The organism is Rahnella sp. R3(2024), from assembly GCF_042920125.1.
GTDB classification, from domain to species: domain Bacteria; phylum Pseudomonadota; class Gammaproteobacteria; order Enterobacterales; family Enterobacteriaceae; genus Rahnella; species Rahnella rivi.
On sequence record NZ_JBHGBU010000001.1, the window covers coordinates 2,882,060 to 2,997,402 of the forward strand.

Sequence of the window (115,343 nt, forward strand, 5' to 3'; positions counted from 1 at the left end):
TCAGCTGCGCTACCAGAATATCGAGTTTATGATCAGCTATCGTAAATTCGAACGTGCTGATTTCTGTAATGAGCCTTTATTTAATGATGAGCTGGTTTTGGTGGCTTCGCAGAATCATCCGCGAATCAGTCCATATATGTCAGATGAGAAATATCTGAGAGAAAAACACGCGGTGATGATGATTGATCGTTTCTACTCTTTCAGCGGACCTTATTATGATGATCCAGAATTACAATCTTTAATTGCTTATCAGGGCACTGATCTTTACAGCGTAATGGAAGTGGTTTCAAAAACAGACATGGTGGCGCTGGTTCCTCGCTGGTTAGCGCAGGCCAACGCCGGAATACTGAATTTATCTGTCATTCCTTTACCCTGGATGAAAAATCAGCTGACCTGTTATTTGTCATGGCATGAGTCATCCAGCAAAGATCGCGGCAATATGTGGATGAAATCTTTATTGAGCCAGTGTGTTGCCACGGCCTGATCCCGTATAGAACATCATTTTTACTTCGGCGCGTGCTGAAGTAAAAATGGCTGATTATGATTTAATTTGAAGTGATTTATCCTGCGTAGTTTTTTTCTCCTCGTTAAGGCTATGCAGGTTTTTTTCCTCTCTCCGTTCACCCATCGCGGTTGCCAGCCGGCATTTTCTCACCCGCTATAATTTCGTTTCGCCGCACAATATTTGCCGGTAGACTGCGTTAAATCTTTGTAACAGAGCAATACAGTCAGCCGCCCCGGTGCGCTGCGCTGGACGCCGGTATAGACGCTGAATGAATCCAACCTTAAATGACTATCATCTGATCACCCGTTTTCGCCAACAGGTGATGACGCGTGCCGACCAAACAGCCTTTCGCGAGTGGTCGCCAGCTGCGCACACTGCACTGACCTGGCGTCAGCTGGGCGAGAATGTGGATGCGTTATCTCATCTTCTGTTGCAGGAGCAGGCAGGGATTCAGGAGCGGATCGCCATCTGCGGCAATAATTCCATCGCATGGGCGACGGCGGATCTGGCGATTTTGCAGGTGCGCGCGGTCACGGTGCCGGTGTATGCCACCAATACGCCTGCGCAATCGGCATACGTGCTCAATGATGCCGATATCCGCATTTTGTTTGTGGTGGGTCAGAAGCAATATGATGCCGCCGTGGCTTTGCGTGAATTATGCCCGCAGCTCAAACATATTCTGGTGCTGGATAACGACGTCGATTTACAGGGCGTTTCTATCGCCAGACACGTTTCTCAGACGGTTGCCTCGGATCCGGCATTATCCGCCGGGCTCACCGGGCGGATCGGCGGCTGCGATCTCAACGATCTCTTCACCCTGATTTACACCTCGGGTACGACCGGGGAAGCAAAAGGCGTGATGCTGGATTATCGCAGCATGGCAACTCAGCTGAAACAGCATGAAAAACGCCTGACGATTTCCGACAGCGATATCTCCCTGTGCTTCCTGCCGCTGGCGCACGTATTTGAACGCGCATGGAGTTTCTTTGTGATGCACAGCGGCGCGCAGAATGTCTTCCTGCGCGAAACGGATTTGGTGCGTGATGCTCTTGCGGCGGTGAAGCCTACCGTGATGTGCGCCGTGCCGCGTTTTTATGAAAAAGTGTTCAGTGCGATTCATGACAAAGTGGCCCGCGCGGGCACGGTCAAAAAGCGCTTATTCCACTGGGCGGTGGCGCAGGGTAAAGAGAAGTTTCTTATTGAGCGCCGTGGCGAACGTTACCCCTTCTGGTTATCCCCGGCGCATTTTCTGGCCGATAAGCTGGTGCTCAAAAAGCTCAGAGGTCTGCTCGGCGGCAACTTACGTTTTCTGCCCGCAGCCGGTGCGAGCCTGGATGACAATGTGATCCTGTTTTTTGAATCCCTCGGTCTGCACATCAAATACGGGTACGGTCTGACGGAAACGTGCGCGACCGTCACCTGTTGGGAAGAGCAGAATTTTCGTTTCGGCTCAGTGGGGACAGCGCTGCCGGAAATCGAAGTGCGCATTGGTGATGAAAATGAGATCCAGGTACGCGGGCCGACGCTGTTGCGCGGATACTTCAATAAACCGGAAGAGACTGCCGCCAGCTTTACCGCCGATGGCTGGTTCAAAACCGGTGATGCAGGAAAAATGGACGCAGAAGGGAATGTTTTTATTACCGAACGGCTGAAAGACCTGATGAAAACCTCGGGGGGTAAATATATTGCGCCGCAGCGTATCGAAGGCACGCTGGTGCAGGATCGGTATATCGAACAGGCGGCGGTCATTGCCGATGAGCGTCACTTCGTATCCGCGCTTATCGTGCCGGATTTTGATGTGCTGAATATGTATGCGCAGACCCACCATATTGATTATCTCAACCGCAGTGGCCTGGTAAAAAACGAACAGATCCTGTCATTGTTTGCCCATCAGTTACGTGAAATCCAGCATGATCTGGCCGGATTTGAGCAGGTGAAAAAATTCGTACTGCTGATTAAACCGTTCACGATGGAAGCGGGCGAGCTGACACCCACGCTCAAACTGCGTCGCAAGGTGATTTTCAGCCGCTATAAAAAGGAAATCGACGAACTTTACAGCGAGTAGCGCCAGCCGAAGCTGTTTTATTTGTCACCGGCGAACGCCTGTTCGCCGGTTTACCCTTCATGCTGATGACAGCCTCAGACATAATTTAATCCTGTAATTTTTCCCGCCTTCCTGATATTTCTGACTGGTTACCCTCTGCAGGCAGTGTTTTGTAGCGAACGGGTGAGGGCAGGCAGCGCGTCGCAATAATCAGAACGTGTCATCCCTATTTTGGCGTTTGCCTGACCTAAATTCTCACGCTAAGGTACTGAGTTGAGTTAGCAACGCCAATAACAACAGCAGGGTTATCATCAATCTTGTGCAAAGGCCTAAAATTCAGCGATTTAACGTGAGATTGCTGCTTGATAGAACAGTTTGCTGAAATAAAAGTCATCCTATAGAAGAAATAAAAAGCCTGGAGGCAAAACCATGGAGATGTTGTCAGGAGCCGAGATGGTCGTTCGATCGTTAATCGATCAGGGCGTTAAGCAGGTATTCGGTTATCCCGGCGGAGCGGTGTTGGATATCTATGATGCACTGCACACGGTCGGCGGGATTGATCATGTACTGGTGAGACATGAGCAGGCGGCTGTTCATATGGCAGATGGTTATGCGCGCGCCACGGGCGAAGTGGGCGTGGTGCTGGTGACGTCCGGTCCCGGTGCAACCAATGCGATCACGGGTATTGCGACGGCTTATATGGATTCCATTCCGCTGGTGGTGCTGTCCGGCCAGGTACACAGTTCACTGATCGGTTATGACGCGTTCCAGGAATGCGACATGGTGGGGATCTCCCGTCCGGTGGTGAAACACAGTTTTCTGGTAAAACGTGCCGAAGATATTCCCGGCGTGCTGAAAAAAGCCTTTTATCTGGCCTCGACGGGCCGTCCGGGTCCGGTCGTGGTCGATTTGCCAAAAGACGTCGTCAATCCGCAGATCAAGCTGCCGTATGCCTACCCCGAGCAGGTGTCGATGCGTTCGTACAACCCGACGGTGCAGGGGCATCGCGGGCAAATTAAACGCGCCTTACAAACATTGCTGGCTGCAAAAAAACCGGTGCTTTATGTCGGCGGTGGGGCGATTAACTCTGAGTGTCACGCTGAAATTCTGGAGCTGGCCGAGAAACTGAATCTGCCGGTCACCAGTTCCCTGATGGGGCTGGGCGCGTTCCCGGGAACACATCGTCAGAGCCTCGGCATGCTGGGTATGCACGGCACTTACGAAGCCAATATGGTGATGCACAATGCCGATCTGATCTTCGGCGTGGGCGTGCGTTTCGACGACCGTACGACCAATAATTTGGCGAAATACTGTCCGAATGCCACCGTGATGCATATCGATATTGACCCGACGTCCATCTCGAAAACAGTCAATGCTGACATTCCGATTGTCGGCGATGCGAAGCAAACGCTGGTTCAGATGCTGGAATTGCTGGGGCAAAGTGAAGACAAGCAGGAATTTGACGCACTGCGTGACTGGTGGACTAGCATTGAAAACTGGCGTGCGCGTGAGTGTCTGAGCTTCGACAAAAATAGCGGTAAGATCAAACCTCAGGCCGTCATCCAGATGCTGCATCGCCTGACCAAGGGTGACGCCTACGTGACCTCTGACGTCGGTCAGCACCAGATGTTTGCGGCGCTCTATTATCAGTTTGATAAGCCGCGTCGTTGGATCAACTCCGGCGGCCTCGGCACGATGGGCTTTGGCTTGCCTGCCGCGCTGGGTGTGAAACTCGGTCTGCCGGAAGAAACCGTGATTTGTGTGACCGGCGATGGCAGTATCCAGATGAATATTCAGGAGTTGTCCACTGCGCTGCAATACAATCTGCCCGTGATCGTCATCAACCTGAACAACGGTTATCTCGGTATGGTTAAGCAGTGGCAGGACATGATTTATTCCGGCCGCCATTCGCAATCTTATATGGAATCGCTGCCTGACTTCGTCAAACTGGCGGAAGCTTACGGCCACGTTGGCATCGCTATCCGCACGCCAGATGAACTGGAAAGTAAACTGACGCAGGCACTTGAACAGAAAAATCGTCTGGTATTTGTGGATATCAGCATTGATGAAACAGAACACGTTTACCCGATGCACATCCGTGGCGGTGCGATGGACGAAATGTGGTTAAGCAAAACGGAGAGGACCTGATCATGCGCCGGATTTTATCAGTATTACTGGAAAACGAATCGGGCGCGCTGTCCCGCGTAGTCGGCCTGTTCTCTCAGCGTGGCTACAACATTGAAAGCCTGACCGTCGCGCCAACCGATGATCCGACGCTGTCCCGCATGACCATTCAGACCGTCGGTGATGCCAAGGTGCTGGAACAGATCGAAAAGCAACTGCACAAACTGGTCGATGTGTTGCGCGTGACTGAACTGGTGCAGGGCGCTCACGTTGAGCGTGAAATTATGCTGGTGAAGGTTCAGGCTTCCGGCTATGGCCGTGAAGAAGTGAAACGTTCGACAGAAATCTTCCGCGGCCAGATTGTGGATGTGACGGCGACGCTTTACACCGTTCAGCTTGCGGGAACCAGCGACAAACTCGACGCCTTTTTAGCCAGTATTCGTGATGTGGCTGAAATCGTTGAAGTCGCGCGCTCTGGCGTAGTCGGCGTTTCGCGTGGCGACAAAATCATGCGCTAAAGCGTAAAAAATCAGCAAGATGTAAATATTCTCTGCCTGATGAAAGCCCAACTTTTTAGTTGGGCTTTCTTTTTTGTGTCTCAGGTGAAGCGATTCGGTAAAACACCTTGCCCGGCAGGGTCTTCTGGGGTTAGATAAAGCATTATCTTTCTTAAGGGGTTATCTCAGTGAAGCTGGATGAGATCGCGAGGTTAGCGGGCGTTTCGCGTACCACCGCCAGTTATGTGATTAATGGCAAAGCGAAACAGTATCGTGTCAGCGATAAAACAGTCGAAAAAGTCATGGCTGTTGTGAAGGAACATAACTATCACCCGAACGCGGTGGCGGCGGGGCTGCGCGCTGGCCGAACCCGATCTATTGGCCTGGTGATCCCCGATCTGGAAAATACCAGCTACACCAAAATCGCCAACTTTCTTGAGCGTCAGGCGCGACAGCGTGGGTATCAGTTGCTGATTGCCTGCTCTGAAGATCAGCCGGATAACGAAATGCGCTGCATCGAACATCTGCTGCAACGACAGGTTGATGCGATCATCATTTCCACCTCTTTACCACCGGAACACCCTTTCTATCAACGCTGGGCCAACGGGGATTTCCCGATCATTGCGCTGGATCGCGCGCTGGATCCGGAACATTTCATCAGCGTCGTGGGCGCCGATCAGGAAGATGCCCTGATGCTGGCGCAGGAGCTGCGAACGTTCCCTGCTGAATCGGTATTGTATCTGGGCGCGCTGCCGGAATTGTCGGTGAGCTTCCTGCGCGAGCAGGGGTTCCGTCAGGCCTGGGCGGATGATGCACGTCAGCCCGAATATCTTTATGCCAACGCTTACGACCGCGAATCGGCGGCGGTTGTGTTCGCTGAATGGCTGAAAACCCACCCGATGCCGCAGGCGTTATTCACTACCTCGTTTCAGCTTTTGCAGGGCGTCATGGATGTCACGCTGAAGATGGAAGGGCGTTTGCCTGTCGATCTGGTGATTGCGACCTTTGGCGACAATGAACTCCTCGACTTCCTTGAATGTCCGGTGCTGGCGGTCGCGCAGCGCCATCGCGATGTGGCTGAGCGCGTACTGGAGCTGGTTTTGGCTTGCCTCGATGAGCCCAAAAAACCTAAAGCAGGCCTGACCCGTATTCGTCGCAATCTTTTCCGTCGTGGCCGTTTAAGCCGCAAGTAAATCTCTGACGGGCATTCTGTGGGGTGCCCGCGATTTTCCCTCAACCGCTCTTTTCCTTTCTCAAATTTCACCAGGACACGTATTCCCTTCGCTAAAAACAATCCCTTGCGGGATAAGCGGGTATTTTAAGAGCATTCCCAGAGCGCTGAATTATTAACAAATGTGTTCTCATTTTTTTCGCTGATATAAACCCGTAAATCAATTTCAAAATACGTTAATGCAGTCTGCAAAAGTGCTGTAGAATTCCCGGCTTAATTTCTCTGGGTATGCGTGCGGACCGCGACTCGTGGTTTTTAAATGCGCTGAAAGGCTTGTGCCACGCGGGCTGGCATTCTTAATGATGATGATTTAGCAGTGATAGCCGAAAAAAAATCGGAAATGATTTTTCTTAAGGCATAAAGACCCGGAAAACTGAGTCATAGAGCAGAAGAATATAAATAGTTAAATAATGTTCATTTTGGTTTTTTTTTAAACGAAATTATTAACCCTCCGAAATTTCTTCAACTAATCATGACGTTATTTTCTATTTCACCTCTAAATCACCTCGCTTACCTGGGGCGGGCTTTCCTGTCCCTGCGTAAATATTACCAAACCGCCTCCGCTCTGGCTTGACAAGGTTTTAAAACCATCCGTAAACTCCTTTAAGTGGGAATTTGTGGAGGAAAGTGGTGAATAAGGTCAAAGGGGAGTAGAGCGCCATGTTTCGTGGCGCGACGATGGTTAATCTCGACAGCAAAGGGCGACTTGCCGTACCCACCCGATACCGGGATTTGCTGAGCGAGGAATCGCAAGGTCAAATGGTTTGCACCATAGATCTCCATCACCCCTGCCTCCTCCTTTACACCCTTCCCGAATGGGAAATTATCGAACGAAAATTGTCCCGTCTGTCGAGTATGAACCCTGTAGAGCGCCGTATTCAGCGCCTGCTTCTGGGACATGCCAGTGAATGTCAGATGGATAACGCCGGGCGTCTGTTGATTGCGAACACACTGCGTCAGCACGCCGGGCTCGCAAAAGAAGTGATGCTGGTTGGGCAGTTCAACAAGTTTGAACTGTGGGATGAACAGACCTGGTATCAACAAGTTAAGGAAGACATAGACGCTGAACAATCGTCTCAGGAACCCCTTTCTGATCGATTACAGGACTTGTCATTATAAGCATGGTTGAAAACTACAAACACACTTCCGTTTTGCTGGATGAAGCCGTTAACGGCCTGAACATCCGCCAGGACGGCATTTACATAGACGGAACTTTTGGTCGCGGTGGCCACTCACGTCTGATTTTGTCACAGCTTGGGCCTGAAGGCCGTCTGCTGGCGATTGACCGCGATCCGCAAGCGATCAAAGCCGCAGAGTCTATTGATGATGCCCGTTTCTCTATTATCCACGGACCTTTTTCCGATCTCGCTGATTACGTCCGCGAGCGGGGTCTGGAAGGTAAGATCGACGGTGTGCTGTTGGATTTAGGCGTTTCTTCTCCGCAACTGGATGATGCTGAGCGCGGATTCTCCTTTATGCGCGACGGACCTCTGGATATGCGCATGGATCCTACACGAGGTTATTCAGCGGCTGAATGGCTGATGAAAGCGGAAGAAGAAGACATTATTTGGGTTCTGAAAACGTTTGGTGAAGAGCGTTTTGCGAAACGCATCGCGCGCGCGATTGTCGAGCGTAACCGTGAATTGCCGATGACGCGAACCAAAGAGCTGGCTGATTTAATTGCGAATGCCTCGCCGTTTCGCGAGAAGCACAAGCATCCCGCGACGCGCAGCTTCCAGGCGATTCGTATCTACATCAACAGTGAACTGGAAGAAATCGAACGTGCGCTTGATGGCGCGCTGGAGATTCTTGCCCCGGCCGGACGGCTGTCGGTAATCAGCTTCCACTCACTGGAAGACCGCATCGTGAAGCGCTTTATTCGTCAGCACAGTCGCGGTGCACAGGTACCGGCCGGTATTCCAATGACGGAAGCGCAGATCGCCGAGCTTGGCGGGCGTTCATTAAAGTCAGTGGGAAAAATGATGCCCTCAGATGCGGAAGTGTCAGAAAACCCGCGGGCCCGCAGTTCTGTACTGCGTTTTGCTGAGAGAACGGCATCGTGATCGGCAATGAACGCCACGGTTTAGTGGGGGTCATTGCCAGCGACATTTTGCGCAATGGCAAGATCCCGATGATTTTGCTGATCGCTGTTTTAGTCAGCGCAATTTTCGTGGTCACCACCGCTCACCGTACGCGTTTACTGACGGCACAGCGGGAACAGTTAGTGCTGGAAAGGGATGCGCTGGACATTGAGTGGCGCAACCTGATCCTTGAAGAGAATGCCCTCGGCGATCACAGCCGGGTAGAACGCATCGCAACGGAGAAATTGCAGATGCAGCACGTTGATCCATCTCAAGAAACTATTGTGGTTCAGCCTTAAAATGCGCACGGAGAATACAGGCAGCTAATGAAAGCAACACGCACCGCGAAGTTAAAGCGTCCAGAAGATCAAGCCAGCTTTATAAGCTGGCGTTTTGCGTTGTTGTGCGCCTGTATTTTGCTGGCATTACTGGGGCTGATGTTGCGGGTAGCTTATCTGCAGGTGATTAACCCGGACAAGTTGGTCAAGGAAGGGGACTTACGCTCCCTGCGCGTTCAAACCATTCCGACCTCCCGTGGGATGATTACCGATCGCTCAGGCCGCCCTCTCGCGGTCAGCGTGCCGGTCAATGCTATCTGGGCTGATCCGAAAGAAATCATCGACCGGGGCGGCATCACGGTTGATACCAAATGGAAAGCGCTGGCTGACGCGCTGAATATGCCGCTTGACCAACTTTCTGCCCGTATCAATGCCAACCCTAAAGGCCGTTTCGTTTATCTCGCCCGCCAGATAAACCCTTCTGTCGGCGAATATATTCACAAACTCAAACTTCCGGGGATTTCCCTGCGCCAGGAGTCACGTCGTTACTATCCGGCAGGCCAGGTCACCTCGCACGTCATTGGTGTCACTAACATTGATGGTGAAGGTATCGAGGGTGTTGAGAAAAGTTTTGACCGCTGGCTGACGGGAAAACCGGGCGAGCGCACCATCCGTAAAGACCGTTTCGGTCGTGTTATCGAAGACATCTCCTCAGTGGATAGCCAGGCAGCGCACAATCTGGCGCTCAGCATCGATGAACGTCTTCAGGCGCTGGTTTATCGCGAGCTGAACAACGCGGTAGCCTTCAACAAAGCCGAATCAGGCACTGCCGTGCTGGTGGATGTGCAAACCGGTGAAGTGCTGGCGATGGCGAACAGCCCGTCCTACAACCCAAATAACATGCCGAATACGCCGAAAGACGTGATGCGTAACCGGGCGATCACCGACATCTTCGAGCCAGGTTCCACGGTAAAACCTATGGTGGTGATGACGGCGTTGAAAAATGGTGTCGTGCGTGAGAACAGCGTGCTGAACACCTTGCCGTACCGGATTAATGGTCATGAGATTAAAGATGTGGCCCGTTACGCGGAGCTTTCCGTCACGGGTATCTTGCAGAAGTCGAGTAACGTCGGTGTTTCACGACTGGCGTTATCGATGCCGTCCGCAGAGCTGGTAGACACTTACTCGCGATTCGGATTGGGAAAACCGACCAATTTGGGGCTGGTTGGAGAAAGCAGTGGCTTATACCCTAAAAAACAACGGTGGTCTGACATAGAGAGGGCCACCTTCTCTTTCGGCTACGGGCTAATGGTGACACCTCTCCAGCTGGCGCGAGTCTACGCAACGATTGGCAGCATGGGCATTTATCGTCCGCTGTCGATAACCCGGGTTGATCCCCCGGTATCCGGTGAACGCATCTTCCCTGAGCCTGTTGTGCGCAGCGTCGTTCACATGATGGAAAGCGTCGCGCTGCCTGGCGGCGGTGGCGTGAAGGCCGCGATCAAGGGTTACCGCATTGCGATTAAAACCGGTACCGCGAAGAAAGTCGGTCCCGATGGGAAATACGTGAACAAATACATTGCCTACACCGCAGGCGTTGCACCGGCAAGCAATCCAAGATTTGCACTGGTGGTTGTAATCAACGATCCGCAGGCAGGGAAGTATTACGGTGGGGCCGTTTCCGCTCCGGTGTTTGGCGCCATCATGGGCGGCGTATTGCGCACCATGAACGTTGAACCGGATGCGCTGACTGCCGATGAAAATGCAGACATAGTGAATAATCAAAAAGAGGCTTCAGGTGGCAGATCGTAATTTGCGCGACCTATTAGCGCCCTGGGTGAGTGATGCCCCGGCAGTAGCGCTAAAAGAGATGATTTTAGACAGCCGCGTGGCGGCTGCCGGAGATCTGTTTGTCGCGATTTCAGGCCATACCAGTGATGGGCGTCGTTTTATTCCCCAGGCAATTGCCCAGGGCGTCGCTGCCGTCGTGGCCGAAGCACAGGGTGAGCAAGAGCACGGAACGGTCTGCCAGATGCATGGTGTACCGGTAATTTATCTCGAGAATCTGAATGTCCTGCTTTCTGAACTGGCCGGGCGTTTTTATCATCAACCAGGCAATGCTTTGCGCCTGATTGGCGTGACCGGCACCAACGGCAAAACCACGACCACGCAGTTGCTGGCGCAGTGGAGCCAGTTGCTGGGCGAAACCAGTGCCGTCATGGGCACCGTCGGAAATGGTTTGCTGGACAAAGTGGTTCCGGCAGAAAATACCACCGGCTCTGCCGTGCAGGTTCAGCACATTCTGGCTGACCTGGTGAAACAGGGTGCAACCTTTGCCGCAATGGAAGTCTCTTCCCACGGACTGGTTCAGCATCGTGTGGCCGCACTGCCGTTTGCGGCAGCCGCATTTACCAACCTGAGCCGCGATCATCTTGATTACCACGGTGACATGCAAAGTTACGAAGATGCCAAATGGCAGCTCTTCGCTTCGCATCAGGTCGGCCAAAAAATTATTAATGCTGACGATGACGTCGGGTTGCGCTGGCTGGCTAAAACCCCTGACGCTATTGCCGTCACCATGGAAGATAAAATTCCGGCAGGCTGGAAAGGCCGCTGGCTGGCGGCGCGCAGCGCGAATTATCACGACAACGGCGCCACCGTAAACATCGATTCAAGCTGGGGCGAAGGGCTGCTGGAAAGCCGTCTGATGGGCGCTTTCAACGTCAGCAACCTGCTGGTGGCGCTGGCGACCCTGCTGTCTCAGGATTACCCGCTGGCACAACTGCTGGCGGTGAGCTCGCAATTACAACCGGTGTGCGGCCGCATGGAAGTCTTCAATGCGCCGGGCAAACCGACAGCAGTCGTGGATTATGCCCACACGCCGGACGCGCTGGAAAAAGCGCTGGCGGCAGCCCGCTTGCATTGCCGTGGCACGCTGTGGTGTGTGTTTGGCTGCGGCGGTGATCGTGATAAAGGTAAGCGCCCGCTGATGGGCGGCATTGCAGAACAATACGCTGACCGCGTAATCGTGACTGACGATAACCCACGCAGCGAAGAGCCTCGCGCTATTGTCGCAGACATCCTTGCCGGGCTGCTCGATGGCGGGCGTGCTCAGGAAATTCATGGTCGCGCAGAAGCGGTGACCAGCGCGATTATGCAGGCAACGGAAAATGACGTTGTGCTGATTGCGGGTAAAGGTCATGAGGATTATCAGCTTGTCGGTAATCAGCGTCTTGATTACTCCGATCGTGTCACCGTTGCCCGTTTACTGGGGGTGATCGCATGATCCGCGTTTCCCTGCAAACGTTGGCGGCGGCACTCAATGCTGAACTTATCGGCAACGATACCCAAATTGACAGCGTCACAACCGATACCCGTCAGGTCACGCCGGGCGGTTTGTTCATTGCCCTGAAAGGCGAGAAGTATGATGCCCATGACTTTGCTGCAGAGGCTGTAAAGGCCGGTTCAGGGGCGTTGCTGGTAAGTAAGCGCTTACCGGTGGATGTCCCGCAGTTAGTGGTAGCTGACACCCGCATCTCGCTGGGACAACTCGGCGGCTGGGTGCGTCAGCAGGTCCCTGCACGCGTGGTTGGCCTTACGGGTTCTTCCGGCAAAACCTCGGTGAAAGAGATGACCGCCGCGATTTTGCGTGAGTGCGGTAATGTGCTGTATACCGCAGGCAACTTCAATAATGACATCGGCGTGCCGCTGACCTTATTACGTCTGACCGCAGAACACGATTTTGCAGTTATCGAAATGGGCGCAAATCATGCGGGTGAAATCGCCTACACCACTGCGCTGGCGCGTCCTGAAACGGCGCTGATAAACAACCTCTCTGCCGCACATCTTGAAGGTTTCGGTTCACTGGCCGGGGTTGCCCAGGCGAAAGGCGAGATTTTCGAAGGGTTGCCGGACGACGGCATCGCTGTGATCAACGCAGATAATAATGACTGGGCAAACTGGCAGCACAAGCTTACCGGTAAAAAGGTCTGGCGTTTCTCTGCGACCCAGCGTGCTGACATCGACTTCAGCGCCTCGGATGTCAGACTCAGCCCGCTGAATACCGCATTCACTTTACATTCCCCTCAGGGCAGCATTGATGTCTCGCTGCCTGTTCCTGGTCGTCACAATATCGCTAACGCGCTGGCCGCTGCGGCGCTGGCACTCTCAGCCGGTGCCTCGCTGGATAACGTGCGCGCAGGGCTTGCGACGCTGCAATCAGTGAAAGGGCGCTTGTTCCCGATTGTGCTGAGCGAAGGGAAAACTCTTCTTGATGACAGCTACAACGCCAACGTCGGTTCCATGACCGCTGCCGCGCAGGTTTTGGCCGAGATGCCTGGCTACCGCGTGATGGCAGTGGGCGATATGGCAGAGCTGGGTGCGGAAAGCGAAAGTTGCCACCGTCAGGTTGGCGAAGCCATCCGCGACGCAGGTATCGACAAAGTATTCAGTATTGGCCATGACAGCCGCATCATCAGTGATCTCAGTGGCTGTGGTGAGCATGTAGAGGATAAGGCAGCCCTGACGGCCCGTTTAACGAGCTTACTGTCTGAACATGCGGTAATTACCGTTTTGATTAAAGGTTCACGTAGTGCCGCAATGGAGCAGGTAGTACGCGCGTTACAGGAGAATGCAACATGTTAGTTTGGCTGGCCGAACACTTGGTCAAATATTATTCCGGCTTCAACGTCTTTTCCTACCTGACGTTTCGCGCCATTGTCAGCCTGCTGACTGCACTTTTCCTGTCATTGTGGATTGGTCCACGGATGATCGCCCGTTTGCAAAAAATGTCATTTGGTCAGGTTGTTCGCAACGACGGCCCGGAATCACATTTTAGTAAACGCGGTACGCCAACGATGGGCGGCCTGATGATTTTGGCCTCTATCACTATTTCAGTGCTGATGTGGGCATATCCGTCGAACCCGTATGTCTGGTGCGTGCTGTTTGTTCTTATTGGCTACGGCGTTGTCGGTTTCATCGATGATTATCGGAAAGTCGTGCGTAAAGACACCAAAGGGCTGATAGCCCGCTGGAAATACTTCTGGCAGTCCGTCATCGCGCTGGCCGCGGCATTTACGATGTACGCCATCGGCAAAGACACGCCCGCGACTGAATTGGTTGTACCGTTCTTTAAAGACGTCATGCCACAGCTAGGTCTGCTGTACATCCTGCTGAGCTATTTCGTGATCGTGGGCACCAGCAACGCGGTAAACCTGACGGACGGTCTGGACGGTCTGGCGATTATGCCTACGGTATTTGTCGCAGCAGGTTTTGCGCTGGTCGCATGGGCCACGGGTAACATGAATTTTGCCAGTTACCTGCATATTCCCTATCTGCGTCATGCGGGGGAACTGGTGATCGTGTGTACCGCCATTGTCGGTGCCGGACTTGGATTCCTGTGGTTTAACACCTATCCGGCACAAGTGTTCATGGGCGACGTCGGCTCTCTGGCTCTGGGCGGCGCGCTGGGTACCATCGCCGTTCTGCTGCGTCAGGAATTCTTACTGGTGATTATGGGCGGTGTGTTCGTCGTCGAAACACTGTCGGTTATCCTGCAAGTCGGGTCCTTTAAGTTACGCGGGCAGCGTATTTTCCGTATGGCGCCTATTCATCATCACTACGAACTTAAAGGCTGGCCGGAACCGCGTGTCATCGTGCGCTTCTGGATTATTTCGCTGATGCTGGTGTTGATCGGCCTCGCTACGCTGAAGGTGCGGTAATTATGGCTGACTATCAGGGTAAAAAAGTTGTCATTATCGGGCTGGGGCTGACCGGCCTCTCCTGTGTTGATTTCTTTGTGGCACGTGGCGTTACGCCGCGTGTTATTGATACCCGCGTCAGCCCGTCAGGACTGGACAAACTTGCGGATAACATTGAGCGCCATCTCGGTTCGCTCAATGAAGAGTGGCTGCTGGACGCTGATTTGATCGTCGCAAGCCCGGGCATTGCCCTGGCGACGCCAGCACTGAGCGCCGCCGCAGAAGCCGGTGTGGAAATCGTTGGTGATATCGAACTGTTCTGCCGGGAAACCGATACGCCGATTGTGGCGATCACTGGTTCAAACGGTAAAAGCACAGTGACCATGATGGTGGGTGAAATGGCGAAAGCCGCCGGATGGCGTGTCGGCGTGGGGGGCAATATCGGCTTGCCGGCGCTGACCATGCTGGATCACGAATACGATCTGTTCGTGCTTGAGCTGTCGAGCTTCCAGCTGGAAACCACGGAAAGTTTACATGCTGCTGCGGCCACGATCCTGAATGTGTCCGAAGATCATATGGATCGTTATCCGTTTGGCTTGCAGCAGTATCGGGCTGCAAAACTGAAAGTCTATGAAAACGCCGCGCTGTGCGTCGTCAATGCGGACGATGCACTGACCATGCCGGTGCGGGGCGCAGATAAACGTTGCGTGAGCTTTGGTGTGGATGTCGGTGATTACCACCTGACCCGTCAGCAGGATGACATCTGGCTGCGTGTGCGTGGCGAGAAAGTTCTTAATACCCATGAGATGCCGCTGACTGGCCGTCACAATTATACCAATGCGCTGGCTGCACTGGCGCTGGCGGATGCTGTCGGCGTTCCACATGCCTCCAGCCTGAAAGCACTGACCACGTTTACCGGTCTGGCTCACCGTTTCCAGATTGCCTGGCAACATAACGGCGTGCGCTGGATAAATGATTCTAAAGCGACCAACGTCGGCAGCACCGAAGCGGCGCTGAATGGCCTGCAGGTTGAGGGGACGTTGCACCTGCTGTTAGGTGGTGATGGCAAATCGGCTGATTTCTCTCCGTTGACCCGTTATTTGCAGGGCGACAATCTGCGCGTTTACTGCTTTGGCCGTGACGGTGCAGAGCTGGCTGATTTACGGCCTGATGTCTCTTCATTGTTTGACACCCTGGAGCTGGCTATGCGTGACATCAGCACGCGTGTGGTTTCCGGCGATATGGTGCTGCTTTCTCCGGCCTGTGCGAGCCTCGATCAGTTCCGCAGTTTTGAACAACGGGGTGATGTCTTCACCGCGCTGGCGAAGGAGCTTGGCTGATGCGGATCCGTATGCCGGGGCTGGGTCTCGTTAGAAAGTTTAACGACTGGGTGATGGGCGCCAAAGAAAATGACGCCGTGACGCTGGTGCTGTATGACCGGACTCTGCTGTGGCTGACCTTTGGTCTGGCGATTGTCGGTTTCGTGATGGTGACCTCGGCATCGATGCCCATTGGACAGCGTCTGGCCGATGACCCGTTCCTGTTTGCCAAACGTGATGCGATTTACCTCGCACTGGCATTTGGGTTGTCACTGGTCACGCTGCGCGTACCCATGGCGGTCTGGCAGAAATACAGCAACGTACTGCTTTTGCTCTCAGTGGTCATGCTGCTGGTGGTGTTAGTGGTGGGGAGTTCCGTCAACGGGGCATCGCGCTGGATCTCCTTCGGTCCGCTGCGTATTCAGCCTGCTGAGTTTTCCAAGCTATCACTGTTCTGCTATCTCGCCAGCTATCTGGTGCGCAAGGTCGATGAGGTGCGCAGCAATTTCTGGGGATTTTGTAAGCCGATGGGTGTGATGGTTGTGCTGGCCGTGTTGCTGCTGGCTCAGCCTGACCTCGGTACGGTGGTTGTACTGTTTATCACCACGCTGGCGATGCTGTTTCTGGCAGGGGCAAAAATGTGGCAGTTTTTGGCCATCATCGGCTCCGGAGCCTTTGCGGTTGTGCTGCTGATTATCGCCGAACCTTACCGTATGCGCCGCGTGACATCCTTCTGGAATCCGTGGGCCGATCCGTTTGGCAGTGGCTACCAGTTAACCCAGTCACTGATGGCGTTTGGCCGTGGTGAATTCTGGGGGCAAGGCCTCGGTAACTCGGTGCAAAAACTGGAGTATTTACCGGAAGCGCATACCGATTTTATCTTCTCCATTTTAGGCGAAGAACTGGGGTATTTCGGTGTGGTTTTAGCCCTGTTGATGGTATTCTTCGTCGCTTTTCGCGCGATGTCCATTGGACGCCGTGCTTTGGAGCTTGATCAGCGATTTTCCGGCTTTTTGGCCTGCTCAATCGGCGTGTGGTTTAGTTTCCAGGCGCTGGTAAACGTTGGGGCCGCAGCGGGAATGTTGCCGACCAAAGGTTTGACCCTGCCGCTCATCAGTTACGGTGGTTCGAGCCTGATCATTATGTCGACGGCAATCGTGTTATTGCTGCGAGTGGATTTTGAAACGCGGCTGGCTAAAGCCCAGGCGTTTGTAAGGAGTGCCCGATGAGTGGCAATACCCGGCGGTTAATGGTGATGGCAGGCGGTACCGGTGGGCATGTTTTCCCGGGGCTGGCTGTGGCTCATCATCTGATGGAGCAAGGCTGGGAAGTTCGCTGGCTGGGAACCGAAGATCGTATGGAAGCAGATCTGGTTCCTAAACACGGTATTGGGATTGATTTTATTAAAATCTCAGGATTACGTGGGAAAGGTCTGAAAGCGCAACTCACAGCCCCAATTCGCATATATCATGCGTGGCGCCAGGCAAAAGTCATCATGAAACGTTTCCAGCCAGATGTGGTGCTTGGCATGGGTGGATACGTTTCTGGTCCCGGCGGATTAGCCGCCTGGTCGCTGGGGATCCCGGTGGTGCTACACGAACAAAACGGTATTGCGGGCATGACCAACAAAGGTTTGTCGCACATTGCCAAAAAAGTATTGCAGGCATTTCCCGGCGCATTTCCTCATGCAGACGTGGTCGGTAATCCGGTGCGTACCGACGTGCTGGCGCTGGAGTTGCCAGAAACCCGACTGGCCGGGCGTGAAGGGCCGATTCGCGTTTTAGTGATTGGCGGAAGTCAGGGCGCGCGAGTGCTTAATCAGAGCATGCCGGAATTGGCGGCGCTGATGGGTGACAAAATTACGCTGTGGCATCAGGTCGGTAAAGGTGCGCTGGAGTCAGTGAACCAGGCTTATGAAAAAGTCGGCCAGACTCAGCATAAAGTCACTGAATTTATTGATGACATGGCAGAAGCATACGCATGGGCGGATGTGGTGGTGTGTCGTTCCGGTGCCTTAACGGTCAGCGAAATTGCTGCTGCGGGTTTACCGGCGATATTTATCCCCTTCCAGCATAAAGATCGTCAGCAGTACTGGAATGCGCTGCCACTGGAGAAAGCCGGTGCAGCAAAGATTATCGAGCAGAAAGATTTTAGTGCTGCCGCAGTGGCCGATCTGATGGCCGGATGGGACAGAACCCATCTTATGGAAATGGCACGCGCTGCACGCGCAGCGGCTATCCCTGATGCGACAGAACGCGTGGCTGCCGAAGTGGTTGCCGCCAGTAAAAAATGAAATTGAACGGGCCATGCATTGCGTGGTCCCAGCCGTAAGAAACGGATTAATCAGTAACCTGAAATAGTGAATAAAAACGTGAATACACAACAATTGGCGAAACTGCGTACCTTCGTGCCCGAGATGCATCGTGTCCGGCACATTCACTTTGTTGGCATCGGTGGTGCCGGCATGGGTGGTATCGCCGAAGTGTTGGCCAATGAAGGCTATCAGATCAGCGGTTCAGACCTGGCACCGAATGCGGTGACGCAGCAACTGACTGCGCTGGGTGCGACGATTTATTTCAATCACCGCCCGGAGAATGTGCTCGATGCCAGCGTAGTGGTGGTTTCTACGGCGATCTCATCCGATAACCCGGAGATTGTCGCCGCCCGCGAAGCGCGGATCCCGGTGATCCGTCGTGCAGAAATGCTCGCCGAGCTGATGCGTTTTCGTCACGGTATCGCCGTGGCAGGTACGCACGGTAAAACCACGACGACAGCGATGGTGACCAGTATTTATGCCGAGGCCGGACTGGATCCGACCTTTGTAAACGGTGGTTTAGTGAAAGCGGCAGGCACGCATGCGCGTTTAGGCTCAAGCCGCTTCCTGATTGCAGAAGCCGACGAAAGCGATGCGTCGTTCCTGCACCTGCAACCGATGGTGGCGATTGTTACCAATATCGAAGCAGACCACATGGACACGTATCAGGGTGATTTTGAAAACCTGAAACAGACTTTTGTGAATTTCCTGCACAACCTGCCGTTCTATGGCCGTGCGGTGATGTGTATCGATGATCCGGTGATCCGTGAGCTGATCCCACGTGTTGGCCGTCATATCACTACCTACGGCTTCAGCGAAGATGCAGATGTGATGATCGAAAGTTATCGTCAGGAAGGCGCGCAGGGGCACTTTACGTTGCGCCGTCATGATCTGCCGCAGATTACGGTGACGCTGAATGCGCCGGGCCGTCACAACGCCCTTAACGCTGCCGCCGCTGTTGCGGTAGCAACCGATGAAGGCATCAGCGACGACGCCATACTGCGCGCGCTGGAAGGTTTTCAGGGCACCGGGCGTCGTTTCGATTTCCTCGGCGAATTCGCGCTGGAAAATGTGAACGGCAAATCCGGCAGCGCCATGCTGGTTGATGACTACGGTCACCATCCGACAGAAGTGGACGCGACGGTTAAAGCCGCACGCGCGGGCTGGGCGAATAAACGCCTGGTCATGATTTTCCAGCCGCACCGGTACACGCGTACCCGTGATTTGTACGATGATTTTGCCAACGTACTGTCTCAGGTTGATGTGCTGATTATGCTTGATGTTTACCCGGCTGGCGAAGCGCCGATCCCGGGTGCTGACAGCCGCTCGCTGTGCCGTACCATTCGCGCGCGTGGCAAGCTGGATCCCATTCTGGTGTCTGATATTGACGCTGTGCCTGAAAGTCTGGCGCAGATCCTCGAAGGGGACGATTTAGTTCTGGTTCAGGGCGCTGGCACCATTGGCAGAGTGGCCCGCAAATTGGCTGACCAAAAATTGCAGCCAGTGAAAAAAGGTGAAGAACATCATGTCTGAGAAAGTAGCAGTTTTATTTGGTGGTACTTCCGCAGAACGCGATGTGTCATTGCAGTCCGGCGCTGCGGTGCTGGCTGGCTTACGTGAATCCGGTGTGGATGCCCACGGCATCGACACCAAAACCTTTAATGTTGCACTGCTTAAAGAAGAAGGTTTCAGCAAAGTCTTTATCGCGCTACACGGTCGCGGGGGTGAAGACGGCACATTGCAGGGGCTGCTGGAGCAAATTGGTTTGCCTTATACCGGCAGCGGCGTGATGGCATCCGCACTCACCATGGATAAATTCCGCACCAAACTGGTGTGGCAGGCACTGGGTTTACCGGTCGCTCCGTTCGTGGCACTGCATCGCTCACAAATTGAAGCGGCAGGGCAGGGCGCGTTGGCGGCAAAAATCGCTGAATTAGGCCTGCCGGTGATCGTCAAACCCAGCCGTGAAGGCTCCAGCGTAGGTATGAGCAAAGTGACGACTGAAAATGAGTTGTTACCTGCCTTGCAGGAAGGCTTCCGCCATGACGATAACGTATTGATCGAAAAATGGCTAAGTGGTCCTGAATACACCGTGGCTATCGTGGGCGAGCAAATTATGCCTTCGATCCGTATTCAGCCTGCCGGTACCTTTTATGACTATCAGGCGAAGTATCTGTCTGATGAAACACAGTATTTTTGTCCAAGCGGCTTAAACCAGGATCAGGAACAGCAATTGTCTGCACTGGCATTGCAGGCTTATCAGGCGCTCGATTGCAGCGGCTGGGGGCGTGTTGATGTGATGCAAGACAGCGATGGCAGTTTTAATCTGCTGGAAGTGAATACCTCACCGGGCATGACCAGTCATAGCCTGGTGCCGATGGCCGCGAAACAATTCGGGTTGAACTTCCCGCAATTAGTTTTCCGTATTCTGGAACTGGCTGACTGATATGTCTCAAGCCGCCCTGAATACCCGAGAGCGAGAGACGGCCGAGAGCAATAATGGCGGCCGTCGCAGTAACGGCGGTCAGCTGGCAGGGATCGTATTCCTGCTGCTGGTTGCAGGCACTATTTTGTGGAGCGCGTGGGCAGTTGTGGTCTGGATGCAGGACGCAAACCGACTGCCGCTGTCTCAGCTGGTGGTGACTGGCGAGCGTCATTACACCACTAACGACGATATTCGTCAGGCGATCTTGTCCTTAGGGGCGCCGGGCACGTTTATGACGCAGGATGTGAATGTTATCCAACAGCAGATTGAGCGATTGCCGTGGATTAAACAGGTCAGCGTCCGTAAGCAATGGCCGAATGAACTGAAGATTCACCTGGTGGAGTATGTGCCGGTCGCACACTGGAATGATTTGCACATGGTTGATGCTGACGGCAAGTCATTCAGCATACCTGCTGAACGTGTCGTCAACCAAAAAATGCCGTTGCTCTACGGTCCGGAAGGCAGTGAACAGGATGTTTTGCAAGGCTATCAAACGATGAGTCAGGCGCTGGCCGCCGGCAAGTTCACGTTGAAAGCCGTGGCAATGAGTGCACGCCACTCGTGGCAGTTAACCCTGGATAATGATATCCGGCTGGAATTGGGGAGAGATGACCGGATGGGGCGTTTACAACGTTTTATCCAACTTTATCCGCGTTTCCAGCAACAGGCTGACGCCGACAAAAAGCGCATCACTTATGTCGATTTACGTTATGACAGCGGTGCATCAGTGGGTTGGGCGCCAGAGTTTATTGACCAGCAAAACAGTAATCAGCAACAGAATCAGGCACAGGCTAAACAACAATGATCAAGTCGACGGACAGAAAACTGGTAGTTGGGCTGGAAATCGGTACTGCAAAAGTCGCCGCATTGGTGGGAGAAGTTCTGCCCGATGGCATGGTCAACATTATCGGTGTGGGCAGTTGCCCATCCCGGGGCATGGATAAAGGTGGCGTTAACGATCTGGAATCGGTGGTGAAATGCGTGCAGCGTGCCATCGATCAGGCCGAATTGATGGCTGATTGCCAGATTTCCTCTGTTTACCTTGCTTTGTCTGGTAAACATATCAGTTGTCAGAATGAAATAGGGATGGTTCCTATTTCAGAAGAGGAAGTGACGCAGGAAGATGTAGAGAACGTTGTGCATACCGCTAAGTCGGTACGCGTACGTGATGAGCATCGGGTATTGCACGTCATTCCTCAGGAATATGCCATCGATTATCAGGAAGGCATTAAAAATCCGGTCGGATTATCTGGCGTGCGTATGCAGGCTAAAGTCCACCTGATCACCTGCCATAACGATATGGCGAAGAACATTGTCAAAGCGGTTGAACGGTGCGGCCTGAAAGTTGATCAGCTCATTTTTGCCGGTCTGGCCTCCAGTTATGCCGTTCTGACCGAAGATGAACGCGAATTAGGTGTCTGTGTCGTCGATATTGGTGGCGGAACCATGGATATCGCTGTTTATACCGGTGGCGCACTGCGTCATACTAAGGTAATCCCTTATGCCGGGAATGTGGTCACCAGTGATATCGCTTACGCGTTCGGCACACCACCTACCGATGCCGAAGCGATCAAAGTTCGCCACGGTTGTGCATTAGGGGCGATTGTCGGCAAAGACGAAAATGTCGAAGTGCCGAGCGTAGGCGGACGTCCGCCACGCAGTCTGCAACGTCAGACACTGGCTGAAGTTATCGAGCCTCGTTATACAGAATTGCTGAATCTTGTGAACGACGAAATTTTGCAATTGCAGGAGCAGTTACGTCAGCAGGGCGTAAAACATCATCTGGCCGCAGGTATAGTTTTGACAGGCGGTGCAGCACAAATTGATGGTCTGGCAGCTTGTGCGCAGCGGGTATTCCATACCCAGGTGCGTATCGGGCAACCTCTGAACATCACCGGGCTGACAGATTATGCGCAGGAACCTTACTACTCAACTGCTGTAGGGCTGCTGCACTACGGGAAGGAGTCTCACCTCAGCGGTGAGGCAGAAGTGGAAAAACGCGCCTCAGTGGGCAACTGGTTCAAACGAATCAATAGCTGGCTGAGAAAAGAGTTTTAATGTTTTAACAACGGGATCATGCTTTTAAGTATTTCGATCCCGACGCGACAGGCACAAAACGGAGAGAAACTATGTTTGAACCTATGGAACTGACCAACGATGCGGTGATTAAAGTCATCGGCGTCGGCGGTGGCGGCGGTAACGCTGTCGAACACATGGTGCGTGAGCGCATCGAAGGTGTTGAATTCTTTGCCGTTAATACCGACGCTCAGGCGTTGCGCAAAACGGCAGTAGGCCAGACGATTCAGATCGGTAGCGGTATTACCAAAGGTCTGGGTGCTGGTGCGAACCCGGAAGTGGGTCGCAATTCTGCTGAAGAAGATCGCGAAGCCCTGCGTGCTGCGCTCGAAGGCGCTGACATGGTCTTTATCGCAGCGGGCATGGGCGGCGGTACCGGTACCGGTGCAGCGCCAGTGGTTGCTGAAGTAGCAAAAGATTTAGGTATTCTGACCGTTGCTGTCGTGACTAAGCCATTCAACTTTGAAGGCAAAAAACGCATGGCATTCGCGGAGCAGGGTATCGCTGAACTGTCCAAACACGTGGACTCCCTGATCACCATCCCGAACGACAAGCTGTTGAAAGTTCTGGGTCGCGGTATTTCTCTGCTGGACGCCTTCGGTGCGGCCAACGACGTGCTGAAAGGCGCGGTGCAGGGTATTGCTGAGTTGATCACCCGTCCGGGTCTGATGAACGTCGACTTCGCCGATGTGCGCACCGTTATGTCCGAAATGGGTTATGCCATGATGGGCTCCGGTGTGGCATGTGGTGAAGACCGTGCTGAAGAAGCGGCTGAAATGGCGATCTCCAGCCCGTTGCTGGAAGATATCGACCTGTCAGGCGCGCGCGGCGTTCTGGTCAACATTACTGCGGGCTTCGATTTGCGTTTGGATGAATTCGAAACGGTGGGTAACACCATCCGTGCTTTCGCCTCTGACAACGCCACCGTGGTTATCGGGACTTCTCTTGACCCGGAAATGAATGACGAACTGCGCGTAACAGTAGTGGCAACGGGTATCGGCATGGACAAACGTCCTGAGATCACCCTGGTGACCAACAAGCCAGCCAGCCAGCCTGTTATGGATCATCGCTACCAGCAGCACGGGATGTCTCCGTTGCCGCAGGAAACGAAGCCAGCTGCCAAAGTGGTCAACGATCAAAGCGCGCAATCTAATAAAGAGCCCGACTATCTGGACATCCCAGCCTTCCTGCGTAAGCAGGCAGACTAGTCTGAATTGTAGGATCTCCGCTCTTTGTGCTAAACTATCCCGCCAACCTTAATGTACTATGCAAAGGTTGGCAGGATAGATGGATAACATTGCGAGATAAAAACGATGATCAAACAACGTACATTAAAACGTATCGTTCAGGCGACGGGCGTCGGTTTACATACCGGCAAGAAAGTCACCCTGACTCTGCGTCCTGCACCGGCCAATACCGGGGTCATCTATCGTCGCACTGACTTGAATCCACCGGTCGATTTCCCGGCAGATGCCAAATCCGTGCGTGATACCATGCTCTGTACTTGCCTGGTCAATGAGCATGACGTACGTATTTCTACGGTAGAGCACCTTAATGCGGCCCTCGCAGGTTTAGGCATCGATAACATCGTTATCGAAGTCGACGCGCCTGAAGTGCCAATTATGGACGGTAGTGCTGCACCTTTCGTCTATCTGTTGATGGATGCAGGGATTGAAGAGCTGAACTGCGCGAAGAAATTCCTGTGCATCAAGCAGACTGTGCGTGTTGAAGACGGTGATAAGTGGGCAGAGTTCAAACCATTCAATGGTTTCTCTCTGGATTTCACTATCGACTTCAATCACCCGGCGATTGATTCCAGCTCACAGCGCTACAAAATGAACTTCTCTGCAGAAGCATTTGTTCGCCAAATCAGCCGTGCGCGCACATTTGGTTTTATGCGTGATATCGAGTACCTGCAGTCACGTGGTTTGTGCCTGGGTGGCAGCTTTGATTGTGCGATTGTTGTAGATGATTACCGCGTACTTAACGAAGATGGTCTGCGTTTTGAAGATGAATTCGTTCGTCACAAAATGCTTGATGCTATCGGCGACCTGTTCATGTGCGGCCATAATATTATTGGTGCGTTTACCGCATTCAAGTCTGGTCATGCTCTGAACAACAAGTTACTGCAAGCGGTATTGGCGCAGCAGGAAGCCTGGGAACTCGTTACATTCCAGGATGAAGCTGAAGTGCCATTGGCTTTTAAAGCCCCTTCTACCGTATTGGCATAATCGGTACAGATATTACTGTTTTACTTATTACGACTGGTTGTTCTGGCACTCTCTCCGGCCAGGTCAGCCAGTCGTTCTAATGCCTTCCTCAGTTTTTCCGGGCTTCGGCTCGCCAGTCCTCTCAATTCATTAGCACTCTGCGAACTCAAATGTCGTACCGGCATAGACTCTGCTGCGATCGTTTTATTTTTCTGAGCAATTTGCGAAGCATTTTCCATTTTAGCCATCAACGAGGGATTAATCCTGATGTCGATTGATGACAATGATGGTAGAATTTGCGCTCGAAGTGCAGAGAGTAATGCGGGTTGTTCATAGCGTAATCGCATCATCCAGCTGGCATTAGCAATTTCCAGCACTAAAACTCCCTGTCGATAATTACCGACACGACACCATGGTTGCATGGGTGACGGTAAAAGCCCCTTCACTGCGCGGTTTAGTTTTAATAAAGCCGCAGCGCGCTGTTGAACAATTCGCAGCGGGCTTTGTTCCGTTGAAGAGGCGTCATCGAACAGGATATCTAATAATTGTGGGCGACTATCGCGCATGATGGGCTCCGGCGGATTGTAAACGTGTGATTGGTATTCTAAATCGTTGGCGACAATTTGGCAGAAGGTATTTTTGGCCGCATCTCCTCCTGGGGATGGTCGCGGCTAGCCTTGGCGTGTCGACGAATCTCTCACAAACTGAACTGGTTGCCGTTCCTAATACGTCTTCAAGTCTAAACCGTCTCAACATCGGCAGTACAGGGCTGAGTAATCTGGCATTACTCCAGGCGCATCGCCGCCCGTCTTTCGGTGTCGATTACTGGCAGCAGCATGCACTACGTACCGTTATTCGTCATCTTTCTTTTGCTCTGGCACCGCAGGTTGTTTATACCGCTGCACCGGAAGTCGTTGCTAAAGACGCAGAGCCGCTGCATGTTCAGCAACTCGCTTTACTGGTCACCCTGAATGCCTTACTGACACATGAATCCAAACCTCCGGTTATCATTCGTCATACGCAACAGCCTTTCCTCTCTCATGCTTCATCGCATCAAACCGGCCTGTGGTTAGCACAGGTGCAAGGCATTCGTGCCGGCCCGGCCTCTCTGATTTAACAGACTGTAATTGTAAACTCTATCTATAAATCAATAAATTAGTGGCTACCTCAGGTGGCCTCCAAGAGATATTAAGCACTATGTTAATCAAATTATTGACCAAAGTTTTTGGTAGCCGTAATGATCGTACCCTGCGCCGTATGCGCAAAGTGGTTGACCTTATCAACCGCATGGAACCTGAAATTCAAAAGTTGACCGATGAGCAACTGCAAGCGAAAACCAACGAGTTCCGCGAGCGTCTGGCGAAAGGTGAAGTGCTGGAAAATCTGATCCCTGAAGCTTTTGCTGTCGTACGTGAATCCAGTAAACGTGTCTTTGGCATGCGCCATTTCGACGTGCAGTTGCTCGGCGGTATGGTACTGAACGAACGCTGCATCGCAGAAATGCGCACCGGTGAAGGTAAAACACTGACCGCAACGCTGCCTGCTTATCTGAACGCATTGAGCGGTAAGGGCGTTCACGTTGTTACCGTCAACGATTACCTGGCACAGCGTGACGCCGAAAATAACCGTCCACTGTTTGAATTCCTGGGTCTGAGCATCGGTATTAACTTACCGGGTATGCCTTCTCCGGCTAAGCGTGCGGCTTATGCTGCAGATATCACCTACGGTACCAACAACGAATACGGTTTTGACTACCTGCGTGACAACATGGCGTTCAGCCCTGAAGAACGTGTTCAGCGTAAACTGCATTATGCGCTGGTGGATGAGGTTGACTCCATCTTGATCGATGAAGCGCGTACTCCGCTGATCATCTCCGGCCCGGCCGAAGACAGCTCAGAAATGTACACCCGCGTTGATAAGCTGATTCCAAAACTGATCCGTCAGGAAAAAGAAGACTCCGATTCCTTCCAGGGCGAAGGCCACTTCTCAGTGGATGAAAAAGCGCGTCAGGTTCACCTGACTGAACGCGGTCTGATTCTGATCGAAGAACTGCTGATGGAAGCGGGTATCATGGAAGAGGGCGAATCCCTCTATTCCCCGACTAACATCATGCTGATGCACCACGTGACCGCAGCGCTGCGTGCACACGTGCTGTTTACCCGCGATGTGGACTACATCGTGAAAGACGGTGAAGTTATCATCGTCGACGAACACACTGGCCGTACCATGCAGGGACGTCGCTGGTCAGATGGTTTACATCAGGCGGTTGAAGCGAAAGAAGGCGTTGATATCCAAAACGAAAACCAGACGCTGGCTTCCATTACCTTCCAGAACTACTTCCGTCTGTACGAAAAACTGGCGGGTATGACCGGTACTGCGGACACCGAAGCATTCGAATTCAGTTCCATTTATAAACTCGATACCATTGTTGTGCCAACTAACCGCCCGATGGTGCGTAAAGACATGGCCGACCTGGTCTACATGACAGAAATGGAAAAAATTGGCGCAATCATCGAAGACATTCGCAATTGCACCGCGAATGGCCAGCCGGTGTTGGTGGGGACTATCTCAATTGAGAAATCAGAAGTTGTCTCAAATGAGCTGACCAAAGCCGGTATCGCGCACAGCGTACTGAACGCGAAATTCCACGCTAAAGAAGCGGACATTGTTTCCCAGGCGGGCCAGCCAAGTGCGGTAACGATCGCCACCAACATGGCCGGTCGTGGTACGGATATCGTATTGGGCGGCAGCTGGCAGGTTGAAGTTGAGAATCTCGGCGAAGAAGCGACAGACGAGAAAATCGCAGAAATTAAAGCGGCATGGCAGATTCGTCACGATGCCGTGCTGGCTTCCGGTGGTTTACACATCATTGGTACCGAGCGTCATGAATCACGCCGTATCGATAACCAGCTGCGTGGCCGTGCGGGTCGTCAGGGTGATGCGGGTTCATCACGCTTCTATCTGTCCATGGAAGATGCTCTGATGCGTATCTTCGCGTCTGACCGTGTAACTGGCATGATGCGTAAACTGGGGATGAAACCAGGCGAAGCCATTGAGCATCCTTGGGTGACCAAAGCGATTGCTAATGCGCAGCGTAAAGTAGAAAGCCGCAACTTCGATATTCGTAAGCAATTGCTGGAATATGATGATGTGGCAAGCGACCAGCGTCGTGCGATCTACAGCCAGCGTAACGAACTGCTGGACGTGTCCGACGTGAGCGAAACCATCGCCAGCATTCGTGAAGACGTGTTTAAAAGCACTATCGACAGCTACATTCCGCCACAGTCTCTGGAAGAAATGTGGGATGTTGAAGGTCTGGAACAGCGTCTGAAAACTGATTTCGAGCTGGAAATGCCGATTTCGGAGTGGCTGGATAAAGAGCCAGAACTGCATGAAGAAACACTGCGCGACCGTATTATGGAAATCGCGAAAGAATCTTACGCCCGTAAAGAAGAAGTCGTTGGCGCTGAAATGATGCGCAACTTCGAAAAAGGCGTGATGCTGCAAACCCTTGATTCCCTGTGGAAAGAGCATCTGGCAGCAATGGATTACTTGCGTCAGGGTATTCACTTACGTGGCTATGCGCAGAAAGATCCAAAGCAGGAGTACAAACGTGAATCCTTCGCCATGTTTGCTTCTATGCTGGAATCGCTGAAATACGAAGTGGTCAGCGTGCTCAGCAAAGTACAGGTACGTATGCCTGAAGAAGTAGAAGCGATGGAGATTCAGCGTCGTGAAGAAGCTGAACGTCTGGCACGTCAGCAACAGCTGAGCCATCAGGATCAGCAGGAAATCGAAGTGGCCGAAGCCGCGCGTCTTGCTTCTTCTGGCGAACGCAAAGTAGGTCGTAACGATCTCTGCCCATGCGGTTCCGGCAAGAAATACAAACAATGCCATGGCAGCCTGCAAAAGTAAGATCTCAGGCTAAGTCATCGTGTTAATCTTAAAGGCGGCTAATCACCGCCTTTATTTTTGTCTTAAAAAGTACGGTTTCAGTACAGGATTCTTGGTCAGGAGAAAGGTGAGAACTGTGACGATTAAGCAACTGAATATCTCAGTCGGCATCATCCGCAATGAGCAGAAAGAAATTTTTATCACCCAGCGTGATGCCTCATCACACATGGCAGGATGTTGGGAGTTTCCCGGCGGGAAGATAGAAGCGGGTGAGTCGCCGGAACAGGCCGTCATTCGTGAGTTACAGGAAGAAGTGGGGATAAATGCAACATCTCCAGTGTTGCTGAAAACGTTAGAGCATCGCTTCTCCGATCGCATTATCACTTTGCATTTCTTTTTGGTAGAAAGCTGGCAGGGCGAACCTTACGGCAAAGAAGGGCAGCCTAAACGCTGGGTTGCACAGTCTGAGTTGGATGAAACTGAATTTCCACCAGCGAACGAAGAGATAGTCAAAGCACTAAAAAATAACCAGTTATAATGTTATACCTCTCGCAAAAAAGGGGCTGAAGCCCCTTTCTGTGTCATTCCTTTCTACGCTTGTTTGCTGCGTTAAATCTCTTCTTCGCTCCACTCATCCAGATCGTTGATATCCCCTTTGCTGGGAATACGTTTCTCTTCATCGGCCCATTCGCCGAGATCGATCAACTGGCAGCGTTTACAACAAAATGGGCGGTAAGGGCTTTGTTCGCCCCAGACCACTGTTTTGCCACAGGTCGGGCAATTTACTTCAATAATTTCGGGATCCATTTGCAACTCCTAGCAGCAGGCAAGATCAAAATTCAGTCGCGCGGGAACCACACCATGTTCGCTGTCGAGGGGTAAAAAGCGAATGGCATAACGGGTTTTGTGCCCGGACACTTGCGGGTAAAGCAGATTTTCCATCGACAGACGTAATCGTAACAGATCTGCGCCTTCTGCATTGTCCTGGAAAAAGCCGTTAAGGCTGATTTGATTGCGAAATACGCCTGACTGACGGATTAAATCCAGCACCATTGTGAGCGAGTTATTTAACGGAGCCAGTGTTTCCAGCCAGTTTTGAACTTCGCCATCCCTCTGAGATTGCGCCAAATGCAGCCAGATATGCAGCGTCGGTAAATCAAAGCTGCAGCAACCGCCAGGAATACTCAGGCGTTGACGAACCAGCGCGATCATCCGGTCTTCTTTCAATGCCTGACCAATTCTGGGTGCTTTCATCAGGATGCCCGCGCACTGCTTTAGCTCTGCCCGGATTCCTTCAATTCGAGAAATATCTACGCCAGGGACATCCTGCCACTGGGAGAGTTTCTGTTGCTGTCTTTCCAGCTCTTTCAGCAAATCCGTACGTACTTCCCCGCGCTCTAAAACATCCAGCAGATCGGATGCCGTGCGGAAAAACAGCAACGCAGAAGAGATAGCAGTAACTTGCGCATTGGCATGCAGTTGCTGTAACAAAAACTCAATGCGTAGCCAGGTACGCATTTTTTCATTTAGAGGATGTTCAAAAAGAACGGTGGCTGCTGCTTCACTCATGCTTGGCAATATCCTGTCTGTTTTCCCCTTGATATTCTGATGAATTATTCAGGGGATACTGATGCCGCAAATGTTAAATAGCGGCTATGTAATTGGGCAACACGCGATTCAATCGTTTCAGGATCGCCGCTGTTATCAATAATGTCATCCGCGCAGGCCAGTCGTTTTTCACGGCTCACCTGCGCAGCAATAATACTTTCAGCCTGCTGACGGCTGATGCCATCGCGCTGCATTGTGCGCACAAGCTGGGTTTGTGGATCAACGTCTACAACTAAAACGCGATTTGCCTGCGCCTGTAATCCATTTTCAACCAGTAACGGCACCACCCACAGCACGTAAGCCGTTTCAGCCTGCCTGATAAACTGCTGTGTACGCGCATGAATAACGGGATGGAGCAGTTGATTCACCCAGGCTTTTTCAGCCGGATGACTGAAAATGCATTCTCTCAAAGCGGCTCGATTTAACGAACCATCATCAAGAATAATATCTTTACCAAAGTGTCTGCTCAGTTCATCCAGCGCCGGTTCACCGGGAGCCACAACCTGACGTGCAATGATATCAGCATCGACAATTCTCACCCCGCGGCGGGCAAAGCTTTCGGCTACGGTACTTTTTCCGCTTCCTATGCCTCCGGTCAATGCAACGATATAGGCCATGCTGATGCTCTGATAGAATTAGTTGGGTAAATGATAAAGAGATTATGAGTAAGTGCAAGCCGCTCTCGTGTTGGTTTTGGACTGGAAAAATTAATCAGCTACACAATCAAAAGTCTGTGATGTGCGCTGTAAAAGCCATCTTGCCGTTGTCATTTTCCTGTGTATGATAAAACCACTGGAAAGGGTGTCTAATTTTCTGCTGCCACCCTAGCGACCCGTCGCCAAACCAGGACAAACCCGTCATGCGCATTGAAGAAGATTTGAAATTAGGTTTTAAAGACGTACTTATCCGCCCGAAACGTTCTACCCTCAAAAGCCGTTCCGAAGTAGAGCTGGAGCGCACCTTCACATTTAAACACTCTGCTATCAGCTGGTCTGGTACGCCAATTATTGCCGCCAATATGGATACCGTTGGGACATTCCGTATGGCGACTGTGCTGGCATCATTCGGCATGCTGACTGCAGTCCATAAGCATTACACCGTAGAGCAATGGCAAGCTTTCATCTCCTCGGCTGATGAATCAGTACTGCGCAATGTGATGGTTTCAACCGGAACGTCAGAAGCTGATTTCGTCAAAACCCTGCAAATTCTCGCGATGTCGCCTCTGCTGAAGTTTGTGTGTCTTGATGTTGCTAACGGCTATTCAGAACACTTTGTCGATTTCCTGCAGCGTGTGCGTGAAGCTTGCCCGGACAAAGTTATTTGTGCTGGTAACGTTGTTACCGGTGAAATGGTGGAAGAATTGATCCTCTCTGGCGCAGACATCGTTAAAGTTGGCATCGGTCCGGGTTCCGTCTGTACCACCCGCGTCAAAACCGGTGTAGGTTATCCGCAACTTTCTGCCGTGATTGAATGTGCAGATGCAGCCCATGGTTTAGGCGGACAGATCGTCAGCGATGGTGGCTGTGCTGTTCCGGGCGACGTAGCCAAAGCCTTCGGCGGCGGTGCCGATTTCGTAATGCTCGGCGGTATGTTGGCTGCGCACGAAGAATGCGAAGGGTCAGTGGTTGAAGAAAATGGTGAAAAATTCATGCTGTTTTACGGCATGAGTTCTGAATCAGCGATGAAACGCCACGTGGGCGGCGTCGCTGAATATCGCGCCGCAGAAGGCAAAACGGTGAAATTACCCCTTCGTGGTCCGGTTGAAAACACTGTCCGCGATATTCTCGGCGGCTTGCGTTCAGCCTGCACCTATGTGGGCGCCGACCGCCTGAAAGAGCTGACGAAACGCACTACCTTTATCCGCGTTGCGGAGCAGGAAAACCGGTTGTTCGGCGGTAAATAACCCATCGTCATTCAGGCTTAATAACGGCGAAATAATTTTCGCCGTTTTCTGTTTATGCACAGACTCAACATTGCCATCCTCAGCCCATCACCGAGCCCAGCTGGAATATCGGTAGATACATCGCTATCACTAATCCGCCAACAATCACGCCCATTACTGCCATAAGTACCGGTTCAATCGTTTGTGACAAGGTGTCTGCCAGCGAATTTGCTTTTTCATTATGCAGATGCGCCAGTTTCAGCAGTAACTCATCCAGCGATCCTGACTCCTCACCTATTTTGATTAGTTGCTGGCACAGCGATGGAAACAGCGGCGACTGTACAAAAGCTTTGTGTAAGGGCACACCCTGCATAATCTGCTCACGGATCTGACCGAGTGCGGTCTGAAAATGCAGGTTAGACATTGAGGCCGATGCGGCTGCCAGCCCTGCAATCAATGTCATACCCGCCTGCTGCGTCATCGCCAGAGTCTGAAATATCTGGCTCAGGCAGCTGTCGGTGACCAGCCGTGATGTTAACGGCAGCGTAAGCAGCAGCTTTTGTTCCCTCAGTTTCCACCTTTTTTGCGGATGCAATTTGCGCAGATAAGCAAAACAGCAAAGGGATAAAACACCTGCCAGCCACGGGCCAGTTCCGATCAAAACCTCAGAGGTGGCTACCAGCATGCGGGTAAACCAGGGTAACTGCGCATCGAAGGATGCGTAGATTTTGGCAAACTCTGGCAGAACCATCGTCAGCATCAGCAGCGTCACCAGGGTGGCGATGACGCTGACAATCAGCGGATAGCGCAATGCTTTTTTCACCTTCGCCTTCAGTTCCGCCTGCTGCTCCTGCTGGGCTGCCAGTTGTAAACAACACTGATCCAGTTGTCCTGTGAGCTCACCAATGGAGATTATCTGCCGGTAGATATCCGGGAAGACGTCCGGATACGCATTGAGCATTTCCGATAAAGGTCTACCTTCGCGTACCCCTTTGGCGATATTGTGCAGGACGCACTGCCATGCTGGTTTCGGATGTTCACCGGCCAGCAGCGTAAGGCTGTTAACCAGCGGCAGCCCCGCCTGCAACAATGTGGCGAGCTGCCTGATTATCGATACCCGCTCCTGATTCTTCCAGAAACGCCGGTGCAGGCTCTGCTTCATGTGAATCTTTAGCGGCTGCAAACCAGCAGCGAAAAGCTGCTGGTAAATGCCCTCTTTACTGACCTCAATGCTGTCGCCATCCTGGATACTTCCCTGGCTATCGATAGCCTGCCAGTGATAGAGCCGCCACGTTTGATGAAGCACTGACAAATCACTCATGCACCGGTTCCCTCGCCGGTGACGCGATAGAGTTCCTCAAGCGAGGTAATACCTTGTTCCACCAGTAGCATCCCGGCTTCCTGTAAGGTGATCTGCCCCTGCTCGCGGGCGATTTTGATAAGTTCGTTCACGGTGGCTTCTGCAACCAGCGCCTGTTGTAAACGGGGCGTAATGTTCAGCGTTTCATAAATACCTGTCCGTCCGTAATAGCCTGAAAAACACTGATGACATCCGGCTGCCTGCCAGATCGGTACTTGTCTGCCTTGTCCGTTTTCGCCATTCCTGACAAATGACATGTGCGCCTTACGGCAATGCGGACAGAGTTTTCGCACCAGCCGTTGGGCAATCACCAGCCGCAAACTGGCGGCAATGTGAAAGCCTTCGATGCCCATCTGACGCAGGCGGGTCAGGGTTTCGCAGGTAGAATTGGTGTGCAGCGTTGAAAGTACCAGGTGCCCGGTTTGCGCTGCTTTTACCGCGATCTCAGCCGTTTCTTTATCACGGATCTCACCGACCATGATGACATCAGGATCCTGACGTAGTAACGCCCGTAGAACACTGGCAAAGCTGAGATCTGTTTTGCTGTTAATCTGCGTTTGATTAATACCGCTGACGGGAATTTCGATCGGATCTTCCACGCTGCAAATATTGCGTGAGATGGCATTCAGTTCACGCAAGCCGCTGTAGAGCGTCACGGTCTTGCCACTGCCGGTCGGGCCGGTGACCAGAATCAGCCCCTGCGGATGTTTCAGTGCCGCCTTGAAATATCCCAGATCTCGCAGGGTGAGTCCCAGCTGTGACATCGCCAGATCTTGCTGGGTCATGTGCAGAATACGCAGCACGATTTTCTCGCCATGCAGCGTCGGCAAAGAGGAAACTCGCATCGAGTAGCGCTGATTTTGCAGCACCACCGACAGCTGTCCGTCCTGTGGTAAACGACGTTCAGCGACGTTCAGTTGTCCCATGATTTTGAGCCTTGCACAGACGCTGGCCGCCATCGAAAACTCAGGGCCGGGGATCTCCTGCAACACGCCGTCAATGCGTACACGGACACGGAAGCAGTTTTCATAAGGTTCGAAATGAACATCCGATGCCCGGCGGGTAATCGCTTGTCTCAGGATCTGATTAAGAACATTAATCACCGGCGCGTCACTCTGGTCGTTCAGTTCGTTGGCTTCCGGCCTTTTAGAATCCCCATTCCCTGCTTCTTGTGGTGATTCTGCACCGTCTTTTTCCATCATTTGCTCCAGCCTTGCCTGCGGCCAGCGCTCCAGCTGAACTTTCAGTCCGCTGGCAAAACGCAAAACATTGCCTAACGTCTCGGCATCGGGTTCCGCCTCATGGCAGGCGACGCGTAAGGTTTGATCGTCGCGGTGCAGTATCACCGCTTTATAACGCTGACAAAGCGCATCAAGCGACGCTTCGCTTTGCAGGCGATCGCTGTCAGGCGGGGAAACGGGACGCAGTGGCATATCGGTCATCATGGCGCTCCTGTGGTATCAAAGCGGAATACGCTTTCGCATGCTTCCACCATCGACGAACTCTCGGCATTGGTGCAGCTTCTGCTCCAGACAATACCGCCTGCCTGGATATCCGGGACGGGAGTCATCACAACGCTCAGGCCTTTAAGCGCCTGCTGGCCTGTCAGTGAAATCACCCCCGCGTTCACCTGTATCTGGCTGACGTAACGGCTGGTGGCCGTCGCAGGGATCCCCTGCGTGCCTGCGTTGCAGCTCGTCAACGCACCTGCATCTATCACGCACAGCTCGACGCCGGTTTTATAGGGGACCATGCTTTGCAGCATGTCAGTCAGGGCTGCTTTCTGGATGTAACTTTGGTAGGCGGGAATGCCGATGGCGCTCAGGATCGCAATAATTGCGATGACCACCATCAGTTCTATAAGGGTAAATCCTTGTTGCCGGTGCATGGCTTTCTCCGTTTTGTGTAACTGCATGGATGTTGCTCAGGCAGCAAACTAAACGGAGAGAAATTCTGATTCCAGCGTCATTTACGGCTTCACCGCGATGTCTTCCAGGATAACTATGCAAGGGAAAAAGGCTGTCAAAACTTTTGCGCGGCGTCTCGCAATAATGATGCGGCGTTTAAAAAGAGGGTTGGCAGCGGGCAGGGGAGAATGAGAGGGTAATGCGGCAAGTACGAAATAGTCCGAAGAAGTCGTATTGCCCCGGAAAGGATATCCGGGGCAATAGCGCATCGGTTAATCAGTTGAAACGCATCGAAAGATCCATCGCGCGGACATGTTTGGTCAGTGCGCCAACAGAAATGTAATCCACGCCCGTTTCAGCGAATTCGCGCAGTGTTTTTTCAGTGACGTTGCCAGACACTTCCAGCAATGCGCGGCCAGCAGTCAGGGTGACGCCTTCGCGCATCATCGGCACGGTGAAGTTATCCAGCATGATGATGTCAGCACCGGCATCCAGCGCCTGCTGAAGTTCGTCGAGTGACTCGACCTCTACTTCAACCGGCACATCCGCGTGGATCCACAGCGCACGTTCGACGGCGGCTTTGATCGAGCCGCAGGCAATAATATGGTTTTCTTTGATCAGAAACGCGTCGGCGAGGCCCAGGCGGTGATTGCTACCGCCGCCGCACAGCACGGCATATTTCAGCGCAGTGCGCAGGCCGGGCAAGGTTTTACGCGTATCCAGCAGTTGCGTTTTAGTGCCTGCCAGCAGCTTCACATAGTGGCTGACTTCGGTGGCTACGCCAGAGAGCGTCTGGACAAAATTGAGCGCAGTACGTTCGCCGGTCAGCAGCATACGGGCAGATCCGGATAGCTCGCATAATGTCTGGTTTTCAGACAGGGTATCGCCGTCTTTGACATGCCATTTGACGGTGATTTTATCGCCTGCGAGCTGGGTGAACACTTCATCCAGCCAGCGCTGGCCACAAAAAACACCGGCTTCACGGGTGATAATTGTCGCGCTTGCACTCTTGTCTTGCGGCAACAATTGCGCAGTTAAGTCATTGTTGGCATTGGCTTCGCCGCCAAGGTCTTCACCTAAAGCCTGAGTCACAAGTAAGGGGATATCATTCTGAATACGTTCGAGTAACTGTGCGCGGCGACTTTCAGGGCTGTAGCTGCGGGTAGACATACAAATACTCCGAAATGGCGGATAAGAAGGACAAAAAAACATGCTACCCTGTTGCTGTGATAAGTACCACCCAAGCACATCATTGAGGTCATTGATGCACTTAGAACATGGCTGGATTGCCGGGGCCCGGCAGGTAGTTTCTCCCCATTCTGATCTCCGTCCTGAAGACGAAATCCCCTCGCTGTTAGTGATCCATAACATCAGTTTGCCGCCCGGAAAATTTGGTGGCCCTTATATTGACCAGCTGTTTACCGGCACGCTGAATCCGCAGGATGATCCTTATTTCGAAGGGATCCACCAGTTGCGCGTTGCCGCGCATTGCCTGATCCGGCGTGACGGCGAAATCGTCCAATATGTGCCTTTTGATAAACGTGCCTGGCATGCGGGCGTTTCAAGCTGGCAGGGGCGGGAGCGATGTAATGATTTTTCTATCGGTATTGAGATGGAGGGCACTGATTTCGAGCCTTTCACCGAGGCGCAATATCGCAGCCTCGCAAGCGTTACCGAGTTGTTAATTAAGCACTATCCGATTAGTCTGGATGCCATTACCGGACACAGTGACATCGCGCCAGGGCGTAAAACGGATCCTGGTCCTGAGTTTGACTGGGCATTTTATCGCAAGCTGCTAACACCCATCGCAGGGCAAAATGTCTCTGCTGACTCGTGAATGAACGCGGGTTCGGGTTTGTGTTTTCTGCGAGTGATGTGTTGAGAGAGAGTGAGAATCGATGACGTTATTTACTTTATTGCTGGTGCTGGCTTGGGAACGGTTGTTCAAACTGGGTGAACACTGGCAGTTGGATCATCGGTTTGAGGTGATTTTCAACCGTGGACGGCAGACGTCTCTGGCGAAAACGCTGGCGATAACCGTGGTCTGGATGGCGGTCATTTGGGCGATTTTGCGTGCAGTGCAGGGCCTGTTCTTCGGCGTTCCTTCACTGGTGTTATGGGTGATTATCTGTCTGTTGTGTATCGGTGCTGGCGTTAAACGCAAACACTATCGCGCCTATCTCAAATCAGCCCGTCAGGGCAATATTGATGCCACGAAAGAAATGGCGGAGGAGCTGGCGCTGATTCACGGTCTGCCTGCGGACTGCAGTGAAGAGGCTCGTTTGCGGGAGCTGCAAAATGCGCTGCTGTGGATTAACTTCCGTTATTATCTGGGGCCGCTATTTTGGTTCGTGGTCTGCGGGCCTTACGGGCCTGTTGCACTGGGTGGGTATGCCGTATTACGTGGCTACCAGACCTGGCTGGCGCGCCACATGACGCCGCTTAAACGCGCTCAGTCCGGTGTCGATAGCCTGTTGCATATTCTGGACTGGATCCCGGTGCGGCTCGCGGGCGCGGCGTATGCCCTGCTCGGGCACGGTGAAAAAGCGTTGCCGGCGTGGTTTGCCTCACTGGGAGATATTCATTCTTCGCAATATCACGTTCTGACTCGCCTGGCGCAGTTCTCTCTGGCGCGCGATCCCCATACGGATCCGGTTCAGACGCCGCGTGCAGCCGTCGGGCTGGCGCGAAAGGTCACTATGATCATTCTGGTCGTGGTTGCGCTGTTAACGATTTATGGTGCGTTGATTTAACGGCAAAAGTACCGCCTGTCTGCGCTATATAAAATCTGCATAAAAAAAGCCCGGCACATTCACATGGCCGGGCTTTTTGCATGTTATTCAGGACTTAAAGGGTTGTTGCAGCATCAGCGGGCGGTTATCTGCGGCGGGTTCACCGAAGTCCGGCAGTCCGTTCTCATCCCAGCGGAAGGTTTTGATACGGGTATGGCGGTTTGGATCGTACAACGGGTCACCTTCAATCTCAGTGTAATTGCGCGCGTGATAAACCAGCACATCTTCACCTTGTTCGTTGCGGGTGAAGCTGTTGTGGCCGGGGCCGAATTGTCTGTTTCCCGCGTGAGTGGTGAATACCGGACGGTCAGATTTACGCCACGCTTTAGCGTCCAGCAGATTGCTGTTGATATCCGCCGTCAGTAAACCGATGCAGTAATTTTCATCAGTGGCACTGGCGGAATAGGTGATGAAAATCTTATCACCATGCTTAATCACTGCCGGGCCTTCGTTTACCCAAAAACCGATGATTTCCCAGTCCAGCTCAGGTTTGCTGAGCATGACGGGGGGCGATTTCAGTGTCCACGGGTTTTCCATTTCGGCCAGATACAGGTTGGAGTTGCCCTGAATAGCCGGATCTTTCTGCGCCCACAGGTAATAATTTTTCCCCTGATGCTCAAAATGCGTGGCGTCAAGCGAGAAGCTGTCGAGAGGGGTCTGGATCCGGCCTTTCTCCTGCCAGACTCCGCTGAGCGGGTCAGCATCTTCGCAAACCAGCGCATACATACGGTGCTGGAATAATCCGTCCACAATCTCCTGCGAGGGCGCTGCGGCATAATAAATCACCCATTTCCCGTCGATGAAGTGCAGCTCCGGCGCCCAGATAAGTGCGCTCATCGGGCCGGTATCCGGTTTATGCCAGATGATTTTTGCAGGCGCATCGGCAAGGCCGGCCAGCGTTTCAGAACGACGGATTTCCAGCCGGTCATATTCCGGCACTGAGGCGATGAAGTAATAATTGCCATCGTTGTGCAGCCAGATATGCGGGTCGGCACGTTGTTCGATAAGAGGATTTGGATAATTACTCATGTTTAAGCTCCTTGCTGTGCAGCGGAACAGAACCTGCGGCCGGTGCATTTTTCGTGTCGTGATATTCATTCAGCTCGCGATAATTACGGCGGCGGATTTCAAGATCAGACTGGATGGTGCGCATCATCTCGCGGTCAACTTTCAGTAAACGCACCACCCCTGCAGTGATCAGATAGCCAATGCCTGGGATCACCGTGAACAGCAGCACGATACCGTTGATTGCGTGATCGCTTTGACGGGCAGCACCCGCATCGTATCCATAACCAGAGAGCAGGAAGCCGACCATTGCCCCGGCCACGGCCAGGCCACATTTCAGGAAGAACAGATTACCGGAGAAGCTGATGCCGGTGATACGTTTGCCGGTTTTCCATTCGCCGTAGTCATCCACGTCCGCCATCAGTGACCAGTGCAGCGGGGAAGGGAGCTGGTGCATGATGTTCAGGATGAAGTAGGCCACCAAAATCAGCGTTGTTGCGTGCGGATCGAGGAAATAGAAGCCGCAGGAGAAAATGGTCAGAATGATGTTTGCCCAGAAGAACACTTTCAGTTTGCAGTATTTATCCGTCAGCGGTTTCGCCAGCGCGCTGCCAATCATCATGCCAACCACGCCGAGGCTGATAAACATACTGGCGAACGAGGTGGATTTCTCCATCACCCAGGTAACGTAATACATGGTCGCTGCCATACGGATAAAGCCCGGACACACGTTGCAGAAGGTGAGCAGCAGAATGCGCACCCACTGGTCGTTTTTCCAGATGTCTCTCAGGTCAGATTTGAGCGCATGTTTGGACGGCACCGCCGGCTGGATACGTTCTTTCACAAAGCTGAAGCAGAACAGGAACATAAACAGCGCGATGATTGCCATGACACCCATCGACATCTGATAGCCCTTCGCTTTGTCCGCGCCACCGAACCAGTCGGCCATCGGCAATAATGTTGAGGACAAGATCAGCGTGGCAATCCCTACCATAAAGAAGCGGTATGACTGGCAGGCAACGCGCTCATGAGGGTCGGCCGTGATCACGCCGCCGAGCGAGCAATAAGGGATGTTGATGGCCGTATAGGTCAGCGACATCAGGAAGTAGGTGACAAATGCATAGATTACTTTGCTGTTGTAGGACCAGTCTGGCGTGGTAAACATCAGCACGCTGAACAGGACATAAGGCACACATATCCATAACAGATAAGGACGGAACCGGCCCCAGCGGGTTGTGGTACGATCGGCGATAGCCCCCATGATCGGGTCGGTGACGGCATCAATGACACGTACCGAAAGCAATAATATGCCCACCAAAGCCGGAGCCAGACCGAAAACGTCCGTATAAAAATAATTAAGAAACAGCATGATGGCGCCGCCAATCATGTTGCACCCTGCGTCCCCCATGCCGTACGCCACTTTCTCTCTAAATGACAGCGCGCCTTCCTTCATGGATGTAGTCTCCGGCTAGTAGTTAATAAGTGAGTTGTTAAGAAACTGTTTGATAGCCAAGAGTATTGGCGCGGGAGGGGCTGAGGAGTCAGGAGGTAAGAGTCGTGAAGATGGACGATTTGGTCATGCTGGGTAAAGTGTGACACAGATAACAAAGCGCCCCGGCCAGTGAAAACGGACCGGGGCGCGCGTGATTTTTTTGAAACCGGTGGTGTTTAAACAATTCGCGGTTTAAACCCCTCCGTCATGTCAGACAACCTTTCAGGGTCAGACTTTAACGGACTTACCGCTCTGCTGATTCTTGAACCAGTAACCGAGGCCGAGGATCACCAGCCACACAGGGATCAACCAGACGGAAATCGCCATGCCCGGCGTGATCGCCATGATCACCAGAATCCCGGCCATGAACAGCAGGCAGATGTAGTTACCCAGCGGATAAAGCAGCGCTTTAAACTTGGTTTCCACACCTTCACGGCGCATTGCCTGACGGAATTTGATGTGTGCAAGGCTGATCATGGCCCAGTTGATAACCAGTGCAGAAACCACCAGCGCCATCAGCAAACCAAACGCTTCGCCCGGCATCAGGTAGTTAATCAGTACGCAAAGTGCCGTGGTGGCCGCAGATACCATGATAGAAGCGACAGGTACGCCACGTTTATCGACGTTCAGCAGTGCTTTCGGTGCATTACCTTGCTGAGCCAGGCCGAACAGCATACGGCTGTTGCAATATACGCAGCTGTTATAGACCGACAGCGCGGCGGTGAGGATGACCACGTTGAGGGCATTTGCCACCAGTGCATCGCCCAGGTCATGGAAGATAAGGACGAACGGGCTGGTGTCGGGCCCGACGCGGGTCCACGGCATCAGGGAAAGCAGAACGGCCAGTGAGCCCACATAGAAAATCAGAATGCGGTAGATAACCTGATTGGTAGCTTTTGGAATGCTGACTTCAGGATTATCGGCTTCAGCAGCCGTGATACCGACCAGCTCCAGACCACCAAACGAGAACATGATGATCGCCATCATCATCACCAGCCCGGTCATGCCATGCGGCAGGAATCCTCCTTGTTCCCAGAGGTTACGCACCGTGGCCTGCGGCCCTGCGGTATCGCTGAACAACAACCAGCCACCGAACAGGATCATCGCGACCACTGCGACCACTTTAATGATGGCAAACCAGAACTCCATCTCACCAAACACTTTCACGTTGGTCAGGTTGATGGCGTTGATCAGCACGAAGAAGACAGCCGCAGAAGCCCATGTCGGGATTTCCGGCCACCAGAATTGAATATATTTACCGACGGCGGTCAGTTCTGCCATCGCCACCAGCACGTACAGAACCCAGTAGTTCCAGCCTGAAGCGAAACCGGCAAAACCACCCCAGTATTTGTAGGCAAAATGGCTGAAAGAACCGGCAACCGGCTCTGCCACGACCATTTCACCCAACTGACGCATAATCAGAAAAGCGATAAAACCCGCGATAGCGTAGCCGAGAATAATCCCCGGTCCCGCCGACTGGATAACGGAGGCGCTGCCCAGAAACAGGCCCGTTCCGACTGCCCCACCTAACGCAATCAACTGAATGTGACGGTTTTTAAGGCCGCGCTTCAGCTCATCGCCATGTTGTTGATCAACCATTTACCTGTCCTCTGTCATTGGGGCAAAACCCATAGCATTCTGCGTGTTAGAAAGAATGTAAGGCGATAATTACACTTTTTGTATTTAATTATTTACGGCTGGATTGTGCCTAAAAAGCAGCATCATCTACCGTTTGGGCAAGAATAGTGTTATGCGAAAAAGTTTGCACCTGATTTATGCATCATCTGCATAACAAATAACCAAATTAACGCTAAATTTGCTCAGGATCGTAAAAATGTGATCTTAAAGGCAGAAAAAAAGAGAAATGATAAAAAGTTGTTAAATTGTGCGAGGTCGACGCATTTACTGGGTAGCCATATGGACACAAGGTGAATACTTTGTTACTTTACGGCCACGTTTTTTAAATTGGTATTACCAATTGACTCCGGCAACTTACAGAGTCGCTACTCGCAGAGAACCGCACATATATGGCTTACAGCAAAATTCGACAGCCTAAGTTATCCGATGTGATCGAGCAGCAACTTGAGTTCCTGATCCTCGAAGGCACTTTAAGACCCGGGGAAAAGCTTCCGCCAGAACGTGAACTGGCCAAACAGTTTGATGTTTCACGACCTTCTCTGCGAGAGGCAATCCAAAGCCTTGAAGGGAAGGGACTGCTCCTGCGCCGTCAGGGTGGTGGCACTTTCGTGCAAAGTAACCTGTGGCAAAGCGTGAGCGATCCGCTGGCCGAGTTACTGGCTGACCATCCTGAATCACAATTCGATCTCCTTGAAACACGCCATGCCCTTGAAGGGATTGCTGCCTATTATGCGGCGCTCAGAGGCACCGAGGATGATTTGGCGCGCATTCGCGATTGTCACGTGGGTATTCAGACCGCCCAGGACAGCGGGGATCTGGACGCAGAAGCTGATGCGGTTATGCAGTATCAGGTTGCTGTAACAGAAGCCGCGCATAATGTTGTTCTGCTGCATCTGGTTCGCTGTATGGGGCCGATGCTTGAGAAGAACGTTCGACAGAACTTTGAATTGCTGTACTCACGCCGGGAAATGCTGGCAACGGTAAGCAACCACCGCGCCAGTATTTTCGAGGCGATTGTTGCACGTGAACCAGAAATGGCACGCGCCGCATCTCACCGTCACCTGGCGTTCATTGAAGAAGTTTTGCTGGATCTCAGCAGGGAACACACCCGGCGGGATCGGTCATTACGACGGCTCCAGCAACGAAAAGATGAAAGTTAACCTTCGGGATTAATTTTTAGAGCCTTCCTTTGAGGGCTCACGGCAACTACATGACGGGCCTGTCTTCGTGCGTTTTGTTGAGAGCGAAGACTGTCACTAAGAGCGCAGGAAGACAGGCTCCAGATAAACCAACGTATTAGATACAGATAAGGAAAAGCACCATGTCAGAACGTGTAAATAATGACGTGGATCCGATCGAAACTCGCGACTGGCTACAAGCGATCGAATCGGTCATCCGTGAAGAGGGTGTTGAGCGTGCGCAGTTCCTGATTGATCAGGTTCTGAGTGAAGCACGTAAAGGCGGCGTGAGCGTCGCAGCTGGCGCGGCCAGCCGTAATTATGTCAACACCATCGCTGTTGAAGACGAACCTGAGTATCCGGGTAACCTGGAGCTGGAACGCAACATTCGTACCGCAATCCGCTGGAACGCGATCATGACCGTTCTGCGTGCGTCGAAGAAAGATCTGGATCTGGGCGGCCACATGTCATCCTTCCAGTCTTCTGCTGCTATTTATGAAGTGTGCTTCAACCACTTCTTCCGTGCTCGCAACGAGAATGACGGCGGCGATCTGGTGTACTTCCAGGGCCACATCTCTCCGGGCGTGTACGCGCGTGCTTTCCTTGAAGGCCGCCTGACCGAAGACCAGATGAACAATTTCCGTCAGGAAGTTCACGGTAAAGGTCTGTCATCTTACCCGCACCCTAAACTGATGCCTGAATTCTGGCAGTTCCCGACCGTATCAATGGGTCTGGGTCCAATCGGTGCTATCTACCAGGCTAAGTTCCTGAAATATCTTGATCACCGCGGTCTGAAAGACACCACGGCGCAGCGTGTTTACGCGTTCCTGGGCGACGGTGAAATGGATGAGCCAGAATCCAAAGGTGCGATCACTATCGCCACCCGTGAGAAACTGGACAACCTGTGCTTCATCATCAACTGTAACTTACAGCGTCTTGATGGCCCGGTAACCGGTAACGGCAAAATCATTAACGAACTGGAAGGCATCTTTGCAGGCGCTGGCTGGAACGTGATCAAAGTGATTTGGGGCAACCGTTGGGACGAACTGCTGCGTAAAGACACCAGCGGCAAACTGATCCAGCTGATGAACGAAACCGTGGACGGCGATTACCAGACCTTCAAGTCCCGCGACGGTAAATACGTTCGTGAACACTTCTTCGGCCGTTATCCGGAAACCGCTGCGCTGGTCAAAGACATGACCGACGACGAAATCTGGGCGCTGAACCGTGGTGGTCATGATCCGAAGAAAGTCTTCGCTGCACTGAACAAAGCACAGAACACCAAAGGTCAGCCGACCGTTATCCTTGCGCATACCATCAAAGGTTATGGCATGGGCGAAGCGGCCGAAGGCAAGAACATTGCTCACCAGGTGAAGAAAATGAACATGGATGGCGTGCGCTATATCCGTGATCGTTTCAGCGTGCCAGTGACCGATGAAAATCTGGAAAAACTGCCGTACATCACTCTGGAAAAAGACTCTGCAGAATACAAATACCTGCATGAACGTCGTGCTGCGCTGAAAGGCTACCTGCCGACTCGTCTGCCAAACTTCACTCAGAAGCTGGAAATGCCGAAACTGGAAGACTTCTCACAACTGCTGGAAGAGCAGAAGAAAGAGATCTCTACCACTATCGCCTTCGTCCGTGCCCTGAACGTGATGCTGAAAAACGACTCCATTAAAGACCGTCTGGTGCCGATCATCGCCGATGAAGCGCGTACTTTCGGTATGGAAGGTCTGTTCCGTCAGATTGGTATTTACAGCCCGAACGGTCAGCAGTACACCCCGCAGGACCGTGAGCAGGTTGCTTACTATAAAGAAGACGAGAAAGGTCAGATCCTGCAGGAAGGGATCAACGAACTGGGCGCCGCATCTTCATGGCTGGCCGCAGCGACTTCCTACAGCACCAACGATCTGCCAATGATCCCGTTCTACATCTATTACTCCATGTTCGGTTTCCAGCGTATCGGTGACCTGTGCTGGGCAGCGGGTGACCAACAGGCTCGCGGCTTCCTGGTCGGCGGCACTTCCGGTCGAACCACCCTGAACGGTGAAGGCCTGCAGCACGAAGATGGTCACAGCCACATTCAGTCTCTGACTATCCCGAACTGTATTTCTTACGATCCGGCGTATGCCTACGAAGTGGCAGTCATCATGCATGACGGTCTGGTTCGTATGTACGGCGAAGCGCAGGAAAATATCTATTACTACATCACGACGCTGAACGAAAACTACCACATGCCAGCCATGCCGGAAGGCGCGGAAGAAGGCATCCGTAAAGGTATCTACAAGTTAGAAACCCTGGAAGGTAGCAAAGGTAAAGTGCAGCTGATGAGCTCCGGTTCTATCCTGCGTCACGTACGTGAAGCGGCTCAGATCCTGTCCAAAGACTACGGCGTCGCTTCAGACGTTTACAGCGTGACCTCGTTCACTGAACTGGCCCGTGACGGCCAGGACTGCGAGCGCTGGAACATGCTGCATCCGACTGAAACCCCACGCGTACCTTACGTGGCTCAGGTGATGAACGATGCGCCGGTTGTTGCTTCAACCGACTACATGAAGCTGTTCGCAGAGCAGATCCGTAACTTCGTTCCTGCCAGCGATTTCCGCGTACTGGGCACCGACGGCTTCGGTCGTTCTGACAGCCGCGAAAACCTGCGTCACCACTTCGAAATTGATGCTTCCTACGTTGTGGTTGCTGCGCTGGGCGAACTGGCCAAACGTGGCGAGATCGATGTGAAAGTAGTGGCTGAAGCCATTACCAAGTTCGGCATCGATGCTGACAAAGTTAACCCGCGTCTGGCATAAGAGGTAAAGACAGATGGCTATTGAAATTAACGTACCGGATATCGGTGCAGATGCAGTGGAAGTCACCGAAATCATGGTGAAGGTGGGCGATACCGTTTCCGTTGAACAATCGCTGATCACCGTTGAAGGCGACAAAGCTTCTATGGAAGTGCCTTCTCCACAAGCTGGCGTGGTCAAGGAAATTAAAGTTGCGGTCGGCGATACCGTCGAAACCGGCAAACTGATTATGGTCTTTGAAGCCGCTGACGGTGCTGCTGATGCCGCACCGGCGAAACAGGAAGCCAAAGCAGAAGCGAATGTTCAAGAGAACGCTGCTGCTACCGCTGCGCCTGCTTCCAGCGAAAGCAAAGAAGTGAACGTGCCTGATATCGGTGGCGACGAAGTTGAAGTCACTGAAATCATGGTCAAAGTGGGCGACAAAGTGGAAGCGGAACAATCGCTTATCACCGTGGAAGGCGACAAAGCCTCTATGGAAGTCCCTGCACCATTCGCCGGTACTGTAAAAGAAATCAAAATCGCTGCGGGCGACAAAGTCAGCACCGGTTCTCTGATCATGGTCTTCGAAATCGCCGGTTCCGGTTCTGCCGCACCAGCGAAAGAAGAAGCTAAATCAGACGCGGCACCTGCCGCTGCCGCACAAACCGGCAGCAAAGAAGTGAACGTACCTGATATCGGCGGCGACGAAGTAGAAGTCACTGAAATCATGGTGAAAGTGGGTGATAAAGTCAGTGCTGAACAGTCACTGATCACCGTTGAAGGCGACAAAGCCTCAATGGAAGTCCCTGCGCCGTTCGCCGGTACCGTGAAAGAAATTAAAATCGCTGCGGGCGACAAAGTCAGCACCGGCTCTCTGATCATGGTCTTCGAAGTTGAAGGCGCTGCGCCTGCTCCGGCGGCGAAGAAAGAAGAAGCGGCTGCTGCTCCTGCGAAACAGGAACAGAAAGCGGCTGCCCCTGCGGCTAAAGCAGAGAGCAAAGGCGAATTCGCTGAGAACGATGCTTACGTTCACGCCACGCCGGTTATCCGTCGTCTGGCCCGTGAATTCGGCGTGAATCTGGCGAAAGTCAAAGGGACGGGCCGTAAGGGTCGTATCCTGCGTGAAGACGTGCAGACTTACGTGAAAGACGCAGTCAAACGTGCTGAAGCCGCGCCGGCAGCAGCAACGGGTGGCGGTCTGCCAGGCATGCTGCCTTGGCCGAAAGTGGACTTCAGCAAGTTCGGTGAAATTGAAGAAGTCGAACTGGGCCGTATCCAGAAAATCTCTGGTGCGAACCTGAGCCGTAACTGGGTGATGATCCCGCACGTTACGCACTTCGACAAAACCGATATCACTGAGCTGGAAGCGTTCCGTAAACAGCAAAATGATGAAGCGGCTAAACGTAAACTGGACGTGAAATTCACCCCAGTGGTCTTCATCATGAAAGCCGTTGCCGCAGCGCTTGAGCAGATGCCACGCTTCAACAGTTCACTGTCTGAAGATGGTCAGAAACTGACGCTGAAAAAATACATCAACATCGGTGTGGCGGTTGATACGCCAAACGGTCTGGTTGTTCCGGTCTTCAAAGACGTGAACAAGAAAGGCATCGCCGAGTTGTCCCGTGAGCTGATGGCTATCTCCAAGAAAGCCCGTGACGGTAAGCTGACTGCTGGCGAAATGCAGGGCGGTTGCTTCACCATCTCCAGCCTCGGTGGTATCGGGACGACCCACTTCGCGCCAATCGTCAATGCGCCGGAAGTGGCTATCCTCGGTGTGTCCAAGTCTGCTATCGAGCCAGTCTGGAACGGTAAAGAGTTCACTCCGCGCCTGATGATGCCAATGTCGCTCTCCTTCGACCACCGTGTGATTGACGGTGCCGATGGCGCGCGTTTCATTACCATCATCAACAACGTGTTGTCTGACATTCGCCGTCTGGTGATGTAAGCGAAAAAGCCGGCCAAACGGCCGGCTTTTTTCTGATAATCTCTTCATGCTGTTTGAGATTTTTCGGGGCTAAGCACAAATCGTATGCCGTTTGTTGTTTCAAATTTGTTAACAATTTTGTAAACTGCGGGCGGATAGAACGACCCGGTGGATGATGGGCGTTGCGACATAAAAATGACGTCAGACCCGCCGGACATAAATTAAGAGGTCATGATGAGTACTGAAATTAAAACTCAGGTCGTGGTACTTGGGGCGGGCCCTGCGGGCTATTCTGCTGCTTTCCGTTGCGCTGATTTAGGTCTTGAAACTGTTCTGGTTGAGCGTTACTCCACTCTCGGGGGCGTGTGCCTGAACGTAGGTTGTATCCCTTCTAAAGCTCTGCTGCATGTCGCGAAAGTGATCTCTGAAGCAAAAGCACTGGCCGAGCACGGCATCGTTTTCGGTGAGCCGAAAACTGACATCGACAAAGTGCGTGTCTGGAAAGAAAAAGTCATCAACCAGCTGACCGGTGGTCTGGCAGGAATGGCGAAAGGCCGTAAAGTCAAAGTCGTCAACGGCTTGGGCAAATTTACTGGCGCGAATACTCTGGTTGTTGAAGGCGAAAATGGTCCAACGACCATCACTTTCGACAATGCCATCATTGCGGCGGGTTCCCGTCCAATCAAACTGCCATTCATTCCACATGATGATCCACGCGTCTGGGATTCCACTGATGCACTGGAACTGAAAACTGTCCCTGAGCGTCTGCTCGTAATGGGTGGCGGTATCATCGGTCTGGAAATGGGCACCGTTTACCACGCGCTGGGTTCTCAGATTGACGTGGTAGAAATGTTCGATCAGGTGATCCCTGCGGCTGACAAAGACGTGGTGAAAGTCTTCACCAAGAAAATCAGCAAGCAATTCAACCTGATGCTGGAAACCAAAGTGACCGCGGTAGAAGCCAAAGAAGACGGCATCTATGTCACGATGGAAGGCAAAAAAGCCCCTGCTGAACCACAGCGTTACGACGCCGTGCTGGTGGCTATCGGCCGTGTTCCTAACGGTAAACTGCTGGAAGCGGGCGCTGCAGGCATTGAAGTTGACGACCGTGGTTTCATCCACGTCGACAAACAAATGCGCACCAACGTGCCACACATCTTTGCTATCGGCGACATCGTCGGTCAGCCAATGCTGGCGCATAAAGGTGTTCACGAAGGCCATGTGGCTGCCGAAGTGATTTCCGGCAAGAAACACTACTTCGATCCGAAAGTCATTCCATCCATTGCCTACACTGAGCCAGAAGTTGCCTGGGTTGGCCTGACTGAGAAAGAAGCGAAAGAAAAAGGCATCAGCTACGAAACTGCCACCTTCCCGTGGGCAGCTTCAGGCCGTGCTATCGCTTCCGATTGCGCAGATGGCATGACCAAACTGATCTTCGACAAAGAGACTCACCGTGTTATTGGTGGTGCGATTGTCGGTACCAACGGCGGCGAGCTGCTGGGCGAGATCGGTCTGGCGATAGAAATGGGTTGTGATGCGGAAGATATCGCGCTGACCATCCATGCTCACCCGACTCTGCACGAGTCCGTGGGTCTGGCAGCAGAAATCTACGAAGGCAGCATCACCGACCTTCCAAACCCGAAAGCCAAAAAGAAATAATATACCGTCATCCTTCAAGCTGCCTCTGCGTTGGCTACCGCCTTGATGCAACTTGAATGATTCAGGTATATCGGTTTTAGGGTTTGAAAAAGCGGCGCTGAAAAGTGCCGCTTTTTTTATATGCATTTTTATACAAATCGACCGTCCTTTTGGGCGGTTTTTTTGTGCCTTTTTTCTGCGTTCTCTGTCATTTATTCCCTTGTACCCACAGGGTTGATGTGATGATCTAGAGGGCGAATTGCGATGAACAGCCGATCCGTCTGTGCTCAACGATTCAGCAAAGATTTAATGTTGCTTTTATGTGAACGAATTAACAAGCGGGCAAAATCCTGCTATGCTGCCCCGGCGCAAAAGGGCACTGTGCTTAGGTTCAGGACGTGGCGTTTCAGCATTAAGAAACACGCTTACCCGCAGTGTCCCCGATTCATCAGACCGCTTGAATTCCCCTGTCCCTACAGGCATGACGCGATGCTGATGATGGAAGCCAGGCATAATAAATGACAATGAGAGCGAGGAGAAAGTCGTGCTAGAAGAATACCGTAAGCACGTAGCCGAGCGTGCTGCAGAGGGCATCGTCCCTAAGCCACTTGATGCTTCACAGATGGCAGCGTTGGTTGAGTCCCTGAAGAATCCGCCGCAAGGCGAAGAAGACACTCTGTTAGACCTGCTGATTAATCGTGTTCCACCGGGCGTCGACGAAGCCGCCTATGTTAAAGCCGGATTCCTGGCTGCCGTCGCCAAAGGCGAAACCACCTCTCCGTTGGTCACCCCTGAAAAAGCTATCGAACTGCTGGGCACCATGCAGGGTGGCTACAATATTCATCCGCTGATCGACGCACTGGATAGCGAGACGCTGGCACCTATCGCGGCTAAAGCGCTGTCCCACACGCTGCTGATGTTTGATAACTTCTACGACGTGGAAGAAAAAGCACACGCGGGCAATGAACACGCGAAAAAAATCCTGAAGTCGTGGGCTGATGCCGAATGGTATCTGTCACGCCCGCAACTGGCTGAAAAAATCACCGTCACTGTTTTTAAAGTGACCGGCGAAACTAACACCGATGATTTGTCACCGGCTCCGGATGCCTGGTCCCGTCCAGATATTCCTTTGCACGCGCTGGCAATGCTGAAAAACGAACGTGAAGGCATTCACCCGGATCAACCGGGCAGTGTCGGGCCGATCAAACAGATCGACGAACTGAACAAAAAAGGTTTCCCACTGGCCTATGTGGGTGACGTGGTCGGTACCGGTTCTTCGCGTAAATCTGCCACCAACTCCGTGCTGTGGTTCATGGGCGATGACATTCCTCATGTGCCGAACAAACGCGGCGGCGGTGTGGTTCTCGGCGGTAAAATTGCGCCAATCTTCTTCAACACCATGGAAGATGCCGGTGCTTTACCGATCGAAGTGGACGTCTCCGATCTGAATATGGGCGATGTGATCGACATCTATCCGTACAAAGGCGAAGTGCGTAACCACGAAACCAACGACGTGATCGCCACTTTCGAATTGAAAACCGACGTGCTGCTCGATGAAGTGCGTGCCGGTGGCCGTATTCCGCTGATCATCGGCCGTGGTTTAACCACCAAAGCCCGTGAATCACTGAAGCTGCCACAGAGTGAAGTGTTCCGTATCGCGAAGCCGGTTGCTGCAAGCAACAAAGGTTACTCGCTGGCACAAAAAATGGTGGGCCGCGCCTGTGGCGTTGCCGGTATTCGTCCAAACGAATATTGCGAACCAAAAATGACGTCTGTCGGTTCTCAGGACACCACCGGTCCGATGACCCGTGATGAGCTGAAAGACCTGGCGTGTCTGGGCTTCTCCGCTGACCTGGTGATGCAGTCATTCTGTCATACTGCGGCATACCCTAAGCCGGTTGACGTGACCACGCACCACACGCTGCCTGATTTCATCATGAACCGCGGCGGTGTTTCACTGCGCCCTGGCGATGGCATCATTCACTCATGGCTGAACCGTATGCTGCTGCCGGACACGGTCGGCACCGGCGGTGACTCCCACACCCGTTTCCCTATCGGGATTTCCTTCCCGGCGGGTTCCGGTCTGGTGGCGTTTGCTGCGGCGACTGGCGTGATGCCTCTTGATATGCCGGAATCCGTTCTGGTGCGTTTCAAAGGCAAAATGCAACCGGGCATCACCCTGCGCGATCTGGTTCATGCGATCCCTTACTACGCGATCAAAGAAGGCCATCTGACCGTTGAGAAGAAAGGTAAGAAAAACCTCTTCTCTGGCCGCATTCTGGAAATCGAAGGCTTGCCGGAACTGAAAGTTGAACAGGCATTTGAACTGGCGGATGCGTCCGCAGAACGTTCAGCGGCCGGTTGTACGATCAAACTGGATCAGGCGCCGATCAAAGAATACCTCAGCTCCAACATCGTGCTGCTGAAGTGGATGATCTCTGAAGGTTACGGCGATCGTCGTACCATTGAGCGCCGCATCAAAGGCATGGAAGAGTGGCTGGCGAACCCGACACTGCTCGAAGCCGATGCCGATGCGGAATACGCAGCGGTGATCGAAATCGATCTGGCGGACATCAAAGAGCCAATCCTTTGTGCACCGAACGATCCGGATGACGCACGTCTGCTGTCTTCCGTACAGAACAGCAAAATCGATGAAGTATTTATCGGTTCCTGCATGACTAACATCGGTCACTTCCGTGCGGCGGGTAAACTGCTCGACAGCCATAAAGGCGCGTTGCCAACCCGTCTGTGGGTTGCGCCACCGACCAAAATGGATGCGGCGCAGCTGACCGAAGAGGGCTATTACAGCGTCTTTGGTAAGAGCGGTGCGCGTGTTGAAATTCCTGGCTGTTCACTGTGTATGGGTAACCAGGCGCGTGTGGCCGACGGCTCTACCGTGGTGTCTACCTCTACCCGTAACTTCCCGAACCGTCTGGGTAACGGTGCCAACGTGTATCTGGCATCCGCAGAACTGGCGGCGATTGCTTCCCTGCTTGGCCGTCTGCCAACGCCGGAAGAGTATCTGGGTTACATGGCTGAAGTCGACAAGACCGCGGTGGACACCTACCGTTATCTGAATTTCGACAAGCTGAGTGAATACACCGATAAAGCTGACGGCGTGATCTTCCAGACCGCAGTCTAAATCGTCATTATTCACTGTGGTCATTGAAAGGTGACTTATGCTGATCGTTTAAGGATCGGCTGACCGATCCCACAGCGAGTGTAAAAAGGTTCATGGCTTCCATGGACCTTTTTTTATGCCGCTATCTCAGGCGCCAGGCATGGCCGTATTTAACCAGCGTACCTATCCTTCAAAAAACAATACCGGTCACCTTAAGTGACCGGTATTCGGCATATTTTTATTATTCAAGTAACTTATATGTATTGAGTAAGTGTTTCATTTGACTGTTTATTTTTAATTGGTTGCGAGTTGTTAACTATTGCTTAAATACTCTTTAAGTAGAGTTGAAGGGTTTTGTGGTTTAAATTTTCGACCCTTGCGAAATATAAGTGCCTTTTGCAATTTACTTCGCTTCCTTTAATAACACATGTAAAGTGAAATAGATAATGCGTGTTTCCAGGTTTGTTTGCATATTACAAATAGGTATTCAGTTTTCTTATTCTTCCTTATGTGTTTATGCCTTTTCTTTTAATGCCACCGCTGAAACGAAAGCACCTGTGGTCACTGAGAAAATATCGAATGGAAAATTATCCTCTGACAGTCCCCAGCCAGCGCTTTCAGCCTCCACCTCCACGCCAGATAACGATAATAATACCTCGCTGGCAGGGCTGGCAGTTCAATCGGGTGCGCTGCTTTCCGGTGATTCTTCCAGCGATGCACTGAAAGGGATGGTGGCAACCGGTACGACGGGCAAGGCAGCGCAAAGCGTTGAGTCCTGGCTGAACCAGTTCGGTACTGCGCGCGTACAAGTGTCGGTAGATAATGATTTTTCTCTCGAAGATGCAAACTTAGATGTTCTGCTGCCTGTATATGACGACAAAACCAACCTGCTATTCACCCAACTTGGCGCACGCCGTGCGGATGACCGCAATATTATTAATACGGGCATGGGTTATCGCCATTTTCAAAAGAATTGGATGTGGGGGGCGAATACCTTCTATGATCGTCAGTTGTCGCAAAATCATCACCAGCGTGTGGGCATAGGAGGGGAATTAGGCTGGGATTATTTAAAGATATCAGCGAATGGTTATATGCGACTCACTGACTGGATGGCATCAGAACGTTATCAGGATTATGACGAGCGCGCGGCCAACGGATTCGATATTCGTACGGAAGGTTATTTACCTTCATGGCCACAACTCGGCGCAAGCGTCGTATTTGAGCAGTATTATGGTGATAACGTCGATTTATTTAATGATGAAGATAACCGTCAGAAAGATCCCTATGCGGTCACTGTCGGTCTGAACTACACGCCTTTTACGCTTATAACAGCGGGAATCAGCCAGAAAATGGGCAAAGGCGATACTCAGGATACGCAGTTTAACCTGAGCTTCAGTTATGCACCGGGCGTCAGCCTCGATAAACAGATGGATGCATCGCAGGTGGCAGTGAAACGCTCACTGCTTGGCAGTCGCATGGATCTGGTTAACCGCAACAACACCATCGTGCTGGATTATCGCAAGCAAGATCTGATTTCGCTGGGTTTACCGGCCAAAATTGAAGGTGCAGAAAGCGCCACCTTCCCAATTTCTGTCGTCGTTAACAGCAAATACGGGCTGGATCGCATTGACTGGCAGGCGGATGAACTCCTGCAGCACGGCGGTAAAATCGTGCAAGATAAACACTCGGGCCAATACTCAATTACCCTGCCAAATTATCAATATGGCGCGGTCAATAATCATTACATCGTCAGAGGCAAGGCCTTCGATTCCAGAGGCAACGGCTCTAACAGCAGTGAAATGGATGTCTTCGTGGCAGGCTATGATGCTGCGACCGGGCAGTCTTCTACCACGGTCAGCCCTGACACCTTAGTCGCTGACGGCATCAGCACCTCAACGGTGACGTTACACCTTACCGGTGCAGATCAGTTGCCGGTGACCACGATAGCCCCTCAACTGTCGGCCACTCTGAAGCTAACGCCATCCGGTAGCGCTGACGTGACATCCGTTGCGCCAATGAAAAACGCTACCGTCTCCGCCTTCAATGAATCCGCACCGGGTGTTTATACCGCCACCTTTACCAGCGGCAACGTCGCCGGAACTGCCGATATCACGCCAATAGCCAGCGGTAAGACTGCCCTGCAAACAGCGCGTATCCTGCTGCAAAATGCAGATACCCGGGCAAGGCTGACTACGCTGAGTGCATCAAAAAATCACATCATGGCCAACGGCAATGATGCGGTCACCCTGACGGCTGAAGCATTGACGGCAGATGGCCTGCCATACCAAGGCGTAACGGTGTCATGGACTGCAGATAATGCCGCTCTCGGATTATCAGCGGCGCAAAGCGTGACTGATGAAAAAGGCATGGCGTCCGTCACGGTCACCAGTCTGAGCGTAGCGAACGCGATGGTGACCGCAACGGTGGAAGGCGGCAGTTCGCTGCAAAGTGAGCCGCTCAACTTTGACGCGGATGCCTCCACCGCACAGGTGATGAGTCTGAACCTGGATAAAGTGCAGGCGACGGCAAATAATGCCGATAAAGTCACTTTGGTTGCAAATGTCGTTAACGCCCAAAACCAACCTCTGAAAGGCTCAGCCGTTGACTGGAAAGTGGAGCAGGGCATCGCCACGCTGAGTGCACCGCAAGTGTCGACAGACGAACTGGGCAATGCACAAATTACCCTGGCTTCGACGGTGGCAGGTGACGTGAAAGTCTCCGCCCGCGCCGGAACAACAAATGCCAAAATGACGGATGTCATTTCGTTTGCTGCTGACAGTGCCAGTATGAATATTACTGACCTGAAACAGGACAAAACGCAGGCAGTGGCCAATGGTACTGACGCAGTCATCTATACCGTGACAGTCACCGATGCGAACGGCAATAAAGTGCCAAATGCACCTGTGAGCTGGAAAAGCGATCAATCCACAGCCCGGCTTTCTGAAAGCACCGTCAGCACTGATGCGCAGGGGCAGGCACAGATACGTGTTTCCACCATCAAGGCTGGCGACGTGATTATCTCCGCGCAACTGCCGGGCGGTACTGCCAGTGCCGCGCCTGCGGCATCGTTTATTGGCGATGTGAATACGGCGCAGTTTACCCCGATCTCCACCGATAAGGCGCAGGCACTGGCGAATGGCACAGATGTCATCACCCTGAATACGACGTTAACAGATGTCAACGGTAACCCGTTGATGGATGCTGATGTCAACTGGGTAGCGACGCCGACCAGTGGCTCATTATCTTCCAGCAGCACTAAAACGAATGCGCAGGGTGTGAGTTCCATCCGGTTAACGTCCTCAGATGTCGCAGATTACACCGTGAAGGCGTCGTTTAATGCGGCCAGTGTGACGTCCCAGGCTCTGTCGTTTACTGCCGATGTGACAAGCGCGGCGATAGATACGCTGGTGGCAGATAAAACCGCGTCAGTGGTCGCGGGTAAAGACACGGTTAATCTGTCGGCAACCGTGCTGGACGCTAACCGCCACGCGGTACCGGGCGTTACGGTTAACTGGAGCAGTGATAACGGTAACGGCAGCTTCACGCCGGTATCTGCTGTGACTGACAGCAAGGGTGTGGCGACAGCGAAGTTCAGCAGTACAAAAGCGCAGACAACGGTGATCACGGCGACTGCCGGTATCAGCAGCAAAACACAGTCTGTTGACCTGATTGCCGATGTCAGCACCGCGACGTTGGGCAGCGTGACATCTGATAAATCGCAGGCGACGGCGAATGGCACCGAGACGGTGACCTGGAGCACGACCGTGAAAGATGCCAATCAGAACATCATTTCTGGAATGGTGGTGAACTGGAAAAGCGACAATGCCAATATTACTTTGGCAGGTAGCACCAGCCAAACCACTGCGGGCGGCGTCGCAACGATCACGGCGACGTCGGTGAAAGTCGCGGATGCCGTGATGACAGCCAGTTTGACGTCGCCGGCAGGAAGCGCCAGCGCGGGTAAGGTGAGTTACGTAGCAGACAGTAGTACCGCGCAGGTCACCACCGTGACAGCAGATAAAACGCAGGCTTTGGCAAACGGCACTGACGCAATTACGTTGAGCGCAACAGTGATGGATGCCCACGGTAATGTCCTGTCCAACACGGCGGTAAACTGGAGTAATGCCCCTGCCATCGGCACGCTTTCGGCGGGAAGTTCCACCACCAATGCTCAGGGTATGGCGACAGTGACTCTGCACTCTGCTTCAAGCGGCAGCACGGTCGTCACGGGTAATGTTAACGGCGCAGGTGTGGATTCGCCGTCGCTGACCTTTGCGGCGGATGCCAGCACGGCCACTGTTTACAGTCTCGATGCCAGCAAAAGCACGGGCGTGGTGGCAGGTGTGGACACTGTCACTATGACGGCTGTCGTGCATGATAAAAACGGTAACGTCGTACCTGGCGCAACAGTTAACTGGAGTAGCGACAACGCCAGCGGCAAATTTACGCCGGTTTCCGCTGTAACCGACAGTAACGGTGTGGCGACGGCGCAGTTTAGCGAGACTCGCGCACAGACCACGGTGATTACGGCGACCGCGGCGGGCGGCAGTAAAACGCAGTCCATTGATGTCGTGGCCAATGCGGGCACCGCGTCACTGACCCGCGTGGTGGCGAGCAAATCGCAGGCACTGGCGAACGGCACTGACGTGATCACCTGGACGGCAACGGTAACCGATGCCAACCAGAACCCGGTGAAGGGGACGACGGTGCAGTGGAGCAGCAGCAACGCTAACATCACGTTGTCAGGCAACAGCAGTCAGACCGGTACCGATGGACTTGCGACGATCACCGCAACGTCCGTGAAGGCAACTGATGCCATCATGACGGCCACTCTGACTTCACCGGCAGGCAGCCTCAGCGCCAGCAGCGTGAGTTATGTGGCTGATATCAGCACGGCGCAGATGAGTGCAGTGAGCAGCGATAAAACTCAGGCGCTGGCGAATGGCACGGACATCATCACCTTAAGCACCACGTTAACGGATGCTAAAGGAAATCCGCTGGCGAATACTGACATTAACTGGAGCAGCACGCCGGCAGGCGGCACGCTTTCGGCCAGCAGCACGAAGACCAATACGCTGGGCGTGGCGACAGTCACACTGTCATCAGCCGACGTCATCGCCTTCAAGGTCACGGCCTCGGTGGGTGGTGCAACTGAAACCTCTGGCTCATTGTCATTCATTGCCGATACGGTAACCGCGAAACTCGCGACGCTGGTGGCGGACAAAACCGCCTCTGTGGTGGCGGGTAAAGACACTGTGAATCTGAGCGCCACCGTGCTGGATGCCAGTAATCATCCGGTTCAGGGTGTCACCGTCTCCTGGAGCAGTGACAATGCCAGTGGCACATTTACCCCGGTTTCAGGCGTAACGGATGCCGCAGGTGTGGCGACGGCGGCATTTACAGAAACTCATGCGCAGACCACCGTAGTGACGGCCAGTATTACCGGCAGCAGCCTGACCCAATCGCTTGATGTCATTGCTGATAGCAGTACGGCGACGTTCAGCTCAGTGGTGTCCAATAAATCACAAGCGCTGGCCTCAGGGACGGATATTGTGACCTGGACTGCGACGGTGCAAGATGCTAACCAGAACCCGATTAACGATCTGGCAGTGAACTGGAGCAGTGATAACGCCAACGTCACGCCTGTCAGCGCGACGACCAAAACCAATGCCAGCGGTGTCACAACGGTAACCGCAACGTCACTCAAAACGGCGGATGTCATCATCACGGCGGGGCTGACTACGCCTGCGGTGAGTAAAAGCGCCAGCAAAGTCAGCTATATCGCGGATGTCAGCACGGCGCAGATGAGTACAGTGGCAACGGATAAAACGCAGGTACTGGCGAACGGTAGTGATATCGCCACACTGACAACCACGGTCACGGATGCTAACGGTAACCTGTTATCGGGTGCAGATATTAGCTGGAGTGTGAATCCTTCAACCGGAACGTTATCAGCGGCAACGACGAAAACGGACGCGCAAGGTATTGCCACTGTGACGTTAAATTCGCTGATCCTGGGCAATTCGACGGTGACGGCATCGGTTAACAGTAAAACGGCCACATCCCCGACAATCGCGTTTGTTGCGGATAGCACCACGGCGATTGTCACCACACTGACTGGTGATAAAACAGCGGGGGTTATCGCGGGCATCGATACCGTGACATTACAAGCCACGGTCCTTGACGCGACAAATCATCCGGTGCCAAATCTCACCGTGACCTGGAGCAGTGACAATACGGCGGGTGTCCTGACACCGGTCCAGGCAGTGACGGATGTCAATGGTGAGGCAAGTGCAACGCTGACTTCAACACTGGCGCAGAATACCGTTGTGACCGCGAGTGCGGGCAGCAGCCAGAAAACTCTGGCAGTGGACATCATTGCCGATGCCAGCACTGCTCAGGTGACTATTGCTGCTGATAAAACGCAGGCACCGGCCAATGGCACAGACGCCATAACCTGGACTGCGACCGTTAAAGATGCCAATAGCAACCCGGTGAATGCGGTCAGTGTTGACTGGAGCGGCAATAATGCGAATGTCACGCTGGCGAACAGCAACACCCAGACCACGGTAGCAGGCACAACGACAGTGACCGGTACGTCGGTCAAAGCGGGCACTGAAATTGTGACGGCGACGCTGACTCAGCAACAACGAACGGCAAGTGCGGCAGAAGTCAGCTTTGTTGCAGACCTCAGTACTGCTGAGATCACAACGCTGACGCTGGACCGGCCGTTGGTTTCCACGAACGGTATTGATGAGACAACATTTACCGCCACGGTAAAAGATGCGCTGGGAAATCTGGTCACCAATGAGACGGTTAACTGGTCAACCACCCGTAATACACTGGCGAAAAGTACCAGTGTGACCAATGCATCAGGTGTCACCAAAATGACGATTTCGGGTACCGATGACGGAGAGGCGACGGTCACCGCAAGTTATGGGCAAAGTTCGAAATCAGCCATCACGAAATTTGCTGGTTCGGTCACCGGTGACTGGGTGATCAGTGGGACTTCCGGCAAATATCAAACACAGAAATTTGTCGAATATGGTTACATGGGCTTTATCGCAGTGACGCCGACCACCGGGCCAACGTCTCTTGTTTGGGATGGTGCTTCCAATACCAATTCGCCGCTGACCACATCAATGACGGATCAACAAGGAAACGATGTGATCGTTAAATTTGGGGGTATGCGAGGGTCGGACTGTTCGAACCGGACATTCAATACGGCGATGGTATGCCAAGGTGGGGCAAGTGTTCGAGCGATACTGAACTATTCATCAGCGGAAAATCCAGGTCTGGCCCCTGGTGTGTATAAAGGGGTTATCCACTTTGCCGGTCAGGGTTGGGGCGTCAGTAAGCCTTCATTCTCCTTTGACATGAATGTGGTTCTGACCGTGAATTAACATGACAAGAGATTCATAAACTGGAAAGGCGGAAGAAATTCCGCCTTTTTTATTGCTATCATGCGGCAGGTTTTGGTGGCGTTTGATGATTTTTAAGGACTAGACGATGGACTACGACTTTTTGCGCGATATCACCGGTGAGGTCAAAGTGCGTTTTTCAATGGGCCACGAAGTGATCGGCCACTGGCTGAATGAGGAAGTGAAGGGTGATTTATCGGTGCTGGATAAAGTGGAAGCCGCGCTGAGTGAACTCAAAGGCAGCGAGCGTGAAACGCAAATGGTCGGTCACGAATACACGCTGTTGTTAGCTGACGATGAAGTGATGGTGCGTACCAATCAGCTGGATTTCGATGGCGATGAAATCGAAGAAGGCATGAGTTATTACGATGAAGAGAGCCTGGCGTTTTGCGGCGTTGAGGACTTTCTGCAAGTCCTCGCCAAGTACCGCTCTTTTATCACGACCTATCGCTGAGTTTATTTCCCCCGCGAGGCGGTCCAGCACAGCAGCGAACCGCCGACCACCATCAGCACGCCCGGCCAGAAACTCGCGCCCGGCAGTGTATGCAACCACAATCCGGCAATCAGAATTGAAGACAGCGGCGTGAAGTACGAAAGTGCCGCCACCAGCGTTGCATTGCCTTTTTTCATCGCGATATCCCAGCATTGATAAGAAATGGCGGTCACCGCGCCCATCGCCAGTAATTCGAGAATGGCCGGTAACGTCAGGCTGATGCGATTCGATGAATAGGTGAAATACAGCACCCAAAGCACGGCACCGGTGGCGAGTAAAAACAGCGGCAGCACGCCTTTGCCCTTGCAAAACACCCGCACCAGATTGGAATACAGCGCCCAGGAAACGGCAGCACCGAGCGCCAGACTGTAGGCCACAGGATTGCCGCGCACGTTACGCATCAGCTGATGAACGTCCAGCCCGTGACCGCCGCTGATTGCCCACAGTACACCGGCAAACGCCAGAATAACGCCCGGCCAGATCCACCAGCGCACGCGAAGTTTCAGCAGTGGCACGGCAAATAACAGTGTCAGGCTCGGCCACAAGTAATTGATCAGTCCCAGTTCCAGCGTTTGCTGACGGCTATGCGCCAGACCAATCGCCAGCGAAAATGCCACCATATAAAAGATAAATAACAGACCGCAGATGATCAGATAAGCCGCGGATTCCCCGCGCAGCGACGGCTTTCCACCCACCATCCAGACCATGATCCCGCTGACCGTATAAATAGACGCGGCAGCACCAAAAGGGCCGAGGGATTCAGACAGGCTGCGGGTGAGCGCCACGCTCATGCTCCACAATAAAATGGCGAGAACGCCGGACAGCGTTGCGAAACGATCCATATGAAAGGTAAGCCTCTGGAAAAGGAGGCTTTTAAGATAAGCGATTGTTCCGGTTATTTACACCGGAACAATCCGCTTGAGGGGCGCTGATTGACTGACATCATCAGAAGTAGAAACCGACTTCCAGACCCAGAGTGGACGTCGTGGTCGCAGGCTGATAATAGCCAACGTTGCGTCCGTTCAGGTCACCCTGTTTCTCGTCTGACTTGCCATACTTCTGGTGCACATAGCTGGCTTTGACGAACACATCTTTGTTGATGTTCCAGGTCAGGCTGGTGAACGGCGAGAGCTTAGACTTCGGCTCCAGCCAGACATCGCCCTGATTACTGTGCGTCCAGGTTTTGATCGGGTACAGCGCACCGCCTTCCAGGCTCAGACGTGAATCGGCGGTCATCTGCCAGTTCGCGCCTACAGAGGCCTTAGCGTACGGCTGCAACGACACTTCCAGCGCCGTGTAATCCCGCGTGCGGTTTTCCGAAGCGATGTAGACATCGTCGGAGCGGATATTACGCAACCACACCTGGCCGCCGAGCGCCCCTTTCATATCGAAAGAAACGCTGTCTGATGCGCGGTAACGGTAACCGCGCGTCAGGTCGGCGCTGTAGCCGGTGTAATAGGTTTTCCCTTTCAGCGTACCGTTTGGCACGTTGGCCTGATCGTCAAGGGTGCTGCCTTTATAATTGACGATCCCGAACATCACACTCATGTCCCAGGCTTTTAATAAGCCGCTTGGGGCGTCGAGATAATTATTAGATCCGAAATTTACGCGCAGGCGCGGGCCATGTTCAGCAACATATTTACCGTCCATATTATCGACGGATTCGTCCCACTTATAATATTCAGCACCATAACTCACATAGTGCCGCATCCCTTCAGTATTGCTGCCTAACAAACTTTCCCAGCCCGGGAAACCCCGGAAACCAATAAAGAACTCGCGACCAGCAGGCTGGATACGATCTTTAATTTACTCATTGTCATTTTTTATTTCTGCTTGCAGGTGGATGGAGCTGGTTGCTTAGTAAGCAATACGGCGATGCTAAAGGTCGGAGGGGCAGAGATAAAGAGATTTATCTGTTTTTCAGAAAATAGCGATCTTTTGATCGGCGTTAACTCAAATTAATGGATGTATATAAATATAATTTGATTTACAGGCTGTGCATTATTTTAATAATTTGGCTTACCGGACAGATCGTTTAACGATCAATTTGACTTAAAATAGATTTTAATAGGCGTTTTTATATTAATTTGTCTTAAGGAGTGTAGCCGGTTTTTATACCGGCGTGGTTATTTTACTTAAGTAATGCTAATCGAGTTTTAAAGGGAAGCGCCGCCGCAAATAATTAATTGCTGGCCGGTAATCGCTGCGGCGGAGGGCGAAAGTAAGTAAATGACTAAATCGGCCACTTCCTGCGGCTGAATATAGCGACCTATCGGCGGCAATCTGGGCGGCGAACTCTGGCGCTGCGGATTGTCCAGCATGGGGGTTTGCGTCGCGCCGGGGGCCACCACGTTGACGGTGATACCACGCGGTGCCAGTTCCGCCGCCCAGCTACGCGCCATACCGATCATGGCGGATTTGGTCGCCACATACTGACTGCGTCCGGCGACGCCCGATGACGTCCTGCTGCCGAGCAACACGATGCGCCCGCCGTCCGGCATATTTTCCACCAGCCGGTCGGCCAGCACTTCTGCCACGCCGATGTGCAGTTTCCATAACGCCTCGCTGGCCTGCGGATCCAGCTGCCCGAGCGGTGCCGCTTTCATCATGCCTGCGGCGTGGATCACGGCATCCACCTGAGGCAGTGTTTCCAGCACTGCGGTCAGTTTTTCCGTGTCGGTGATATCGAGCGGCACTGCGCAAAAGTGAGGGTGTTGAAAGCTCACTTCGCTGCGCGCCAGACCGGTCACCTTCCAGCCCTGCGCCAGCAATGTCAGGCACACCGTTTCACCAATGCCCGAGCTGCAACCTGTCACCAGCGCGTGTTTTAGCGGTGTAATGCTCATGGCTTACTCCTTTAACGTTGATGCCGGTACTTTGAACACCGCTTTACGCACCACGGCAGGATGTGTGGTGCAACACAATGCGCGATGCGGCTCGCCTGGCGCGAACGTCACAAAGTCACCGCTGCGCAGCAAAATCTCATTGTGCAGCGCGGGATTGTCGGGAATAAATAAATCAGGTTTGCGCTCCGTGGCGGGCTGTCCGATGGCGCTCCGGGTATCGAAGCCGATGATCTCTTCGCCCTCCAGCACCACCTGAATATCCAGCCAGTCGTGATGAAATTCAGTATGCCGGTCCGCCGCAGGCGAGGTGTTGGCATTGCCGATGTGGCAAAACCAGGTTGCGCCCTCCGGCTGGAAGCGTCCATCTTCCCGCGCGCAAAGCGCTTCCAGCGAACACTCCGGCAGCGTAAGAATGCTGAGCAGCACATCAGGCAAAGTTGCCAGTGACAGCGCACGTAAATGACCTGCAATCATGATCTTCTCCTTATAAAAAAAGCCCGCGCAGGGCGGGCCGGACCGGCGTCAGCCTTTTACCCAGGACTCTTCGACACAAACGTATTTGATCGCCTGCCGGTAGTAGGTAAACGCGATATGCAGTTCGCCGTTCAGCCCCTGTTTGATGCTGGGATAGGAGAACTCGCGGTTGAGTTTTTGCTGCGAATTATTGGTCATGCAGTAACCGTCGCCGGTTTCCAGATTGCGCAGGTAAGGCCATGAACGGCCACCGTCTTCGGAAATGGCCAGCGTCATCGGCGCGCGCGGTGCGCCCCAGAAGGCCGTGCGTGCACCGGTTTCGGCAGTCGCTTCCACGCGCACATCGTCGTCTTCATCTTCGATTTCGTCATACAGCGAGGCCCGGCGTTCGCTGGCATCGGCGGCACTCAGATGATTGAACACCAGCGCCAGATGCCCGTTGGCGAGCGTTGTCACCTGAATTGACGAGTTGTTGTTAGGCAACGCGGTCGGCTGCGGCGCGCTCCAGCTGTTACCGCCATCCACGGAACGGCTCTGGTAGATGAAATCCGCCCAGCGGCTGCGGTACAACGCCAGCAGGCTGCCGTCGTGCAGCGGCGTGATATTCATGTGCACGCAGCCGGTGCTTTCCGGTACCGCCACGTCACGCCAGGTTTTCCCCTTATCGCTGGAAATTTTAACGGCGCTGTCGTCATTGTTGCCGACCCATTTTTCACCCGGCTGCGTGCGGCAGTAAAACACCGGCAGCAGCCAGTCGCCATTGGCCAGCACCGTCACCGGCTGGCGGATAAAGGTGCCGGGTTCTCCGAGCAGTGTGCCGATGTCTCCCCAGCTTTTGCCCAGATCCTGAGACTGGCGAAAACGCACAATCGCGGTGTCCTGATTGCCGGATTTCTGCGCGGTGTACATCAGCCACAGCACATTATCCGGGTCGAGGAACAGCACCGGATTTTGCTCCGAACGGCTGGCATCTTCTGAGAGTTTCACCGGCTGGCTCCAGACCTGCGCGCCTTTTTCCAGACGCGACAGGTAAATGGAAATATCGGCAATGCCTTCCTGGGTGCCGGCAAACCACGTGCACAGCAGGCTGCCGTCGGGCAAAGGCAGCAGATTGGCGGCGTGATTTTGCGGACAATCCGACGGCAGCATGGCGTCACGGCGCGCGGCGTCATGTTCAGCGGTGTGCACTTTACCGCTGCGTTCGACGGTTAGCGTTTCAGTGGTCATCTTTAAGCTCCAGACTTTTGAATAAGGTGTGCATTTTTACTCTTTACTGCGCGCTGCGGGATCAGTCGGTCAATCACCATAATGATGGCCGGTGTCACCAGCGCAATATACATATTGTTGATACCAAACGGATCGCCGAGCAGATACCAGACGGAAGTCACCACGCAGGCACCGATCAGACCAGCGTTGGCACCGCGTGCACTTTTAAAGAACGGCAGGTAGAACGCCATCACCGCCACCACGGAAATCGACAGGCGGATGGCGCGGGTGAAGAACGACAGCTTCAGCACTTCCGGCACCAGCAGCACGAAAATCAGCGGCAGGAAACCAATCAGCAGCGACAGCCAGCGGGTCATTTTGAACTCGCGTTCAGGCGTCGGATTGCGGTACGGCACGTAGAAATCTTTCACAATCAGCGAGGCAATCGCCAGCGCAACGGTACTGACGCTGACGAAAATTGACGCCACCAGCGAGGTGGTCACCAGACCGGCGATCCACGGATTCATGTCCTGAATGAAGATCGGCAGGGCGTACAGGCTGTCGATATCAGGATGCAGGAATTTCGCGGCCACGCCGATCATGCCAATGGCCAGCGCAATCGGCACACAGAAGAAGAAGGCAACCCAGGTGGCGCGTTTGGCGGATTCCGCGCTTTTGGTGGAGGAAATTGCCTGGATCACGAACTGCGTACAGAAGATAGACCCGATGGTGCCGATCAGCCACGCGAAGATGGTGCTGGCGCCTATGCTGCCATCCCAGGTCCAGTAGAAATCAGGCATCTCTTTTACCATGGGCATCACGCCGCCGGTCATGTGCAGGGCGATGCCTAAAATCACCAGCACGCCGATGTACTTGATGGCGCTGTGCAGCATCGTGACCCACGCCATTCCTTTCAGGCCGCCGAACGCAAAGTAGAAGGTACTGACGACGGCGGTAATAAACGCCGCGACCGGCAGATTGACTTTCAGCACGGTGGAAATGGCCGCCGCGCCGCTGACGTAGTTACCGACGTTCACCAGCAGCAGGGCGTAAATCATGATGATCGAAATAATGTTCTTGGTGGTGTTGCCGTACTTCTCGGCAATCGCCCCGGAAATGGTGATTTTCCCGGTGTTATAAATGCGTTTTACCAGCAGTAAGCCAAAGATCGGGAAGCCGATGGCTGCGCCCAAAATTGACCATGAGGCGGCAAAACCGCCTTCGAACGCCGCCTGAGCGGTACCGATGGTGGATTTTGCACCGATGTATTCCGACATCAGCAGCACACCGACGATGAAGGCGGGCATCGCACGCGAGCCTTCCATAAAGTCGCCGCTGTTTTTACTGCGTAACCGGTAGGTCAGCCAGGTGGTAAACAGGATGTAGACCAGAACAATGCTGATAATTATTAACGTATCTGATGAGCTAAATTCTTTCATTTTTTCCTCACACAGCGCGTAGGGGACCCTGCCTGCGCACTTTCATGTGCAGGTGTCGGTGGTTTCAGAAGGTAAGGCGCGTTTAATCGCGCAAAGTAAAGGTCTTGATAACGGTCAGGATCTTTTGTGTATCGTCCTGCGTGAATTCGACCGGATACCGGCTTTCACCCACGTTAAAACCGAGCAGATTCACGGCTTTTTTAACCACAGCCGGTGAAAATGCGATGCTGTAAAGATCGGTTCGGATCTGATTGATCTCCGCCTGCACGGCTTCGGCGGCGGCGGCATTATTCTCCTGCAGGTGGCGGTAAACGGCATTCACCTGTGTGGGGATAATATTGGCGATACCGGAGATACACCCGGCGCTGCCTTCGGTGAAACCTTTATAAATCAGCGAATCCGGCCCGGTCAGGACATCGAAATCTGCAAACTGACGGCTGACCTCATGGAAGCCATGCAGGCTTTCCCACGAACCGGCGCTGTCCTTAATGCCTTTGATGTTGGGATGATCGGCCAGCACGCGCACCACGTCCGGCGTCAAGGTATTGCCGGTGCGGGCGGGAATGTTGTAGAGATAGACCGGTACGGTCAGCGCATCGGCCACCGCGCGAAAATGCATAATCAGTTCCTGCGGGCGCAACGCTGCAAACCACGGCGTAATCACCGAGACGGCACGCACGCCGAGTTTTTCAATCTGTTTGCCAAGCCTGATGGTGTCGCGGGTCGAGATCTCGCCGATATGCGACATCACGCCTGTGTCATTCCCTGCGGCATCAAGACAGACCTCGGTCACCTGAATTTTTTCCTGCCCGCTGAGCATAAAAAATTCGCCGTTGGTGCCGTTGCAGAAAATATTATTCCCCGCCTGTTTCTGGCGTTTTACCTGCTGGCGCAATGCGTCGCTATCGAGTTTTCCGTCTGCGGAAAAAGGCGTCACAATCGCGGTATACACTCCGGTAATGTTATTCATCTTATTCTCTTCACGTCGTTGTCATCGGATACGAAATAAGGGCTTACCTGATACTGCGGTAAATTTCTTCTATTTGATTTTTCTCTACCGGCATGGGTACATTTTTAATTAAACGTTGTACCTCTGTTGCCCCCTGCGACAAATAAGGAATGTCATCAGGTGTGATATTCAGCTGACGTAATGTGACCGGTAAATCCAGGCGATGCACCAGCGCGTCAAAATATTCCACCAGCGCATAGGATTTTTCTTCTTCACTTAATGTCAGGTCAGCCTCCGGAATTAAGTCGTAAGTCCGGGCGAATTTACTGACCGCTGAAGGCCGGACAAACGCCATGCACGGCGCGAGCAGAATGGCATTCGCCACGCCGTGAGGAATGTGATATTTCCCGCCGAGCGGATAGGACATGGCATGCACCAGATGCGTACCGGCATGGGCAATGGACGCACCGCCGTAATAAGACGCCCACAGCATGTTCAGCCGCGCTTCCAGATTGCCCGGCTCAGCGACGGCGGTTTCGATGTTGGCGAACAGCTTCTTCATGCCGACCAGCGCAAAGTTGTCACTGACCGGGTTGGCGATCACTGACGTGAAGCATTCGAACAGGTGGCACAGCGCGTCGATACCGGTGGAAGCCGCAATACGTGCGGGCATGCTGGTGGTCAGTTCCGGCACCAGCGCCACGTAATCGGGCAGCATCACTGGCGTAATAATGCCGACTTTAGTTTCTTTTTCCGGGATGGCGAGAATCGCATTGGGTGTGGCTTCTGACCCGGTGCCTGCGGTGGTCGGGATCAGCAAAGACGTGGTGCGACGCTGCGGTTTCTCACCTGCCAGCAGGCTTTCCAGCGTGACGTTTTCATCGCCCGCACACAGCAGCGACAGCAGTTTGGCGACATCCAGCACGCTGCCGCCGCCCACGCCAATCACCAGATCTGCTGAAGGCTGATTTAACGCGTTCAGAATGGCAGAGACATCGTGCTGGCTCGGCTCCGGCGGCACGTTATCAATCACGCTCACCTGACAGCCCGCCTTATCCAGCTGAGTTATCAGGGATTGCACCGGCGGCAGGCCAATAATGTTGTTGTCGCTGACCAGTAATACCTGATGCTTTCCGGCCAGCAGGTAGCCGATGTCCTGCAATGACTGATAACCGCTAATGACTGTACTGTTGATATTCATGTGTGATCCCTGCCGTCTGAGTCTTCAATAAAGAGTGAGTTCAATCATAAAAGGTCGATACTCCTCACATCGTCAGGAGAATTTATAGGCGAAATTGAAGTTGAATAATTTGAAGTTGCTCACATATAATCAATCATGATTGAATATAATCATAACCAGCAAGATTAATCCGACCCTCTTCTTCACGGAGCCACGATGGCTGAAACAGCAACAATCGCAGACCGGCCGACGCCGCCACAACTTCTGGTGATCGCCGATGACTTTACCGGCGCGAATGACACCGGCGTGGCGTTGATCCGGCAGGGGCTGGCGGCCAGCGTGCAGTTTGACGAACACCGCGGCGTGCAGGGCAGCCGCGAAGGGCATGCGGTGATTTACAGCACCGACAGCCGTGCGCTGAGTGCGGCAGAAGCGGCAGGCAAAGTCACACGTGCCCTCCGGGCCGGGGCCGCCGCTTTCTCCGGTGAGTATCAGGTGTTTAAGAAAATTGATTCCACGCTGCGCGGCAACATCGGCGCTGAAACAGAAGCGGCGCTGATCGCACTGAATTGCCCGCTGGCGATTGTCGCGCCGGCGGTGCCTGAACTCGGGCGGGTGGTCACCGGCGGGCAGTGCTACGTCAACGGCCATCTGCTGACCGAAACCGAATTCGCCACCGACCCGAAAACGCCGCTGAATACTGCCAGCGTGGCGGCGCGGCTGGCGGAACAAACCTCGCTGCGTGTGCACCATGTCGGGCTTGACGCGCTCAGAGGCGGCGATGTGCAGACAGAGATTTTTGCACTGGTGGCATCGGGCGTACGCATTCTGGTGGCCGACAGCGAAACATCTGAGGATCTGGCGCGTATCGTGCAGGCCGCGCAACGCCTGCCGTTCCGCCCGCTGATGGTCGGCGCGTCGGGTCTTATTCATGCGCTGACAGACGCCAGCCAGCGCGGGAGCGGCGACGCGCCGCTCAGCTCCGCCGTTGAAAAATTACCGCTGCTGGCGGTGGTCGGTTCAATGAGTGATATCGCCGCACAGCAGATCGCTTTTCTGAGGCAACACCGGGCGGTGACGCTGGTGGATATCGATGTGTTGGATCTGTTTTCGCCCGGCTCACCGGCACGGCAGCTGACGCTCGCCGCGCAGATCAGCGGGGCGCTCGGGCAGGGCAAACACTGCGTGATCCGCACGTCGCAGGGCGCAGCGCAGCGGCATCAGATTGCGCAATTCTGCAAACTTCAGCACATCAGCCGTGCGCAGATGGGCGAGCGCATCGCCGCTTTCCTCGGGCAACTGACTGATGAGGTTTTACGACAACCGGGAAAACTGCCGGGCGGGCTGTATTTGTCCGGCGGGGATATTGCGCTGGCCGTCGCCCGCGCGCTCGGTGCAACAGGGTTTGAGATTAAAGGACAGATTGCAGGCTGCGTTCCCTGGGGATATCTGCTCGAAAGCCAGTTCCAGCGGCTGCCGGTGATGACCAAAGCGGGCGGATTCGGCACTGAAAACACGCTACTTGACGTTTTACGCTTTATTGAGGAGAAGGTGAGTGACTAAAATTATCGCAGTAACCATGGGTGACCCTGCCGGTATCGGCCCCGAAATTATCATTAAAGCGTTGGCGGAAGGTGAGCTTTCCGGCACCCAGGCGGTGGTGGTCGGCTGTGCGGCAACACTGCGGCGGATCCTTGCGCTGGGCGTCACGCCAGCGGCGGAGCTGCGCATTATTGATAACGTCTCGCAGGCGCATTTCGCGCCGGGCGTGATCAACGTGCTTGATGAACCCCTGGCCAATCCTGAAGCGCTTATCCCCGGAAAAGTGCAGAAAGAGGCGGGCGATCTGGCCTATCGCTGCGTAAAACGCGCGACCGAACTGGCGATGGCCGGAGAGGTTCACGCCATCGCCACCGCGCCGCTGAATAAAGAAGCGCTGCATTCTGCCGGGCATATTTATCCGGGGCACACCGAACTGCTGGCAAAACTCACCCACAGCCGCGACTACGCGATGGTGCTTTACACCGATAAACTCAAGGTGATCCACGTCAGCACACACATTGCGCTGCGCAAATTCCTCGACACGCTCAGTCACGAGCGGGTCGAAACGGTGATCCAGATGGCAGACACTTTCCTGCGCCGCGTCGGATATGACAATCCGCGTATCGCCGTGGCCGGGGTGAATCCGCATGCCGGTGAAAACGGGCTGTTTGGCGATGAAGAAATTAAGATTGTCGGGCCGTCGGTTGAGAAGATGAAAGCCAAAGGGATTAACGTCACCGGCCCGTGCCCGCCGGACACCGTGTTCCTGCAAACCTACGAAGGGATGTACGATATGGTGGTGGCGATGTATCACGATCAGGGCCATATTCCGCTGAAACTGATGGGATTCTATGACGGCGTTAACATCACCGCCGGTCTGCCGTTCATCCGCACGTCGGCTGACCACGGCACCGCGTTTGATATTGCGTGGACAGGAAAAGCCAAGTCTGAGAGCATGGCGATCTCTATTCAGCTGGCCGTACAACTGGCGTAATACTACGTCAGCGGCGCAGGATAAAAAGGAATCACGTTGACCGGACAAAGCCGCCTCGATCAGATTATGGATTATCTGAAAAGCCATAATCTGGTCACCGTAGAACAACTGGTCGCCGCCATTGCGGCTTCCCCGGCGACCATTCGCCGCGACCTGATAAAACTCGATGAACAGGGCGTGATCAGCCGCAGTCATGGCGGGGTGACGCTCAACCGGTTTATTCCCAGCCAGCCGACCACCAATGAAAAGCTTCAGCGCAGTTTGCAGGAAAAGCAGGCGATTGCAGAAATGGCCGCCGCGATGGTGAAACCTGGAGATGCGGTGGTGCTGGACGCCGGCACCACCATGCTGGAACTGGCGCGTAACCTGACGCATCTGCCGCTGAGGGTGATCACCGCCGATCTGCGCATCGCGCTGTTTTTATCCGAGTTTAAGCAAATAGAAGTGACCATTATTGGCGGGCGTATCGACGACAGCAGTCAGTCTTGCGTTGGCGAACATGGCCGTCGTTTGCTGCGCAGCGTCTATCCGGACATTGCGTTTATCAGCTGCAACTCGTGGAGTCTGGATAAAGGCATTACCACGCCGACGGAAGAAAAGGCCGGGCTGAAACAGGATCTGGCCGCGAATGCGCGGCGGCGGGTCTTGCTGGCTGACAGCAGCAAATACGGCGCGTATTCGCTGTTTTGCGTCACGCCGCTTTCAGAAATGACCGACATCATCAGCGATAAAGGACTGCCTCCGGAGATCCGCCAGTCATTAGGCGATCAGCCGTTTCACCTGACGCTGGCCTGAAACCGGCAGGCTTAAGTAAAAATAAAAAAGGCCGGGCATCCGCAGATGTCCGGCCTTTCTCATTTATGCGCTGTTACGCCGGCGAAAAGTTACGGCCGTAATAGATTTCCTGCATCTCTTTGTATAACAAATCGGTGATCTCTTTACGCTCCTGTGCGCTCAGCTCTTCCGGTTTGGCATTAAACAGATAATGCTTGAGATCGAATTCCTTCAGCAACATCTTGGTATGGAAGATGTTTTCCTGATACACGTTGACGTCCATCATGTCGTACAGCGCTTTCATATCCTGCGACATAAAGTTCTGAATCGAGTTGATGGAATGGTCGATGTAGTGTTTCACGCCGTTCACGTCGCGGGTAAAACCGCGAACGCGATAATCGATGGTGACAATGTCAGATTCAAGCTGGTGGATCAGATAGTTCAGCGCTTTCAGCGGTGAAATCACGCCACAGGTCGACACTTCGATATCAGCGCGGAACGTACACAGACCGCCTTCAGGATGGCTTTCCGGATAGGTGTGCACACAGATGTGGCTTTTATCCAGATGCGCGACCACGGAATTCGGCAGCGGGCCGGGATGTTCGGTGGTATCAACATCGCTCGGATCTATCGGCTCTTCGCTTACTAAGATCGTAACGCTCGCACCCTGTGGTTCGTAATCCTGTCGCGCGACGTTGAGGATATTGGCACCGATAATCGAGCAGGTTTCGGTGAGAATCTCCGTCAGGCGGTTGGCGTTATATTCTTTGTCAATGTAGGCAATGTAGCCATCACGATCGTCTGCGGTTTTGGCGTAGCAGATATCGTAGATACAAAAACTCAGGCTTTTGGTCAGGTTGTTGAAGCCATGCAGTTTCAGCTTTTGCAATTTAGTTCACCCCCTTATGGATGCAGTATCAGCGCGCGGCTGACAGGGCATTCAGTAAATATTGCGGCAGGGCAAAGCTGCCGTGATGGATCGCCGGATTGTAATAACGACAGGTGAGGCCAGCGGCGTCAAAACGCGCCTGCAAGGTCTGGTTATCAATCTGGCGATATTCCGGGCTGTTGGTCGCCCAGGCAAAGGTCATGATGCCGCCGTAATAGGTCGGGATCGCAGCCTGGTAGAAACTGACATCACTGAAATAGTGGCTCAGTTTGGTGTGGCTGTTGACCGCTTCATCCTGCTGGAGGAAGCAGACGCCATTTTGTGCCACGAAAATGCCGCCCGGTTTGAGACAACGGGCACAGCCTTCGTAGAACGCCGATGTAAACAGGCTTTCTCCGGGACCGATCGGATCGGTGCAATCGGAGATGATCACATCAAAGGTGTCGGTGGTCTGATTCACGAAGTTTACACCGTCGTCGATCACCAGATTGAAACGGGGATCGTCATACGCCCCGGCGCTGTGGTTGGGCAGATACTGGCGGCAAAACTCCACCACGCCGGCATCAATCTCAACCATGGTGATCGCCTCAACGCCCTGGTGGCGGCACACTTCACGCAGCATTCCGCCGTCGCCACCGCCGATGATCAGCACTTTTTTGGCATGACCGTGCGACAGTAAAGGCACATGGGTCAGCATTTCGTGATAGATGAACTCATCGCGCTCAGTGGTTTGCACCACGCCGTCGAGCGCCATCACGCGACCGAGCGCGGCATTTTCGAAAATCACCAGATCCTGATGATCGGTTTTCTCACGGTATATCTCTTTATCGACGCTGAAATACTGACCAAAATGGGCGTGCAGCGTCTCATACCATATTTCTTTGGATGACGGGTTCCTGGACATCTGATACTTCTCCTGAGCCTTCGCAGCCATAAAAATGGGCGCACATGATAGCTAACTCTGACTTTGCATGCACGGTTGCATTTCAGGCAATGATTGTGAGTCCAGTGTAGTTCAGCCAGGAAAAGCGGGGAGGAAAGGGGGAAAAAAGTACAGGCTCCGGCATCAGTATGGCGGAGCACCATGACAAGTCATCAGTTGGTGTAAGCCAGCAGGCTCAGCGAATCACGCGCCAGAGATTTACATTTGGTCGGTTTTGGCACCGCAATACCGCTCAGATCGCGGTAGCTGTCTTCACCCATCGCCTGCATATTGAAGCTGTTGTAATTGCTCAGATCCCAGCGGTTTTGCTGGGCAAAAAACACGATCGCCCGTTTGATCTGAGTATTCGGCAATTGTTCATAGCCGCAGTTATTTTTAAGAAACACGAAAACGGCGGTCAGATCCGCCAGATCTTCGGCTTCTGATTCACTTAACGCCTGGCTGGCGGAGGAGAAGCCGAGCAGTGACAGCAACAGCAAACACAGTGTTGTTCTTTTCATGGGCGTGTTCTTGTTCTTTTAAAGGGAAAGAAAATGAGAAAGACTCGGCTCAAACAGCAATAAAATGACGTTACCATATTAGCACAAAGGGTCACGAAGTTTCTTTAGCCCGGCCCGCCGCTTGACCTTCCCCCAGGGGCAGGGTTTAGGGTAACAGGCTATAATGCCGCCCGATGCGTTTACGCCTGGCAAATTCCAATCATAAGGACTGAACATGAACCGTCGCGATTTCGTAAAGTGGACGACCCTGATGGGCGCAGCCAGCGCGTTTCCCGGCTGGAGCCGTTATGCGCTGGCCGGGAGCCGCCCGCCATTGCCGATCCCCGCGTTACTGGAGCCGGATGTTCGTGGCAGCATTTCGCTGACCCTGCAACGGGGTCAGAGTCAGTTCTTGCCGGGCATCAGCACTGACACCTGGGGCGTGAACGGCAATCTGCTCGGCCCGGCGCTGCGCATTCGCCGGGGGACGCCGGTCAGCGTCACCGTCAATAACCGACTGGACGTCGCCAGCACCGTTCACTGGCACGGGCTGGACATTGCCGGTGACGTTGATGGCGGCCCGCAGGCGCTTATCCCGCCAGGGCAAAATCGCAAAGTGACTTTACAGCTCGATCAGCCCGCAGCGACCTGCTGGTTCCACCCGCATCCGCACCAGACCAGCGGGTATCAGGTGGCAATGGGGCTGGCCGGTCTGGTGCTGATTGAAGATGAAGCCAGCGATCTGTTGCAGATCCCGAAACGCTGGGGCGTGGATGACATCCCGGTCATATTGCAGGACAAACGCCTGAATGACGCCGGGAAAATCGATTATGAGATGGATGTGATGACCGCCGCCGTTGGCTGGTTCGGGCAACACATGCTGACCAACGGCGCGGTGTACCCGCAGCACGGCATTTCCCGCGGCTGGGTGCGTTTTCGTTTACTCAACGGCTGTAATGCGCGCTCGCTGCACATCGCCACCAGTGATGGCCGCCCGATGTATGTCATCGCCAGCGACGGCGGTTTTCTGCCGGAACCGGTGAAAGTCAACGATTTACCGCTGCTGATGGGCGAGCGTTTTGAAGTGCTGATTGATTGCAGCGACAGCAAAGCTTTTGATCTGGTCACGCTGCCGGTCAGACAGATGGGCATGACGCTGGCGCCGTTCGACAAGCCGCTGCCTGTGCTGCGCATTCAGCCGACGCTGACCCAAAGCGGCAGCACACTGCCGGACACACTGGTGCCGCTGCCGGCGCTGGTTTCCGTCGATAATCTGCCGACCCGCTGGCTGCAACTGATGATGGATCCGCAACTGGATCAGCAGGGTATGGCCGCGCTGATGGCGAAGTATGGACACAACGCAATGGCCGGCATGAGCATGGATCACGGCGATGGCGAGATGGCCGCCATGCCAGGCATGTCTGATAGCGGTCACGATGCCCACGGCGGGATGGCGGGTATGGACATGAGCAAAGCTTCCGGCCAATACGATTTCATGCAGGGCAATAAAATCAATGGCAAAGCCTACGACATGAATGTGCCTGCATTCGATGTGAAGCAGGGCCAGTACGAGAAATGGACCCTCTCGGGCGAAGGCGACATGATGCTGCATCCGTTCCATATCCACGGCACCCAGTTCCGTATTCTTTCTGAAAACGGTCAGCCGGTGGCGCCGCATCGTCAGGGCTGGAAAGATATCGTGCGCGTTGAAGGTGCACGCAGCGAAGTGCTGGTGCGCTTTAATCATCTGGCGGATAAGCAACATGCATACATGGCGCACTGCCATCTGCTGGAACACGAAGACACCGGCATGATGCTCGGATTTACCGTTTCTGCATAAAATCCTACCCGTACCCGCCCGGCGCGTGACCCGTCGCCGGGTTCTTTGATATAATCCTTTCCGCTTCAAGGTCGCCGTTTTGCTGAAAAACGGCGATAAATATCCTCAAATCAGGTGGTTAGTCTTTATATGAAACATCGCGTAGACGTCATGATTTCCGAGCAGGAAGTCAAAACCCGAATTGCCGAGTTGGGCCGTGAAATCACCGAACACTACCGCGACAGCGGCAGCGAAATGGTGCTGGTTGGGCTGCTGCGCGGTTCCTTCATGTTTATGGCTGACCTGTGCCGCACCGTCGATGTGCCGCACGAAGTCGACTTTATGACTGCCTCCAGCTACGGCAACGGCATGTCCACCACCCGCGACGTGAAGATCCTTAAAGATCTCGACGAAGACATTCGCGGTAAAGACGTTCTGATCGTCGAAGACATCATCGATTCCGGTAACACGCTGAGCAAAGTGCGCGAACTCCTGCAACTGCGCGGCCCGAAATCCCTCGCCATCTGTACGCTGCTGGATAAACCAGAACGCCGCGAAGTGGACGTGAAAGTGGAGTACGTGGGTTTCGCCATCCCCGACGAATTCGTTGTCGGCTACGGTATCGACTACGCCCAGCGCTACCGCCATCTGCCGTATGTGGGCAAAGTTGTGATGCTCGACGAGTAGTGTCTGGCTATCCGTTTTAGCCATTTTTGGCGCGGGCAGTAATTCATTCGAATAAAAACGGCCTTCAGTTTGAAGGCCGTTTTTTATCCAGAACAGGTGACAAACACGCAGGGTTTGAACGGTCCTTTCTGAATGGATTCAAGGGGATTGGCTGATTCGTGCTTATATCAATCCGGTTTTGATTATTTACATGCTGCATGACTGGCTTCATCAATGACCGGTGTGCCGGGTTCATCACCCAAAGTACAAGGAACGGTCAGGGTGACGCCCGGAAGAAGTGGATTAAACGCTTTTTAAGAGCGCCGGGTTCTAAAACAAGTTAGGCGTTCTCAAGCTCTAATTTTTCGGCCAGCCGGTGCAGGGCGCAGACGGACATCACTTCCTCTGCTGCCTGTGAAAATGCCGACCAGTTGGCGGCTATAAACCCCGCAACCACCTCTGCTTCCTCTTTATTCAATTCCATCAACTTTCCTTAACACCTTAAAATCTCAGCGCATTATATTATTAACGAATGATATTAATTTGTTTTTTGTCATTTAAATGGAGATTTCTGTTGTAAAGAACGTTATGGATAGTCATACACAATCCTTACATTGAGTGCCCACATCCTGTCCACGCCTGAGCATCGTTACAGGGCTTAGAGCGGCTTACACAAGATATAACTCACTGATTTATATTGATAGATTTGTAAGTGCAGGAAATTTTGGATGTTGCAGGGCGCGCCGCCTAAAAAACCGACGCAGCACAGGAAACTCTTTGTTTTACCAGCGGCTCCCATCATCGTCCTTTGGGGGAAGTCAAAAAAAAGCCACCTGCGGTTGCGGGTGGCTTTGGTCAGTCCGTGAATTCAGATTGTTATCAGAAAGCGTAACGCACCTTAACGGCAATGCTTTGGCTGAAGAAGCTGGAGCGTTGCTCTGAATCGTATTGAACGGTGCCGTCCAGTTGGTCAGTGAACTTTGCGGTCACGCCTACGCCCGCCATCCCAATCCACGGGCTCTGCTCCATGCTCTGGTAGGTGATCGGGGTATCAGGGCTGCCGGTAAAGGAGATCCGGTTGGCGCTACGGTCATTGATGGTGTCATACCCCACACCTGCCGTCGCATGCACATTCACAAAGTCAGACACCTGGAAACCCAGCTTGGCTTTGGTGGAAACAATCATCGCTTCAAGCGTCTGCCCATCCACATCCAGACCCAGATCGCTGGCATTTTTCTCGGTGTAGCCTTTGTCCTTGATACTGTAGTAGTCGCCACGCACTATCGGCGTCAGGGTCAAATCGTCCGTCAGATTGAAGATGCTCTGTAAACCGAGGCCTGCCTGCAGATTACGGCTGTGATAGCTGGAACGCGCCACGCCGCCAAAAGCGAGATCAGAGGACGACGGGTTAATGATGTTCAGGTAACGATTACCCTCAACGCTGTCGCGCCCGTAGCCCGCTTTCCAGGTCAGGGATGTGGCGGGAGTGAAGTCAACGCTGCCATAAAGCAGGGTATTCCAGCTTTCGATCTGCGCATCATGGCGGAAATCGTCTGAAGTATCCTTCACATCGGTGCGGCTGGTGCCCACTGCCACACCCACGCGAGCCTGTTGTAATACCGGCACATCGGCGCCAATGGCGATACCGCGAGTATCCGATTTATAACCATCCAGCCCGTCACGTTGTTCCTGGTTATCCCATCGACCTACCGGCCTGATCCATAAGTACTTCTCGGGATTAAACTCTTCGTATTGACCAGACTCCCGCACCGAATCCTGACGAGAGTCCACAATATTGCCAAAGGCACGCGCATTATTTAACTCGGCATAAGGCAGCATACCGTTCATCAACGGCCCTAACTGCACGACGTTACGGTAAACCTGTTGTGCGTTCGAGGAGGAAGTGATGGCGCAGACCGTCGCCCCTAACGCGCCAGAGCAATAGCTGGACTCATTACCGTTGCCGCCGGTGTCCGGGTTTGCGCCGGGAAGAGTACCCGGACTGGTGCCTTCACCAGCGGAAGTTGTTTTGGCTATAATCTGGTCGATGGCGCCACCGATACGGGAGGCCGTCGGTGAAGCGGTTTGCGTGGTGACCGCCGTTTGTACGCTGGTAAGTCCTGTATCCACGATGCGTAATGAGTAACTTGTGGGTGTCAACTCCTGTACAAACTGGAAGCGCAGAGAGTCATCAATCACCGATGTCGGGGTACCGATAAGGCTTGAGGAGGTGACCACATCACTCAACAAATCGCCATTGCTAAAGTCCTGGCTACCATTGGTCACCACAATGGTATTACCCGCCAGCGATGCCGTTCCGGCAACCTGCAATTGCCCATAATTAGTGGCATTCTCAGCCTGCAATGCCAGGAAGGCATTTGAAGACTGGCTATAGTTGGCCACGCGTGAAGGGGAATTATTATTCAGCAAATCAAACAGGCCACTGTTGCTCATATTCGTTGCCGGAGCATCAACCCTGCCAATAATAATGCCTTCATTATTTATACCATTAGTGACGGTGCTGGTTTCACTGACACGAATCGCATCCCCTTCGATCGAACCAATAACACCGCGGTTAAGCAGTAAATTGGTTTCGCTGGTATCGTCAAGGGTAATCCCTCCGCGCCCGGCAGCAATAATCCCATCATTGATAATGCGTGAAACTTGCGCGTTATCCTGCAAAGAAATGCCGCTATCAGCCGCTTCAATTATCCCTGCGTTATCAATGGTACCGGTTGAATCACGGCTAAAGTTAATACCATCGTCAGTCTCAGAATAGATCACACCTGATGAGCTGTTTACCACCGCGACATCTTCAGCCGTCGTTGTGGCCGTATCAACGAAGATACCGGAACTGCTCGGACCGCTTGCTGTGATGCTTCCGCTATTGTTGATTGCGATGTTCCGACTCTCTCCTGTGACCCAGATACCATGGGATTGAGCACCGGTAGTGGTAATAACGCCATTGTTATTTAAGGTGTTATTGCCGATGTTTGCATCTAAAAGGATCCCTGAACTGACGTTCCCCGTTGTGCTTAACTGTCCATTGTTGGTAATGGTGCTATCAAAAACACCCGACAAATGGACGGCGTTGGAATTACTGCCCGAAGTGCCTATGGAGGCGTCGTTGATTAAAGTGAACGCACTGAGGGTCTCTAAAGCCACACCATCACTGGTGATGGCATCTGTTGTAATGTTGCCCTGGTTTTGAAGGCGGCTGGATGAGGTATTGAAATAAAAGGCAGGCGTATCCTGTTCAGTAAGAGTAATTTGCGTACGGGGAATAATCGTCGCAGTGATACCACTTGCATCAGTAAAGGATTGCTGGGTATTTATTATTCCATCACAGGTTATGCTTACGTCATTCCCCACCGCGGGAGTACAGGCTGCCAGAGCATTCACAGGATTAAATAACCCATAGCTGCCAGCGATCCCGCTAAAGAGAAAAAGCTTCATTTTAGTTTTCAACTATTTATCCTTCCCCAGAAAAATTAATCATTAAATATAACGAGCAAAAAGGCTTTATAACCGCCCTATAAGTAATGCTCACCAGATAATATAGTAGGCGAGTAAACGGTAATCGCCAGCCAAAAGCCCTGTTGATTATTTCTCGGATGGGATAACGATATTCCTGAGAGGTCGTCGTTGATTTTACCGACGCAGACCATGCACCCGCCCCGGTTCAGGCCAGCATCGACGTTGAAGACAGCCGCCCGTTGTTCTGCCGCTAATCATGCCGACGCGGCAACATCACGGCTTTTAGTTGCGTCAAGCTAGGCGCGCACCGTTTACGTCAAAGATAACGGCAAGTAAGTCCTTTTTTGCGGTTACCGCCATTTCCGCAATCCAAATGGCAACACTCTCACGTTCATCATGATCGCAATCTGTAGGTGTGGCTAATTTGGCAATTAACGCGATCCTCTCTAACAATGCAGCTGTTTGTAATCCTTCCATCCCCACCCCATTCAACTGTATGTTTATACAATGTGGTGGATTTTTTTAGATATGATTTCCATATATTTCTTAATGTTATGCATGGCAATTATCTGCCACCTAAATGCTTCACCTGCTAAATAGACAATCTTTGCCTTGCGGTAGAAGTCCATATTGTTCAAGTGGCTTTTGAGGTGTATGTTTTTCCCACAAAACATAAGGAGTTGTTAATAATGGCTATACCAGCATATTTATGGTTGAAGGATGACGGCGGAGCAGATATCAAAGGTTCTGTTGATGTCCGGGGACGTGAGGGGAGCATTGAGATAGTAGGTTTGACACATGACGTTTCAATACCCAATGACAACAATACAGGAAAGCCGACAGGCACCAGGATTCATGCGCCGTTTACTTTCGATAAAGAAATCGATTCATCGACTCCCTACATCTATAAAGCAATATGTACTGGACAAACGCTAAAATCAGCTGAAATAAAATACTACCGTATTAACGATGCTGGGCAGGAAGTCGAATATTTCAATACCTTTTTAGAGAACGTAAAAGTTATTGGAATCATTCCAATGATGCACGATATTAAATCTGCGTATGGCGAAAAGAGGAGTCATATCGAATATGTAGAATTGAGATATGAAAAAATCACATGGAAATACCTGGATGGAAACACTCAGTATTCTGATAGCTGGGATGAACGCACTACTGCATAGGGAGATGTAAAAATGGTTTGGACATATAAACAGAGTACCGGTGAAATGTTTCATGACGGTGTATTAGTTGGACAAGGTTATTCGGGTGCATTGACCAACAAAAACAATCCAGATCGCCAACATGTTAGAGGAATGGGGCCTCTTCCACGTGGGACTTACCGAATTGGTTCCACAACGGCATCTAAAGGCCCTATGACGATAGAACTGCACCAGACATATGGCGATTCTTTTGGTAGGAGCCTATTTCGTATTCATGGCGAAAGAACGCATGGTCCGGCAGGTTTCGCATCTGAGGGTTGCATCATCCTGCCGCCAACAGTACGTCATCAAATTCGAGGGTCGTCTGAATCTCTTGAGGTAGTGAGATGAGAGTTTTTGCCGCACTTTTATTTTTTCCTTTGATGGCTTTTGCTGCGGCCTCTCCGCAAAAATTACGCAGTGAAATCCAAAAATATGGCGAAACTGAATTCTCTGAAAAAGTATCATCAGATGATTGGAAAACCGCACTTAAGAATATTGCCAACGGTCAAAATGATTGGATATCTTTGGCACCAGATTTAGCATCAGTGATCAATCAGCAACAGGCAGAACAGCTTTCCGAAGCACTTTATTATGCTATTGCCCCAAATGCTAAAGAGACATTGAATACTCTCGCCATACTCGATAAGCACAAATATAAGCATCAGCAGGGAAGCGTTCTATCCTGTGTTTCACCGTTAAATAAGCCTAAAGAAGAAATGATGCGTATTTATAATGACACACGTCTGGCATTGCTTGATGTTCCTGGCGTTGAATCCGCAACCTGTCTATGGTCACTGGAAGGTTGGATGGAACAGGTTAAACAGGAAGATGCCTCAAAAACCAATAAGTAGTTTATGGCAGAAGAACATGCCTTAAATCGTGTCCTTTACTGAGGAATGATTAAGATTATGGTGGGATGAGGCGGGTTAAGTTTTTTAGTTAAGCTCCGGCCAATTCTCAACCATTGCGAAATGTAATTCTGTATCATTGTGACGGTAACGTAATTTTTGCGGACGCCTGGAATGAAAGGGTGACAGCTTAAATGGCTCTAAATTGTAGTTTTGTGCTGAATGGCATGGAAACTTCCATTTTGAGCTGTGCTGGTGTAGGCAATTTCCCTGCCTTCTCAGGCCAGTTAGTTGGTCGAAATAACCCAACATTAACTAACATTGCTGATCTGGGACCACTTCCTACAGGGCGTTATTTTATTGTCAGCCGCGTTTCTGGGGGGCGCTTAGGCGGCTTAAGAAATGTTGTCCTTAAATATGGTTACGGCACTGACAGAGATACATGGTTTGGGCTCTATCGCAATGACGGAAAGATAAACGATGAAACTTTTATTGAAGGCGTTAAACGTGGAAGTTTCCGGCTTCATCCAATCGGACCAAAGGGACTCAGTGAGGGCTGTATTACTATGACATCACAATCTGATTTTGATTATCTTCGGACTGCATTGCTGGGTACCTCCATGATCGGTGTTCCGGGGTCATCGCTAAAAGCGCATGGAACGATCAGAGTGACTCTCGGATGAAGTGGATTAAGTATTTTTTTGCCGCATTGGGCTACCTTGTGGCGTTCTGCATACTGATGACCATCTTTACCCAAGTGATTGACAGCTATGCTACAGGTGAACAGATAGAAAGTTTCGCTCAATTTTGGGGAGTACATGACATAGAGGGAATGCTAGACCTTTATGTCGATGCCTCACTCATTGTCTCAGGCTTAATATCTATTGTGGTAATCCTGTTGTGTCGCATTTATATCCGGCGCCATTTAAGATCATCAGACTGAAATACTCAGCAATTGGAATACAACGCCCACCAGTTCGAAACAGGCAGCGTACTTCATCTGATTGAGCCGGTTATTAATCAGGAGCTGTACGGCCTGCCGGAATACCTCAGCGCCCTGAACTCAGCCTGGCTGAACGCCGCGACGCTATTCCGCCGTAAGTATTACCAGAACGGCGAGCACGCCGGGTATATCCTCTATATGACCGATGCGGCTCAAAGTAGCTCGGACATCGATCAGATGCGTAAAGCGATGCGGGACACGAAAGGTCTGGGCAACTTCCGCAACCTGTTCATGTACGCGCCGGACGGGATCAAGATTTTGCCGCTGAGTGAAGTCGCTACGAAAGACGACTTCTTTAACATCAAGAAGGCCAGCCGGAACGATTTGCTATGCGCGCATCGCTTACCGCCGAAGGTGATGGGGATTATCCCGGAGAACAGCGGCGGGTTTGGGGATTCGGTTAAGGCTTCGCAGGTATTTGTGCGTAACGAACTGACGCCGTTGCAGGAACGGTTCAAGGAGCTAAATGCGTGGTTTGGGGAAGTAGTGGTCAGATTTACTGCTTACGAACTAACGCCGGAATAGCAGCCTAAAAAGATAAGGCTGCTATTCTACTGCCCGGGCGTAACTTATTAGTTACTTTCCGGGTATTTTGCCTTCAGCTTCGCAAGTCTGCTTGCGTCCTGTTCAGTAAAATTCCCATCCCCAAATATCGGGTTCCCTTCAGCATCATCGATACGGATAACAGTAACAGTAAATACTGCATCAGCAGGCGCTTCAATTTTTCCCCAATCTGAATAAGGATTAGGAGCCAGATTCCATTCGGCCTTTTCACCTGGTTCTAGTCCACCAGAAATATTATAACTAAAGGAATCAGTGTACCAAGGTACTTCCCTACCTGGACTTGATATCACACCTTTGAAAGAAACGCGTGATACAGCTTTTGTTGTACTATTTTCAACACTTAGAGCGATGATAGGCTGATCTCTACCATATTTTTGTTTCTCGAAATAGAAACGCGAACGAATAACCTTAAAAGCCTCAAGTTGCTTTAAACTGGCTTCGGCGGCTTTCTGTTTAGCCTCAAGTTCTCCAATCTCCTGACGTGCCTGAGTCTTTTCTTTTTCGGCTCTCTCTTTTCTGACGGTGTCCGCATAACTAATAACTTCTTCACCTGTCTTTCCCGATAGATCGAGTTTCATTCTCTCGTCAATCGTTGAGGTATCTTTATTCATGCCTGCTTTCATTATGTCACCCAGACTAAGGTGAGAAAAAGCAACTACTTTCAAAGCATCATCATAGGTTGCACGTTTATTTTCAGGTAACGACTCCCTGACTTTCTGAATTGATGACTTCATACTTTCATCGCTGGAAGTATCTATTTTGGGTTTATCACAACCACTTAAAAGAAAGGCCAAGGTAAGCACTATTGCTATTTTTTTCATAACTATCCCTATTAGACAAACACAACTCTTAGACGGATCGTAGCCCCAGAGTAGATCATACAAAAACTCACTTGAAACTTGAAAACAGCCTAGGGTGCCACAATTTGTGGATTTTTTGAATGGCTTCACCTCAGCGCGCGCAATGTTACCCGACTGCACGCTTCTGACTTCGTTTACTGTTTTTAATGCATGAGTTAGGACTGCCTTAAGCCCGGCCATCTGGGCTAACTGGTACTTTTACCCCTCCCTATGTCATGCAAATCCATGCATGTAGGTATGCATGGATCGCTGAACATTAATTTTAAATCTCAGAAAGGTGAGTATTTTGACTGTAGATTGAAAGCTATCTGGTTAAGAAGTTTTTTTCTTTCCGTAATGAAAACATCATAAGATAATTTATCAAAGTCTGTAGGGATTGCTGATGCTTTCAAAATACCGTCTCTCAATGACGTATTTAACATTCTATTATAAATCGCAGGGGCTTTATCTTTTATCGTTATGTTGTCGCCTCTACTGAGGAAACAGAAGTTTGCTAAACAATTTATTTTTTTAGCATCTACCTTAAGAGATTCTAAGTGTTTTTTGGGGAATATATGATGGAACTCATTTTTATTGGCAGCTTTTAAAGCTGACTTCAGATCAACTGATGCACCGCTTAAAAGAGATTTAGGCTGGCAATTTGCAAGCATAGCTATCAAAACTTTAGTGTTTACTGATTGTACGTTAAAGGTAGAATCAGTAAAATCGATGCTTACTGGCAGAGGAACGCCTGGTAACTTATATGTAGGATCATCTTTTAGCTTAAGCATTTCAGCAATATCTTTTTCTTGCTTACCATTAACATCAGAAGCATATCTTCTAGAGAATACAGTTCTCCAAAACCATGCTTTTAATTCATTGCCTTGTGCAGCGTTATATTTGTGCCCATCTTTTTTATTTGATTTAAAGAAAACTGATAATGGTATTAGCATCGATGGGAATGGAAGTAACTCGAATGAATGAGTATTTAACTCCCGAGTCAGAAAATCAATCGCACCGATTATTCCTGCACTTATCTCAGAAAACTCTTCACGAACTGATTGCCCTGTCATTTCAAAGATGGCTTTTGGGGTGGTAACACCTTTAGTAGCTGCGGAGCATATTTTTAATTGCATTTCCTTGTTTTTACTCAAGGATGCATAACCATGCTGTTCAATAGTCACACCTAACTCTTCAAACTTATCTATTAAACTAAATTCTTCTGACCAACTCCAAGCAGCTAGTAACTCAAATGCATCCAGGGGTGTGCCTGCACGATTTATTCTTTCAAACACAATTGCAACATCAGCTTTCTCATTAGATTCAAAAACCTCATTTGGTATAAAATATGATTGGAATTTTTCTTGCAGTTTAAGGATTAAATCCTCTTCGATGTTTGTTAGTGTTTTAGTAGCATTACGAAACTCTCGAGGATCGAAAATTGTTGATACATCAAAATGCCTTCCAGATATTATATCTTCAGGATGGAGTGGTATGAAATAAGAATCCTGCCTTGCTCCATCAGCTTTCATATCGAAATATATATTTACCCACTCTTTGTCATTTGGGTTAGGATGTAATTCTTTTTGAAATACACTAAAAAGAGACGTAATACGTTGTTGACCATCTAATACATAATTGACAGGATAACTTTTTTTTGGTTTTGGGAGGGTGTATCTTCCTAAATTTTTTTCGTAATTAAGTTGTTGCTCAGTTCTCCATAGAAAAACAGTTCCGATAGGATAGCCCTTATAGATAGAATCAAGTAAAAAAGCAACTTGATCGGGTTCCCATACATAATTTCGTTGGAATGCTGGAATCCTTATGTCACCCCCATTGATTCTTTCGATCAACTTTTTGATAGTCAATATCTCAGCCATGCATATCATCCTTATTTGAGTTTTTAATAAAAATACTGAGAGTTTGTAAGTTTATTTCCCAATGTTTTTCTACACTCTTTTAACTGTAGATTCAATAACAATTACGCCTCATTAATAGATGATATGCTTGCTATATTGCATACGGCGTTCAATCGCTAGCAGCTAAACCAAGACACCATCTTATCGGCTTATGTTTAATTATGTTGGGGCAAAAGTCCTTTTCACTTTGTTGATCTTCGGGGTTTCTGCTCTAATGCGCGCCACAATCGCCTCACGGCGGCTGTGTCTGTCCAGTCAATAACGCTCAGGTTGTCAGAATTGGACGCTGTTGGCGCGCTCCCATCCCGGCTATCACGCCAATCTGTGGCCTGTTTCGTTCCACCTAACCCACAGTTACTGACACAACTCCAAGGCGCACCGGAGGCGTTTTTGCGGTCAAAACCTCAGAATCAACGGCGGAAGAAACGATGCGTCATCGAGTGGTTCGCGTTTCATCAACATGAGATTCGCCGGGGTGGGGCACGAAAATGCTCACAACCTTTTTCATTTATTCATCGCAGGTATTCAGCTCATTGGCAACGCGACGTGCTACGCAGAGAGTCTGATCGTCACGCGCTACATGAGTGCCGCCCTGGCACTCATGTAAGCCATAACGTCACCGGCGTCAGCAGCAGAGTCCGTCAGCAGCTCGCCGGTTTCGACATTCTCCAGGTCACGACTTTTCAGATAATCCAGATTCGACAGGCGGCAGTAACATAATCACCCTGCAAAGAATTCCCGGACACGCGAATATCAACCAGACATGGTCTATGCTCACTTCGCTCCGGACTTCCTGCAGGACGCAATTTCCTTTAATCCACTGAGGGGGAAAGCGGGGCTGGAGTGTCCACATAGTGTCCACACCTAAGCATCTTTATAGGGCTTACTGCTGCTTACAGCATTTATAACTCATTGATTTATAGTGATCGGGTTATAAGTGCAGGAAAAATAAATAACAAAAAAGGCACATTTTTGTGCCTTTTGTTTTTTGAATTTCTGTAGAGTAGTGCGGCTTGTTATTGCGGGTCGCCGTTGAGCAGGGCGGAGACACCCTGGCGGTAACGCTGTTCCAGCGTTTCGCGGCTGGTGGCGTCGACTTCGAGGTTACGCAGACGTCCGTCCTGAATGCCGTAAACCCAGCCGTGCAGCGTGACTTTCTGGCCGCGTTTCCAGGCCGATTGCATCACGGTGGAGTGGCCGAGGTTATAAACTTGTTCAACCACGTTCAGTTCGCACAACTTGTCGAGGCGCTTTTCTGGCGACAGTTCGCCCAGCAGGGAGCTGTGTTTGTACCAGATGTCCCGGATATGCAACAACCAGTTATTTATCAAACCCAGTTCAGGGTTTTCAACCGCCGCCTGCACACCGCCACAGCCGTAGTGACCGCAGATAATCACGTGTTCGACTTCCAGCACGTCGATAGCATATTGCACCACGGACAGGCAGTTAAGGTCGGTGTGAATGACCAGGTTGGCAACGTTACGGTGAACGAAAAGTTCACCCGGCTCCAGCCCTGTCAGGCGTTCGGCAGGCACACGGCTGTCAGAACAGCCAATCCACAGGAAACGGGGTTTTTGAGATTGGGAAAGCCGCTCAAAGAAACCAGGATCTTCATCAATCATGGTTTTGGACCAGGCTGCGTTATTGCTGATGAGTCTTTCTATGTCATTCATTGATGTTAATAGCCTGTGTTACGAGCTGACTGCGATGGAGTAATATAGGGCAATGCCCCGACTTTTCAAACTGATTCGGCATCTCCGTTTACTCATTCTTACAACAGGGTTTTCACAAGAAGGTACGCTCCCTTTATGAATTACGCATTGGAACTGGAAAAGTTAACCAAAACTTACGCCGGTGGTGTACAGGCTTTGCGTGGAATCGATCTGCGCGTCGAAGCCGGCGATTTTTATGCCCTGCTTGGGCCAAACGGTGCGGGTAAATCCACCACCATTGGCATCATCAGTTCACTGGTCAACAAATCCGCTGGCAAAGTGCGGGTGTTTGGTTACGACATCGATAAAGACATCGTCAACGCCAAACGCCAGCTCGGGCTGGTGCCGCAGGAATTTAACTTCAACCCGTTTGAAACGGTCATGCAGGTGGTGGTGAATCAGGCCGGTTATTACGGCGTGCCGCGTCCGCTGGCGCTGCAACGCGCCGAAAAATACCTGACCCAGCTGGATCTGTGGGGCAAACGCAACGAGCGTTCGCGCATGCTGTCCGGCGGGATGAAACGCCGTCTGATGATCGCCCGTGCGCTGATGCACGAGCCAAAACTGCTGATCCTCGATGAGCCGACGGCGGGCGTGGACATCGAACTGCGCCGCTCCATGTGGGGCTTCCTGAAAGAGCTGAATGCGCAGGGCACCACTATCATTCTGACCACGCACTATCTGGAAGAAGCGGAAATGCTGTGCCGCAACATCGGCATCATTCAGGGCGGCCAGCTGGTGGAAAACACCAGCATGAAAGAACTGCTGTCGAAGCTGAAATCCGAAACCTTCATCCTGGATTTAGGGGTAAAAAGCCCGCTTCCGGTGCTGGAAGGCTACCGCAGCCAGCTGACGGACACGTCAACGCTGGAAGTGGAAGTGATGCGCGAGCAGGGCCTGAACGCGTTGTTCAGCCAGCTGAGTAAACAGGGTGTGCAGGTATTGAGTATGCGTAACAAAGCGAACCGTCTGGAAGAGCTGTTTGTCACGCTGGTGAACGGCAGCGAGGAAAAGAAATAATGTCGCAACTGTATTGGGTGGCACTGAAAAGTATCTGGCTGAAAGAGATCAACCGGTTTGGACGCATCTGGATCCAGACGCTGGTTCCGCCGGTCATCACCATGACGCTGTATTTCATCATCTTTGGGAATCTGATCGGCTCGCAAATTGGCAGCATGCATGGTTTTACTTACATGCAGTTTATCGTACCGGGCCTGATCATGATGGCGGTGATCACCAACTCGTACGCCAACGTGGCATCGTCGTTTTTCAGCGCCAAATTCCAGCGCAATATTGAAGAGCTGCTGGTGGCACCGGTGCCGACGCACGTGGTGATCGCCGGTTATGTCGGCGGCGGGGTGGCGCGTGGGATCTGCGTGGGGATCCTGGTGACCGCGATTTCCCTGTTCTTCGTGCCGCTGGTGATCCATTCCTGGTGGGTGATCGCGCTGACGCTGCTGCTGACCGCGATCTTATTCTCGCTGGGCGGCCTGCTGAACGCCGTGTTTGCGACAACCTTTGATGATATCAGCCTGATCCCGACCTTCGTGCTGACGCCGCTGACCTATCTGGGTGGCGTGTTCTATTCGTTGTCCCTGCTGCCGCCTGTCTGGCAGGCGGTTTCCAAGCTCAACCCGATCGTCTACATGATCAGCGGTTTCCGCTACGGTTTCCTGGGGATTTCTGACGTGCCGCTGGTGTTTACCATGAGCGTGCTGGTGGCGTTTATTGCGGTGTTTTACCTGCTGGCGTGGTACCTGATTGAACGCGGTCGCGGCCTGAGAAGTTGATTTTTGCTTTGCTCCTCCCCCTTAGCAGGGGGAGGATTTTATCATGCCACCTGAACCGGCACGGCTTTCGCGGTGCGTTTCAGCTGGTTTTCACCTTCGAAATAAGCCACTTTCGGTTTGTGCTGACGAGCCTGTTCATCTGACATCTGCACGTATGAACAGATGATCAGCAGATCGCCGACGCAGGCACAGCGCGCTGCCGCACCGTTGACCGAAATAATCCGCGAACCGCGTTCTGCCGCGATGGCGTAGGTCGAAAAACGCTGACCGTTATCAACGTTATAAATATCAATCGCTTCGTATTCCAGAATGCCTGAGGCATCGAGAAAATCCTGATCGATGGCGCAGGAACCTTCATAGTGCAAATCTGCCTGAGTGACGTGAACCCGGTGCAATTTGCCTTGCAGCATAGTGCGAATCATTGCTTCTACCCTTACTGACGTAAAAAGTCTGAGAATCTGCCGGGCTGAATACTAAAAATCCGATATCCAGCCGGCCAACATCTTTGCTGATTTGATCCGCGCTGTCTACTGCGTCAGATCAACCTGCTGGTTATCAATCAGCCGTGCCTTGCCCAGCCAGGCAGCCATCAGGATCACCGCTGACGTGCTGTCCACCGACAATTCCTGCAAGGTTTTCGCATCACGGATAAACAGTTCGTCCGGTGTGAAACCTGCCTGACGAAGTTGCTGTGCCGTGTCCTGCAACATCTCATCGATATGGCGCTCGCCCTGGCTCAGACGTTCCGCCAGCGCGTTCATGATCCTGTTCAGCTGTGGTGCGAGTTTACGTTCATCACTGGTCAGATAACCGTTACGTGAGCTCAGTGCCAGGCCATCTTTGGCGCGCACAATCGGCACACCGATAATCTCGATGTCATAGCCCATGTCTTCCACCATGGTGCGCAGCAGCGCCAGTTGCTGGAAGTCTTTCTGGCCGAAACAGGCCACCTGCGGTTGCACCAGATTGAACAGCTTGCTGACGATGGTTGAGACGCCACGGAAATGCCCCGGACGGCTCGCCCCTTCCAGAATGGTGGAAATTACCGGCACATCGACCTGCGTTTGCGTCGCTAAACCTTTCGGATAGATTTCCGCAGGCGAAGGAGCGAACACCAGATCCACGCCGCGTTTATTCAGCTTCTCGCAGTCTTCCTGCAAGGTGCGCGGGTAGCGTTCGAGATCATCCGGGCGCTCGAACTGCATCGGGTTGACGAAAATACTCACCACCACCACGTCGCCACGCGCTTTGGCTTCTTCCACCAGCGTCATGTGGCCTTCGTGCAGATTGCCCATGGTCGGCACCAGCGCGATGCGTTTGTTATTCTTACGAAAATCCCGGATTTCGCGACGCAGCAGCGCCACGCTGTCAATGATCAACACGGATAGTGTCCCCGATTATTTAAAGGAATGTTCTTCGCCCGGATACACGCCTTGCGCGACCTGATCGACGTAAAGGCGGACTGCGCCACGAATATCACCGGCTTCGCTGAGGAAGTCTTTGGCGAATTTCGGCGTGTGACCGCCGGTGATGCCGAACGCATCATGCATCACCAGAATCTGGCCGTCGGTGACGTTACCGGCGCCAATGCCGATCACCGGAATACTCAGCTCCTCGGTCACGCGGCGCGCCAGTTCAACGGGCACACATTCCAGCACCAGCAGTTGTGCGCCAGCTTCTTCCAGCATCATCGCATCTTTGATCAGCTGGTTAGCGGCGACTTCATCGCGGCCCTGCACCTTATAGCCACCGAAAATATTTACCGACTGCGGCGTCAGCCCCAGATGGCCGCACACCGGCACGGCGCGCTCGGTCAGCATGCGGACCGTGTCACACAGCCAGCTGCCACCTTCCAGTTTGACCATATTGCCGCCCGCGCGCATCAGCACGGCAGCGCTTTCAAACGCCTGCTCCGGCGTGGCGTAACTCATGAACGGCAGGTCAGCCAGCAATAACGCGTGAGGTGCGCCACGACGCACGCAGCGCGTGTGATAAGCAATCTCTTCTACGGTGACCGGCAGCGTGGAATCCTGACCCTGAACGACCATGCCCAGAGAATCGCCAATCAGCATGACGCTGATACCCTGTTCTGCGAACAGTTGCGCGAAACTGGCGTCATAGGCGGTAATGGTCGCAAATTTATGTTTTTCCTGCTTCCATTGGCGAAGCTGGCTCAGCGTGGTTGGTTTCATGAACACTTTCCTTTGAATAATTCATCGGATGAATATGATGCCGGTATTCTACTGTATGTGCTGAAAGGCAAACAGCACGATCAATGCGTGACTCATTGATCCAGCTCTTAAGAAATGATTAAGAAGCGTCATCTATAATGGCAAAAACGGAGGGAACCATGCGAATTCTGTTAGTTGAAGACGACAAAATGATCGGTGACGGTATTAAGGCCGGGCTGACGAAACTGGGGTTTACGCTCGACTGGTTCACCGACGGCCTGACCGGCAAAGCTGCGCTGGACAGCGCGCCTTACGATGCCGTGATCCTTGATTTAAGCCTGCCGGGTATGGACGGGATGCAACTGCTGCGCGAATGGCGAAATGCCGGACGCGATACGCCGGTGCTGATCCTCACCGCGCGGGATGCGCTGGAGCAACGTGTCGGCGGGTTGCAGGCCGGTGCCGATGACTATCTGTGCAAACCCTTTGCGCTGGTCGAGGTGGCGGCGCGTTTACAGGCGCTGATCCGCCGACGTCACGGCGTTGTCACCTCAAAAGTGATCCACGGCGGTATCGAATTTGATCCTGCGGCGCGCAGCGTCACGCTCAACGGCGACACCGTCACCCTGACGCCACGCGAAGTGGCAGTACTGGAACTGTTTCTTAATAACAAAGGCCGCGTGCTGGCCCGTACGCTGATTCAGGAAAAACTCTATAGCTGGGACGATGACGTCAGCAGCAACGCGGTCGAGGTGCACATTCACCATCTGCGCAGCAAGCTCGGCAAAGGGTTTATCCGCACCGTTCACGGCGTCGGTTATACGCTGGGCGATGCACAATCAGGGGAACCGGTGTGAAAGAACTGAAAAACCTCAGTCTGCGCCTGCGGCTGATCCTGATTTTTTCAGTGCTGGCGCTGCTTACCTGGCTGATTGCCAGCGGCGTGGCATGGCATCAGACCCGTAAACACATCAACGAAGTGTTCGATACCCAGCAAATGCTGTTTGCCAAACGCCTTGCTGCCACCGGCCTCGGTGAGCGTCTGAATGAGCAGAAAAATACCGAACTGCCGGACACCAAAAAATGGGTGCACAAAGGCTCACGTGGCCATACCGATGATGACGCGCTGACGTTTGCCATCTTCAACCGGCAGGGCGATATGTTGCTCAACGACGGGGAGAAGGGCAGGCACATCCGTTTTGACCGCGACACGCTGGGCTTTAAAGATGTCGAGCTGAAAGGCGATGACGATCTTTGGCGGATGGTCTGGCTGACCTCGCCGGACGGGCAATATCGCGTTGCCGTCGGGCAGGAATATGATTACCGCAATGATATGGCGTGGGGGCTGGTCAGCGGCCAGCTGACGCCGTGGCTGGCGTCTCTGCCGGTGCTGCTGCTGGCACTGATTTTGATGGTGACGCTGGAATTGCGGCCGCTTCGCCGTGTGGCAGAAGGCCTGCGGCAGCGTTCGCCGGAAGACGCTACGCCAATCAGCACCGATAAATTGCCGGGTGAAGTCTTGCCGCTGGCGGATGCGCTGAACTCACTGTTTACGCGAACCGGTGAAATGCTGGTTCGCGAGCGTCGTTTCACATCTGATGCCGCGCATGAGTTGCGTAGCCCGCTGGCCGCGCTGCGGGTACAAACCGAAGTGGTACAGCTTTCCGGTGACGACACCGAAATGCGCGAACATGCGCTGGAAAATCTGACCACCAGTATCGATCGTGCCACGCGGCTTGTGGATCAGTTGCTGACGCTTTCACGGCTGGAAAGCTTTGCGGAACCGGAAACGCTCGAGCATGTCGACTGGTCTTCGCTGGTCGTGCAAAGTCTGGCGGAACAGGATCACCGTGCGCACAGTAAAGGGATCGAACTGCGTTTTGAGCACCATGGCACGCCACCGGAAATGCGCGGGCAATCGCTGCTGTTATCACTGATGGTGAGAAACTTGCTGGATAATGCGATCCGCTATTCGCCTGCCGGGATTTACATCACCATTACGCTGGATGCGCAGGGTTTATGCGTCGCCGATCAGGGGCCGGGGATCACCGGTGAACATCTTGCCAGGCTGGGCGAGCGTTTTTACCGGCCACCGGGGCAGGAACAAACCGGCAGCGGGCTGGGGATTTCGATCGTGCAACGGATCGCACAGTTACATCAGATGAAGGTGGTCTACAGGAACAGGGCAGAAGGGGGGCTGGAAGTGCGGGTAAGTCGCTGAGCGACTTACCATTTCGTCAGGCCATTCAGGGGAACGCGTGCGAGCAGGCTTTGCAACGTTTCACCGTCCGGGAACACCAGTTCAGGTGCCAGATCCGCCAGCGGATAGAGCATGAACTCGCGGTTTTTCATGTCGTAATGCGGCACGATCAACCGCTCGGTGTTGATCACCTGATCGCCGTAAATCAGCATATCGAGATCTAACGTCCTCGGCCCCCATCGCTCGGCTTTACGCACGCGCCCCTGGTTTTTTTCAATCGCCTGTGTGCAATCGAGCAATTGTTCAGGAGGGAGGAGGGTATCGAGCGCCACTACGGCATTGAGATAATCCGGCTGATCTTGCGGCCCCAGCGGTTTACTGCGGTAAAACGGTGAGGCGGCCACAAAATGGGTGCGCGGCATGTGTGCCAGCGCCTCCAGTGCGCAATTTACCTGGTCCAATGGACGGGCAAGATTACTGCCCAGAGCCAGGTAAACGCGGATCATTGACCGCTATCCTTACGCGGAGCAGCCCGTTTGCGCGGACGGCGGGTGCGTGCACGGCGTGCCGGCACGGCATCTTCACCCAGCGTACCCAGCATCGTTTTCTGGGAGGCCGGAGTGGCTTCCTGGAATTCGCTCCACCATTCGGTCAGGCTTTGCAGCTCGCGATGCTGTTCTACGTCGGCACGCAGTGCCAGTAAATCGAAGGCGGCACGGAACTTAGGATGCTCCATCAGTTTGTGCGCACGCTTGCCCTGACGGCGTGAAAGACGCAGCTGCAATGCCCAGATATCACGCACCAGCGTGGTGATACGTTTAGGAATGGCCAGCGTGCGGCATTGCTCATCCAGCACATCGTTCATCGCCAGAGAGAAGGCGTCGTAATAGGTCAGACCGCCTTCCTGCGCGAGTTTCTGTGCATGTTCAATCACCGGATACCACAGCATGGCAGCGAACAGGAACGCCGGATTGACGCGCTGATCGTTGTGCAAACGGTGATCGGTGTTTTTCAATACCTGCAACAGGATGTGTTCCATCGGGCTGTCGCCGGCTTCAGTAAACTGGCGGGCAATCAGCGGGAACAACGGCTGGAAGAGCTGGTATTCGCAAAGCTTCTTGTAGGTCGCGTAGCCGTAACCGGCCTGCAACAACTTCAGGGATTCTTCGAACAGACGCGCTGGGGGAATTTCCTGCAACAGCGTGGCCAGACGTGGGATCGGCTCGGCAGTTTCCGGGCTGATTTTCATGTCCAGTTTTGCCGCGAAACGTACTGCGCGCAGCATACGCACCGGATCTTCGCGATAGCGGGTTTCCGGATCGCCAATCAGACGGATAATGCCGTTTTGCAGATCGCGCAGACCGCCGGTGTAATCGCGCACCGTAAAGTCGGCAACCCCGTAGTACAGGCTGTTGATGGTGAAGTCACGGCGCTGGGCATCATCTTCGATGGTACCGAAAATATTGTCGCGCAGCAGCATTCCGTTCTGAGCCTGCTGGGACACATTCTTGTCGTCAGTTTCTTCGTACTGTTCGTGATGACCACGGAATGTCGCGACTTCGATGATTTCCGGGCCAAACATGACGTGCGCCAGACGGAAACGGCGACCGACCAGACGACAGTTACGGAACAGCTTACGAACCTGATCCGGCGTGGCGTTGGTGGTGATATCGAAATCTTTCGGTTTTTTATCCAGCAGCAAATCGCGCACGCCGCCACCGACCAGGAAGGCTTCAAAGCCAGACTTGTTCAGGCGGTACAGCACTTTCAGCGCGTTTTCGCTGATGTCACGACGAGAGATGTTGTGCTCATCGCGTGGAACAATAGTGATGGCGCGGGTTTCACCGGCATAGTCAAACGACGGACGAGGCTTTTGTACGTGCTCGACGGGGGCGCGTGGCTCACTGCGCTCACCGCGTTGATCGTTGCGTTCGCCGCGAGGCTGATAAGGCGTGGAGCGGCGATTGTTGTTGTTACGGCGCTCGCCCCGGTTCGCGTTGTCTTCCCGGCGGCCGCGATTTTCACGGCGTTGGTCGTTGTCACGACGCTCAGGATTTTTTGCCTTCACATTGCCTTCAGCCACAGGGGAAGGATCACGACGGGAAGTCTCCTCGCGATTAACTTCTGCATGAAGCGGGGCGTCGTCATGAACAGCCTTTTCTTCACGAATGACTTTATCTTCACGAACTAGCACCTTACGGCAAAAATTGGCTACTCGGGTAAAAATGGTACACCTCGATAGTGACTGAAAAATGGCGTGACGCAAAAACAGCGGCTAATCATAGCTCACGACAGGCTCTTTGAGAATGCCGATGTGCTTTTAAGCGTTCTGACGCGGGATATCTGCTGGCGTCCAATGTGTTATCGCCCAGCGTAATAATAAAGGCAACGTATAATCCTGCCAGTTTTCCGGCAGCGTTTGCCTTAAAAAATTCAGTGCGTTAATGATTACCGGACGTGGATCGCCTTCCGGCAAGGCGGGCGCGTGATTCTGCTTCGAAAGCTTATCGCCTTTTTCATTGACCGCCAGTGGCAAATGCAGATAACCCGGTTGCGGGTAGCCAAGATGACGATACATCGAGATCTGGCGCACCGTCGGTTCGATCAAATCTGCTCCGCGCACAATGTGATTCACGCCCTGAAAATGGTCATCGACCACCACCGCAAGATTATAGGCGAACAGCCCGTCGCGGCGGCGGATAATAAAATCTTCTTCGGCAAGCGCCGCATTTGCCTGCAAGTGCCCCTGAAAATCATCGTCAAAACCGTATACCGGCAAGGTCTGATGCAGGCGGATCGCGGCGTTCTCTGGGCCTGACCCGAGCATGCGGCAATGGCCATCATACACGCCGCCGGTGTGCGCAATGCGCTGACGGGTGCAGGTGCAATAATAACTTTTCTGTTGCTGATACAGCGCGTCGAGTACCGCCTGGTAAGCGTCATGCCGCGCCGACTGCCAGAGCACCTCGCCATCCCATTCCAGACCGTAACGCTCAAGCGTCGCTAAAATCCGGCCAGCAGAGCCCGGGACTTCGCGTGGCGGATCGATATCGTCGATGCGAACTTTCCATTGTCCGTGCTGAGCGCGGGCATGCAGATAACTGCCGAGTGCGGCAATCAGCGAACCAAAATGGAGATCACCGGAAGGTGAAGGTGCGAAACGACCAATGTAGGGTGTCAAAGACATGGCAGGGTTTCAAAGAAATCAGCGTGAAGAACGGCTTTATAAAGGAAACGCGGTGCATGACGCACCGCGTGGAACCCTGAATTAACCAGCCATCTGCTTTTCGCGGATTTCTGCCAGAGTTTTACAGTCGATACACAAATCAGCAGTTGGACGTGCTTCAAGACGGCGGATACCGATCTCAACGCCACAGGAATCGCAGTAACCGAAATCCTCGTCTTCTACTTTCTTCAGTGTTTTTTCAATCTTTTTGATGAGCTTGCGTTCGCGATCACGGTTACGCAGTTCAAGGCTAAATTCTTCTTCCTGAGCGGCACGGTCAACCGGATCAGGGAAGTTTGCAGCTTCGTCCTGCATATGCGAAACGGTACGGTCTACTTCATCCCTGAGCTGATTGCGCCATGCTTCAAGAATCTTTTTGAAGTGAGCCAGCTGAGCGTCGTTCATGTACTCTTCGCCCGGCTTCTCTTGATACGGCTGCACCCCAGCGATAGCGAGAATGCTCAAGGACGACGTCTTACGGGTTTGGCCTTCTTGCATGATGCTTCTCCTACATAACACGCACTATGTTCATCCGCCTGTAGATTGCAGTTTTGCTGCAAAGAATCGGGCTTCGAACATTTCGATCCCCAAAGGGGGAAAAAATCAGGCCGCTATAAATAACAGAAGGCAACGAGGTTAGCAATTATTCCTGACAGGTGCTTGACAAGCCTGTGAGGAAAAGCGTATTCGCGACCTGTTTTTTATGCCGCCGACGACGATTAACAGGGTTATCCGAACTGGGTTTATCCGTTTAGTACTTCGTGTCCAGCGGTAATCGTTCTGTGAGGCGGATACCCTCAGCAGAAAGTGCAGCACCGTAGCACATCACTTCTACACCATTATTCTGAACATGTTTGAGTAAATCAGAATATCGCGGATCAATATGGTGTGCGGCGGACACGCTTTCAATGCCTGAATGTAAAACAGCGAAGAAAAGAACGGCTCGCTGCCCCTGCTCTGCCATCGACTGTAACTCGCGCAAATGCTTCTGACCGCGCAGTGTGACTGCATCCGGGAAATATCCCTGCCCTTGATGCAGCAACGTGACAGATTTCACTTCAATATAGCAGTCAGGTTGATTTTCTGCCTGTAACATCAAGTCTATACGGCTATTTTCGGCGCCGTATTTTACTTCTGAAGTCAATTTACTGTAACCGGATAATTCCGGAATGCGGTCCTGAGTGATGGCTTCGCGCACCAGTTGATTGGCGCGCAGCGTGTTGACGCAAATCCAGTGGTGTTGCTGAGTTTCGGTCAGTTCCCAGCTGTGGGCATACTTGCGTTTCGCGTTGTCAGAGGTGGAATACCAGACGGTATCGCCCGGCGTGGCGCAGCCGGTCATGGCGCCGGTATTGGCGCAGTGCAGCGTGATTTCGCGCCCGTCTGGCGTGATGACGTCAGCGAGAAAACGTTTGTAACGCGTGATCAGAGTGGCAGGTTGCAGCGCAGGCTCGAAGTGCATGACAGTTTCCAGTGAAATAAATTAAAGGGCAGGCGCATCAGCCAGCGGCCAGGTTTGCAGGCAGCGGTAACGCGTGCGCCCCCGCTCCCAGGTGGACTCATACAGGCTGAAGGCGTCGGCCTCCAGCAGCCAGTCGGGCGTCGCCGGGGGAATGGCGACCGGCCGCGTGGCATTGCGATAAAGCGAAACGTGCGGATGAAACGGCAATGCACTTTGATAACAACCATTGCGCGCCGCGTGGGATCGCAGCACCGAGGCCAGTTGCAGCAGCGCGTTGGGTGCCCGCCGGGTGCCGACCCACACCACGCCGGAGCCCGGCCAGTGGCCGATGTCATCAAGCCGCAGACTGAATTTATGCGCCTGAATGCGCCCGGCGATGCGGGTCAGTGCGTCGGCTTTCTGCTCACTGATTTCGCCGAGAAAGGCCAGGGTGATATGCAGATTAGCGGCCGCAACGGGGCGTCCTGTCTCCGCCGGAAACTGCGCTGCGCGCCACTTTATCACCTGCTTTTGCAGTGCGGGCGGCAGTGACAAAGCGAAAAACAGACGGCGTTCGACAGACATATTCATTCCTGTGGCGGGCATTGCGGGTCATTCACGGCAACATGCCGGATGTGGGGCTAAATGCTACAATGCCCGCCGTTTAAAGTTAACTCTCATGGAGCATTCATTGTCTTCTTTGCCGGTCAGCGCCGTACTCGAACCGCTTTTAGCCGCACTGCAACAGGCGTCGCAGGTACTTTTGCTTGCGCCCACCGGTGCGGGGAAATCCACCTGGCTGCCCTTGCAGCTGCTGAAACAGGCGAATCTGCCGGGCAAAATCCTGTTGCTGGAACCGCGCCGTCTGGCGGCGAAAAACGTCGCTTTCCGTCTGGCGCAGCAACTGGGGGAAACGCCGGGGCAAACAGTCGGGTACCGTATGCGCGCCGAAAGCAAGACCAGCGCGGCGACCCGCCTTGAAGTGGTGACCGAAGGCATTCTGACCCGCATGGTGCAGGCTGATCCAGAACTGACCGGCGTGTCGATGGTGATCCTCGATGAGTTCCATGAGCGCAGTTTGCAGGCCGATCTGGCGCTGGCGCTGCTGCTTGATGTGCAAAATGCGCTGCGTGATGATTTAAAACTGCTGATCATGTCGGCCACGCTCGATAATCTTCGCCTCTCTTCTTTGCTGCCGGAAGCGCCGGTCATTGAATCCGCAGGCCGCAGTTTTCCGGTCGACCGTCAGTATCTTTCTCTCGCCACGCACGAACGGCTGGACGACGGTGTGGCACGCGCAGTCAGCCGCCTGATGGCAGAAAATCACGGTTCGATGCTGCTGTTTTTACCGGGCGTCGCTGAAATCACCCGCGTTCAAAATCTGCTTAACGGCAGGCTGGCAGATGATGTGGATCTCTGTCCGCTTTACGGCGCGTTGTCGCTGGATCAGCAGCAGAAAGCCATTCAGCCCTCACCGGCCGGACGCCGTAAAATCGTTCTGGCGACCAATATTGCTGAAACCAGTCTGACCATTGAAGGCATCCGTCTGGTGGTGGACAGCGGTCTGGAACGCAGCGCGCAGTTTGACCCGCGCAGCGGCCTGACGCGGCTGGTGACGCAGCGTATCAGCCAGGCGTCGATGACTCAGCGGGCGGGCCGCGCGGGCCGTCTCGAACCGGGGTTGTGCTGGCATCTGTTCAGTAAAGAGCAGGCGGAACGCGCCAGTGCGCAGGCCGAAGCCGAAATTCTGCAAAGCGATCTCAGCAGCTTCTGGCTTGAGTTGTTGCAGTGGGGCTGTCAGGACATCGGGCAATTGCAATGGCTGGATACGCCGCCCGTGGCCGCGCTGTCTGCCGCAAAACATCTCTTACACCAGCTTGGCGCGACCGACGGGCAGGGAAAACTCACTGCCGCAGGCCAGCGTATGGCGCAACTCGGCTGCGATCCGCGTCTGGCGGCCATGCTGATTTCTGCTGCGGCGCAGAGCCCGGACGCGCTCGCCACCGCAGCGTTGCTGGCCGCGATGCTCGAAGAACCGCCGCGCGGGGGATTGCCGGATATTGATTACTGGTTCAGCCGTGCGCAGGGAAACTGGCAGCGGCGGGCAAAACAGCTGGCGCAGCGTACCGGAGCGAAAAGCGGAGAGCCGGATGCTTCCCTGGCGCCGTGGCTGCTGGCCCGCGCCTTCAGCGACCGTATTGCCCAGCGTCGCGGTGAAGAGGGGCGCTATCTGCTGGCCAACGGATTAGGCGCGTCTTTGCCGCAGGACGACGGATTAACCCGCGCGCCGTGGCTGGTCGCGCCGCAATTATTGCAGGGCAACAACAGCCCGGACGCCCGTATTCTGCTGGCGATCTCGCTGGATATTACCCAACTGCCGTCGCGCCTGCCGGACGTCGTTAACGAGCAGACGGCGGTGGAGTGGGATGAAGAAAAAGGCACGCTGCGCGCCTGGCGTCGCTGGCAGATCGGCAGGCTGGTGCTCAAAGCCAGTCCGCTGGCGAAACCGGATGACGACGAACTGCAACAGGCGCTGATTGACTGGATCCGCACCCAGGGATTACAGGCACTCAACTGGTCGGTAGCGGCAGAGCAATTGCGGCTGCGGCTGATGTGTGCGGCAAAATGGCTGCCGGAAGTCCCGTGGCCCGCGATGGATGACGACGCCCTGCTCGACGGGCTGGAAAACTGGTTACTGCCCTCGTTAAAAGGCGTGCGTTCGTTAAAATCGCTGCAACAGGTCGATCTGCATGAGGCGTTGTTAAGACTGCCGGACTGGCAACAGCGGCAGCGTCTGGACAGCGCCTTACCGACTCATTACACCGTGCCGACTGGCAGTCGTCTGCCGATCCGCTATCATGCAGACCTGCCACCGGCGCTTTCGGTGCGGATGCAGGAGATGTTCGGCGAAGAGCGCAGCCCGAGCCTGGCGGAGGGAAGGGTGAATGTGGTGCTGGAGTTGTTGTCCCCGGCGCAGCGCCCGTTACAAATCACCGCCGATCTGGCGGCGTTCTGGCAGGGCTCCTACCGTGAAGTGCAAAAAGAAATGAAAGGCCGGTATCCGAAACATCCGTGGCCGGACAATCCGGCGCAAGCGCTGCCCACGCGGCGTACCAAAAAATATTCAGCGCAATGACTAAATGTGCAGAAAGGAAACAATTTTTCAGACATTTCTTCTGGGCGAAATCCAAAGCGGGGCACAGAGTAAGCGCCTTGCGGCCTGTCCTGCAGGCTTTTTACAGTATCCTTTTGAAATACAATATTTTTTGAAATTAAAAATGACAATGACTCAGCAAAGCAGAATCATTATGACGAACACAGCAGCACGTTGGGAGAATGACTGATGTCTGGCGATGATCGCGAGCCGATTGGCCGCAAAGGTAAACCTGGCGGGCGCAAGCCTTCGCGGGAGCGTCCTGTCCGCCGTAACCGTCGGGATGACGATTACGATGACTATGAAGAAGAAGTGGATGAAGACGTTGAGGATGACGATGACTACGAAGAAGAGCGGGAGTCGCGCATGACCCGTAAAGCTGCACCGCGCAAAGCGAAAAAAGGCGGCAAAAAAAGCCTTAAGCGTCGTTTGTTCTGGCTGATGGTCAAACTGTTCGTCGTTTTTGCCATTCTGCTGGGCATTTACGCGGTGTACCTCAACCGTGAAATTCACAGCCGCATTGATGGCGGGAAAGTCTGGCAACTTCCGGCGGCGGTCTATGGCCGTCAGGTGAATCTCGAGCCGGACATGTCGATCAGTAAAGCGGAAATGGTCGGGCTGCTGGAAGGCACGCAATATCGCGAAGTGACGCGCATCACCCGTCCGGGCGAATTTACCGTTCACGCGAATTACATCGATATGCTGCGCCGGCCGTTTGATTTCCCGGAAGGCAAAGAAGGGCAGGTTAACGCCCGTCTGATGTTCGACGGCAACAGCCTGTCAGAAATTAAAAACCTGGATAATCAGCGTGATTTTGGGCTGTTCCGCCTTGATCCGCGTTTGATCACCATGTTGCAGGCGTCTAACGCCAACGGTGAACAGCGCCTGTTCGTGCCGCGTTCCGGCTTCCCGGATTTGCTGGTGGATACGCTGCTGGCCACGGAAGACCGTCACTTCTATGAACACGACGGGATTAACTTCTATTCCATCGGGCGTGCGGTGCTGGCGAACCTGACGGCCGGTCATGCGGTGCAGGGCGGTTCAACGCTGACACAGCAGCTGGTGAAAAACCTGTTCCTGACCAACGAGCGTTCACTGAGCCGAAAAGCGCGTGAAGCGGTGATGGCCGTGCTGCTGGATGCGGATTACAGCAAAGATCGTATTCTCGAGCTGTATCTGAACGAAGTGTATCTCGGCCAGAGCGGGTCGGATCAGATCCGTGGTTTCCCACTGGCGAGCCTGTATTACTTTGGTCGTCCGGTGAACGAACTGAGTCTGGATCAGCAGGCATTGCTGGTCGGCATGGTGAAAGGGGCGTCGCTGTACAACCCGTGGCGTAACCCGAACATGGCGTTGCAGCGCCGTAATCTGGTGCTGCGCTTGCTGGTCGATCAGAAAGTTATCGATCAGGAACTGTATGACATGCTCAGCGCGCGTCCGCTCGGCGTACAGCCGAAGGGCGGGGTGATTTCACCTCAGCCGGCGTTTATGCAGATGGTGCGCCAGGAGTTGCAGGCGAAACTCGGCGATAAAGTGCAGGATATGTCCGGGGTGAAAATCTTCACCACGCTGGATCCGATTTCACAGGATGCGGCAGAAAAAGCGGTCGAAGAAGGCATTCCGTTACTGCGTAAGAAAAGCGGTCTGAATGACATCGAAACCGCCATGGTGATTGTTGACCGTTATACCGGCGAAGTGCGCGGTATGGTGGGCGGTGCGGAAACGCAGTTTGCCGGTTTCAACCGTGCCATGCAGGCACGCCGTCAGGTCGGTTCTCTGGCAAAACCGGCCACCTATCTGACCGCGCTGTCTCAGCCGGATAAATACCGCCTCAACACTATTCTGGCTGACCAGCCGCTGACCCTGAAACTGGCGAACGGCCAGACCTGGTCACCGAAAAACGATGACCATCAGTTCCGCGGTCAGGTTCTGCTGGTGGATGCACTGGCGCGTTCCATGAACGTACCGACGGTCAATCTGGGTATGGCCGTTGGCCTGGATAACATTACCAAGACGCTGATTGATTTAGGCATTCCGAAAGAATCCCTGAACCAGACTCCGTCGATGTTGCTGGGGGCAATCGCCCTGACGCCGATGGAAGTGGCTCAGGAATACCAGACCATTGCCAGCGGCGGTAACAAAGCACCTCTGTCGGCGGTGCGTTCGGTGATTGCGGAAGACGGCACCGTGCTGTATCAGAGCTTCCCGCAGGCTGTCCGGGTGATCCCGGCGCAGGCCGCGTATCTGACGCTGTACGCCATGCAACAGGTTGTGCAGGAAGGGACATCGCGCGCGCTGGCGAACAAATTCCCGAAACTGCATCTGGCGGCGAAAACCGGGACCTCGAACGAACTGCGCGACAGCTGGTTCGCCGGTATTGATGGTAATCAGGTCGCCATCACCTGGGTTGGCCGTGATAACAACGGCCCGTCGAAACTGTGGGGCTCAACCGGTGCGCTGGTGCTTTACGGACGTTATCTGGAAAACGGCACACCACAGCCACTGAATCTGCAAATGCCGGAAGGCATCAGCACCATGAACATCGACGGCAGCGGTAACTTCGTTTGCGGTGGCGGTTCAGGTTCAGGCATGCTGAGCGGCGGCGGCGCGGTGCGCTCGATTCCGGTCTGGACCGATTCTCCGGATGCAATGTGTCAGGCGTCTGTGAGCGCTGTTCAGCAGCAGCAACAACAGATGCAGCAGCAGCAACAACAGCAACCTTCCTCTCAGGGGCAGCAGCCACAACAGCAGCAGCAGGATGAGAAGAAAGACAGTAATGGTGTCGCTGGCTGGATCAAGGATATGTTCGGGTCAGGTAACTGATAAACAGCGGATTCATTAAAGTGAAAAGGCGCAATGAGAGTTGCGCCTTTTTTATTTGTTATTCTTAACCCAAATTCACGCACGCAGATTTACATTCTCCGCAAGCTGGTTACATCCATTCCCGTTTAATTTATAGGCACTTTTACCCATATTTAACATGGGGGTAATTTTTATTCATTCAGTCAATCTATGAGTTAAATAGGCTTGCAGATGCGCAAGCATTGCGCATATTATGCGATGTTCATAATAATAATTATCGTTTACATTCCCATTAATAAACATCCCAGAGATAACGCAATGGCTTTTCAGCGCTCCTTTTCTTCATCTAAAGACGTCTTTACACGTCGCACTTTGGCTTTGACTATCACGGCAACGTTGAGCTCCACGTCTTTCTATGCAGGCGCAGCCGTCACGGCTCCCGCAAAAGAAGATACGATCAACGTCACCAGTTCAGCCGCTGCCGAAGCCGCGCCGGAATCTGCGTGGGGCCCTGCGGCGACAATCGCAGCAAAACACAGTGCGACCGGCACCAAAACCGATACGCCGCTGGTGAAAACTCCGCAGTCAGTTTCCGTCGTCACCCGTGAAGAAATGGACATGAAACAGCCTGCTTCGGTAAAAGAAGCGCTGGGCTACACGCCGGGCGTTTTCGCCAGCCGCGGCAGTTCTAACACCATCGACGCCATGGCAATCCGTGGTTTCACCTCGGTGAACACCAATCAGTATCTCGACGGCATCAAACTTCAGGGTGACAACTATTCTGAAGTGTCGATGGATCCGTACATGCTGGAGCGCGTTGAACTGCTGCGCGGGCCGTCTTCCGTTCTTTACGGTAAAAGCAATCCGGGCGGCGTGGTCAGCATGGTCAGCAAGCGTCCGACCACTGAACCGCTGAAAGAAGTACAGTTCAAAATGGGTACGGATAACCTGTACCAGACCGGTTTTGATTTCAGCGATGCCATCGACGATGCGGGCGTGTATTCCTACCGTCTGACCGGCGTGGCGCGCAGTCAGGATACGCAGCAGGAGATGGCGAAAGAAAAACGCTATTCGATTGCGCCGTCTTTCTCATGGCGCCCTGATGATAAAACCGACTTCACCTTCCTGAGCAATTTCCAGAACGATCCGGATGCCGGTTATTACGGCTGGTTGCCACGTGAAGGCACCGTGGTGCCGTACTACGATGCCAACGGTAAAGCACATAAACTGCCGACAGATTTCAACGAAGGTGAAGCGGGCAACCGCATGTCACGTAACCAGAAAATGGTCGGTTACAGCTTCGCACATCAGTTTGATGATACCTGGACGGTTCGCCAGAACCTGCGCTACACCAAACTCGATACTCAATATAAATCTGTTTACGGCTTCGGCTACCTCGGGAACGGCAACATCACGCGCAGCTACGTTCAGTCCAAAGAGAAGCTGGCAAACTTTGATGTCGATACCCAGGCTCAGGCTAAATTCGGCACCGGCGCTGTCGATCACACCCTGCTGATGGGTGTCGATTACATGCGTATGCGTAACGATATTGATGCGGATTACGGCAGCGCAAGTAATCTGAATCTGGCAAATCCGCAATACGGTAACGGCAATGTCTCATTGTACTTCCCGTATGAAATCCTCAATCGTCAGGAGCAAACCGGCCTGTACATGCAGGATCAGGCGGAATGGAATAAGTGGATCCTGACTGTTGGCGGCCGTTACGATTTCGCCAAAAGCTCAACCTTTACGCGCACCACCAACAGCGCTTCGCAGATCAACGATCAGCAGTTTACCTGGCGTGGTGGTCTGAACTACCTGTTCGACAACGGTATTTCTCCGTACTTCAGCTACAGCGAATCCTTTGAACCGAACGCAGGCGCCACCAAACAAGGCCAGCCGTTCGATCCTTCAATAGGTAAACAGTACGAAGCGGGTGTGAAATACATCCCGAACGATCGTCCGATCAGCCTGACGGCAGCGGTGTATCAGCTGACCAAAGATAAAAACCTGACTGCCAACCCGTCTGACGCTAACTTCAGCGTTCAGTCTGGTGAAATCCGTTCCCGCGGTCTGGAACTGGAAGCCAAAGCCGCGGTTAACGCCAACATTAACCTCACGGCGTCTTATACCTATACCGATGCAAAATACACCCACGACACCAATTTCGAAGGCAAGCGTCCTGTTGAAGTGCCGGCAAACATGGCGTCTCTGTGGGCGGATTACACCTTCCACGAAACCGCGCTCAGCGGCCTGACAGTCGGTTCGGGCGTGCGTTACGTCGGGGCCAGCTCCAGCTTCTACACCGCAAACGGTGTGAATGCAGACAAAGCGAATGAAGCCTTTAATGTGTCTTCCTACACGCTGGTGGATGCCACGATCAAATACGATCTCGCGCGCTTTGGTCTGCCGGGCTCTTCCGTTGGCGTGAACGTCAATAACCTGCTGGATCGTGAATACGTCGCCAGTTGCTATCGCGATTACGCCTGTTACTGGGGTTCAGATCGCCAGGTTGTCGCCACAGCGACATTCAGATTTTAATCGTTAGTTTGCATTAACGCTGTGAAATCCGGGCACGCTGGTCGTGCCCGTTTCCTGTTCTTAACCAGATGTCGACGCAGAAAATCTTATGCTTAATCACAACGTACCTCCGTCTTCCTCGCTGCCAGAAAGCGTATTCCGCCTGCAGGATGTCAGTTTTTCTGTCACGGGACGCACACTGCTGGCTCCGCTGTCACTGACGTTCCCCCAGGGACAAGTGTGTGGCCTGATTGGTCACAACGGCTCGGGTAAGTCGACGTTGTTAAAAATGCTGGGGCGGCATCAGTCTACGACATCCGGCACGATTTTCCTCAATGACACGCCGCTGGCTCAGTGGGACAGCAAAGCTTTTGCGCGTCAGGTGGCGTATCTGCCACAACAACTGCCCGCCGCAGAAGGCATGACCGTGCAGGAGCTGGTGGCAATTGGCCGCTATCCGTGGCACGGCGCGCTGGGGCGTTTCAAACATCAGGACAAAGAAAAAGTCGAAGAAGCGATCTCTCTGGTGGGCCTGAAGCCTTTCGCGCACCGTCTGGTGGACAGCCTCTCCGGCGGCGAGCGTCAGCGCGCCTGGCTGGCGATGATGGTGGCGCAGGACAGCCGCTGTCTGCTGCTTGATGAACCCACTTCCGCACTTGATATCGCCCATCAGAAAGACGTGCTGGCGCTGATCCAGCGTCTGAGCCGCGAAAAAGGCTTAACCGTGATCGCGGTTCTGCACGATCTGAACATGGCGGCGCGCTATTGCGACCAGCTGATGGCGCTGCGTGGCGGCGAGATGATCGCTCAGGGCGCACCGGAAGAGATGATGCGCGGCGACGTCCTTGAACAAATTTATGGTATTCCGATGGGCATTCTTCCGCATCCGGCGGGCGGTGCGCCTGTGAGCTTCGTATACTGATATGTCTGATTTTCCTCATTTTCCAGGAATAACGCGTCGCCGGATTTTACAGGCGCTGGCGTTATCTCCGCTGCTGGCTTCTATGCCGACGTTTTCCGCATCAACACCCGATCTCAGCCGAATTATCGCGCTGGAATGGCTGCCTGCCGAGTTGCTGATTGCGCTCGGTGTCATGCCGATGGCGATTGCTGATATTCCCAATTATGAACTCTGGGTCGAAGAGCCAAAGCTGGCGCCGACGGTCATTGACGTGGGGCAGCGCACTGAACCCAATATGGAGTTTATCCAGCAACTTAAGCCGTCTCTGCTTGTGGTGACTCAGGGCTACGGCCCGAAAACCAGCCAGCTGGAATCCATCGCGCCGGTGGTGGATGTGAAAGCCAACGACGGCAGCGCCAAACCTCTGCAACTGGCGATCCGTTCCCTGCACAAACTGGCGGATTATCTCGGTTTGCCGGAACGCGCTGAACAGCATTTGCAGCTCTATCACCAGCAACTGGCGAAAACCCGCGAGCTGATGAAACCGGTCGCCGCTCAGCCGGTGCTGTTAATCACCTTTATCGACACCCGCCATGTGCTGGTGTTCGGCCAGGGAAGCCTGTTCCAGGAAGTGATGGAGGAGGTCGGGCTGACCAATGCCTGGCAGGGCGAAGGCAGCTTCTGGGGCAGCGTGTCTGTCGGGATCGAGCGTCTGGCGGCCATCAAAAATGCCCGCGTGCTGTGCTTTGATCACGGCAGCGCCGACATCATGGACGCCGTTGCGCCCACGCCTTTGTGGAAATCGATGCCGTTCGTTCGCAGTAATCAGTTCACCGTGGTGCCCGCGGTCTGGTTTTACGGTGCAACGTTTAGCGCCATGCATTTTTGCCGCATTCTTAACAGCACTCTGGGGAAACCGGTATGAACCGCCGCGCACTCAGCGTTTCGCTGATATTTTTGATTCTGCTGACGCTGGCGGCAGGTCTGCTCAGTGTTTACAACCTCCATCAGCAACTGCCTTATCACCAGTGGCGCAGCGCGTTGTGGCAGCCTGATATCGATGATGTTCAGCAGATGCTGTTCCATTACAGCTCGCTGCCGCGTATCGCCGTCGCACTGCTGGCCGGTGCCGGTCTGGGGCTGGTTGGTTTACTGTTTCAGCAGGTTCTGCGCAATCCGCTGGCAGAACCGGCGACGCTCGGTGTTTCTGCCGGTGCCCAGCTCGGTCTGACCATTGCCACGCTGTGGGCGCTGCCGGGGGGCCTTATCACCCAGCAGTTCGCCGCCATGCTTGGCGCGGTGGTGATCGGCGTGCTGGTCTTCGGGATCGCCTGGGGTAAACGACTTTCGCCGGTGACGCTGATCCTCGCCGGGCTGGTGCTCGGTTTGTATTGCGGTGCGGTCAATGGCCTGCTGGGGCTGTTCAACTATCAGCGCCTGCAAAGTTTGTATATGTGGAGCAGCGGGGCGCTGAACCAGCAGGACTGGAATATCGCTTCGTTCCTGTTGCCGCGCGTGATCATCGTCTGGCTGCTGGCCTTCCTGTTGCAACGTCCGATGACCCTACTGGGGCTGGATGACGGTGTGGCAAAAAATCTCGGTCTGGGATTATCCGCTGCCCGCCTCGCGGTGCTGGCGCTGGCGATCCTTATGAGCGCCCAGCTGGTTAACGCCGTAGGCATGATTGGCTTTATCGGTTTATTTGCGCCGTTGCTGGCGAAAATGCTCGGCGCACGTCGCCTGTTTTCGCGGCTGGTCATGGCGCCGGTGATCGGTGCGCTGCTGCTGTGGTTCACCGATCAGGTGATGCAGTGGCTGACACAATACTGGATGGAAATACCGACCGGTGCAGCCACCGCGCTGGTCGGCGCGCCGTTGCTGCTGTGGCTGTTGCCGCGGCTGCGTAACAGCATGACGCCGCCACCGATGGATCAGGGCGACAACGTGCCCGATGAGCGTCAGCATCTGGTGCGCTGGGTGTCGCTTGCGTTGCTGGTGTTACTGGCGGGGCTTGCCGTCGCGCTGATGGCCGGGCGCAATGCCACGGGCTGGAGCTGGTCAACGGGCGCAGATTTACAGGCGCTGCTGCCGTGGCGTATGCCGCGGGTGATGGCGGCGCTGGCGGCGGGAATTATGCTGGCGTCATCAGGCGTGCTGATTCAGAAACTGACCGGCAACGCGATGGCCAGCCCCGAAGTGCTGGGGATAAGTTCCGGTGCGGCATTTGGTGTGGTGCTGATGATGTTTATTGTGCCCGGTGATGCCTTTGTCTGGTTGCTGCCCGCGGGCAGTGCCGGTGCGGCGATCACCCTGCTGGTGATCATGCTCGCCTCCGGTTTACGCAGCTTCTCCGCCGAGCGGATGCTGCTGACCGGTATCGCGCTGAGCACTGCGTTCAGCACGCTGCTGACGCTGTTACTCGCCAGCGGTGATCCGCGTATGGGTGGCCTGCTGACCTGGATTTCCGGTTCAACCTATTCCGTGACTTCTGATACCGCATGGCGAACGCTGGTGCTGGCTGCGGTGCTGATGGTGCTGGTGCCGTTCCTGCGCCGCTGGGTCAATATTCTGCCGCTCGGCAGTGTGACCGCGAAGTCTGTCGGAATGGCGCTGACGCCAAGCCGCATGGCGATCCTGATGCTGGCCGCAATCATGACAGCCGCCGCCACGCTGACCGTCGGGCCGCTGAGTTTTATCGGGCTGATGGCACCGCACATGGCACGCATGATGGGCTTTCGACGGGCGATGCCGCAGTGGATGGTCGCCAGTATTCTCGGTGGCTTGCTGATGGTGTTCGCCGACTGGTGCGGCCGGATGTTTCTGTTCCCGAACCAGATCCCGGCAGGGCTGCTCGCCACCTTCATCGGTGCGCCGTACTTTATCTATTTGCTGAGAAAACAGGCGAAATAACGCCGGGACTGATGCAACAAAAAGGGGCCAGAAGGCCCCTTTACATTTCAGTGTCTCCCCCTGCACCGGGGGACAGAATATTACAGCTTCGCGAAACAGCGACGTGCCGCGCTGACGGTGCGCTGGATATCTTCTTCGCTGTGCGCCAGCGACATAAAGCCTGCTTCGAAGGCGGAAGGTGCGAGATAAACGCCTTCTTCCAGCATCAGGTGGAAGAACTTTTTGAAGCGCTCAACGTCGCACTTCATTACGTCCTGATAGCAGGTCACGGTGTCTGCATCGGTAAAGAACAGGCCGAACATGCCGCCGACGTGGTTCACCACAAACGGAATGTTTTCCGCTTTCGCCGCATGCAGTAACCCTTCTGCCAGCTGGGTGGTGCGCTCATTCAGAGTCTGATGCACGCCCGGTTGTGCGACCTGTGTCAGGCAGGCAATACCGGCCGCCATGGCAATCGGGTTACCGGAAAGCGTCCCCGCCTGATACACCGGGCCGGTCGGTGCCAGTGCGTCCATCACGTCGCGGCGGCCACCGAATGCGCCTACCGGCATCCCGCCGCCGATGATTTTGCCCAGACAGGTCAGGTCCGGCACCACATTGTAATATTCCTGAGCACCGCCGAGCGCGACGCGGAAACCGGTCATCACTTCGTCGATGATCAGCAGCGCACCGAATTCATCACAGAGTGCACGCAGACCCGGCAGGAACGCCGGCAGTGGCGGGATACAGTTCATGTTGCCTGCCACCGGCTCAACAATGATACAGGCGATATCGTCCGTGAACTGTTCGAAAGCGGTGCGTACGGAATCCAGATCGTTATAGGTGCACGTCAGGGTGTGTTTGGCGAAATCCGCCGGTACGCCCGGAGAATTTGGCTGGCCGAGGGTCAGCGCGCCGGAACCGGCTTTCACCAGCAGGCAGTCGGCGTGGCCGTGATAGCAGCCTTCGAATTTGATGATTTTATCGCGATGGGTAAAGCCGCGGGCAAGACGAATGGCGCTCATGGTGGCTTCGGTGCCGGAGTTCACCATGCGCACCATGTCCATACTTGGCACCAGTCCGGTAACCAGTTCGGCCATTTTCACTTCCATCTCGGTTGGCGCACCAAAGCTCAGGCCGCGCTGTGCCGCTTCAATCACCGCATTGCGAATGTCAGCGTTGTTGTGGCCGAGCACCATCGGACCCCATGAACCGACGTAGTCGATGTAAGCTTTACCATCGGCATCAAACAAAAAGGCACCGTCAGCGCGCTCGATGAATAGCGGGACGCCGCCGACGCCGGAGAAGGCACGTACCGGCGAATTCACACCGCCCGGGATTAGCGCTTGCGCCTGCGTGAACAGACTTTCTGACTTACTCATTACTCGGCTCCTGGTTTTCTTGATGCTGTATGTCATAAGGGATAGCAATGCGCCCATTCTAGTGAACTGCGCGAGGTTATCAAACCGTAAACCGTCGCGGATTTTGTCCTGAGTCCTGTCAGGCGGCCATGTTGTATGATTTAATCCATAAATATTCCATTACCTTTTCTGTATTCCTCCTGATCCGATGAATGAATCAAACACTGATATGTCTGAGCCAGCCTCTGCGCATGGCCCGCGTAAACGCAGTGAAGTGCTGCGTCTGTTTCTGCGCCGTGATAAAACGCCGGTCGCAATTCTGATTGTTGCTGCCGTGGTGGGAACCGTCGCCGGTCTGCTCGGCGTGGCTTTCGAAAAAGCGGTGAACGGGGTGATGGCCATGCGGCTTTCGGGCCTCAGTATTTTCAGCGATTACTGGATTTTAATGTGGCCGCTGACCTTTGTGGTGTCAGGCCTGCTGGCGATGTCCGGCTATTATCTGGTCCGGCGTTTCGCGCCGGAAGCGGGCGGCTCCGGCATTCCTGAAATAGAAGGTGCGCTGGAAGAGTTGCGACCGGTGCGCTGGTGGCGGGTGATCCCGGTGAAATTCTTTGGCGGTATAGGCACGCTGAGCGCCGGTATGGTGCTGGGCAGGGAAGGGCCAACCGTGCAGATGGGCGCAAACGTCGGCAAAATGATGGCGGATATTTTCAGGCTGCGCAGTGCCGAAGCCCGCCACTCGCTGCTGGCTACCGGGGCGGCAGCAGGGCTTTCAGCCGCCTTTAACGCGCCGCTGGCCGGCATCCTGTTCATTCTCGAAGAGATGCGCCTGCAATTTCGCTACAGCCTGATTTCTATAAAAGCAGTGTTTATCGGCGTGATTATGTCGAGCATCGTTTTCCGGATTTTCAACGGTGATACGGCCGTGATAGAGGTCGGTAAACTGGCGAATACTTCGCTGAATACCCTGTGGCTGTTTCTGGTACTGGGGATGGTATTTGGCGTGGTCGGCGTCAGCTTTAACGCGCTGATCTTCCGCACACAGGATATGTTTGCCCGCATCCACGGCGGTAATCTGCGCAAGATCCTGATTATCGGCGGCGTGCTCGGCGGCGTTTGCGGCCTGATCGGGCTTGTTCAGCCAGAAGCGGCGGGCGGGGGCTTTGCGCTGATCCCGCTGGCGGCGGCAGGGCAATACGGTCTGATGATGCTGCTGTTTATCTTTTTTGTCCGCGTGGTGACCACGGTGCTTTGCTTTGCTTCAGGTGCGCCGGGCGGCATATTTGCCCCGATGTTAGCGCTCGGCACCCTGCTGGGTACGGCATTTGGTACCGCCGCGCTGGTCTGGTTCCCGGAATACGATATTCAACCGGCGACCTTCGCGATTGCCGGAATGGGCGCACTGTTTGCCGCCAGCGTGCGTGCGCCGCTGACCGGCATCGTGCTGGTGCTGGAAATGACCGACAACTATCAGCTGATTTTACCCATGATCATCACCTGTCTGGGTGCGACCCTGCTGGCACAGTTTTTGGGCGGTAAGCCCTTGTATTCAACGATCCTGACCCGCACCTTACAGAGGCAGGAACGCGAAAATGCAGAAAAAGCGCAGGCAGAATCTGTGGGTGAGAGCACCAATAAGCAGGACAGCGCCGCGAAAAATGCCCATACTTGAAGCATCAACTCAGGTATAAGATAATGAGTTCATTATTCAGACAGTCAATCTGGCGGCCTGAACAAATGCGGATTGGGAGTGAGAAATGATGAGTGAAGCGTTAATGAATGAAACAACCGCGTTGCCGTTACAGTTTACTGAGGCTGCGGCGCGTAAGGTGCAGAACCTAATTTCTGATGAAGAAAATCCGAATCTGAAGCTGCGTGTTTACATCACCGGCGGCGGTTGCAGCGGATTCCAGTACGGTTTTACGTTTGACGATAAAATCAACGACGGTGATATGACCATCGAGAAAGCCGGTGTGGCGCTGGTGGTTGACCCGATGAGCCTGCAATATCTGGTGGGCGGTTCGGTGGATTACACTGAAGGTCTGGAAGGTTCACGTTTTATCGTGACCAACCCGAATGCCAAGACAACCTGCGGCTGCGGTTCGTCATTCAGCATCTGATACGC

At 53.3% G+C, this 115,343-nt stretch carries 94 protein-coding genes and 1 pseudogene (1 of these 95 cut by a window edge); 57 read left to right on the plus strand and 38 right to left on the minus strand.

Translation table 11 applies throughout. The annotated features are described in order from the left end of the window. From leuO to lpxC, 21 genes are all read left to right on the plus strand, one after another. Positions 1-484, plus strand: partial view of a transcriptional regulator LeuO gene (gene leuO, locus ABSH60_RS12980; protein WP_056776916.1) — the 3' portion only. Its footprint begins 464 nt before the window's first position; the window shows 484 of its 948 coding nt (coding positions 465-948); its start codon lies off the left edge, out of view; its stop codon occupies positions 482-484. A gap of 289 nt (positions 485-773) precedes the next feature. After that, the gene (locus ABSH60_RS12985; RefSeq protein ID WP_390974261.1) at positions 774-2,570 is read left to right on the plus strand and encodes an AMP-binding protein; all 1,797 of its coding nucleotides are present in this window, start codon (positions 774-776) and stop codon (positions 2,568-2,570) included. Between the two features lie 408 nt (positions 2,571-2,978). Continuing rightward, entirely contained in the window at positions 2,979-4,697 is a 1,719-nt protein-coding gene (gene ilvI, locus ABSH60_RS12990; RefSeq protein WP_056776924.1) for an acetolactate synthase 3 large subunit, read from the plus strand. A 2-nt stretch (positions 4,698-4,699) separates the two neighbouring features. Further along, entirely contained in the window at positions 4,700-5,191 is a 492-nt protein-coding gene (gene ilvN / locus ABSH60_RS12995; protein ID WP_013577020.1) for an acetolactate synthase small subunit, read from the plus strand. Between the two features lie 167 nt (positions 5,192-5,358). Next, on the plus strand, positions 5,359-6,363 hold the full coding sequence (cra, locus tag ABSH60_RS13000) for a catabolite repressor/activator (RefSeq protein WP_056776928.1): 1,005 nt from the start codon (positions 5,359-5,361) through the stop codon (positions 6,361-6,363). Positions 6,364-7,061: 698 nt separating this feature from the next. Continuing rightward, positions 7,062-7,520 (plus strand): division/cell wall cluster transcriptional repressor MraZ, encoded by a 459-nt coding sequence (mraZ, locus tag ABSH60_RS13005; RefSeq protein ID WP_056776931.1) that lies wholly within the window; start codon positions 7,062-7,064, stop codon positions 7,518-7,520. 2 nt (positions 7,521-7,522) lie between these two features. Beyond that, entirely contained in the window at positions 7,523-8,464 is a 942-nt protein-coding gene (gene rsmH / locus ABSH60_RS13010; protein WP_217203565.1) for a 16S rRNA (cytosine(1402)-N(4))-methyltransferase RsmH, read from the plus strand. Then, positions 8,461-8,781, plus strand: coding sequence for a cell division protein FtsL (gene ftsL / locus ABSH60_RS13015; protein WP_056776937.1), 321 nt, complete (start codon positions 8,461-8,463; stop codon positions 8,779-8,781). The genes rsmH and ftsL overlap by 4 nt, the downstream gene beginning before the upstream one ends. A 27-nt stretch (positions 8,782-8,808) precedes the next feature. Then, complete coding sequence (locus ABSH60_RS13020) at positions 8,809-10,572, plus strand: peptidoglycan glycosyltransferase FtsI (RefSeq protein WP_056776939.1); 1,764 nt, start codon at positions 8,809-8,811, stop codon at positions 10,570-10,572. Next, positions 10,559-12,046 carry a UDP-N-acetylmuramoyl-L-alanyl-D-glutamate--2,6-diaminopimelate ligase gene (gene murE / locus ABSH60_RS13025; protein ID WP_390974264.1) on the plus strand — a complete coding sequence of 496 codons (1,488 nt, stop codon included), beginning with the start codon at positions 10,559-10,561 and terminating at the stop codon, positions 12,044-12,046. Before ABSH60_RS13020 ends, murE begins: the two co-directional genes overlap by 14 nt. Further along, on the plus strand, positions 12,043-13,404 hold the full coding sequence (murF, locus tag ABSH60_RS13030; RefSeq protein ID WP_390974266.1) for a UDP-N-acetylmuramoyl-tripeptide--D-alanyl-D-alanine ligase: 1,362 nt from the start codon (positions 12,043-12,045) through the stop codon (positions 13,402-13,404). The genes murE and murF overlap by 4 nt, the downstream gene beginning before the upstream one ends. Next, the gene (gene mraY / locus ABSH60_RS13035; protein ID WP_056776950.1) at positions 13,398-14,480 is read left to right on the plus strand and encodes a phospho-N-acetylmuramoyl-pentapeptide-transferase; all 1,083 of its coding nucleotides are present in this window, start codon (positions 13,398-13,400) and stop codon (positions 14,478-14,480) included. The genes murF and mraY overlap by 7 nt, the downstream gene beginning before the upstream one ends. Before the next feature lie 2 nt (positions 14,481-14,482). Continuing rightward, the gene (gene murD, locus ABSH60_RS13040; protein ID WP_183848581.1) at positions 14,483-15,799 is read left to right on the plus strand and encodes a UDP-N-acetylmuramoyl-L-alanine--D-glutamate ligase; all 1,317 of its coding nucleotides are present in this window, start codon (positions 14,483-14,485) and stop codon (positions 15,797-15,799) included. Positions 15,800-15,804: 5 nt separating this feature from the next. Continuing rightward, on the plus strand, positions 15,805-17,007 hold the full coding sequence (gene ftsW, locus ABSH60_RS13045; RefSeq protein WP_390975757.1) for a cell division protein FtsW: 1,203 nt from the start codon (positions 15,805-15,807) through the stop codon (positions 17,005-17,007). Further along, positions 17,004-18,071 (plus strand): undecaprenyldiphospho-muramoylpentapeptide beta-N-acetylglucosaminyltransferase, encoded by a 1,068-nt coding sequence (gene murG, locus ABSH60_RS13050; RefSeq protein ID WP_056776960.1) that lies wholly within the window; start codon positions 17,004-17,006, stop codon positions 18,069-18,071. Before ftsW ends, murG begins: the two co-directional genes overlap by 4 nt. Positions 18,072-18,149: 78 nt before the next feature. Further along, positions 18,150-19,625 (plus strand): UDP-N-acetylmuramate--L-alanine ligase, encoded by a 1,476-nt coding sequence (gene murC, locus ABSH60_RS13055; protein WP_056777225.1) that lies wholly within the window; start codon positions 18,150-18,152, stop codon positions 19,623-19,625. Continuing rightward, the gene (locus ABSH60_RS13060) at positions 19,618-20,538 is read left to right on the plus strand and encodes a D-alanine--D-alanine ligase (RefSeq protein WP_390974268.1); all 921 of its coding nucleotides are present in this window, start codon (positions 19,618-19,620) and stop codon (positions 20,536-20,538) included. The genes murC and ABSH60_RS13060 overlap by 8 nt, the downstream gene beginning before the upstream one ends. A gap of 1 nt (position 20,539) precedes the next feature. Beyond that, a complete protein-coding gene (gene ftsQ / locus ABSH60_RS13065; protein ID WP_056776967.1) occupies positions 20,540-21,382 on the plus strand; it encodes a cell division protein FtsQ in 843 nt (280 codons plus the stop codon). Beyond that, positions 21,379-22,635, plus strand: a complete 1,257-nt coding sequence (ftsA, locus tag ABSH60_RS13070; RefSeq protein ID WP_056776972.1) for a cell division protein FtsA — start codon at positions 21,379-21,381, stop codon at positions 22,633-22,635. The genes ftsQ and ftsA overlap by 4 nt, the downstream gene beginning before the upstream one ends. Positions 22,636-22,706: 71 nt before the next feature. Further along, positions 22,707-23,861, plus strand: a complete 1,155-nt coding sequence (gene ftsZ, locus ABSH60_RS13075) for a cell division protein FtsZ (RefSeq protein WP_013577005.1) — start codon at positions 22,707-22,709, stop codon at positions 23,859-23,861. A gap of 105 nt (positions 23,862-23,966) precedes the next feature. Then, the gene (gene lpxC / locus ABSH60_RS13080) at positions 23,967-24,884 is read left to right on the plus strand and encodes a UDP-3-O-acyl-N-acetylglucosamine deacetylase (RefSeq protein WP_390974269.1); all 918 of its coding nucleotides are present in this window, start codon (positions 23,967-23,969) and stop codon (positions 24,882-24,884) included. 20 nt (positions 24,885-24,904) lie between these two features. Here the strand turns inward: lpxC and ABSH60_RS13085 are convergent, their stop codons facing one another. Continuing rightward, entirely contained in the window at positions 24,905-25,429 is a 525-nt protein-coding gene (locus tag ABSH60_RS13085) for a DUF721 domain-containing protein (RefSeq protein ID WP_056776980.1), read from the minus strand. Between the two features lie 26 nt (positions 25,430-25,455). On the opposite strand from ABSH60_RS13085, the gene secM reads away from it, so the two are divergent. From secM to mutT, 3 genes are all read left to right on the plus strand, one after another. After that, on the plus strand, positions 25,456-25,980 hold the full coding sequence (gene secM, locus ABSH60_RS13090; protein ID WP_056776984.1) for a secA translation cis-regulator SecM: 525 nt from the start codon (positions 25,456-25,458) through the stop codon (positions 25,978-25,980). Between the two features lie 80 nt (positions 25,981-26,060). After that, positions 26,061-28,778: a preprotein translocase subunit SecA gene (secA, locus tag ABSH60_RS13095; protein ID WP_056776988.1), complete on the plus strand. Its 2,718-nt coding sequence runs from the start codon at positions 26,061-26,063 to the stop codon at positions 28,776-28,778. 121 nt (positions 28,779-28,899) lie between these two features. Continuing rightward, positions 28,900-29,295: an 8-oxo-dGTP diphosphatase MutT gene (mutT, locus tag ABSH60_RS13100; protein WP_168734096.1), complete on the plus strand. Its 396-nt coding sequence runs from the start codon at positions 28,900-28,902 to the stop codon at positions 29,293-29,295. Positions 29,296-29,366: 71 nt separating this feature from the next. Here the strand turns inward: mutT and yacG are convergent, their stop codons facing one another. Genes yacG through coaE form a run of 3 tightly spaced genes read right to left on the minus strand, consistent with a single transcriptional unit; the run spans position 29,367 to position 30,982 of the window. Continuing rightward, a complete protein-coding gene (yacG, locus tag ABSH60_RS13105; protein WP_056776990.1) occupies positions 29,367-29,564 on the minus strand; it encodes a DNA gyrase inhibitor YacG in 198 nt (65 codons plus the stop codon). Positions 29,565-29,573: 9 nt separating this feature from the next. Continuing rightward, positions 29,574-30,326 (minus strand): cell division protein ZapD, encoded by a 753-nt coding sequence (zapD, locus tag ABSH60_RS13110; RefSeq protein WP_056776993.1) that lies wholly within the window; start codon positions 30,324-30,326, stop codon positions 29,574-29,576. A 44-nt stretch (positions 30,327-30,370) separates the two neighbouring features. After that, positions 30,371-30,982 (minus strand): dephospho-CoA kinase, encoded by a 612-nt coding sequence (gene coaE, locus ABSH60_RS13115; protein WP_390974270.1) that lies wholly within the window; start codon positions 30,980-30,982, stop codon positions 30,371-30,373. 242 nt (positions 30,983-31,224) lie between these two features. On the opposite strand from coaE, the gene ABSH60_RS13120 reads away from it, so the two are divergent. Continuing rightward, entirely contained in the window at positions 31,225-32,268 is a 1,044-nt protein-coding gene (locus ABSH60_RS13120) for a GMP reductase (protein ID WP_183848585.1), read from the plus strand. A gap of 79 nt (positions 32,269-32,347) precedes the next feature. On the opposite strand, the gene hofC is transcribed toward ABSH60_RS13120, so the two are convergent. The 4 genes from hofC to nadC all read right to left on the minus strand — a co-directional run bounded on the left by hofC (position 32,348) and on the right by nadC (position 36,684). After that, positions 32,348-33,568 (minus strand): protein transport protein HofC, encoded by a 1,221-nt coding sequence (gene hofC, locus ABSH60_RS13125; RefSeq protein WP_390974271.1) that lies wholly within the window; start codon positions 33,566-33,568, stop codon positions 32,348-32,350. Then, entirely contained in the window at positions 33,565-35,049 is a 1,485-nt protein-coding gene (gspE, locus tag ABSH60_RS13130) for a type II secretion system protein GspE (protein ID WP_390975759.1), read from the minus strand. Before gspE ends, hofC begins: the two co-directional genes overlap by 4 nt. After that, entirely contained in the window at positions 35,049-35,495 is a 447-nt protein-coding gene (ppdD, locus tag ABSH60_RS13135; protein ID WP_390975761.1) for a prepilin peptidase-dependent pilin, read from the minus strand. Before ppdD ends, gspE begins: the two co-directional genes overlap by 1 nt. A gap of 295 nt (positions 35,496-35,790) precedes the next feature. After that, a complete protein-coding gene (gene nadC / locus ABSH60_RS13140) occupies positions 35,791-36,684 on the minus strand; it encodes a carboxylating nicotinate-nucleotide diphosphorylase (protein ID WP_136375833.1) in 894 nt (297 codons plus the stop codon). Positions 36,685-36,778: 94 nt separating this feature from the next. Here nadC and ampD point away from each other — a divergent pair, with 94 nt between their 5' ends. Beyond that, on the plus strand, positions 36,779-37,351 hold the full coding sequence (ampD, locus tag ABSH60_RS13145; protein WP_056777012.1) for a 1,6-anhydro-N-acetylmuramyl-L-alanine amidase AmpD: 573 nt from the start codon (positions 36,779-36,781) through the stop codon (positions 37,349-37,351). A gap of 61 nt (positions 37,352-37,412) precedes the next feature. After that, the gene (ampE, locus tag ABSH60_RS13150; protein WP_122094163.1) at positions 37,413-38,267 is read left to right on the plus strand and encodes a beta-lactamase regulator AmpE; all 855 of its coding nucleotides are present in this window, start codon (positions 37,413-37,415) and stop codon (positions 38,265-38,267) included. 87 nt (positions 38,268-38,354) lie between these two features. Here the strand turns inward: ampE and ABSH60_RS13155 are convergent, their stop codons facing one another. The 3 genes from ABSH60_RS13155 to aroP all read right to left on the minus strand — a co-directional run bounded on the left by ABSH60_RS13155 (position 38,355) and on the right by aroP (position 42,402). Beyond that, positions 38,355-39,335, minus strand: coding sequence for a family 43 glycosylhydrolase (locus tag ABSH60_RS13155; RefSeq protein WP_122094161.1), 981 nt, complete (start codon positions 39,333-39,335; stop codon positions 38,355-38,357). After that, a complete protein-coding gene (locus ABSH60_RS13160) occupies positions 39,328-40,764 on the minus strand; it encodes a glycoside-pentoside-hexuronide (GPH):cation symporter (protein ID WP_390974272.1) in 1,437 nt (478 codons plus the stop codon). The genes ABSH60_RS13155 and ABSH60_RS13160 overlap by 8 nt, the downstream gene beginning before the upstream one ends. 267 nt (positions 40,765-41,031) lie before the next feature. Then, the gene (gene aroP, locus ABSH60_RS13165; protein ID WP_056777025.1) at positions 41,032-42,402 is read right to left on the minus strand and encodes an aromatic amino acid transporter AroP; all 1,371 of its coding nucleotides are present in this window, start codon (positions 42,400-42,402) and stop codon (positions 41,032-41,034) included. A 428-nt stretch (positions 42,403-42,830) separates the two neighbouring features. On the opposite strand from aroP, the gene pdhR reads away from it, so the two are divergent. From pdhR to yacL, 7 genes are all read left to right on the plus strand, one after another. Then, the gene (gene pdhR, locus ABSH60_RS13170) at positions 42,831-43,601 is read left to right on the plus strand and encodes a pyruvate dehydrogenase complex transcriptional repressor PdhR (RefSeq protein ID WP_056777026.1); all 771 of its coding nucleotides are present in this window, start codon (positions 42,831-42,833) and stop codon (positions 43,599-43,601) included. 161 nt (positions 43,602-43,762) lie between these two features. Next, positions 43,763-46,426, plus strand: a complete 2,664-nt coding sequence (gene aceE / locus ABSH60_RS13175) for a pyruvate dehydrogenase (acetyl-transferring), homodimeric type (RefSeq protein ID WP_056777029.1) — start codon at positions 43,763-43,765, stop codon at positions 46,424-46,426. A 13-nt stretch (positions 46,427-46,439) separates the two neighbouring features. Then, positions 46,440-48,347, plus strand: coding sequence for a pyruvate dehydrogenase complex dihydrolipoyllysine-residue acetyltransferase (aceF, locus tag ABSH60_RS13180; protein WP_056777033.1), 1,908 nt, complete (start codon positions 46,440-46,442; stop codon positions 48,345-48,347). 213 nt (positions 48,348-48,560) lie between these two features. Continuing rightward, positions 48,561-49,985: a dihydrolipoyl dehydrogenase gene (lpdA, locus tag ABSH60_RS13185; RefSeq protein ID WP_056777038.1), complete on the plus strand. Its 1,425-nt coding sequence runs from the start codon at positions 48,561-48,563 to the stop codon at positions 49,983-49,985. 523 nt (positions 49,986-50,508) lie between these two features. Continuing rightward, positions 50,509-53,106 carry a bifunctional aconitate hydratase 2/2-methylisocitrate dehydratase gene (acnB, locus tag ABSH60_RS13190; RefSeq protein ID WP_217203554.1) on the plus strand — a complete coding sequence of 866 codons (2,598 nt, stop codon included), beginning with the start codon at positions 50,509-50,511 and terminating at the stop codon, positions 53,104-53,106. A 536-nt stretch (positions 53,107-53,642) separates the two neighbouring features. Further along, positions 53,643-60,488 (plus strand): Ig-like domain-containing protein, encoded by a 6,846-nt coding sequence (locus ABSH60_RS13195; protein ID WP_390974276.1) that lies wholly within the window; start codon positions 53,643-53,645, stop codon positions 60,486-60,488. 106 nt (positions 60,489-60,594) lie between these two features. Next, positions 60,595-60,960: a protein YacL gene (gene yacL, locus ABSH60_RS13200; RefSeq protein WP_056777056.1), complete on the plus strand. Its 366-nt coding sequence runs from the start codon at positions 60,595-60,597 to the stop codon at positions 60,958-60,960. Between the two features lie 2 nt (positions 60,961-60,962). On the opposite strand, the gene yddG is transcribed toward yacL, so the two are convergent. The 8 genes from yddG to ABSH60_RS13240 form a co-directional block, all read right to left on the minus strand. Further along, on the minus strand, positions 60,963-61,841 hold the full coding sequence (yddG, locus tag ABSH60_RS13205) for an aromatic amino acid DMT transporter YddG (protein WP_390974278.1): 879 nt from the start codon (positions 61,839-61,841) through the stop codon (positions 60,963-60,965). A gap of 103 nt (positions 61,842-61,944) precedes the next feature. Next, positions 61,945-62,697, minus strand: a complete 753-nt coding sequence (locus ABSH60_RS13210; RefSeq protein ID WP_390974280.1) for a hypothetical protein — start codon at positions 62,695-62,697, stop codon at positions 61,945-61,947. 458 nt (positions 62,698-63,155) lie between these two features. After that, complete coding sequence (locus ABSH60_RS13215) at positions 63,156-63,845, minus strand: SDR family oxidoreductase (protein WP_390974282.1); 690 nt, start codon at positions 63,843-63,845, stop codon at positions 63,156-63,158. 3 nt (positions 63,846-63,848) lie between these two features. Continuing rightward, complete coding sequence (locus ABSH60_RS13220; RefSeq protein WP_390974284.1) at positions 63,849-64,319, minus strand: YhcH/YjgK/YiaL family protein; 471 nt, start codon at positions 64,317-64,319, stop codon at positions 63,849-63,851. Between the two features lie 48 nt (positions 64,320-64,367). Beyond that, positions 64,368-65,546, minus strand: a complete 1,179-nt coding sequence (locus ABSH60_RS13225) for an exo-alpha-sialidase (protein ID WP_056777074.1) — start codon at positions 65,544-65,546, stop codon at positions 64,368-64,370. Between the two features lie 2 nt (positions 65,547-65,548). After that, complete coding sequence (locus ABSH60_RS13230; protein ID WP_122094139.1) at positions 65,549-66,964, minus strand: sodium:solute symporter family protein; 1,416 nt, start codon at positions 66,962-66,964, stop codon at positions 65,549-65,551. Positions 66,965-67,046: 82 nt separating this feature from the next. Continuing rightward, the gene (locus ABSH60_RS13235; protein WP_390974286.1) at positions 67,047-67,934 is read right to left on the minus strand and encodes a dihydrodipicolinate synthase family protein; all 888 of its coding nucleotides are present in this window, start codon (positions 67,932-67,934) and stop codon (positions 67,047-67,049) included. Between the two features lie 43 nt (positions 67,935-67,977). Continuing rightward, the gene (locus tag ABSH60_RS13240) at positions 67,978-69,114 is read right to left on the minus strand and encodes an iron-containing alcohol dehydrogenase (protein ID WP_390974288.1); all 1,137 of its coding nucleotides are present in this window, start codon (positions 69,112-69,114) and stop codon (positions 67,978-67,980) included. Between the two features lie 195 nt (positions 69,115-69,309). Between ABSH60_RS13240 and ABSH60_RS13245 the strand changes: the two genes are divergently transcribed. Genes ABSH60_RS13245 through ABSH60_RS13255 form a run of 3 tightly spaced genes read left to right on the plus strand, consistent with a single transcriptional unit; the run spans position 69,310 to position 72,424 of the window. Continuing rightward, a complete protein-coding gene (locus ABSH60_RS13245; RefSeq protein ID WP_390974290.1) occupies positions 69,310-70,656 on the plus strand; it encodes a four-carbon acid sugar kinase family protein in 1,347 nt (448 codons plus the stop codon). After that, positions 70,649-71,629 carry a D-threonate 4-phosphate dehydrogenase gene (locus tag ABSH60_RS13250; RefSeq protein ID WP_122094131.1) on the plus strand — a complete coding sequence of 327 codons (981 nt, stop codon included), beginning with the start codon at positions 70,649-70,651 and terminating at the stop codon, positions 71,627-71,629. The genes ABSH60_RS13245 and ABSH60_RS13250 overlap by 8 nt, the downstream gene beginning before the upstream one ends. Positions 71,630-71,665: 36 nt before the next feature. Continuing rightward, entirely contained in the window at positions 71,666-72,424 is a 759-nt protein-coding gene (locus ABSH60_RS13255) for a DeoR/GlpR family DNA-binding transcription regulator (RefSeq protein ID WP_056777098.1), read from the plus strand. A 73-nt stretch (positions 72,425-72,497) separates the two neighbouring features. Here ABSH60_RS13255 and speD read toward each other — a convergent pair whose 3' ends face one another. The 3 genes from speD to ABSH60_RS13270 all read right to left on the minus strand — a co-directional run bounded on the left by speD (position 72,498) and on the right by ABSH60_RS13270 (position 74,735). Next, on the minus strand, positions 72,498-73,292 hold the full coding sequence (gene speD / locus ABSH60_RS13260) for an adenosylmethionine decarboxylase (RefSeq protein ID WP_056777103.1): 795 nt from the start codon (positions 73,290-73,292) through the stop codon (positions 72,498-72,500). A 28-nt stretch (positions 73,293-73,320) separates the two neighbouring features. Further along, entirely contained in the window at positions 73,321-74,196 is an 876-nt protein-coding gene (speE, locus tag ABSH60_RS13265) for a polyamine aminopropyltransferase (protein WP_122094129.1), read from the minus strand. A gap of 191 nt (positions 74,197-74,387) precedes the next feature. After that, on the minus strand, positions 74,388-74,735 hold the full coding sequence (locus ABSH60_RS13270; RefSeq protein WP_056777109.1) for a YacC family pilotin-like protein: 348 nt from the start codon (positions 74,733-74,735) through the stop codon (positions 74,388-74,390). Positions 74,736-74,949: 214 nt separating this feature from the next. On the opposite strand from ABSH60_RS13270, the gene cueO reads away from it, so the two are divergent. Beyond that, on the plus strand, positions 74,950-76,554 hold the full coding sequence (cueO, locus tag ABSH60_RS13275) for a multicopper oxidase CueO (protein WP_390974293.1): 1,605 nt from the start codon (positions 74,950-74,952) through the stop codon (positions 76,552-76,554). Positions 76,555-76,683: 129 nt separating this feature from the next. Continuing rightward, positions 76,684-77,220: a hypoxanthine phosphoribosyltransferase gene (gene hpt / locus ABSH60_RS13280; protein ID WP_056777114.1), complete on the plus strand. Its 537-nt coding sequence runs from the start codon at positions 76,684-76,686 to the stop codon at positions 77,218-77,220. A gap of 319 nt (positions 77,221-77,539) precedes the next feature. Here hpt and ABSH60_RS13285 read toward each other — a convergent pair whose 3' ends face one another. Next, positions 77,540-77,683, minus strand: coding sequence for a hypothetical protein (locus tag ABSH60_RS13285; protein ID WP_390974295.1), 144 nt, complete (start codon positions 77,681-77,683; stop codon positions 77,540-77,542). A gap of 395 nt (positions 77,684-78,078) precedes the next feature. Next, positions 78,079-80,004 (minus strand): autotransporter domain-containing protein, encoded by a 1,926-nt coding sequence (locus ABSH60_RS13290; RefSeq protein ID WP_390974297.1) that lies wholly within the window; start codon positions 80,002-80,004, stop codon positions 78,079-78,081. Between the two features lie 184 nt (positions 80,005-80,188). On the opposite strand from ABSH60_RS13290, the gene ABSH60_RS13295 reads away from it, so the two are divergent. Beyond that, on the plus strand, positions 80,189-80,410 hold the full coding sequence (locus tag ABSH60_RS13295; RefSeq protein WP_056774696.1) for a hypothetical protein: 222 nt from the start codon (positions 80,189-80,191) through the stop codon (positions 80,408-80,410). A 557-nt stretch (positions 80,411-80,967) separates the two neighbouring features. On the opposite strand, the gene ABSH60_RS13300 is transcribed toward ABSH60_RS13295, so the two are convergent. Continuing rightward, on the minus strand, positions 80,968-81,153 hold the full coding sequence (locus ABSH60_RS13300; RefSeq protein ID WP_390974299.1) for a hypothetical protein: 186 nt from the start codon (positions 81,151-81,153) through the stop codon (positions 80,968-80,970). A gap of 212 nt (positions 81,154-81,365) precedes the next feature. Between ABSH60_RS13300 and ABSH60_RS13305 the strand changes: the two genes are divergently transcribed. From ABSH60_RS13305 to ABSH60_RS13325, 5 genes and pseudogenes are all read left to right on the plus strand, one after another. Then, complete coding sequence (locus tag ABSH60_RS13305; protein WP_056774700.1) at positions 81,366-81,857, plus strand: Hcp family type VI secretion system effector; 492 nt, start codon at positions 81,366-81,368, stop codon at positions 81,855-81,857. A 12-nt stretch (positions 81,858-81,869) separates the two neighbouring features. Further along, positions 81,870-82,226, plus strand: a complete 357-nt coding sequence (locus ABSH60_RS13310) for a tlde1 domain-containing protein (protein WP_072158087.1) — start codon at positions 81,870-81,872, stop codon at positions 82,224-82,226. Then, complete coding sequence (locus tag ABSH60_RS13315; RefSeq protein WP_056774703.1) at positions 82,223-82,729, plus strand: hypothetical protein; 507 nt, start codon at positions 82,223-82,225, stop codon at positions 82,727-82,729. The genes ABSH60_RS13310 and ABSH60_RS13315 overlap by 4 nt, the downstream gene beginning before the upstream one ends. A 224-nt stretch (positions 82,730-82,953) precedes the next feature. Then, positions 82,954-83,409 (plus strand): tlde1 domain-containing protein, encoded by a 456-nt coding sequence (locus tag ABSH60_RS13320; RefSeq protein ID WP_235533428.1) that lies wholly within the window; start codon positions 82,954-82,956, stop codon positions 83,407-83,409. 284 nt (positions 83,410-83,693) lie between these two features. Further along, positions 83,694-84,254 (plus strand): annotated as a pseudogene (locus tag ABSH60_RS13325) (phage portal protein); the annotation flags it as partial. Positions 84,255-84,301: 47 nt separating this feature from the next. On the opposite strand, the gene ABSH60_RS13330 reads toward ABSH60_RS13325, so the two are convergent. From ABSH60_RS13330 to can, 3 genes are all read right to left on the minus strand, one after another. Next, the gene (locus ABSH60_RS13330; RefSeq protein ID WP_122096970.1) at positions 84,302-85,114 is read right to left on the minus strand and encodes a DUF6694 family lipoprotein; all 813 of its coding nucleotides are present in this window, start codon (positions 85,112-85,114) and stop codon (positions 84,302-84,304) included. Positions 85,115-85,422: 308 nt separating this feature from the next. After that, positions 85,423-87,012, minus strand: a complete 1,590-nt coding sequence (locus ABSH60_RS13335; RefSeq protein WP_390974302.1) for a DUF262 domain-containing protein — start codon at positions 87,010-87,012, stop codon at positions 85,423-85,425. A gap of 1,055 nt (positions 87,013-88,067) precedes the next feature. Beyond that, entirely contained in the window at positions 88,068-88,724 is a 657-nt protein-coding gene (gene can / locus ABSH60_RS13340; protein ID WP_056774718.1) for a carbonate dehydratase, read from the minus strand. 135 nt (positions 88,725-88,859) lie between these two features. Here can and ABSH60_RS13345 point away from each other — a divergent pair, with 135 nt between their 5' ends. Together ABSH60_RS13345 and ABSH60_RS13350 are read left to right on the plus strand one after the other, a co-directional pair. After that, on the plus strand, positions 88,860-89,783 hold the full coding sequence (locus tag ABSH60_RS13345) for an ATP-binding cassette domain-containing protein (RefSeq protein WP_390974304.1): 924 nt from the start codon (positions 88,860-88,862) through the stop codon (positions 89,781-89,783). Beyond that, positions 89,783-90,553, plus strand: a complete 771-nt coding sequence (locus ABSH60_RS13350) for an ABC transporter permease (protein WP_056774725.1) — start codon at positions 89,783-89,785, stop codon at positions 90,551-90,553. The genes ABSH60_RS13345 and ABSH60_RS13350 overlap by 1 nt, the downstream gene beginning before the upstream one ends. Positions 90,554-90,594: 41 nt before the next feature. On the opposite strand, the gene panD is transcribed toward ABSH60_RS13350, so the two are convergent. The 3 genes from panD to panB all read right to left on the minus strand — a co-directional run bounded on the left by panD (position 90,595) and on the right by panB (position 92,745). Next, positions 90,595-90,975 (minus strand): aspartate 1-decarboxylase, encoded by a 381-nt coding sequence (gene panD, locus ABSH60_RS13355; RefSeq protein WP_056774729.1) that lies wholly within the window; start codon positions 90,973-90,975, stop codon positions 90,595-90,597. A 105-nt stretch (positions 90,976-91,080) separates the two neighbouring features. After that, positions 91,081-91,935, minus strand: coding sequence for a pantoate--beta-alanine ligase (gene panC, locus ABSH60_RS13360; protein WP_183848620.1), 855 nt, complete (start codon positions 91,933-91,935; stop codon positions 91,081-91,083). A gap of 15 nt (positions 91,936-91,950) precedes the next feature. Further along, entirely contained in the window at positions 91,951-92,745 is a 795-nt protein-coding gene (gene panB, locus ABSH60_RS13365) for a 3-methyl-2-oxobutanoate hydroxymethyltransferase (protein ID WP_112287803.1), read from the minus strand. A gap of 158 nt (positions 92,746-92,903) precedes the next feature. Between panB and qseB the strand changes: the two genes are divergently transcribed. Both qseB and qseC read left to right on the plus strand, forming a co-directional pair. Continuing rightward, on the plus strand, positions 92,904-93,581 hold the full coding sequence (qseB, locus tag ABSH60_RS13370) for a quorum sensing response regulator transcription factor QseB (RefSeq protein ID WP_136375920.1): 678 nt from the start codon (positions 92,904-92,906) through the stop codon (positions 93,579-93,581). 5 nt (positions 93,582-93,586) lie between these two features. After that, entirely contained in the window at positions 93,587-94,945 is a 1,359-nt protein-coding gene (qseC, locus tag ABSH60_RS13375) for a quorum sensing histidine kinase QseC (RefSeq protein ID WP_390975763.1), read from the plus strand. A 5-nt stretch (positions 94,946-94,950) separates the two neighbouring features. Here the strand turns inward: qseC and folK are convergent, their stop codons facing one another. From folK to thpR, 6 genes are all read right to left on the minus strand, one after another. Next, entirely contained in the window at positions 94,951-95,430 is a 480-nt protein-coding gene (gene folK / locus ABSH60_RS13380) for a 2-amino-4-hydroxy-6-hydroxymethyldihydropteridine diphosphokinase (RefSeq protein ID WP_122094117.1), read from the minus strand. Beyond that, a complete protein-coding gene (gene pcnB, locus ABSH60_RS13385) occupies positions 95,427-96,755 on the minus strand; it encodes a polynucleotide adenylyltransferase PcnB (RefSeq protein WP_217202858.1) in 1,329 nt (442 codons plus the stop codon). The genes folK and pcnB overlap by 4 nt, the downstream gene beginning before the upstream one ends. 489 nt (positions 96,756-97,244) lie before the next feature. Further along, positions 97,245-98,111 (minus strand): tRNA glutamyl-Q(34) synthetase GluQRS, encoded by an 867-nt coding sequence (gene gluQRS, locus ABSH60_RS13390; protein ID WP_390974308.1) that lies wholly within the window; start codon positions 98,109-98,111, stop codon positions 97,245-97,247. Positions 98,112-98,192: 81 nt separating this feature from the next. Next, a complete protein-coding gene (gene dksA, locus ABSH60_RS13395) occupies positions 98,193-98,648 on the minus strand; it encodes an RNA polymerase-binding protein DksA (protein WP_013576943.1) in 456 nt (151 codons plus the stop codon). Between the two features lie 253 nt (positions 98,649-98,901). Further along, positions 98,902-99,612 (minus strand): DNA/RNA nuclease SfsA, encoded by a 711-nt coding sequence (gene sfsA, locus ABSH60_RS13400; RefSeq protein ID WP_056774757.1) that lies wholly within the window; start codon positions 99,610-99,612, stop codon positions 98,902-98,904. A 21-nt stretch (positions 99,613-99,633) separates the two neighbouring features. Continuing rightward, positions 99,634-100,176 (minus strand): RNA 2',3'-cyclic phosphodiesterase, encoded by a 543-nt coding sequence (gene thpR / locus ABSH60_RS13405; protein WP_390974311.1) that lies wholly within the window; start codon positions 100,174-100,176, stop codon positions 99,634-99,636. Between the two features lie 106 nt (positions 100,177-100,282). Between thpR and hrpB the strand changes: the two genes are divergently transcribed. The 6 genes from hrpB (at position 100,283) to fhuB (ending at position 111,878) form a co-directional block, all read left to right on the plus strand. Continuing rightward, positions 100,283-102,727, plus strand: a complete 2,445-nt coding sequence (gene hrpB / locus ABSH60_RS13410) for an ATP-dependent helicase HrpB (protein WP_390975766.1) — start codon at positions 100,283-100,285, stop codon at positions 102,725-102,727. 207 nt (positions 102,728-102,934) lie between these two features. Next, complete coding sequence (gene mrcB, locus ABSH60_RS13415) at positions 102,935-105,568, plus strand: bifunctional glycosyl transferase/transpeptidase (protein WP_390974313.1); 2,634 nt, start codon at positions 102,935-102,937, stop codon at positions 105,566-105,568. A 297-nt stretch (positions 105,569-105,865) separates the two neighbouring features. Next, complete coding sequence (gene fhuA / locus ABSH60_RS13420) at positions 105,866-108,088, plus strand: ferrichrome porin FhuA (protein WP_390974315.1); 2,223 nt, start codon at positions 105,866-105,868, stop codon at positions 108,086-108,088. A gap of 88 nt (positions 108,089-108,176) precedes the next feature. Then, positions 108,177-108,989 carry a Fe3+-hydroxamate ABC transporter ATP-binding protein FhuC gene (gene fhuC / locus ABSH60_RS13425; protein WP_390974317.1) on the plus strand — a complete coding sequence of 271 codons (813 nt, stop codon included), beginning with the start codon at positions 108,177-108,179 and terminating at the stop codon, positions 108,987-108,989. 1 nt (position 108,990) lies between these two features. Further along, positions 108,991-109,893 carry a Fe(3+)-hydroxamate ABC transporter substrate-binding protein FhuD gene (gene fhuD / locus ABSH60_RS13430; RefSeq protein ID WP_390974319.1) on the plus strand — a complete coding sequence of 301 codons (903 nt, stop codon included), beginning with the start codon at positions 108,991-108,993 and terminating at the stop codon, positions 109,891-109,893. After that, on the plus strand, positions 109,890-111,878 hold the full coding sequence (gene fhuB, locus ABSH60_RS13435) for a Fe(3+)-hydroxamate ABC transporter permease FhuB (RefSeq protein ID WP_056774783.1): 1,989 nt from the start codon (positions 109,890-109,892) through the stop codon (positions 111,876-111,878). The genes fhuD and fhuB overlap by 4 nt, the downstream gene beginning before the upstream one ends. An 80-nt stretch (positions 111,879-111,958) precedes the next feature. Here the strand turns inward: fhuB and hemL are convergent, their stop codons facing one another. After that, the gene (hemL, locus tag ABSH60_RS13440) at positions 111,959-113,239 is read right to left on the minus strand and encodes a glutamate-1-semialdehyde 2,1-aminomutase (protein ID WP_390974321.1); all 1,281 of its coding nucleotides are present in this window, start codon (positions 113,237-113,239) and stop codon (positions 111,959-111,961) included. Positions 113,240-113,426: 187 nt separating this feature from the next. Here hemL and clcA point away from each other — a divergent pair, with 187 nt between their 5' ends. Together clcA and erpA are read left to right on the plus strand one after the other, a co-directional pair. Beyond that, the gene (gene clcA / locus ABSH60_RS13445; RefSeq protein ID WP_390974323.1) at positions 113,427-114,890 is read left to right on the plus strand and encodes a H(+)/Cl(-) exchange transporter ClcA; all 1,464 of its coding nucleotides are present in this window, start codon (positions 113,427-113,429) and stop codon (positions 114,888-114,890) included. A gap of 103 nt (positions 114,891-114,993) precedes the next feature. Beyond that, positions 114,994-115,338 (plus strand): iron-sulfur cluster insertion protein ErpA, encoded by a 345-nt coding sequence (gene erpA, locus ABSH60_RS13450; RefSeq protein WP_056774928.1) that lies wholly within the window; start codon positions 114,994-114,996, stop codon positions 115,336-115,338. The last annotated feature ends 5 nt before the right edge of the window (positions 115,339-115,343 follow it).

What these genes read in the sequence shown, in the direction of transcription:
- fhuA (WP_390974315.1), top strand. Translation starts at nt 105,866, where the DNA reads ATGGCTTTTCAGCGCTCCTTTTCTTCATCTAAAGACGTCTTTACACGT.
- dksA (WP_013576943.1), bottom strand. Translation starts at nt 98,648, where the DNA reads ATGCAAGAAGGCCAAACCCGTAAGACGTCGTCCTTGAGCATTCTCGCT.
- yacG (WP_056776990.1), bottom strand. Translation starts at nt 29,564, where the DNA reads ATGGATCCCGAAATTATTGAAGTAAATTGCCCGACCTGTGGCAAAACA.
- ABSH60_RS13160 (WP_390974272.1), bottom strand. Translation starts at nt 40,764, where the DNA reads ATGAAGGAAGGCGCGCTGTCATTTAGAGAGAAAGTGGCGTACGGCATG.
- secA (WP_056776988.1), top strand. Translation starts at nt 26,061, where the DNA reads ATGTTAATCAAATTATTGACCAAAGTTTTTGGTAGCCGTAATGATCGT.
- ilvN (WP_013577020.1), top strand. Translation starts at nt 4,700, where the DNA reads ATGCGCCGGATTTTATCAGTATTACTGGAAAACGAATCGGGCGCGCTG.
- ABSH60_RS13215 (WP_390974282.1), bottom strand. Translation starts at nt 63,845, where the DNA reads ATGAGCATTACACCGCTAAAACACGCGCTGGTGACAGGTTGCAGCTCG.
- can (WP_056774718.1), bottom strand. Translation starts at nt 88,724, where the DNA reads ATGAATGACATAGAAAGACTCATCAGCAATAACGCAGCCTGGTCCAAA.
- ABSH60_RS13060 (WP_390974268.1), top strand. Translation starts at nt 19,618, where the DNA reads ATGTCTGAGAAAGTAGCAGTTTTATTTGGTGGTACTTCCGCAGAACGC.
- ABSH60_RS13305 (WP_056774700.1), top strand. Translation starts at nt 81,366, where the DNA reads ATGGCTATACCAGCATATTTATGGTTGAAGGATGACGGCGGAGCAGAT.
- ABSH60_RS13330 (WP_122096970.1), bottom strand. Translation starts at nt 85,114, where the DNA reads ATGAAAAAAATAGCAATAGTGCTTACCTTGGCCTTTCTTTTAAGTGGT.
- mraZ (WP_056776931.1), top strand. Translation starts at nt 7,062, where the DNA reads ATGTTTCGTGGCGCGACGATGGTTAATCTCGACAGCAAAGGGCGACTT.
- sfsA (WP_056774757.1), bottom strand. Translation starts at nt 99,612, where the DNA reads ATGCACTTCGAGCCTGCGCTGCAACCTGCCACTCTGATCACGCGTTAC.
- clcA (WP_390974323.1), top strand. Translation starts at nt 113,427, where the DNA reads ATGAATGAATCAAACACTGATATGTCTGAGCCAGCCTCTGCGCATGGC.
- panD (WP_056774729.1), bottom strand. Translation starts at nt 90,975, where the DNA reads ATGATTCGCACTATGCTGCAAGGCAAATTGCACCGGGTTCACGTCACT.
- ABSH60_RS13085 (WP_056776980.1), bottom strand. Translation starts at nt 25,429, where the DNA reads ATGCGCGATAGTCGCCCACAATTATTAGATATCCTGTTCGATGACGCC.
- hemL (WP_390974321.1), bottom strand. Translation starts at nt 113,239, where the DNA reads ATGAGTAAGTCAGAAAGTCTGTTCACGCAGGCGCAAGCGCTAATCCCG.
- qseB (WP_136375920.1), top strand. Translation starts at nt 92,904, where the DNA reads ATGCGAATTCTGTTAGTTGAAGACGACAAAATGATCGGTGACGGTATT.
- lpxC (WP_390974269.1), top strand. Translation starts at nt 23,967, where the DNA reads ATGATCAAACAACGTACATTAAAACGTATCGTTCAGGCGACGGGCGTC.
- gluQRS (WP_390974308.1), bottom strand. Translation starts at nt 98,111, where the DNA reads ATGTCTTTGACACCCTACATTGGTCGTTTCGCACCTTCACCTTCCGGT.
- ABSH60_RS13300 (WP_390974299.1), bottom strand. Translation starts at nt 81,153, where the DNA reads ATGGAAGGATTACAAACAGCTGCATTGTTAGAGAGGATCGCGTTAATT.
- ABSH60_RS13020 (WP_056776939.1), top strand. Translation starts at nt 8,809, where the DNA reads ATGAAAGCAACACGCACCGCGAAGTTAAAGCGTCCAGAAGATCAAGCC.
- ABSH60_RS13240 (WP_390974288.1), bottom strand. Translation starts at nt 69,114, where the DNA reads ATGAATATCAACAGTACAGTCATTAGCGGTTATCAGTCATTGCAGGAC.
- gspE (WP_390975759.1), bottom strand. Translation starts at nt 35,049, where the DNA reads ATGACCGATATGCCACTGCGTCCCGTTTCCCCGCCTGACAGCGATCGC.
- murF (WP_390974266.1), top strand. Translation starts at nt 12,043, where the DNA reads ATGATCCGCGTTTCCCTGCAAACGTTGGCGGCGGCACTCAATGCTGAA.
- ftsA (WP_056776972.1), top strand. Translation starts at nt 21,379, where the DNA reads ATGATCAAGTCGACGGACAGAAAACTGGTAGTTGGGCTGGAAATCGGT.
- thpR (WP_390974311.1), bottom strand. Translation starts at nt 100,176, where the DNA reads ATGTCTGTCGAACGCCGTCTGTTTTTCGCTTTGTCACTGCCGCCCGCA.
- aceE (WP_056777029.1), top strand. Translation starts at nt 43,763, where the DNA reads ATGTCAGAACGTGTAAATAATGACGTGGATCCGATCGAAACTCGCGAC.
- ampD (WP_056777012.1), top strand. Translation starts at nt 36,779, where the DNA reads ATGCACTTAGAACATGGCTGGATTGCCGGGGCCCGGCAGGTAGTTTCT.
- coaE (WP_390974270.1), bottom strand. Translation starts at nt 30,982, where the DNA reads ATGGCCTATATCGTTGCATTGACCGGAGGCATAGGAAGCGGAAAAAGT.
- murD (WP_183848581.1), top strand. Translation starts at nt 14,483, where the DNA reads ATGGCTGACTATCAGGGTAAAAAAGTTGTCATTATCGGGCTGGGGCTG.
- lpdA (WP_056777038.1), top strand. Translation starts at nt 48,561, where the DNA reads ATGAGTACTGAAATTAAAACTCAGGTCGTGGTACTTGGGGCGGGCCCT.
- yacL (WP_056777056.1), top strand. Translation starts at nt 60,595, where the DNA reads ATGGACTACGACTTTTTGCGCGATATCACCGGTGAGGTCAAAGTGCGT.
- fhuC (WP_390974317.1), top strand. Translation starts at nt 108,177, where the DNA reads ATGCTTAATCACAACGTACCTCCGTCTTCCTCGCTGCCAGAAAGCGTA.
- ppdD (WP_390975761.1), bottom strand. Translation starts at nt 35,495, where the DNA reads ATGCACCGGCAACAAGGATTTACCCTTATAGAACTGATGGTGGTCATC.
- mraY (WP_056776950.1), top strand. Translation starts at nt 13,398, where the DNA reads ATGTTAGTTTGGCTGGCCGAACACTTGGTCAAATATTATTCCGGCTTC.
- ABSH60_RS13310 (WP_072158087.1), top strand. Translation starts at nt 81,870, where the DNA reads ATGGTTTGGACATATAAACAGAGTACCGGTGAAATGTTTCATGACGGT.
- ABSH60_RS13320 (WP_235533428.1), top strand. Translation starts at nt 82,954, where the DNA reads ATGGAAACTTCCATTTTGAGCTGTGCTGGTGTAGGCAATTTCCCTGCC.
- aroP (WP_056777025.1), bottom strand. Translation starts at nt 42,402, where the DNA reads ATGGTTGATCAACAACATGGCGATGAGCTGAAGCGCGGCCTTAAAAAC.
- ftsZ (WP_013577005.1), top strand. Translation starts at nt 22,707, where the DNA reads ATGTTTGAACCTATGGAACTGACCAACGATGCGGTGATTAAAGTCATC.
- ABSH60_RS13225 (WP_056777074.1), bottom strand. Translation starts at nt 65,546, where the DNA reads ATGACCACTGAAACGCTAACCGTCGAACGCAGCGGTAAAGTGCACACC.
- ABSH60_RS13120 (WP_183848585.1), top strand. Translation starts at nt 31,225, where the DNA reads ATGCGCATTGAAGAAGATTTGAAATTAGGTTTTAAAGACGTACTTATC.
- ABSH60_RS13350 (WP_056774725.1), top strand. Translation starts at nt 89,783, where the DNA reads ATGTCGCAACTGTATTGGGTGGCACTGAAAAGTATCTGGCTGAAAGAG.
- rsmH (WP_217203565.1), top strand. Translation starts at nt 7,523, where the DNA reads ATGGTTGAAAACTACAAACACACTTCCGTTTTGCTGGATGAAGCCGTT.
- ftsQ (WP_056776967.1), top strand. Translation starts at nt 20,540, where the DNA reads ATGTCTCAAGCCGCCCTGAATACCCGAGAGCGAGAGACGGCCGAGAGC.
- cueO (WP_390974293.1), top strand. Translation starts at nt 74,950, where the DNA reads ATGAACCGTCGCGATTTCGTAAAGTGGACGACCCTGATGGGCGCAGCC.
- zapD (WP_056776993.1), bottom strand. Translation starts at nt 30,326, where the DNA reads ATGAGTGAAGCAGCAGCCACCGTTCTTTTTGAACATCCTCTAAATGAA.
- ABSH60_RS12985 (WP_390974261.1), top strand. Translation starts at nt 774, where the DNA reads ATGAATCCAACCTTAAATGACTATCATCTGATCACCCGTTTTCGCCAA.
- speE (WP_122094129.1), bottom strand. Translation starts at nt 74,196, where the DNA reads ATGTCCAGGAACCCGTCATCCAAAGAAATATGGTATGAGACGCTGCAC.
- pdhR (WP_056777026.1), top strand. Translation starts at nt 42,831, where the DNA reads ATGGCTTACAGCAAAATTCGACAGCCTAAGTTATCCGATGTGATCGAG.
- ABSH60_RS13235 (WP_390974286.1), bottom strand. Translation starts at nt 67,934, where the DNA reads ATGAATAACATTACCGGAGTGTATACCGCGATTGTGACGCCTTTTTCC.
- ABSH60_RS13295 (WP_056774696.1), top strand. Translation starts at nt 80,189, where the DNA reads ATGTTTGCATCTAAAAGGATCCCTGAACTGACGTTCCCCGTTGTGCTT.
- aceF (WP_056777033.1), top strand. Translation starts at nt 46,440, where the DNA reads ATGGCTATTGAAATTAACGTACCGGATATCGGTGCAGATGCAGTGGAA.
- ABSH60_RS13315 (WP_056774703.1), top strand. Translation starts at nt 82,223, where the DNA reads ATGAGAGTTTTTGCCGCACTTTTATTTTTTCCTTTGATGGCTTTTGCT.
- folK (WP_122094117.1), bottom strand. Translation starts at nt 95,430, where the DNA reads ATGATCCGCGTTTACCTGGCTCTGGGCAGTAATCTTGCCCGTCCATTG.
- erpA (WP_056774928.1), top strand. Translation starts at nt 114,994, where the DNA reads ATGAATGAAACAACCGCGTTGCCGTTACAGTTTACTGAGGCTGCGGCG.
- ilvI (WP_056776924.1), top strand. Translation starts at nt 2,979, where the DNA reads ATGGAGATGTTGTCAGGAGCCGAGATGGTCGTTCGATCGTTAATCGAT.
- ABSH60_RS13230 (WP_122094139.1), bottom strand. Translation starts at nt 66,964, where the DNA reads ATGAAAGAATTTAGCTCATCAGATACGTTAATAATTATCAGCATTGTT.
- ampE (WP_122094163.1), top strand. Translation starts at nt 37,413, where the DNA reads ATGACGTTATTTACTTTATTGCTGGTGCTGGCTTGGGAACGGTTGTTC.
- nadC (WP_136375833.1), bottom strand. Translation starts at nt 36,684, where the DNA reads ATGTCTACCCGCAGCTACAGCCCTGAAAGTCGCCGCGCACAGTTACTC.
- murG (WP_056776960.1), top strand. Translation starts at nt 17,004, where the DNA reads ATGAGTGGCAATACCCGGCGGTTAATGGTGATGGCAGGCGGTACCGGT.
- ABSH60_RS13345 (WP_390974304.1), top strand. Translation starts at nt 88,860, where the DNA reads ATGAATTACGCATTGGAACTGGAAAAGTTAACCAAAACTTACGCCGGT.
- hofC (WP_390974271.1), bottom strand. Translation starts at nt 33,568, where the DNA reads ATGAGTGATTTGTCAGTGCTTCATCAAACGTGGCGGCTCTATCACTGG.
- ABSH60_RS13245 (WP_390974290.1), top strand. Translation starts at nt 69,310, where the DNA reads ATGGCTGAAACAGCAACAATCGCAGACCGGCCGACGCCGCCACAACTT.
- ABSH60_RS13270 (WP_056777109.1), bottom strand. Translation starts at nt 74,735, where the DNA reads ATGAAAAGAACAACACTGTGTTTGCTGTTGCTGTCACTGCTCGGCTTC.
- fhuB (WP_056774783.1), top strand. Translation starts at nt 109,890, where the DNA reads ATGAACCGCCGCGCACTCAGCGTTTCGCTGATATTTTTGATTCTGCTG.
- ABSH60_RS13220 (WP_390974284.1), bottom strand. Translation starts at nt 64,319, where the DNA reads ATGATTGCAGGTCATTTACGTGCGCTGTCACTGGCAACTTTGCCTGAT.
- ABSH60_RS13155 (WP_122094161.1), bottom strand. Translation starts at nt 39,335, where the DNA reads ATGAGTAATTATCCAAATCCTCTTATCGAACAACGTGCCGACCCGCAT.
- mrcB (WP_390974313.1), top strand. Translation starts at nt 102,935, where the DNA reads ATGTCTGGCGATGATCGCGAGCCGATTGGCCGCAAAGGTAAACCTGGC.
- panB (WP_112287803.1), bottom strand. Translation starts at nt 92,745, where the DNA reads ATGAAACCAACCACGCTGAGCCAGCTTCGCCAATGGAAGCAGGAAAAA.
- ABSH60_RS13285 (WP_390974295.1), bottom strand. Translation starts at nt 77,683, where the DNA reads ATGGAATTGAATAAAGAGGAAGCAGAGGTGGTTGCGGGGTTTATAGCC.
- yddG (WP_390974278.1), bottom strand. Translation starts at nt 61,841, where the DNA reads ATGGATCGTTTCGCAACGCTGTCCGGCGTTCTCGCCATTTTATTGTGG.
- ABSH60_RS13335 (WP_390974302.1), bottom strand. Translation starts at nt 87,012, where the DNA reads ATGGCTGAGATATTGACTATCAAAAAGTTGATCGAAAGAATCAATGGG.
- hpt (WP_056777114.1), top strand. Translation starts at nt 76,684, where the DNA reads ATGAAACATCGCGTAGACGTCATGATTTCCGAGCAGGAAGTCAAAACC.
- fhuD (WP_390974319.1), top strand. Translation starts at nt 108,991, where the DNA reads ATGTCTGATTTTCCTCATTTTCCAGGAATAACGCGTCGCCGGATTTTA.